94 protein-coding genes and 2 pseudogenes (1 of these 96 running past the window's edge) are annotated in these 115,343 nt (G+C 54.0%); 66 read left to right on the plus strand and 30 right to left on the minus strand.

Annotated elements, in window-relative coordinates:
* Positions 1-383 precede the first annotated feature (383 nt).
* Positions 384-839, plus strand: coding sequence for a DUF4385 domain-containing protein (locus tag ACLJRH_RS16465; RefSeq protein ID WP_023137435.1), 456 nt, complete (start codon positions 384-386; stop codon positions 837-839).
* A gap of 103 nt (positions 840-942) precedes the next feature.
* Complete coding sequence (locus ACLJRH_RS16470; RefSeq protein ID WP_023137436.1) at positions 943-2,244, plus strand: MFS transporter; 1,302 nt, start codon at positions 943-945, stop codon at positions 2,242-2,244.
* Here ACLJRH_RS16470 and ACLJRH_RS16475 read toward each other — a convergent pair.
* The 5 genes from ACLJRH_RS16475 to trxC all read right to left on the minus strand — a co-directional run bounded on the left by ACLJRH_RS16475 (position 2,241) and on the right by trxC (position 7,965).
* Entirely contained in the window at positions 2,241-2,564 is a 324-nt protein-coding gene (locus ACLJRH_RS16475) for a YfiM family lipoprotein (RefSeq protein WP_001264473.1), read from the minus strand. The genes ACLJRH_RS16470 and ACLJRH_RS16475 overlap by 4 nt on opposite strands.
* Positions 2,565-2,608: 44 nt before the next feature.
* Positions 2,609-3,964: a CDP-diacylglycerol--serine O-phosphatidyltransferase gene (pssA, locus tag ACLJRH_RS16480; protein ID WP_023137437.1), complete on the minus strand. Its 1,356-nt coding sequence runs from the start codon at positions 3,962-3,964 to the stop codon at positions 2,609-2,611.
* A gap of 114 nt (positions 3,965-4,078) precedes the next feature.
* Positions 4,079-6,739, minus strand: coding sequence for a protein lysine acetyltransferase (gene pat / locus ACLJRH_RS16485; protein ID WP_000082643.1), 2,661 nt, complete (start codon positions 6,737-6,739; stop codon positions 4,079-4,081).
* A gap of 53 nt (positions 6,740-6,792) precedes the next feature.
* A complete protein-coding gene (gene tapT, locus ACLJRH_RS16490) occupies positions 6,793-7,473 on the minus strand; it encodes a tRNA-uridine aminocarboxypropyltransferase (RefSeq protein WP_023137438.1) in 681 nt (226 codons plus the stop codon).
* Between the two features lie 72 nt (positions 7,474-7,545).
* Positions 7,546-7,965, minus strand: coding sequence for a thioredoxin TrxC (trxC, locus tag ACLJRH_RS16495; protein WP_001098732.1), 420 nt, complete (start codon positions 7,963-7,965; stop codon positions 7,546-7,548).
* Between the two features lie 203 nt (positions 7,966-8,168).
* On the opposite strand from trxC, the gene ACLJRH_RS16500 reads away from it, so the two are divergent.
* Positions 8,169-9,206: a tRNA/rRNA methyltransferase gene (locus ACLJRH_RS16500; RefSeq protein WP_000997366.1), complete on the plus strand. Its 1,038-nt coding sequence runs from the start codon at positions 8,169-8,171 to the stop codon at positions 9,204-9,206.
* Positions 9,207-9,321: 115 nt separating this feature from the next.
* On the opposite strand, the gene ung is transcribed toward ACLJRH_RS16500, so the two are convergent.
* Complete coding sequence (gene ung, locus ACLJRH_RS16505) at positions 9,322-10,011, minus strand: uracil-DNA glycosylase (protein WP_000179978.1); 690 nt, start codon at positions 10,009-10,011, stop codon at positions 9,322-9,324.
* 318 nt (positions 10,012-10,329) lie between these two features.
* On the opposite strand from ung, the gene grcA reads away from it, so the two are divergent.
* Positions 10,330-10,713 carry an autonomous glycyl radical cofactor GrcA gene (gene grcA, locus ACLJRH_RS16510; protein WP_000627811.1) on the plus strand — a complete coding sequence of 128 codons (384 nt, stop codon included), beginning with the start codon at positions 10,330-10,332 and terminating at the stop codon, positions 10,711-10,713.
* 61 nt (positions 10,714-10,774) lie between these two features.
* On the opposite strand, the gene eamB is transcribed toward grcA, so the two are convergent.
* The gene (gene eamB, locus ACLJRH_RS16515; RefSeq protein WP_000188416.1) at positions 10,775-11,362 is read right to left on the minus strand and encodes a cysteine/O-acetylserine transporter; all 588 of its coding nucleotides are present in this window, start codon (positions 11,360-11,362) and stop codon (positions 10,775-10,777) included.
* A 102-nt stretch (positions 11,363-11,464) separates the two neighbouring features.
* On the opposite strand from eamB, the gene ACLJRH_RS16520 reads away from it, so the two are divergent.
* On the plus strand, positions 11,465-12,364 hold the full coding sequence (locus tag ACLJRH_RS16520) for a LysR family transcriptional regulator (protein ID WP_000365861.1): 900 nt from the start codon (positions 11,465-11,467) through the stop codon (positions 12,362-12,364).
* Positions 12,365-12,381: 17 nt separating this feature from the next.
* Here the strand turns inward: ACLJRH_RS16520 and srmB are convergent, their stop codons facing one another.
* Positions 12,382-13,716: an ATP-dependent RNA helicase SrmB gene (gene srmB, locus ACLJRH_RS16525; RefSeq protein WP_000219174.1), complete on the minus strand. Its 1,335-nt coding sequence runs from the start codon at positions 13,714-13,716 to the stop codon at positions 12,382-12,384.
* A gap of 129 nt (positions 13,717-13,845) precedes the next feature.
* Here srmB and trmN point away from each other — a divergent pair, with 129 nt between their 5' ends.
* Positions 13,846-14,583, plus strand: a complete 738-nt coding sequence (trmN, locus tag ACLJRH_RS16530) for a tRNA(1)(Val) (adenine(37)-N(6))-methyltransferase TrmN (protein WP_000083343.1) — start codon at positions 13,846-13,848, stop codon at positions 14,581-14,583.
* Here the strand turns inward: trmN and nadB are convergent.
* Positions 14,568-16,190: an L-aspartate oxidase gene (nadB, locus tag ACLJRH_RS16535; protein ID WP_000989187.1), complete on the minus strand. Its 1,623-nt coding sequence runs from the start codon at positions 16,188-16,190 to the stop codon at positions 14,568-14,570. The genes trmN and nadB overlap by 16 nt on opposite strands.
* Before the next feature lie 263 nt (positions 16,191-16,453).
* Here nadB and rseD point away from each other — a divergent pair, with 263 nt between their 5' ends.
* The 12 genes from rseD (at position 16,454) to acpS (ending at position 26,065) form a co-directional block, all read left to right on the plus strand.
* Positions 16,454-16,618 carry a rpoE leader peptide RseD gene (gene rseD, locus ACLJRH_RS16540; protein ID WP_014344135.1) on the plus strand — a complete coding sequence of 55 codons (165 nt, stop codon included), beginning with the start codon at positions 16,454-16,456 and terminating at the stop codon, positions 16,616-16,618.
* On the plus strand, positions 16,615-17,190 hold the full coding sequence (gene rpoE / locus ACLJRH_RS16545) for an RNA polymerase sigma factor RpoE (protein WP_000003307.1): 576 nt from the start codon (positions 16,615-16,617) through the stop codon (positions 17,188-17,190). The genes rseD and rpoE overlap by 4 nt, the downstream gene beginning before the upstream one ends.
* Positions 17,191-17,221: 31 nt before the next feature.
* Positions 17,222-17,872 carry an anti-sigma-E factor RseA gene (gene rseA, locus ACLJRH_RS16550; RefSeq protein WP_001168374.1) on the plus strand — a complete coding sequence of 217 codons (651 nt, stop codon included), beginning with the start codon at positions 17,222-17,224 and terminating at the stop codon, positions 17,870-17,872.
* On the plus strand, positions 17,872-18,828 hold the full coding sequence (gene rseB / locus ACLJRH_RS16555) for a sigma-E factor regulatory protein RseB (RefSeq protein ID WP_023137439.1): 957 nt from the start codon (positions 17,872-17,874) through the stop codon (positions 18,826-18,828). Before rseA ends, rseB begins: the two co-directional genes overlap by 1 nt.
* On the plus strand, positions 18,825-19,304 hold the full coding sequence (gene rseC / locus ACLJRH_RS16560; protein ID WP_001630397.1) for a SoxR-reducing system protein RseC: 480 nt from the start codon (positions 18,825-18,827) through the stop codon (positions 19,302-19,304). Before rseB ends, rseC begins: the two co-directional genes overlap by 4 nt.
* Before the next feature lie 251 nt (positions 19,305-19,555).
* A complete protein-coding gene (gene lepA / locus ACLJRH_RS16565) occupies positions 19,556-21,355 on the plus strand; it encodes a translation elongation factor 4 (RefSeq protein ID WP_000790154.1) in 1,800 nt (599 codons plus the stop codon).
* Positions 21,356-21,371: 16 nt separating this feature from the next.
* Positions 21,372-22,346: a signal peptidase I gene (gene lepB, locus ACLJRH_RS16570; protein ID WP_000002563.1), complete on the plus strand. Its 975-nt coding sequence runs from the start codon at positions 21,372-21,374 to the stop codon at positions 22,344-22,346.
* Positions 22,347-22,619: 273 nt separating this feature from the next.
* Positions 22,620-23,300, plus strand: a complete 681-nt coding sequence (rnc, locus tag ACLJRH_RS16575; protein WP_001068341.1) for a ribonuclease III — start codon at positions 22,620-22,622, stop codon at positions 23,298-23,300.
* Positions 23,297-24,202: a GTPase Era gene (gene era / locus ACLJRH_RS16580; protein WP_000102230.1), complete on the plus strand. Its 906-nt coding sequence runs from the start codon at positions 23,297-23,299 to the stop codon at positions 24,200-24,202. Before rnc ends, era begins: the two co-directional genes overlap by 4 nt.
* Before the next feature lie 11 nt (positions 24,203-24,213).
* On the plus strand, positions 24,214-24,942 hold the full coding sequence (gene recO / locus ACLJRH_RS16585) for a DNA repair protein RecO (RefSeq protein WP_000399377.1): 729 nt from the start codon (positions 24,214-24,216) through the stop codon (positions 24,940-24,942).
* Positions 24,943-24,953: 11 nt separating this feature from the next.
* A complete protein-coding gene (gene pdxJ, locus ACLJRH_RS16590) occupies positions 24,954-25,685 on the plus strand; it encodes a pyridoxine 5'-phosphate synthase (protein ID WP_000818972.1) in 732 nt (243 codons plus the stop codon).
* Entirely contained in the window at positions 25,685-26,065 is a 381-nt protein-coding gene (gene acpS, locus ACLJRH_RS16595) for a holo-ACP synthase (RefSeq protein ID WP_000986043.1), read from the plus strand. The genes pdxJ and acpS overlap by 1 nt, the downstream gene beginning before the upstream one ends.
* A gap of 111 nt (positions 26,066-26,176) precedes the next feature.
* On the opposite strand, the gene ACLJRH_RS16600 is transcribed toward acpS, so the two are convergent.
* Together ACLJRH_RS16600 and ACLJRH_RS16605 are read right to left on the minus strand one after the other, a co-directional pair.
* Complete coding sequence (locus tag ACLJRH_RS16600; protein WP_001196290.1) at positions 26,177-26,437, minus strand: YfhL family 4Fe-4S dicluster ferredoxin; 261 nt, start codon at positions 26,435-26,437, stop codon at positions 26,177-26,179.
* A gap of 37 nt (positions 26,438-26,474) precedes the next feature.
* Positions 26,475-27,401: a LysR family transcriptional regulator gene (locus ACLJRH_RS16605; RefSeq protein ID WP_001022473.1), complete on the minus strand. Its 927-nt coding sequence runs from the start codon at positions 27,399-27,401 to the stop codon at positions 26,475-26,477.
* A gap of 115 nt (positions 27,402-27,516) precedes the next feature.
* On the opposite strand from ACLJRH_RS16605, the gene ACLJRH_RS16610 reads away from it, so the two are divergent.
* Positions 27,517-28,713 (plus strand): OFA family MFS transporter, encoded by a 1,197-nt coding sequence (locus ACLJRH_RS16610; protein ID WP_001276367.1) that lies wholly within the window; start codon positions 27,517-27,519, stop codon positions 28,711-28,713.
* A gap of 21 nt (positions 28,714-28,734) precedes the next feature.
* On the plus strand, positions 28,735-29,652 hold the full coding sequence (locus ACLJRH_RS16615) for an oxidoreductase (protein WP_023136417.1): 918 nt from the start codon (positions 28,735-28,737) through the stop codon (positions 29,650-29,652).
* A gap of 38 nt (positions 29,653-29,690) precedes the next feature.
* Here the strand turns inward: ACLJRH_RS16615 and ACLJRH_RS16620 are convergent, their stop codons facing one another.
* Positions 29,691-30,539 carry a MurR/RpiR family transcriptional regulator gene (locus ACLJRH_RS16620; protein WP_000995704.1) on the minus strand — a complete coding sequence of 283 codons (849 nt, stop codon included), beginning with the start codon at positions 30,537-30,539 and terminating at the stop codon, positions 29,691-29,693.
* A gap of 115 nt (positions 30,540-30,654) precedes the next feature.
* On the opposite strand from ACLJRH_RS16620, the gene murQ reads away from it, so the two are divergent.
* The 4 genes from murQ to tadA are packed head-to-tail and all read left to right on the plus strand — an operon-like array spanning position 30,655 to position 34,135.
* Entirely contained in the window at positions 30,655-31,548 is an 894-nt protein-coding gene (gene murQ / locus ACLJRH_RS16625) for an N-acetylmuramic acid 6-phosphate etherase (RefSeq protein WP_001048527.1), read from the plus strand.
* Between the two features lie 10 nt (positions 31,549-31,558).
* Positions 31,559-32,920 carry a PTS transporter subunit EIIC gene (locus ACLJRH_RS16630; protein ID WP_000361667.1) on the plus strand — a complete coding sequence of 454 codons (1,362 nt, stop codon included), beginning with the start codon at positions 31,559-31,561 and terminating at the stop codon, positions 32,918-32,920.
* A gap of 3 nt (positions 32,921-32,923) precedes the next feature.
* Positions 32,924-33,559 (plus strand): phosphatidylglycerophosphatase C, encoded by a 636-nt coding sequence (gene yfhb, locus ACLJRH_RS16635; RefSeq protein ID WP_000253558.1) that lies wholly within the window; start codon positions 32,924-32,926, stop codon positions 33,557-33,559.
* A 24-nt stretch (positions 33,560-33,583) separates the two neighbouring features.
* Positions 33,584-34,135, plus strand: coding sequence for a tRNA adenosine(34) deaminase TadA (tadA, locus tag ACLJRH_RS16640; protein ID WP_023136416.1), 552 nt, complete (start codon positions 33,584-33,586; stop codon positions 34,133-34,135).
* A gap of 50 nt (positions 34,136-34,185) precedes the next feature.
* Here the strand turns inward: tadA and mltF are convergent, their stop codons facing one another.
* Together mltF and ACLJRH_RS16650 are read right to left on the minus strand one after the other, a co-directional pair.
* The gene (gene mltF / locus ACLJRH_RS16645) at positions 34,186-35,730 is read right to left on the minus strand and encodes a membrane-bound lytic murein transglycosylase MltF (RefSeq protein ID WP_023136415.1); all 1,545 of its coding nucleotides are present in this window, start codon (positions 35,728-35,730) and stop codon (positions 34,186-34,188) included.
* Positions 35,731-35,961: a hypothetical protein gene (locus ACLJRH_RS16650; RefSeq protein ID WP_001667158.1), complete on the minus strand. Its 231-nt coding sequence runs from the start codon at positions 35,959-35,961 to the stop codon at positions 35,731-35,733.
* A gap of 24 nt (positions 35,962-35,985) precedes the next feature.
* Here ACLJRH_RS16650 and purL point away from each other — a divergent pair, with 24 nt between their 5' ends.
* From purL to glnB, 5 genes are all read left to right on the plus strand, one after another.
* Positions 35,986-39,873 carry a phosphoribosylformylglycinamidine synthase gene (gene purL, locus ACLJRH_RS16655; RefSeq protein WP_000970055.1) on the plus strand — a complete coding sequence of 1,296 codons (3,888 nt, stop codon included), beginning with the start codon at positions 35,986-35,988 and terminating at the stop codon, positions 39,871-39,873.
* A gap of 647 nt (positions 39,874-40,520) precedes the next feature.
* On the plus strand, positions 40,521-41,951 hold the full coding sequence (gene qseE / locus ACLJRH_RS16660) for a two component system sensor histidine kinase QseE/GlrK (protein WP_023136414.1): 1,431 nt from the start codon (positions 40,521-40,523) through the stop codon (positions 41,949-41,951).
* Position 41,952: 1 nt separating this feature from the next.
* On the plus strand, positions 41,953-42,717 hold the full coding sequence (gene qseG, locus ACLJRH_RS16665) for a two-component system QseEF-associated lipoprotein QseG (RefSeq protein WP_001054246.1): 765 nt from the start codon (positions 41,953-41,955) through the stop codon (positions 42,715-42,717).
* The gene (gene glrR / locus ACLJRH_RS16670) at positions 42,717-44,051 is read left to right on the plus strand and encodes a two-component system response regulator GlrR (protein ID WP_024131115.1); all 1,335 of its coding nucleotides are present in this window, start codon (positions 42,717-42,719) and stop codon (positions 44,049-44,051) included. Before qseG ends, glrR begins: the two co-directional genes overlap by 1 nt.
* Before the next feature lie 76 nt (positions 44,052-44,127).
* Positions 44,128-44,466, plus strand: a complete 339-nt coding sequence (gene glnB, locus ACLJRH_RS16675; protein WP_000717694.1) for a nitrogen regulatory protein P-II — start codon at positions 44,128-44,130, stop codon at positions 44,464-44,466.
* Positions 44,467-44,514: 48 nt separating this feature from the next.
* On the opposite strand, the gene dtpD is transcribed toward glnB, so the two are convergent.
* The 5 genes from dtpD to hmpA all read right to left on the minus strand — a co-directional run bounded on the left by dtpD (position 44,515) and on the right by hmpA (position 52,862).
* On the minus strand, positions 44,515-45,975 hold the full coding sequence (gene dtpD, locus ACLJRH_RS16680; RefSeq protein WP_023136413.1) for a dipeptide permease DtpD: 1,461 nt from the start codon (positions 45,973-45,975) through the stop codon (positions 44,515-44,517).
* Positions 45,976-46,030: 55 nt separating this feature from the next.
* A complete protein-coding gene (cadA, locus tag ACLJRH_RS16685) occupies positions 46,031-48,175 on the minus strand; it encodes a lysine decarboxylase CadA (RefSeq protein WP_001100652.1) in 2,145 nt (714 codons plus the stop codon).
* Positions 48,176-48,257: 82 nt separating this feature from the next.
* On the minus strand, positions 48,258-49,589 hold the full coding sequence (gene cadB / locus ACLJRH_RS16690; protein WP_000100008.1) for a cadaverine/lysine antiporter: 1,332 nt from the start codon (positions 49,587-49,589) through the stop codon (positions 48,258-48,260).
* A gap of 360 nt (positions 49,590-49,949) precedes the next feature.
* The gene (gene cadC / locus ACLJRH_RS16695; protein WP_023136412.1) at positions 49,950-51,491 is read right to left on the minus strand and encodes a lysine decarboxylation/transport transcriptional activator CadC; all 1,542 of its coding nucleotides are present in this window, start codon (positions 51,489-51,491) and stop codon (positions 49,950-49,952) included.
* 180 nt (positions 51,492-51,671) lie between these two features.
* Positions 51,672-52,862 carry an NO-inducible flavohemoprotein gene (hmpA, locus tag ACLJRH_RS16700; protein ID WP_000883147.1) on the minus strand — a complete coding sequence of 397 codons (1,191 nt, stop codon included), beginning with the start codon at positions 52,860-52,862 and terminating at the stop codon, positions 51,672-51,674.
* 324 nt (positions 52,863-53,186) lie between these two features.
* Between hmpA and glyA the strand changes: the two genes are divergently transcribed.
* Together glyA and ACLJRH_RS16710 are read left to right on the plus strand one after the other, a co-directional pair.
* The gene (gene glyA, locus ACLJRH_RS16705) at positions 53,187-54,440 is read left to right on the plus strand and encodes a serine hydroxymethyltransferase (protein ID WP_000919178.1); all 1,254 of its coding nucleotides are present in this window, start codon (positions 53,187-53,189) and stop codon (positions 54,438-54,440) included.
* 195 nt (positions 54,441-54,635) lie between these two features.
* Positions 54,636-55,775, plus strand: a complete 1,140-nt coding sequence (locus ACLJRH_RS16710) for a 3-phenylpropionate MFS transporter (RefSeq protein ID WP_001173727.1) — start codon at positions 54,636-54,638, stop codon at positions 55,773-55,775.
* On the opposite strand, the gene csiE is transcribed toward ACLJRH_RS16710, so the two are convergent.
* Complete coding sequence (csiE, locus tag ACLJRH_RS16715; protein WP_000982961.1) at positions 55,770-57,047, minus strand: stationary phase inducible protein CsiE; 1,278 nt, start codon at positions 57,045-57,047, stop codon at positions 55,770-55,772. The two genes, ACLJRH_RS16710 and csiE, sit on opposite strands and share 6 nt — an antisense overlap.
* Positions 57,048-57,172: 125 nt before the next feature.
* Here csiE and ACLJRH_RS16720 point away from each other — a divergent pair, with 125 nt between their 5' ends.
* Both ACLJRH_RS16720 and ACLJRH_RS16725 read left to right on the plus strand, forming a co-directional pair.
* The gene (locus ACLJRH_RS16720; protein WP_000843762.1) at positions 57,173-57,811 is read left to right on the plus strand and encodes a DUF1007 family protein; all 639 of its coding nucleotides are present in this window, start codon (positions 57,173-57,175) and stop codon (positions 57,809-57,811) included.
* Positions 57,802-58,788 (plus strand): nickel/cobalt transporter, encoded by a 987-nt coding sequence (locus tag ACLJRH_RS16725; RefSeq protein WP_001630375.1) that lies wholly within the window; start codon positions 57,802-57,804, stop codon positions 58,786-58,788. The genes ACLJRH_RS16720 and ACLJRH_RS16725 overlap by 10 nt, the downstream gene beginning before the upstream one ends.
* Here ACLJRH_RS16725 and asrC read toward each other — a convergent pair whose 3' ends face one another.
* The 5 genes from asrC to suhB form a co-directional block, all read right to left on the minus strand.
* Positions 58,789-59,802 carry a sulfite reductase subunit C gene (gene asrC, locus ACLJRH_RS16730; protein WP_000020685.1) on the minus strand — a complete coding sequence of 338 codons (1,014 nt, stop codon included), beginning with the start codon at positions 59,800-59,802 and terminating at the stop codon, positions 58,789-58,791.
* A 10-nt stretch (positions 59,803-59,812) separates the two neighbouring features.
* Entirely contained in the window at positions 59,813-60,631 is an 819-nt protein-coding gene (asrB, locus tag ACLJRH_RS16735) for an anaerobic sulfite reductase subunit AsrB (RefSeq protein WP_000017587.1), read from the minus strand.
* A gap of 3 nt (positions 60,632-60,634) precedes the next feature.
* Positions 60,635-61,678 (minus strand): anaerobic sulfite reductase subunit AsrA, encoded by a 1,044-nt coding sequence (gene asrA, locus ACLJRH_RS16740; protein WP_000985214.1) that lies wholly within the window; start codon positions 61,676-61,678, stop codon positions 60,635-60,637.
* Positions 61,679-61,859: 181 nt separating this feature from the next.
* Complete coding sequence (locus ACLJRH_RS16745) at positions 61,860-62,738, minus strand: alpha/beta hydrolase (protein WP_000174950.1); 879 nt, start codon at positions 62,736-62,738, stop codon at positions 61,860-61,862.
* A 144-nt stretch (positions 62,739-62,882) separates the two neighbouring features.
* Positions 62,883-63,686, minus strand: a complete 804-nt coding sequence (gene suhB, locus ACLJRH_RS16750) for an inositol-1-monophosphatase (protein WP_000553473.1) — start codon at positions 63,684-63,686, stop codon at positions 62,883-62,885.
* A gap of 118 nt (positions 63,687-63,804) precedes the next feature.
* On the opposite strand from suhB, the gene trmJ reads away from it, so the two are divergent.
* From trmJ to sseB, 11 genes are all read left to right on the plus strand, one after another.
* Positions 63,805-64,536, plus strand: coding sequence for a tRNA (cytosine(32)/uridine(32)-2'-O)-methyltransferase TrmJ (gene trmJ / locus ACLJRH_RS16755; RefSeq protein ID WP_000940033.1), 732 nt, complete (start codon positions 63,805-63,807; stop codon positions 64,534-64,536).
* Positions 64,537-64,695: 159 nt separating this feature from the next.
* Positions 64,696-65,190: a Fe-S cluster assembly transcriptional regulator IscR gene (gene iscR / locus ACLJRH_RS16760; RefSeq protein WP_001241346.1), complete on the plus strand. Its 495-nt coding sequence runs from the start codon at positions 64,696-64,698 to the stop codon at positions 65,188-65,190.
* A 180-nt stretch (positions 65,191-65,370) separates the two neighbouring features.
* On the plus strand, positions 65,371-66,585 hold the full coding sequence (iscS, locus tag ACLJRH_RS16765) for a cysteine desulfurase (protein WP_000775263.1): 1,215 nt from the start codon (positions 65,371-65,373) through the stop codon (positions 66,583-66,585).
* Positions 66,586-66,612: 27 nt separating this feature from the next.
* Positions 66,613-66,999 (plus strand): Fe-S cluster assembly scaffold IscU, encoded by a 387-nt coding sequence (iscU, locus tag ACLJRH_RS16770; protein ID WP_000331704.1) that lies wholly within the window; start codon positions 66,613-66,615, stop codon positions 66,997-66,999.
* 28 nt (positions 67,000-67,027) lie between these two features.
* On the plus strand, positions 67,028-67,351 hold the full coding sequence (gene iscA, locus ACLJRH_RS16775; protein ID WP_000028952.1) for an iron-sulfur cluster assembly protein IscA: 324 nt from the start codon (positions 67,028-67,030) through the stop codon (positions 67,349-67,351).
* Positions 67,352-67,546: 195 nt separating this feature from the next.
* Complete coding sequence (gene hscB, locus ACLJRH_RS16780) at positions 67,547-68,062, plus strand: co-chaperone HscB (RefSeq protein WP_000384398.1); 516 nt, start codon at positions 67,547-67,549, stop codon at positions 68,060-68,062.
* 12 nt (positions 68,063-68,074) lie between these two features.
* Positions 68,075-69,925 carry a Fe-S protein assembly chaperone HscA gene (hscA, locus tag ACLJRH_RS16785; RefSeq protein WP_023136411.1) on the plus strand — a complete coding sequence of 617 codons (1,851 nt, stop codon included), beginning with the start codon at positions 68,075-68,077 and terminating at the stop codon, positions 69,923-69,925.
* A 1-nt stretch (position 69,926) separates the two neighbouring features.
* Positions 69,927-70,262, plus strand: a complete 336-nt coding sequence (fdx, locus tag ACLJRH_RS16790; RefSeq protein WP_001124466.1) for an ISC system 2Fe-2S type ferredoxin — start codon at positions 69,927-69,929, stop codon at positions 70,260-70,262.
* A gap of 11 nt (positions 70,263-70,273) precedes the next feature.
* Entirely contained in the window at positions 70,274-70,474 is a 201-nt protein-coding gene (gene iscX / locus ACLJRH_RS16795; RefSeq protein ID WP_023136410.1) for a Fe-S cluster assembly protein IscX, read from the plus strand.
* A 53-nt stretch (positions 70,475-70,527) separates the two neighbouring features.
* Entirely contained in the window at positions 70,528-71,811 is a 1,284-nt protein-coding gene (gene pepB, locus ACLJRH_RS16800; RefSeq protein ID WP_000133546.1) for an aminopeptidase PepB, read from the plus strand.
* A gap of 109 nt (positions 71,812-71,920) precedes the next feature.
* Positions 71,921-72,697 carry an enhanced serine sensitivity protein SseB gene (gene sseB, locus ACLJRH_RS16805; RefSeq protein WP_001522413.1) on the plus strand — a complete coding sequence of 259 codons (777 nt, stop codon included), beginning with the start codon at positions 71,921-71,923 and terminating at the stop codon, positions 72,695-72,697.
* A 36-nt stretch (positions 72,698-72,733) separates the two neighbouring features.
* Here the strand turns inward: sseB and timP are convergent, their stop codons facing one another.
* Together timP and ACLJRH_RS16815 are read right to left on the minus strand one after the other, a co-directional pair.
* Positions 72,734-72,850 carry a small toxic inner membrane protein TimP gene (gene timP / locus ACLJRH_RS16810; RefSeq protein WP_242617172.1) on the minus strand — a complete coding sequence of 39 codons (117 nt, stop codon included), beginning with the start codon at positions 72,848-72,850 and terminating at the stop codon, positions 72,734-72,736.
* A 415-nt stretch (positions 72,851-73,265) separates the two neighbouring features.
* A complete protein-coding gene (locus tag ACLJRH_RS16815) occupies positions 73,266-73,934 on the minus strand; it encodes a DUF5066 family protein (protein WP_023136524.1) in 669 nt (222 codons plus the stop codon).
* 41 nt (positions 73,935-73,975) lie between these two features.
* Here ACLJRH_RS16815 and ACLJRH_RS16820 point away from each other — a divergent pair, with 41 nt between their 5' ends.
* Positions 73,976-74,200 (plus strand): hypothetical protein, encoded by a 225-nt coding sequence (locus tag ACLJRH_RS16820; RefSeq protein ID WP_001606973.1) that lies wholly within the window; start codon positions 73,976-73,978, stop codon positions 74,198-74,200.
* Here ACLJRH_RS16820 and sseA read toward each other — a convergent pair.
* Positions 74,180-75,022 carry a 3-mercaptopyruvate sulfurtransferase gene (gene sseA / locus ACLJRH_RS16825; protein ID WP_000205242.1) on the minus strand — a complete coding sequence of 281 codons (843 nt, stop codon included), beginning with the start codon at positions 75,020-75,022 and terminating at the stop codon, positions 74,180-74,182. The genes ACLJRH_RS16820 and sseA overlap by 21 nt on opposite strands.
* Before the next feature lie 208 nt (positions 75,023-75,230).
* Between sseA and ACLJRH_RS16830 the strand changes: the two genes are divergently transcribed.
* From ACLJRH_RS16830 to ACLJRH_RS16930, 21 genes and pseudogenes are all read left to right on the plus strand, one after another.
* Positions 75,231-80,165 carry an alpha-2-macroglobulin family protein gene (locus ACLJRH_RS16830; protein WP_023136523.1) on the plus strand — a complete coding sequence of 1,645 codons (4,935 nt, stop codon included), beginning with the start codon at positions 75,231-75,233 and terminating at the stop codon, positions 80,163-80,165.
* Positions 80,166-82,481: a peptidoglycan glycosyltransferase PbpC gene (gene pbpC / locus ACLJRH_RS16835; RefSeq protein WP_023223179.1), complete on the plus strand. Its 2,316-nt coding sequence runs from the start codon at positions 80,166-80,168 to the stop codon at positions 82,479-82,481.
* Positions 82,482-82,635: 154 nt separating this feature from the next.
* Positions 82,636-85,014: a DMSO/selenate family reductase complex A subunit gene (locus ACLJRH_RS16840; protein WP_023136463.1), complete on the plus strand. Its 2,379-nt coding sequence runs from the start codon at positions 82,636-82,638 to the stop codon at positions 85,012-85,014.
* Complete coding sequence (locus ACLJRH_RS16845; RefSeq protein WP_023136462.1) at positions 85,011-85,640, plus strand: DMSO/selenate family reductase complex B subunit; 630 nt, start codon at positions 85,011-85,013, stop codon at positions 85,638-85,640. Before ACLJRH_RS16840 ends, ACLJRH_RS16845 begins: the two co-directional genes overlap by 4 nt.
* A complete protein-coding gene (locus tag ACLJRH_RS16850) occupies positions 85,633-86,442 on the plus strand; it encodes a dimethyl sulfoxide reductase anchor subunit family protein (protein WP_023136461.1) in 810 nt (269 codons plus the stop codon). The genes ACLJRH_RS16845 and ACLJRH_RS16850 overlap by 8 nt, the downstream gene beginning before the upstream one ends.
* Positions 86,442-87,305, plus strand: a complete 864-nt coding sequence (locus ACLJRH_RS16855; protein ID WP_000247781.1) for a 4Fe-4S binding protein — start codon at positions 86,442-86,444, stop codon at positions 87,303-87,305. The genes ACLJRH_RS16850 and ACLJRH_RS16855 overlap by 1 nt, the downstream gene beginning before the upstream one ends.
* 120 nt (positions 87,306-87,425) lie before the next feature.
* Entirely contained in the window at positions 87,426-87,857 is a 432-nt protein-coding gene (gene ndk / locus ACLJRH_RS16860; RefSeq protein WP_000963846.1) for a nucleoside-diphosphate kinase, read from the plus strand.
* A gap of 206 nt (positions 87,858-88,063) precedes the next feature.
* Positions 88,064-89,230: a bifunctional tRNA (adenosine(37)-C2)-methyltransferase TrmG/ribosomal RNA large subunit methyltransferase RlmN gene (locus ACLJRH_RS16865; protein WP_000003206.1), complete on the plus strand. Its 1,167-nt coding sequence runs from the start codon at positions 88,064-88,066 to the stop codon at positions 89,228-89,230.
* A 292-nt stretch (positions 89,231-89,522) separates the two neighbouring features.
* Positions 89,523-90,527, plus strand: coding sequence for a cytoskeleton protein RodZ (gene rodZ / locus ACLJRH_RS16870; RefSeq protein ID WP_001090900.1), 1,005 nt, complete (start codon positions 89,523-89,525; stop codon positions 90,525-90,527).
* 26 nt (positions 90,528-90,553) lie between these two features.
* Positions 90,554-91,672 (plus strand): flavodoxin-dependent (E)-4-hydroxy-3-methylbut-2-enyl-diphosphate synthase, encoded by a 1,119-nt coding sequence (ispG, locus tag ACLJRH_RS16875; protein WP_000551832.1) that lies wholly within the window; start codon positions 90,554-90,556, stop codon positions 91,670-91,672.
* A gap of 110 nt (positions 91,673-91,782) precedes the next feature.
* Entirely contained in the window at positions 91,783-93,057 is a 1,275-nt protein-coding gene (hisS, locus tag ACLJRH_RS16880) for a histidine--tRNA ligase (RefSeq protein ID WP_001107139.1), read from the plus strand.
* A gap of 13 nt (positions 93,058-93,070) precedes the next feature.
* Complete coding sequence (locus ACLJRH_RS16885; RefSeq protein WP_000409190.1) at positions 93,071-93,691, plus strand: YfgM family protein; 621 nt, start codon at positions 93,071-93,073, stop codon at positions 93,689-93,691.
* Positions 93,692-93,701: 10 nt separating this feature from the next.
* The gene (bamB, locus tag ACLJRH_RS16890) at positions 93,702-94,880 is read left to right on the plus strand and encodes an outer membrane protein assembly factor BamB (RefSeq protein WP_001177071.1); all 1,179 of its coding nucleotides are present in this window, start codon (positions 93,702-93,704) and stop codon (positions 94,878-94,880) included.
* A gap of 116 nt (positions 94,881-94,996) precedes the next feature.
* Entirely contained in the window at positions 94,997-96,469 is a 1,473-nt protein-coding gene (gene der / locus ACLJRH_RS16895; RefSeq protein ID WP_000249411.1) for a ribosome biogenesis GTPase Der, read from the plus strand.
* An 88-nt stretch (positions 96,470-96,557) separates the two neighbouring features.
* Positions 96,558-96,779: a zinc ribbon domain-containing protein gene (locus ACLJRH_RS16900; RefSeq protein ID WP_000406469.1), complete on the plus strand. Its 222-nt coding sequence runs from the start codon at positions 96,558-96,560 to the stop codon at positions 96,777-96,779.
* Between the two features lie 346 nt (positions 96,780-97,125).
* Positions 97,126-99,318: an intimin-like inverse autotransporter SinH gene (sinH, locus tag ACLJRH_RS16905; RefSeq protein WP_023136459.1), complete on the plus strand. Its 2,193-nt coding sequence runs from the start codon at positions 97,126-97,128 to the stop codon at positions 99,316-99,318.
* Between the two features lie 57 nt (positions 99,319-99,375).
* Entirely contained in the window at positions 99,376-100,344 is a 969-nt protein-coding gene (locus ACLJRH_RS16910) for a SinI family autotransporter-associated protein (RefSeq protein ID WP_001630290.1), read from the plus strand.
* Positions 100,345-100,463: 119 nt separating this feature from the next.
* Positions 100,464-106,067 carry a DUF823/DUF824 repeat adhesin RatA gene (ratA, locus tag ACLJRH_RS16915; RefSeq protein WP_071786687.1) on the plus strand — a complete coding sequence of 1,868 codons (5,604 nt, stop codon included), beginning with the start codon at positions 100,464-100,466 and terminating at the stop codon, positions 106,065-106,067.
* 125 nt (positions 106,068-106,192) lie between these two features.
* On the plus strand, positions 106,193-113,509 hold the full coding sequence (ratB, locus tag ACLJRH_RS16920) for a DUF823/DUF824 repeat adhesin RatB (protein WP_023136457.1): 7,317 nt from the start codon (positions 106,193-106,195) through the stop codon (positions 113,507-113,509).
* Positions 113,510-113,610, plus strand: a pseudogene (locus ACLJRH_RS16925) (IS1 family transposase); the annotation flags it as partial.
* A 498-nt stretch (positions 113,611-114,108) separates the two neighbouring features.
* A pseudogene (locus ACLJRH_RS16930) lies at positions 114,109-114,456 on the plus strand (ESPR-type extended signal peptide-containing protein); the annotation flags it as partial.
* Between the two features lie 62 nt (positions 114,457-114,518).
* Here ACLJRH_RS16930 and ACLJRH_RS16935 read toward each other — a convergent pair.
* Positions 114,519-114,995, minus strand: a complete 477-nt coding sequence (locus ACLJRH_RS16935; protein WP_410958079.1) for a cell envelope integrity TolA C-terminal domain-containing protein — start codon at positions 114,993-114,995, stop codon at positions 114,519-114,521.
* A gap of 181 nt (positions 114,996-115,176) precedes the next feature.
* Positions 115,177-115,343, minus strand: partial view of a type II secretion system protein GspD gene (locus ACLJRH_RS16940; RefSeq protein WP_410958080.1) — the 3' end only. 1,207 nt of this gene lie beyond the right edge of the window; the window shows 167 of its 1,374 coding nt (coding positions 1,208-1,374); its start codon lies off the right edge, out of view; its stop codon occupies positions 115,177-115,179.

Genomic DNA, 115,343 nt, shown 5'->3' on the forward strand with positions numbered 1-115,343 from the left:
TAAAACCGTAGGCCTGATAAGCGCAGCGCCATCAGGCAACCTGCACCGCCGGATGGCGGCTCCGCCTTATCCGGCCTGCATGCACTTATCAGGCAGCGCCACTACTCACGGATAAATTAAATTCAACAATGGATACGGTTTCCCAAGACCGCCATAAACTGCCAGGCATCAGACAAGTGAAGAAGCCCATCCTTCAGGATGGGCTTTTTTGCGTTCTGACAGGGGGATGCACCGCCGGATGGCGGCTCCACCTTATTCGGCCTACAGGAATTATCCCGCCTACGAATCTGGTGCTATTGTAGAACCGATAAGAGCACAACCCACCCAATCGTTAACGATGAACTATCCTTTACACGTGCTTATATAAGCAGTGAGGATTTTCATTGGCTATCAAACCTTTTAACTACCAGCAAGACTTTTCCAGCATCGACTTCCGCCAGCAGCCTGAATTGTATCAGGTTGGACGAGGCGAGCAGGGGGTGCTACTGGTTGAACCCTACAAAAGCGAAATTCTTCCTTTCTGGCGCTATAAAGATGAAGCATCGGCGATGAAATCCGCAGAACAGATCTACCAGTTGTTCGAAGCTTACCGGCAGCAGGATGATTTCGTTGGTATGGACATGGCGCGTAAATTTATTCAGATGGGATACACCCGCGCCAGGCGATACGCTAACTATAAAGGCGGTAAAAAGTATGCAGAAGACGGCAGCCTGAATACACGGGGTAATGATCCTATTAAGGCCGCGGCGGCAACGGTTTTCAAAAGTTGGTGGGATAAAATTCGTCAGGACGAAGACTATCTGAAACGGAAACGCCAGCATCAGGCACGGTGGGGATAAAAATTAGCAAACAAATAATTAACACTTTATTTACTTTTTGGTCTCGCGTAATCTGAATCTCCAAAATAAAAGGCCGATTAAGCCTGGCAACAAGGAGAACAGTATGGCAGAAATTATTCAGCGTATAGATAAAAACAACGCTGAGGCTCCGGAGATGCGGCGACGCATATGGGCTATCGTGGGGGCATCTTCCGGAAACTTAGTGGAATGGTTTGATTTCTACGTCTACTCTTTCTGCTCGCTCTATTTTGCACATATCTTCTTTCCTTCTGGTAATACCACCACTCAGCTTTTGCAAACGGCAGGCGTCTTTGCCGCCGGTTTTTTAATGCGACCTATCGGTGGTTGGCTGTTTGGACGCATTGCCGATCGACGCGGGCGCAAAGCCTCAATGTTGATTTCGGTGTGCATGATGTGCATGGGGTCGCTGGTGATTGCCTGCTTACCTGGTTACGATACCATCGGCACCTGGGCACCGGCGCTGCTACTTATTGCAAGGTTATTTCAGGGGCTCTCGGTAGGGGGAGAGTATGGGACCAGCGCGACATATATGAGTGAAGTTGCGCTTGAAGGTCGTAAGGGATTTTTCGCGTCGTTTCAGTACGTTACGCTTATCGGTGGCCAACTACTAGCATTGCTGGTCGTTGTGATTTTGCAGCAGGTTCTGGACGATGCTGAGCTTCGTGCCTGGGGATGGCGTATTCCCTTTGCGCTGGGCGCCGTGCTGGCGGTTGTGGCGTTATGGCTACGTCGCCAGCTGGATGAAACCTCGAAGCATGAGACTCGCGCATTAAAAGAAGCCGGTTCATTGAAAGGTTTGTGGCGTAATCGCAAAGCCTTTTTGATGGTGCTTGGTTTCACCGCGGCAGGCTCGCTGTGCTTTTATACCTTCACCACCTATATGCAGAAATATCTGGTAAATACAGCAGGTATGCATGCCAATGTCGCCAGCGGCATTATGACGGTCGCGCTGTGTGTTTTCATGTTGGTGCAGCCGTTATTCGGCGCGTTATCCGATAAGATTGGCAGGCGCACTTCTATGCTATGTTTTGGCGCGCTCGCGACGCTTTTCACCGTTCCAATTCTCTCCGCGTTGCAGAATGTGACGTCGCCTTATGCCGCATTTGCTTTAGTGATGTGCGCGCTATTGATTGTGAGTTTCTATACCTCGATTAGCGGGATCCTGAAAGCGGAGATGTTTCCGGCGCAGGTTCGCGCCCTGGGCGTCGGTTTATCCTATGCGGTAGCAAACGCGTTATTTGGCGGCTCTGCGGAATATGTCGCGCTGTCGCTAAAATCTGTCGGTATGGAGAGTTCGTTCTTCTGGTATGTTACCGCGATGGCCGTTCTGGCTTTCCTGGTTTCGCTGATGTTGCACCGTAAAGGAAAGGGCTTGCGCCTTTAGTATCGCGCCATTTGCCAGATAGCGTAACCGGTTGTCGCGCCAGCGACATCCCAGACAAAATCTTTCCAGCTCCAGCCGCTGCCTTCCGGGCGGCTGTCCCAGAGTTCTTTTGAGGCTCCGAGACTCAAAGAAAACATCAGCCCTATCGCTGCGCTGCGGTCAGGGCTTACTCCCTGGTGACGCGCATACTCATTACCGGCTGCCGATAGCATCGCTGATGCCATAAAATGCTGGGCTTTATCCTGACCGCTCCAGTGGTCGTTAGCCAGATGGCTGCACCCGGAGAGAAACAACACCGTAAAAGGAATCAACACGCGCACCAGTTCACTCCTAAGAGAAAACCCCGTACAGGACGGGGCTTCGATTACAGGATACGGCTAATTAATCTGTCGATGCGGATCCGGCGCAGGCGGCGAATCAGTTTACGCACTTTTATCGGATAGTCGGCAATGCTCTGCAGGTCACGATAATGTTTTACGATGGTTGTGTGCGTTCGGATAAGTTCCAGCTCTTTTTCCCGCTGAGGGGCAAGCTCCTGCTTAGGATCGTGGATCAGAATGGCGTTTTCCAGATCCAGACGCCAGGCGCGAGGATTCAGATTGTTGCCGGTGAGTAGCATCCATTTATCATCTACCCACATCCCTTTCAAATGATAGGTATTGTCGTCATCTTTCCACAGACGCACCACAAGCTGATCGGTATTGACGTAATACTGTAAACGGCTCAGGAAGCGGCGCAGGTTAATCTCATAGAGATAGGGCAGCGCGCCAATGATCTTGAACGGTTCATCTTCCGGAATGTAAAAATCATTCGCGGTTTTATCGCCAACAATGATTTCGACTTTCTTTCCGTCGCGCAGTAGCTGAATAATATTCCGCACCAGCACCGCTGGTAGATTGAAATAAGGGGTACAAATGGTGAGCTTATGCTCCGCACAGGGCATGAGATGGAAAATGGTTTTGTTCAGCAGACTGGATTTTCCAAGCCCGACCAGCGGCGTAACGGAGAGTTGCTCGTCATTAGCGTCACCCTGAAAATGATATGACGCATCCCGCAGCTCCTGACGGTATAAGCGGATATCGTTTTTAATCTCCGGGCTTTTCGGACGCTGCGTATTATCCAGACGATTCACACCACGGCCATTCATCAGATTTTGCGTCACCCAGTCAAACATGATGTCTGCCATTTGCCGATTGCGAATCAGCTGGTAGCGATCGTAGCGATATTTGTCATGCTGATGGAGATAGACATCGTTCAGGCTGGCGCCGCTGTACAGGACGCTATCATCAATGATAAAGCCTTTAAAATGCAGTACGCCAAGCGCTTCTCGCGTATTAATCGGTACGCCGTAAACCGGGACATCAATGCCGGCGTTTTCCTGCGCCAGTCGGCAATACCAGTCTGCATTGGTATTCGAGGCTGCTGCGCCAATGCGCCCGCGTTGCGCGCGATGCCAGTCGACCAGCACCCTCACGTCCAGTTCAGGACGCTGCCGTTTAGCCGCATAGAGCGCGTCGAGTATACCTTTACCCCCATCGTCCTGTTCCAGATACAGGGCAACGATACAAATACGCTGCGTCGCGCTGGCGATTTTCTCCAGCAGTGTCTCCCGAAAAGTAGCAGGAGTATAAAAGAAATCTACATCATCAACTGACTGAGAAATCTTAGGGAGTTGGGCAAGGTGTTGTTGATGTTTATTACGCTTAAATTTTGACAACATCACAGTGCATTTCTTCTCTGTTCATTGAAGGGTCCTCTGTGCTATGCAGACGACATAAGCGAGCAATAATAACATCAGTACCCGTTAAAGTGGTCAACATTTCCAGTACATTACTCATGATTCATCACATTTGGCCAGATTCAGCGTCAATCCCACGATGCCCTCTTCGAGCTGGATATCGACCTGAAATCCCAGTTTTCTGGCCAACGCGACCATGCCGCGATTGTTCGGCATCGTAATACCGTTCAGCCGCTTCAATCCGTGATCGCGAGTATAGGCAATCAATTTCTCCATTAAACGGCGTCCTAAACCCAACCCTTTGAGATCTGAACGCACCAATACGGCAAATTCGGCATCTACGTTGTCAGGATCGGAGATCGCGCGCGTTACGCCGAGGATCTCTTCAGCGTTGTCCATCCGCCTCACGGCCACAAAGGCCATTTCTCGATCGTAGTCGATCTGCGTCATGTTGGCTAAATCTTCATGGGTGAATTCGTTGATCTCGCTGAAATAACGGTAGTAAAGATCCTCTTTGGTGACCTGGGCGATGAATTGTCGCAGTTGGGGCTCATCTTCCGGCAGGATCGGACGGAACAGGCAGCGATCGCCGTTTTTCATCTCCACCCACTCTTCAAGCTGGTGGGGATAGGGGCGTACCGCAAGTCGACTTTCGTTATCGCCATCAAACGGGGCAATATCCAGCGTCACATCCAGCGCGGTAAACTCACTGGCGGAAGCCAGCAGCGGATGGATATCCAGACGCTGAATTTCCGGGCAATCGACAATCAGGTTTGAAACCTGGACCAGCAACTGGCTTAAACCGACAATATCCAGCGGACGCAGCGCGCTACGGGCGCGAATTTTCCGCTGTTTAATGCCCTGAATCACCAGATAGCGCGCCAGATTCATGTTGAGCGGCGGCAGCGCGACGACCGCCTGCTCTTCCGGACGCCACTCTACACCGCCTTCACCCAACATAATCAAAGGACCAAACACCGGATCGTGCTCGACCACCACACGCAGCTCCTGCGCGCCGGCGCGGTTAGCCATACTTTGTACCAGCAAACCGTGAATCCGCGCCTGCGGCCAGGCCATCTTTACACGATCGAAAATGGCGTTTGCGGCCTGTTGTACCTCGCTTGCGGTCCGCAGGTAAAGCATGACCCCCTGAACTTCAGATTTATGCGGAATGTCAGGCGAGCGCAGCTTGAGAGCTACCGGATAGCCTATCTGTTCGGCGATATGCACCGCTTCAGCGCTGTCGCTGGCAATCCAGGTTGGGAGCGTATGCAGCCCATAGGCGTGTAAAATCGGCTGTACTTCATGGGTGTCTAGTGAGGTGGCGCCTTCCGCAATCGCCCGCTGTAACAGATTATGCGCCTCAGCGGTATTGGACGTCAGGTTACTCGGCAACGCTGGCGTTTCCCGCAGTTGCTTCTGGTTACGCCGGTATTCCACCATATGCATAAATGCGGTAATCGTGCCTTCCGGCGTGCGGTAGGTTGGTAATCCGGCTTCGCTGAATAGCCGTCTTGCTTCCTGAGACGAGAACTCGCCGCACCAGTTTGTCAGCAGCGTAACAAACTTGCCTCTGGGGTGGCGCTTAATCGTCTCGATCAGGGCATGGGCGCTTTCCGTACCCGGCGCGGCAGCGCTGGGAGAGTGGATAACCATAAGCGCGTCAAAATCCTGACTGGCGAGCAGGATATCCAGCGTTTTGACGTAATGTTCGCTGCTGGCGTCATCACACAGATCCAGCGGATTGGCAATATCAATGTGCGCGGGAAGCGCCTGCCGTAATTGCAGGCAGGTCTCTTCGCTCAACGTCGCCAGCTTGCCGTTACGCGACCACAACTCATCTAACGCCAGCGCGGCAGGCGCGGCGCCATTGCTGATGATCATCAGTCTGTCGCCGCGTAGCGGACGCATATGGCTCAGTGTTTCGACGGCGGAAAAAAGCTCGTGCGTATCCTGGACTCGCAGCAGGCCTGCGCGTTGGATGGCCGCATCCCACGCAGGGTCCATTCCCGCGCTGGTATTAAGTAAACGCTGGGCAGCCGGGCTTCGGCCGCTTTTAATCACCAGAATCGGTTTGTTACGTGAAGCGCTACGGGCGGCGGAAACAAAACGGCGGGCGTCGCTTAACTGTTCCAGGTAGAGCAAAATCGCGCTGGTCTTGCTGTCGCGCGCCAGATAGTCCAGTAGTTCATCGACATCAATATCCAGGCTATCGCCCAGCGCGATAAAGTAGGAAAAGCCCATTTCACGCTGTTGCGCCCAGTCAAGAATAGTATTAGAAACGGCGGCAGACTGGGAAATAAAAGCGAGCTTGCCCTGTTTAATCGGGACGGGAGAAAAGCTGGCATTCAGCCCTTGCCACGGCGCGAGGAGCCCAAGACTGTTTGGACCCAGCAGACGCATTTTATAATGCCGGGCACAGGCAAGAAGTTCTTCATGTTGCGACGTGGGAGCAGAAAGGATAATGCACGTTTTACACCCTTTCGCGCCAAGCGCGTCCAGTAACGCCAGGTTACGGCTGGCGTTAGTGCATAAAATAGCCAGATCGGGAGTAAAAGGGAGACTGGCAATATCCGGCCAGGCCATGACGCCTAAAACGGCTTTCCAGGCGGGCGTCACGGGAAGGACGGGGCCATTGAATCCGCCCGCCAACAAGTTACGCATCATCAGGTAACCCGCGCGGTGGGGCTTCATTGATGCGCCAATCACCGCGATCGATTTTGGTCGCAGTAACGCTTCCAGTCCTTGCTGGCTCATACCGGTTTCCCTTACACAGAAGTGACCGGATAATTTTAAACGCTTTCGCTATTTTATGCTGTGACGTTTCCCGAATGTTGCGTTTTTCCTGCCAGATAGCGCGTTTTGAAACGGGTGAAATGTTCACCTAAACTGGTTGCCGCCTCGGTATCTCCCGCCAGATCTAACAACGCTATCGCGACTTCGGCGGTACAATATTGCCCTTCGGCATGGATTTCACGCAGACGATAAGCTGAAAGACGCGATAAATCGACGGAAATGACTGGCAGATGATCCAGATAAGGGCTTTTACGAAACATTTTACGTGCTTCGGGCCAGGTGCCGTCCAGCATAATAAACAGCGGCGGTTTCCCGGCGGGCGGGGTGGAAATGACCTCGCGCGCTTCGCCGGCGTAGGACGCAGGAAAGACCACTATCGGTTGATAATCCGGATGCTGTACCAACTCCAGCAACGCCTGTGGCGGCTCGGTACGCGACCACTGAAACGCCGCGGTATCCGGCAAAATATCGGCTATCAGCCGGCCGGTATTGCTGGGTTTCATCGGTTCAGTGTCAAACATGACCAGACAAAAACGGCTTTTCGCCTGAGAAGGCGTTAACGTATCACACAGGCAAGATTTTAGCGGCAGCAGGCAGCGTTGACAGCGGCGAACCCGATTGCCTCTGGCAAGAAAAGGGCGTGTAGCGCGCGCAAGCCGTTCGGCGCGTAACTGAAGGACAGCGTTATTGGTCATAGAAAGCGTTTGCGGAGAAAAACGCTATTGTGGCAGAGGTGAAAACGGGGCACAAGATGCGCCCCGTGGCGTTTACAGCGCTTCGTTCAGCCAGCTGTCGAAAGGCGCTTTAGGCACTGCGCCATTAAGCATATCGACCACCTGTCCATGTTTAAAAATCATAATCGTCGGGATGCTGCGAATACCGAAACGGGCGCTGAGTTCCCGTTCCGCCTCGGTATTCACTTTGACGAAACGGACTTTACCGCTGCGCTCTTCTGCGACATCCTCGAAGATTGGCGCAAAGTTACGGCAAGGGCCGCACCAGGGTGCCCAAAAGTCGATCACCACTGGAAGATCGTCCTTCAACAGTTTGTCCAGCGTTTCGCCGGTCGCATTAATGACTTCTCCGTCAAACAACTCATGACCGCAGCGTCCACATTTTGCCGCATCCTGAAGCCGATCGTCGGGGATGCGGTTAATGGCCTGACAATGGGTACAAACGGTGTTCATAGCTAACCTCTGAATACGTCGGAAGACGTCCCGCTACGCGCGGGATGTTTCTATAATGTTACATATTATCGAGGAGTCTGTGCTAAACAACAATGTGTTTTATTCAATGAGTACAATAGTCGCAAGCTTTTAAACGAAATCATGGCTAACCGGATGCACATCGGGTAATCTTCGCGCTTCGCGCAGCGCTGGTGGAGAAAAGCATGAACGATGAATTAAAAAACAAAAGCGGCAAAGTCAAAGTGATGTATGTCCGTAGTGATGATGACTCTGATAAACGCACCCATAACCCGCGTACCGGGAAAGGGGGAGGCCGCCCAGCAAAGTCTCGCACTGACGGTGGACGTCGCCCCGCCCGTGATGAGCGAAATAATCAGAGCCGTGACCGTAAACATGAAACTTCGCCGTGGCGCACCGTGTCCCGCGCGCCAGGCGATGAAACGCCTGAGAAAGTCGATCATGGTGGTATTAGCGGTAAAAGTTTTATTGACCCTGAAGTTTTGCGTCGCCAGCGTGCGGAAGAGACACGCGTCTACGGCGAAAATGCCTGCCAGGCGCTATTCCAGAGCCGCCCGGATGCTATCGTTCGCGCCTGGTTTATCCAAAGCGTAACGCCGCGCTTTAAAGAAGCCCTGCGCTGGATGGCGGCGAATCGTAAAGCCTACCATGTGGTGGATGAAGCCGAACTGGCAAAAGCGTCCGGGACTGAGCACCACGGTGGCGTGTGTTTCCTGATTAAAAAGCGTAACGGTACGACCGTTAAGCAATGGGTAAAGCAGGCGGCGGATCAAGACTGCGTGCTGGCGTTGGAAGATGTCGCTAACCCGCATAATCTGGGCGGCATGATGCGTAGCTGCGCGCACTTCGGCGTGAAGGGCGTGGTGGTACAGGATGCGGCGTTGCTGGAGTCCGGCGCGGCGATTCGTACTGCGGAAGGCGGGGCGGAGCATGTCCAGCCGATCACTGGTGAAAGCATTGTTGACGTACTGGATGATTTTCGTCAGGCGGGGTACACCGTGGTGACGACGTCCAGCGATCGCGGTCAGGCGCTCTTTAGTACGACCCTGCCGGAAAAGATGGTGCTGGTCTTAGGCCGTGAATATGACTTCCTGCCGGAAGCGGCGCGCGAACCCGGCGATCTGTGCGTGAAAATTAACGGCACCGGGAACGTGGAAAGCCTGAATGTGTCGGTTGCGACAGGCGTACTCCTCGCCGAGTGGTGGCGACAGAATAAAGCGTAAGGGCTGCAGCCCGGTGACGCAACGCGCGCCGGGCCGATTATGTACTTCCTACCGCCCGGTCAGACAAGGCGCTTTCGCGCCGTTATCCGGGCGATAAAACGGCGAGTCGCCAACGTTATTCACTCTCAGCCGGTAATACTGGCGTCCAGTCGATAGTTTTCTCGCCGTGTTGTTCCAGCCATTGGTTCGTTAGCGCAAAATGGTTACAGCCAAAAAATCCGCGGTGCGCAGAGAGTGGCGAGGGATGCGGAGCTTTCAGAATATGGTGGCGCTGTGGATCAATAATCGCGCCTTTCTTCTGGGCGTGCGAGCCCCACAGCAGGAAGACGACCCCTTCGCGGTGTTGGTTAATCAGGCTTATCACTTTATCCGTAAAAGTTTCCCACCCCAGGCTGGCATGAGAATGCGCCTGGCCTGCCCGTACCGTGAGCACCGTATTCAGTAACAGTACGCCCTGGCGCGCCCAGCTTTCCAGATAACCGTGCGCGGGGCGAACAAAGCCGGGAATGGAGGCTTCCAGCTCTTTGTACATATTCACTAATGACGGCGGGGGAGCGATCCCAGGACGCACGGAAAACGCCAGACCATGTGCCTGGCCGGGGCCGTGGTAAGGATCTTGTCCCAGGATCACCACCTTAACGTCGCCCAGTTCCGTGAAGCGAAAGGCGTTAAACACATCTTTTTGCGGCGGGTAGACCGTGATACCCGACTGACGCTCGCCAGCAACAGTGTGAAGCGTATTGATAAAGTAAGGTTGCTGTTTCTCATCAGCCAGCACATCGTGCCAGGTTAACTCAGTCGCCATCTCGCTCTCCTGCGAATTTACAGTTCCCTTAGCTTAACTGCTTCTTTCTGCAGTGCAAAATCCTGCGTGCTACAAAAACGGTTACCTACAAAAGATAGTTGAAAATTTATGTAAAAAGTTTATAGGTCTGAATGGTGTAAGTTGATGTAAAACAATAAATTCCCTTCATCACCCTTTTTATGGTGTGGTTTTTATTGATTTAAATCAAAGAATGAAGGGTGATCGAAGGGTATATATACACTCAAGCAACAATGGTTTTACCAATTGGCCGGGATTAGGCCGACCGAAATCAAATAATTTTGCCTGGGGAGGCATCACATGATTACAGGTATCCAGATTACTAAAGCCGCTAACGACGACCTGCTGAATTCCTTCTGGCTGCTGGACAGCGAAAAAGGCGAAGCGCGCTGCATCGTTGCAAAATCCGGCTTTGCTGAAGATGAAGTTGTGGCTGTCAGCAAACTGGGCGAGATTGAATACCGTGAAATTCCGATGGAAGTTAAACCGGAAGTACGCGTTGAAGGCGGTCAGCATCTGAACGTTAACGTTCTGCGTCGTGAAACTCTGGAAGATGCGGTTAAGCATCCGGAAAAATACCCGCAGCTGACTATTCGTGTTTCTGGTTATGCGGTGCGTTTTAACTCCCTGACGCCGGAACAGCAGCGCGACGTTATCGCTCGTACCTTTACCGAAAGCCTGTAAGGCTTATCCGGTAATAACAAGCGGAAGAGGCCGGGCCTTTTCCGCTTTTGTTTTATTTGTGTCAGTAAAAAATCCGCACCGCGCAGTACACCAGCAGTAACGCCAGAATGATATTTAACTGGCGACCATAATGGCGAAACGCCCGCTGAAACAGATATCCCGCCAGCGCCCAACACACATTACCGAACGTGCCGATCAATGCCAGCAATATACTGACGCCGATGACCCAATTCAGCGCCTGCGTTTGCGGTAAAACAAATGTAGACAGAGCGGTAATGCCGTACAGAATAATTTTGACGTTCACAAACTGCAGGCCAAAGCTTACCCAAAAGCCAACCGGTTTTGGTCTGACATTCTCATCCGCCGCTGGACTGGTGGCAATTTTCCACGCCAGCCACAGGATATACGCAGCCCCCACCCAACTGAGTAAATGAATGATTGCCGGATCGATAACCGCAAGGGAAAACGCGATCCCGGCGCACAGCAGCATGACGACCAAAAATCCCAGACTCATACCTGCCAGTACACGAATACTCTGCCGAAAACCATGTGCAGTTGCTGCGCTAAGCGCGAGAATATTGTTAGGGCCGGGGGTAAGGGCGGTGATTAATGTATAAGTCCAGAAAGCGCTTAAAAGCATCGGTGTCACTTGTCATCTCCTCTGTTTTAGCAGACAGTACCCGATATGAAATATTTAAAAAAATGAATGTTTTTTAATTCTGAATTCGAGATTTTCGATAGGTTGGTGGTTATGGATCTGCGTCGGTTTATTACGCTGAAAACGGTAGTGGAAGAGGGCTCGTTTCTGCGGGCTTCGCAAAAGCTGTGCTGTACTCAGTCGACGGTAACTTTTCATATTCAACAGCTTGAACGTGAGTTTTCCCTGCAACTGTTCGAGAAAATAGGGCGCCGAATGTGCCTGACCAATGAGGGGAAAAAGCTGATGCCGCATATCCATGAACTGACGCGTGTGATGGAGTCGATTCGTGAAGCCGCAAGACAGGATGCGGAACCCGGCGGAGAGCTGCGCGTGGCGACAGGTGAAACCTTACTGGCGTACAAAATGCCGCAGGTTTTACAACGATTTAAGCTGCGAGCGCCGAATGTCAGATTGTCGCTACAGTCGCTGAATTGCTATGTAATACGTGATGCGTTGCTGAATGACGAGGTCGATCTGGGCGTTTTTTATCGCGTAGGTAATGATGATGCGCTCACGATGCAGCAACTGGGGGAGCAGTCGCTGGCGCTGGTGGCCTCTCCACTGCTACAGGATGCTGATTTTACGCAGCCAGATCAGCATATTCCCTGTAGCTTCATCATCAATGAACCGCAATGTGTCTTCCGCCAGCTGTTTGAAAGTACGCTACGGCAGAGGCGGATTACGCTGGAAAACACCATTGAACTGTGGAGTATTGAAAGCATTAAACAGTGTGTGGCTGCTAACCTGGGCATCAGCTTTTTACCACGTTTTACCGTTGAACGAGAACTTAGTACCGGTCAGTTGAAAGAGCTGCCGTTTGGCGCGCCGTCGCTATCGATCATGGCGCTGTGCGCCCATCATGCCGGGAAAGCGGTCAGCCCGGCAATGCAGATATTTATGCAGTGTATGGAGGCGTGTTTTACCGTGGAAGATAAAAAAATGCCGGGTTAACGAACCCGGCATTATCATCACTCTTCGCTGGATTGCTCCTGCATCTTCGTACCGCTTGGCTTGCGGCGCTTACCGATATTTTTTGTATCGCGGTGACGTTTCTTCACACGCGGCTTCTCTTTTTCTTTCTCTTTTTTCTTCTCGGCGCGTTTCGCCAGCACTTTTTTCGACGGTTTGCCGGTCAGCTTTTCGCTGGGCGCACGCGTGGTCGGGCGAAGCTCATCAATGACGCGCGCTTTTAGCGGCTCTTCGATGTAGCGACCGATTTTCAGCAGCAACAGATGGTCGTGGGCTTCTACCAGCGAGATTGCAGTGCCTTTGCGGCCAGCACGGCCTGTACGACCAATGCGATGCAGATAGGTATCGCCACTGCGCGGCATGTCGAAGTTAATGACGTGGCTGACGTCAGGAATATCAATCCCGCGTGCCGCGACGTCGGTCGCGACCAGCACGTTAACGCGACCGTCGGTGAGACGCTTAATACCTTCGTTACGTTTGATCTGCGCCATCTCGCCTTCAAGATAGCAATTGTTGATCCCTGCCAGACGCAGCGTTTCAGCCAGTTCATGGACGCGTTCACGTTTACGTACAAACACGATAGAACGGGTTGCATCGTCTTGTTTTAGCAGGTGCTTCAACAGCGCAACTTTATGTTCGAAATTGTCGGCACGGTAGTACCACTGGTGAATTTTCTTACGCTCGCGGGTTGACGGATTGGCGGAAACCTCAACTGGGTCTTCCAGCAGGCGCTCAGCAAAATCTTTAATCGCATCGCCTTCCAGCGTGGCGGAGAACAGCATCGTCTGTTTACGCCAGCGGGTCTCACCAGCGATATGTTCAATGTCCTGAGCGAAGCCCATGTCGAGCATCCGGTCAGCTTCGTCAAGAATCAGTGTTTCAACCGCCCGGCAGTCAAAGTTTTCTTCTTTTATATATTGCAGCAGACGGCCCGTCGTGGCGACCACGATATCCTGGTTTTCGCTAAACACTTCAGCATGGTTCATATAGGCCACGCCGCCGGTAATCGTGGCGATATCCAGATGAGTATGCTTAGCCAGTTCACGAGCGTGATCGGCAACCTGCATTGCCAGTTCGCGGGTTGGCGTCAGGATCAGAATGCGCGGCGGCCCCGATTTTTTACGCGGAAAGTCGAGCAGGTGCTGCAACGCCGGCAGCAGATATGCCGCCGTTTTACCGGTGCCTGTCGGCGCAGAACCGAGTACATCACGGCCATCGAGCGCAGGCGGAATGGCGGCAGCCTGAATGGCGGTCGGGCGAGTGAAACCTTTATCCTGGAGGGCATCCAGCAGGCTTTCGTCGAGTTCAAGTTCGGAAAAAGTCGTTACAGTCATGTTCTACCTCTGTGTGGGGCGCTGATTATAGACGTTACGGCCACAATCTTCATCTGTTTGTATGGATATCCCTTCTCAGGTATTGTTTTCACCCGGCGCTGTCGCCGTTTTTTGCAAGGTTGTTTTTACATGTCTCAGTCTGGCTCCGTTCTTCGTCGTAACGGATTTACGTTTAAACAGTTTTTTGTCGCACACGATCGGTGTGCGATGAAAGTGGGAACTGACGGTATTTTACTTGGGGCGTGGGCGCCGGTCGCGGATGTAAAGCGAATTCTGGATATCGGTACTGGAAGCGGTCTGCTGGCGTTAATGTTGGCGCAGCGGACGGATGACAATGTGCCTATTGACGCCGTGGAACTGGATGCCGGGGCTGCCATGCAAGCGCAGGAAAACGTTGCTCACTCTCCCTGGCCGCATCGAATAACGGTGCATACTGACGATATTCAGCGTTGGGCGCCTCGCCAGACGGTACGCTTTGATCTTATTATCAGCAACCCGCCTTATTACGAACCCGGTGTGGAATGCGCCACGCCGCAGCGGGAGCAGGCGCGTTACACCGCTACGCTGGATCACCAGACGTTATTGGCTATTGCGGCGGATTGTATTACCGAAGATGGCTTTTTTTGCGTAGTCTTGCCGGAACAAATAGGTAACGCTTTTACACAGCAAGCGCTCAACATGGGATGGCATTTGCGATTACGTACTGACGTTGCGGAAAACGAAGCGCGCTTGCCGCACCGGGTTTTGCTCGCATTCTCCCCGCAAGCCGGAGAGTGCTTTAGCGACAGATTAGTAATTCGCGGGTCAGACCAGCATTATTCTGAAAGTTATACGGCGCTGACCCAGGCATTTTATCTGTTTATGTGAGGCGTTAACGGCGAAAGGATCGATGGGCCTGATTCAGCCAGTTGTTGCGGATAATCCAGCGTAAAGTGCAGCCCCCGGCTCTCTTTACGCATCATCGCGCAACGCACAATCAGTTCGGCCACTTGCACCAGATTGCGCAGCTCCAGTAAATTATTCGAGACGCGAAAGTTGGCGTAATATTCGTCAATCTCTTGTTGCAACATAGTAATACGCCGTAGGGCGCGCTCCAGCCGTTTCGTCGTGCGCACAATGCCCACATAGTCCCACATCAGCAGGCGCAGTTCATGCCAGTTATGCTGAATCACCACCCGCTCATCGGCGTTCTCCACGCGGCTTTCATCCCAGGCGGGAAGGACGTCAACGCTGTGGACAGAAGGCATTCGCCTGTCGATATCCATTGCTGCGGACCAGCCGTACACTAAGCATTCCAGCAACGAGTTGGACGCCATACGGTTAGCGCCGTGCAGGCCGGTGTAACTGACTTCGCCAATGGCATATAAGCCGTCTACATCGGTACGACCATAATCATCGACAACCACGCCGCCGCAGGTATAGTGCGCGGCAGGAACAACGGGAATCGGTTCTTTGGTTAAATCCATCCCCAAATCGAGCAGTTTCGCATAGATCATCGGGAAGTGCTGGCGGACAAAATCGTCAGGCTTGTGGCTGATATCGAGAAACATACAGTCTGCGCCGAGTCGTTTCATCTCATGGTCAATAGCGCGGGCGACAATATCGCGCGGCGCCAGTTCGCCGCGTTCGTCAACGTCCGGCATAAACCGTGAACCGTCCGGACGTTTAAGGTATGCGCCTTCGCCGCGCAGCGCTTCGGTAAGGAGAAAATTACGCGCCTGCGGGTGATAAAGGGCGGTGGGATGAAACTGGTTAAATTCCAGATTAGCGACCCGACAGCCTGCGCGCCAGGCCATCGCGATACCGTCGCCGGAGGAAATATCCGGGTTAGTGGTGTATTGATAAACCTTTGAGGCGCCGCCGGTCGCCAGCACCACCGACTTCGCATGACAGGTTTCAACCCACTCTTTATTGCGATTCCAGATCCAGGCGCCGACGACCCGGCGAGGCCCTGGCAGACCCATTTTATCGGAGATAATTAAATCAACGGCGTTGCTGCGTTCCAGCACCTGAATATTAGGATGATTTTGCGCCCGACTGACCAACGTGGTTTCGACTTCCTTTCCGGTAGCGTCAGCGGCATGAAGGATACGGCGATGGCTATGGCCGCCTTCACGCGTGAGATGATAGCTCTCCTTGCCGTTTGGCTGGACATGCGTATCAAACAGCACGCCCTGATCGATAAGCCACTGCACGCAGGTACGAGCGTTGCTGGCGACAAACTCCACCGCGTGGCGATCGCAAATTCCGGCGCCGGCAATCAGCGTATCTTCGACATGCGACGCAATACTGTCGGTTTCATCAAACACGGCGGCAATACCGCCCTGCGCATAAAACGTGGAGCCCTCGCTCACCGGCCCTTTACTCAGGACGATAACCTTATGTTTTTCAGCCAGACGCAGCGCCAGCGAGAGTCCGGCCGCGCCGCTGCCGATAATTAACACATCACAGGACAGTTCAGGAGTTGTCATCATGGTTTTTGTTTAATTTACTAAACACGGTTGCGGCAGATTAGCACTATATGGCGCTAAAAAGCACGTGATGATTTCGCTGGTGTTGTGCTTATTAAACATAAAATAAAAATACGGCGAGAGATAAACGGCAAAAAATATTTTATAGGGCAGGGTGTTAGCGTCGGATTTTGTAGTGAAATAAAGATGCTGTTAGGTTACTCTGCAAACGACGAAATGGGCATTTCTGTACAGATAGTGCGTTGTTCAGCATCTGTAGACTTATAATGGAAGATAAGACCTGTCTACAACATGACAAACAAAAACAAATGCGTAACGGAACTTTACGAAACATAGACACTCTAACCTGTTGCTTGCTCATAGTGCGGCTTATGGAGTGGCGTTTCGAAAGCGCGTGGAAATTTGGTTTGGGGAGACATTACCTCGGATGAGCGAGCAGTTAACGGACCAGGTCCTGGTTGAACGGGTCCAGAAGGGAGATCAGAAAGCCTTTAACTTACTGGTAGTGCGCTACCAGCATAAAGTGGCGAGTCTGGTTTCCCGCTATGTGCCATCGGGCGACGTTCCCGATGTTGTACAGGAATCATTTATTAAGGCCTATCGCGCGCTGGATTCTTTCCGGGGGGATAGCGCTTTTTATACCTGGTTGTATCGCATTGCGGTCAATACCGCGAAGAACTACCTGGTTGCGCAGGGGCGTCGTCCGCCTTCCAGTGATGTAGACGCGATTGAAGCAGAAAACTTTGAAAGCGGCGGCGCGCTGAAAGAAATTTCGAACCCTGAGAACTTAATGTTGTCAGAAGAACTGAGACAGATAGTTTTCCGAACTATTGAGTCCCTCCCGGAAGATTTACGTATGGCAATCACCTTACGGGAGCTGGATGGCCTGAGCTATGAAGAGATAGCGGCTATCATGGATTGTCCGGTGGGGACGGTGCGTTCACGTATCTTCCGGGCGCGGGAAGCTATTGATAATAAAGTTCAACCGCTTATCAGGCGTTGACGATAGCGGGATACTGGAAAAGGTATTAGGCATGCAGAAAGAAAAACTTTCCGCTTTGATGGATGGCGAAACGTTGGATAGTGAGCTGCTCAAAGCGCTTACGCACGACCCGGAAATGCAGAAAACCTGGGAGAGTTATCACCTGATCCGCGATTCAATGCGGGGGGATACGCCTGACGTTCTCCATTTCGATATATCCGCTCGCGTGATGGCCGCTATTGAAAACGAGCCAGTACGTCAGGTGTCGCCATTAATCCCTGAGGCCCAACCCGCTCCGCAGCAATGGCAGAAAATGCCGTTCTGGAAAAAAGTGCGTCCGTGGGCGGCGCAGCTTACCCAAATGGGCGTGGCGGCGTGCGTTTCACTTGCAGTTATCGTCGGTGTCCAGCACTATAATGGGCAATCTGAAACATCCCAACAACCTGAAACGCCGGTTTTCAATACCCTGCCTATGATGGGGAAAGCCAGCCCGGTAAGTCTGGGAGTGCCTTCTGAAGCAGCGCCTGTCGGCAGTCAGCAACAGCAGGTACAGGAGCAGCGTCGTCGCATTAATGCCATGTTGCAGGACTATGAACTGCAGCGCCGACTGCACTCCGAACAGCTTCAGTTTGAGCAGGCGCAAACCCAGCAAGCCGCGGTACAGGTGCCAGGAATCCAAACTTTAGGAACGCAATCGCAGTAATGAAGCAACTTTGGTTTGCCATGTCCCTTGTGGCGACTAGCCTGTTCTTCTCAGTAAACGCCTCGGCCGACCCTGCGTCCGGGGCGTTATTGCAGCAGATGAACATCGCCAGTCAGTCACTGAATTACGAGCTGTCATTCGTCAGCATCACGAAACAAGGCGTTGAATCTCTGCGTTATCGACACGCACGCCTGGATAGTCGCCCGCTTGCGCAATTGCTACAGTTGGACGGTCCCCGCCGGGAGGTCGTACAGCGTGGTAATGAAATCAGTTATTTTGAACCGGGCCTTGAGCCGTTCACCCTGAACGGTGATTATATTGTCGATTCTCTGCCTTCCCTGATTTACACCGACTTCAAGCGCCTGGCGCCTTACTACGACTTTATTTCTGTCGGACGCACCCGTATCGCAGACAGATTGTGCGAAGTTATCCGCGTTGTGGCGCGCGATGGTACGCGTTACAGCTATATCGTCTGGATGGACATGGACACCAAACTACCGATGCGCGTTGATCTGCTGGATCGCGATGGCGAGACGCTGGAGCAGTTCCGCGTTATTGCGTTCACGGTGAGTCAGGATATCGGCAGCAACATGCAGGCGCTGGCGAAGGCGAATCTGCCGCCGCTGCTTTCTGTTCCCGGTGGCGAAAAAACGAAATTTAACTGGAGTCCATCCTGGGTGCCGCAAGGCTTTAGCGAAGTTTCCAGTAGCCGTCGTCCGTTGCCGACGATGGATAACCTGCCTATCGAATCGCGGCTTTATTCTGACGGTCTGTTTAGCTTTTCCGTCAATGTGAACCGGGCGACGCAAAACAGCAGCGATCAGATGCTGCGCACCGGGCGCCGAACGGTTTATAGCAGCGTTCGCGACAACGCGGAAATCACCATTGTCGGCGAGCTTCCGCCGCAAACGGCGAAGCGCATTGCCGACAGTATCAAATTCAGGGCAGTACAATGATTAAAGAGTGGGCAACCGTTGTCTCCTGGCAGAATGGTCAGGCGGTGGTGAGCTGCGACGTTAAAGCGTCATGCAGCAGCTGCGCCTCCCGTGCGGGATGCGGCAGTCGCGTGCTGAATAAATTAGGGCCGCAAACCACGCATACCCTTGTTGTGCCAAGCGCGGAGCCGCTGGCGCCGGGGCAGAAAGTCGAGTTGGGCATCGCCGAAAAAAGCCTTTTAGGTTCGGCGTTGCTGGTCTATATGTCGCCTTTAGCGGGGCTATTTCTTTGTGCGGCGCTTTTTCAGATGCTGTTTGGATCTGACCTTGCCGCATTAAGCGGGGCCGTGTTGGGCGGCGTGGGCGGTTTTCTGGTTGCCCGCGGCTATTCCCGAAAACTGGCGGAGCGCGACGCCTGGCAGCCGGTGATTTTAAACGTTGCCCTCCCGCCGGACCTTGTTCGCGTCGAAACTACCTCAATCGAAACGCGCCAGTAAACGTTTTGCCCAACGGTACACCTGCCGCGTTGGGTTGTTGTCCCGGTAAGCATGCGCTTTTCCTGCGTTGCGGTGTTTTACAGGAAAAAAGCGAGGCGTTTTCCAGTTCCCGTTCTCCTTACACTATGAACATTTCCTCGCCTTAGCGTTGTAGTGTAGAATGCGGCGTTTCAGTTAAAACAGACGTTAAGCTCAGAACAGCGACCTCTAAAGTCTGGTCAACCAGGCGTAAGGCATAATAATTTATCTCTATGAAGAACATACGTAACTTTTCGATCATTGCTCACATTGACCACGGTAAATCGACGCTGTCTGACCGTATTATCCAAATCTGCGGTGGCCTGTCTGACCGTGAAATGGAAGCTCAGGTACTTGATTCGATGGATCTTGAGCGTGAGCGCGGTATTACTATTAAAGCCCAGAGTGTGACGCTGGATTTTAAAGCGTCTGATGGTGAAACTTATCAACTGAACTTTATCGACACGCCGGGACACGTTGACTTTTCCTATGAAGTTTCCCGTTCGTTAGCCGCCTGCGAGGGCGCGCTGCTGGTGGTGGATGCCGGCCAGGGCGTAGAAGCGCAAACGTTGGCGAACTGCTACACCGCGATGGAAATGGATCTTGAAGTGGTGCCGGTGCTTAACAAGATTGACCTGCCGGCCGCCGATCCGGAGCGTGTGGCGGAAGAAATCGAAGACATTGTCGGTATCGATGCGACGGACGCGGTACGCTGCTCCGCCAAAACGGGTGTCGGCGTGACGGATGTTCTGGAACGCCTGGTGCGCGATATCCCGCCGCCGCAAGGCGATCCGGACGGCCCGCTGCAGGCGCTGATTATTGACTCCTGGTTCGATAACTACCTGGGCGTGGTATCGCTGGTGCGTATTAAAAACGGCACCATGCGTAAAGGCGACAAAATTAAAGTGATGAGCACCGGGCAGACCTACAACGCTGACCGCCTGGGGATCTTCACGCCGAAACAGGTTGATCGTACCGAGCTGAAGTGCGGCGAAGTAGGCTGGCTGGTCTGCGCCATTAAAGATATCCTCGGCGCGCCGGTTGGCGATACCTTAACCTCAGCGCGTAACCCAGCGGAAAAAGCGTTGCCGGGCTTTAAGAAGGTGAAACCGCAGGTCTATGCAGGTCTGTTCCCGGTCAGCTCCGACGATTATGAAAGTTTCCGCGACGCGCTCGGCAAGCTAAGCCTGAACGACGCCTCACTGTTTTATGAACCGGAAAGCTCCTCGGCGCTGGGTTTTGGTTTCCGCTGCGGCTTCCTCGGCCTGTTGCACATGGAGATCATTCAGGAGCGTCTGGAGCGCGAATACGATCTGGATCTGATCACCACTGCGCCGACCGTGGTTTATGAAGTAGAAACAACGGCGAAAGAGACTATCTATGTTGATAGCCCCTCCAAGCTGCCGCCGTTGAATAACATTTATGAACTGCGCGAGCCTATCGCCGAATGTCATATGCTGTTACCACAAGCCTATTTAGGTAACGTTATTACGCTGTGTATTGAGAAACGCGGCGTACAAACTAACATGGTGTATCACGGTAACCAGGTCGCGTTGACCTATGAAATCCCGATGGCGGAAGTGGTGCTCGACTTCTTTGACCGTCTGAAATCGACGTCGCGCGGCTATGCGTCTCTGGATTATAACTTCAAGCGCTTCCAGGCTTCCGATATGGTGCGTGTTGATGTGTTAATCAACAACGAGCGTGTCGATGCGCTGGCGCTGATCACGCACCGCGATAACTCGCAAAGCCGTGGTCGCGAGCTGGTGGAGAAGATGAAAGATTTGATCCCACGCCAGCAGTTTGATATCGCGATTCAGGCGGCGATTGGTACGCATATTATTGCCCGTTCGACGGTAAAACAGTTACGTAAAAACGTGCTGGCGAAGTGCTACGGCGGTGATATCAGTCGTAAGAAAAAACTGCTGCAGAAACAGAAAGAAGGTAAGAAACGCATGAAGCAGATCGGTAACGTCGAGCTGCCTCAGGAGGCGTTCCTAGCCATTCTGCATGTCGGTAAAGACAATAAATAATCCCTAAGGAGTTGGCATGGCGAACATGTTTGCCCTGATTCTGGTGATAGCCACACTGGTGACGGGCATTTTATGGTGCGTTGATAAGTTTGTTTTCGCGCCAAAACGTCGGGCGCGCCAGGCTGCCGCGCAAACGGCGTCGGGAGATGCGCTGGATAACGCTACGCTCAATAAAGTGTCGCCTAAGCCGGGCTGGCTGGAGACCGGGGCGTCGGTTTTCCCGGTTCTGGCGATCGTTCTGATCGTTCGTTCATTTCTTTATGAACCCTTTCAGATCCCGTCAGGCTCAATGATGCCGACACTGCTTATCGGCGATTTTATTCTGGTGGAAAAATTTGCCTACGGCATTAAAGATCCGATCTACCAGAAAACCCTGATTGAAACCGGTCATCCAAAGCGCGGGGATATTGTGGTATTTAAATATCCGGAAGATCCTAAGTTAGATTACATCAAACGCGCCGTCGGTTTGCCGGGCGATAAAATCACTTATGATCCGGTTGCAAAAGAGGTGACGATTCAGCCTGGCTGTAGCTCCGGTCAGGCGTGCGAAAATGCGCTGCCGGTTACCTACTCTAACGTTGAGCCGAGCGATTTTGTACAGACCTTTGCCCGCCGTAACGGCGGAGAAGCGACCAGCGGTTTCTTTGAGGTTCCGCTAAACGAGACAAAAGAAAACGGCATTCGCCTGACCGAACGTAAAGAGACGTTAGGCGATGTGACCCACCGCATCCTGATGGTGCCGATAGCTCAGGATCAGTTGGGCATGTATTACCAACAGCCAGGACAACCGCTGGCGACCTGGGTTGTACCACCGGGACAATATTTCATGATGGGCGACAACCGCGATAACAGTGCGGATAGCCGTTACTGGGGATTTGTTCCGGAAGCTAATCTGGTCGGTAAAGCGGTCGCTATCTGGATGAGCTTTGACAAGCAGGAAGGGGAGTGGCCGACAGGCGTACGCCTGAGTCGTATCGGCGGTATTCACTAACTGTGACGAAATGATCGTTCACGCTGCCGTCTTTTTAGCGGCAGCGTGAATTATTTCCTGGATAAATTCCCTCAGACTAACGACATCCCCTGTCGTTGTGTATAGAATATTCCCCCGAAGTTTTAGGTTGGCGCCGTTTGGTCGCCACGGCACACGAAACAGCGTTGGTTATAGACAACCTTCTTTCCGCTGCAGCGATGCGGCAGGACAGATGACGTGTATCAGGTCTGTTTCGTGTGCTGGATTGTTGACGCATTCATTTATTGGTATCGCATGAACCCCATCGTAATTAATCGGCTTCAACGGAAGCTGGGCTACACTTTTAATCATCAGGAGCTGTTGCAGCAGGCATTAACTCACCGCAGCGCCAGCAGTAAACATAACGAACGCCTGGAGTTTTTAGGCGATTCAATCCTGAGCTTCGTTATCGCTAACGCGCTTTATCACCGTTTTCCACGGGTGGATGAGGGAGATATGAGCCGTATGCGCGCCACGTTGGTACGTGGTAATACGCTGGCGGAATTAGCCCGTGAGTTTGATTTAGGCGAGTGCCTGCGTTTAGGGCCGGGCGAATTAAAAAGCGGCGGATTCCGTCGGGAGTCCATTCTGGCGGACACCGTGGAAGCGTTAATCGGCGGAGTATTTCTCGATAGCAATATCCAGACCGTCGAGCAGTTAATCCTTAACTGGTATAAAACCCGTCTGGATGAGATAAGTCCGGGCGATAAACAAAAAGATCCTAAAACGCGCTTGCAGGAGTATTTGCAGGGCCGCCATCTGCCGCTGCCATCTTACCTGGTTGTGCAGGTACGCGGCGAGGCGCACGATCAGGAATTTACTATCCACTGCCAGGTCAGCGGCCTGAGCGAACCGGTGGTTGGCACGGGTTCCAGCCGTCGTAAGGCGGAGCAGGCTGCCGCCGAACAGGCGCTGAAAAAACTGGAGTTGGAATGAGCACCGACAAAACTTACTGCGGATTTATTGCCATCGTCGGGCGTCCGAACGTTGGCAAATCCACCTTGCTGAACAAACTGCTTGGGCAGAAGATTTCGATCACTTCCCGTAAAGCGCAGACCACGCGCCACCGCATTGTCGGTATTCATACCGAAGGCCCGTATCAGGCAATCTATGTCGATACCCCGGGACTGCATATGGAAGAAAAGCGCGCCATTAACCGTTTGATGAATAAGGCGGCGAGCAGTTCGATTGGCGACGTTGAGCTGGTGATTTTCGTTGTGGAAGGCACCCGTTGGACGCCGGACGACGAAATGGTCCTGAACAAACTGCGCGATGGCAAAGCGCCGGTTATTCTCGCCGTTAACAAGGTGGATAACGTGCAGGAAAAAGCCGATTTGCTGCCGCACCTCCAGTTCCTGGCAAGCCAGATGAACTTTCTTGATATCGTACCCATCTCTGCTGAAACGGGTATGAACGTCGATACCATTGCCGGTATCGTGCGTAAACATTTACCGGAAGCGATTCACCACTTCCCGGAAGATTACATCACCGATCGCTCTCAGCGCTTTATGGCGTCTGAAATCATTCGTGAAAAGCTGATGCGTTTTCTCGGCGCCGAGCTGCCGTATTCCGTTACCGTTGAGATTGAACGTTTTGTTACCAACGAACGCGGCGGCTATGATATCAACGGGCTGATCCTCGTCGAGCGCGAAGGGCAGAAGAAGATGGTGATTGGCAACAAAGGCGCCAAAATCAAAACCATTGGTATTGAAGCGCGTAAAGACATGCAGGAGATGTTCGAAGCGCCGGTACACCTGGAACTGTGGGTGAAAGTGAAATCCGGCTGGGCCGATGACGAACGCGCTCTGCGCAGTCTCGGTTACGTAGACGATCTGTGAGTTAACACAGCGTGGAAGGGTGGCAGCGCGCATTTGTCCTGCACAGTCGCCCCTGGAGCGAAACCAGCCTGATGCTGGACGTCTTCACGGAAGAATCGGGGCGCGTGCGCCTTGTCGCCAAAGGCGCGCGATCTAAACGTTCCAATCTGAAAGGCGCGTTACAGCCTTTTACGCCGTTATTGCTACGCTACAGCGGACGCGGCGAGGTGAAAACCCTGCGCAGCGCCGAGGCAGTTTCTCTGGCGCTGCCGTTAAGCGGTATTACGCTCTATAGCGGCCTGTATATCAACGAACTCCTCTCTCGCGTACTGGAATATGAAACGCGCTTCTCCGAACTCTTTTTTGATTATCTGAACTGTATTCAGGCGCTGGCGGGAACCACCGGCTCGCCTGAACCGGCGTTGCGACGTTTCGAACTGGCGTTGCTGGGACATCTGGGGTATGGCGTCAATTTCACCCACTGTGCAGGCAGCGGCGAACGGGTGGATGACACCATGACCTACCGTTACCGCGAAGAAAAAGGCTTTTTCGCCAGCGTCGTCATCGATAACAACACCTTTACCGGACGGCACCTGAAAGCGCTGGATGCGCGGGAATTCCCGGATGTAGATACCTTGCGTGCCGCTAAACGCTTTACCCGTATGGCATTAAAGCCGTATCTTGGGGGAAAACCGTTAAAAAGCCGGGAGCTGTTCCGGCAATTTATGCCCAAACGCACAGTAAAAACGAAGAAAGATTAACGAGGATTGTCATGGCTGAATTACTGTTAGGCGTCAATATTGACCACATTGCCACGTTACGTAATGCGCGCGGCACCGACTATCCGGATCCGGTACAGGCGGCGTTTATTGCTGAACAGGCAGGCGCGGACGGCATTACCGTACACCTACGCGAAGATCGTCGCCACATTACCGATCGCGATGTGCGCATTCTGCGTCAGACGCTGCATACGCGTATGAATCTGGAGATGGCGGTGACCGAAGAGATGCTGGCGATCGCCGTAGAAACCAGGCCGCATTTCTGTTGTCTGGTGCCGGAAAAACGCCAGGAAGTCACCACCGAAGGCGGTCTGGATGTGGCCGGACAGCGCGATAAAATGCGTGATGCCTGTGCGCGCCTGGCGGCGGCTGGCATCCAGGTTTCGCTCTTTATCGATGCCGATGAAACGCAAATCAACGCGGCGGCGGAAGTCGGCGCGCCGTTTATCGAAATCCATACCGGCTGCTACGCCAACGCAGAAACCGATGCGGAACAGGCAAAAGAGCTGGCGCGTATTGCCAGCGCCGCGACCCTGGCGGCTCGCCTGGGGCTAAAAGTAAATGCGGGTCATGGCCTGACCTACCATAACGTCAAAGCTATTGCCGCGCTGCCGGAAATGCACGAACTTAATATCGGTCATGCCATTATTGGTCGGGCGGTGATGACGGGCCTGAAAGAGGCGGTGGCTGAAATGAAACGTTTGATGCTGGAAGCGCGCGGCTAATGGCGATTCTCGGCCTGGGAACGGATATTGTAGAGATTGCCCGCATTGAGGCAGTGATCTCCCGTTCCGGCGAACGTCTGGCAAGGCGTGTGCTCAGTGACAACGAGTGGGCTATCTGGGAGACGCATCAGCAGCCGGTGCGTTTTCTCGCCAAGCGTTTTGCGGTCAAAGAGGCGGCAGCGAAAGCTTTTGGCACCGGCATCCGCAACGGTCTGGCGTTTAATCAGTTCGAAGTGTTTAACGATGAGCTGGGAAAACCACGTTTGCGGCTGTGGGGCGAGGCGTTAACGCTGGCGGAAAAACTCGGTGTGGCGCACATGCATGTCACGTTGGCCGATGAACGCCATTACGCCTGCGCTACGGTCATTCTGGAAAGTTAGATTTGCCGGATGGCGGCGTAAACACGTTATCTGACCTACAGGCCGATATATTGTCGGCCTGATAAGCATAGCGCCATCAGGCATTGTTGCGTTGGAAGTGCGTTAACCCGCTTACAGTTTATCTGCGTGATGCATCAGAACAAACTTATCCCACAACTGTTCTTCGCTTTCGACATGGGCGGGATCCTGCAAAATCGTATTGGGGATTGGGCAGACTTTCTGACAGGTCGGCGTTTCGTAATGGCCTACACACTCGGTGCATTTGTCGCTGTTAATCTCATAAATGCTGTCGCCCATTGAAATCGCCTCATTCGGGCACTCCGGCTCGCACATATCGCAATTGATACATTTTTTGGTGATTAACAGCGCCATCAGGAAATTCTCAGAAACAACACAAATCGGGCGGGCATTATACGCCTATTTTCTGCTCGGGCCAGCTCTTTTCTGGCGCTGATTTGTTATCTACAGTGTAAAAATTTTTGATCTGCTTGAGCAGGCAGATGGTTGCGTTATCCAGTGAAAGGTCATTACTGTGCACCAGCATGACAGGAATAAAGAATGCGGGGATGCCCAGTGAAACCAGGCGAACATTTTTGGGTGTCGATAAATGGGTTAGCGAGCGGGTAATAAATGCGATGCCAATCTGCGCTTCGGCATACTCAAGGCATGAGTAGTGGTTATCCAGTTCGCAGATGACGTTAGGAACGACTTTGCGGTTATTAAATTCAGTGGTGATGATCCCTCTTAATAGCAGAGAGTCATTAAGCACGATAATGGGCTGGTCGTTTAAATCTTTTAGCTGCAGACGTTCGCGTGTCGCCAGAGGATGAGAAAGTGGGATTGCAGCGATAATTTCATCTTCAAACAGCATGGTCGAACTTAGCTGGGCAGGGAGCGCTGTTCGATAAACAATGCCAATATCAACGGCGCTATCCGTCAGCCTTTTAATGGTTTGCTCAGTTGAGAACTCTTTAACATTTAAAGATATTTCCGGATGGTGCGCCATAAAGCTGCGAAAAGCGGGCAGGACCAGGTAGCTGCCTGACACCCCGATTGAAATAGTATCGCGCTGTTGATCCTGATAGGGAAGAAGTTCATTTTCGGCATTTTTTAAATCCAGCATTATTTTGTTAGCGTGTCGTTGCAAAATAATACCTGCTTTTGTTAATTTAATTCCTCTACCTTTTCGCTTAAATAATATTGTTTTAAGTGATGACTCAAGTTGTTTGATTTGCTGACTTAATGATGGCTGAGTGATAAACAGGCGACTGGCTGCCCGACCATAATGTAATTCATCACACAATATCAGGAAGGAATGTAGTTGTTTGATATTCATTAAAATTTAATGCCAATCGATTGGGTTTTGTTATAACGATTATAAAAAATACCAAATTGTTTGCCTATTTTGCTTTTTTTAAACTGTGATCAGTGCATTTTAAAAAGGGAAAATTATGTCGGCATCAATCAACCGCTGGGGAATGCTTGCCGCTCACGTGTGCATCAATTTTGTGCTCGGGGGCGTCTACGCATTTAGCTATTTCAAAACACCACTCATGGCGCAATATCACTGGGATCCGGCTACGCTGGCGTTAGCATTCTCTATCAACATGGGGATCATTCCTTTACCGATGATTTGGGGCGGGAGAATGATCGACAATGGTAAAGGAAAGCAGGCGATAGTTATCGGCGGTATCCTGTTTTCTTTAGGTTTTATCTTGTCCGGGTTTGTGGATAATTTGCCCATGCTGTTTTTAACCTACGGCGTCATTGCCGGGTTGGGATCGGGCCTGGCTTTTACGGGTAATCTGAATAATATTCTGAAATTTTTCCCTGACCGTCGCGGTCTTGCCAGCGGTATCGTACTGGCGGGTGTTGGCGTCGGGACGCTACTTTGCACCCGCCTGGCCGAATATTTTATGGCGCAAACTCACGATGTTAGTCGGGCGTTGTTATATCTGGGCATTGTTTATCTGGTGGTTATTTTTATCGTCCAGTTCTTTATTCGTAGCGCGCCAGCAAAAGATAGCGGAGGAATTAAAGCATCGCCAATGGATAAAGACTATCGGCACATGCTGAAAGATCTGCGCTTCTGGCTGCTGTTTATGATTCTGGCGCTGGGCGTGTTCTCTGGGATGGTAATTAGCTCAAGCTCTGCGCAAATTGGTATGACGCAGTACGGTTTACTGTCCGGTGCATTAGTCGTTAGCCTGGTATCGATATTTAACTCAATTGGTCGCCTGTTCTGGGGAGGGTTAACCGATAAATTAGGCGGCTACAATACTCTGGTTATCGTTTATCTTTTTACCTGCGTCTGTATGCTGCTATTGTTGTTCTTCAACGGCAATACTTCGGTATTCTATTTCAGCGCTCTGGGCGTGGGCTTTGCTTATGCCGGTATATTAGTTATCTTCCCTGGCTTGACCAGCCAGAATTTTGGTATGCGTAACCAGGGACTAAACTACGGCTTTATGTATTTTGGTTTTGCCGTCGGTGCGGTTATTGCTCCTTACGTCACGTCCGCTATTGCAAAATATACCGGAAGCTACAATACGGTATTTATTTTGACCACGGTGCTATTGCTTATTGGAGTCGTGTTGACCCTGATAACGAAAAAATATGTCGCAACGGTTTTAGCCAAAATTTATTAATCAGATAATAAGGAAATAAAAATGAAAATTGCAATCGCAGGTGCAGGCGCTATGGGATGTCGTTTTGGCTATATGCTGCTGGAGGCCGGGCACGACGTGACGCTTATCGATAGCTGGCAGGAGCATGTTGATGCTATTCGTAGCAAGGGGTTGTTTGTCGAAACGGAAACGACTCAGAAGTATTACCCCATCCCTGCTATGTTGGCTGATGAATCCCAGGGGGAGTTTGAGCTGGTTATTCTGTTTACCAAAGCCATGCAGCTGGATAGCATGTTACACCGTATTAAGCCATTACTGCCAGCCGCGAAAGTAGTGATGATTTTATCTAACGGCCTGGGAAATATCGAAACGCTGGAGAAATATGTCGATCGGCAGAAAATCTATGCGGGTGTGACGTTATGGTCCAGCGAACTGGAGGGGGCTGGGCATATTATGGCCACCGGTACCGGAACGATTGAACTGCAGCCGATTGCCAGCCATGATTCGGCTCAAGAGGCTAAGGTCATTGCCACCCTTAATAGCGCTGGATTGAATGCTGAAATAAGCCCTGACGTATTATTATCGATCTGGAAGAAAGCAGCCTTTAATAGCGTAATGAACACCTATTGCGCGCTACTGGATTGTAATGTCGGCGGATTTGGTCAGCGGCCTGGTGCTTTAGATTTAGCGCAAGCGGTAGTTGATGAGTTTGTATTGGTTGCTGCCAGCCAGAATATTCCGTTGACTGAGCAAATGGTGATGAATACGGTGAAGAAAGTGTTCGATCCGCGTGAGAGCGGCCACCACTATCCTTCTATGCATCAGGATTTACATAAAGGCCGACTGACTGAAATCGACTATTTAAATGGTGCGATTGCGCGAATCGGCGCTCAGAACAATATTGCCGTACCGGTTAACACACTCCTGACGCAATTGATTCACGCGAAAGAAGCGCAATAAACTTGATGGCTCTTCTGCATGAGGCGGAAGAGCCATTTTCAAACCAGTTTTTTTACCAGCGCCTCGCTATGGCGAATACGCTCCGGCGCCCGCTCTAAATCCTGTTGTACCAGCGCCATAAACAGTAAGTCGGTCAACATCATTTGCGCATGTGTCGAGGAGATAGCGGCGCTGCGCGTCGCCTGCTCTTCAGCAATCGTATACAGACAGCGGGTGGCGCGCTGCTGCAAGGCGTTGGGAGAAAAACCGGTAATGGCCAGGATCTTCGCGCCTGCGCGTAATGTTTCGTCCGCCGCCAGGTTCAGCTCGCGCCGTTCCCCGGAATAAGAGATCGCCAGCAGCAGATCCTCCGGCGCCAGCGCCTGCACCGTCGCCAGCAGGGCGTGCATATCGCGCTCAACCACCGCGTTAATGCCAATCTTCAGTAGCTTCCAGGCAAAATTTTGCGCCACCAGCCCAGAGGCGCCAATCCCGGTGGTCACAATACGGCGGGCGTGGCGCAGCATCGTGACGCTTTCTAACAGCTTTTCTTCACTGTTAACGTCCAGCGTGGCGTGCATCGCCGCCACATTCTCTTTAATTAATTTTTCCCCGACCAGGCGCATCGGATCGTCGCCGCGAATCTGGTTATGAACGGGAACGGAATGCGGATTAGGATTGCTGGCCAACGCTTCGCTGAGAGCCAGTTTCAACGCCGGAAACCCTTTAAACCCCAGTTTTTGCGCGAACTTGACTACGCTGGATTGGCTGACGCCCGCTTCGGCCGCCAGTTGCTGCGAGCTCAGATGTCGCGCCGTATCCGGTTGCGCGAGCAGATAATCCGCCAGTTTCCTGTCGCTTTGCGCGAGATCCGGATAACGCTGGCGAATACGAATCAAACAGTTCATGAGCAGCTCCTGCGAAACGTGATGGCGACGACAAAACGAAATTTCACTCGCCTGGGGGAATATTCTATTCCATCATGGACGCTTATTATGAATTAAAAATTCCAGAGGGACAAAAATGAATCTTGGTACCTTAGTGTCTGAAACCCGTAACCCGCAAACGATGGATCTGGATGCGTTGCCTACCCCTGAATTAGTTAAGCGTTTTAATGAACAGGATACGCTGGTAGCGGAAGCAGTAAAAGCCACTCTGCCTGACGTCGCGCGTGCGGTGGATGCCGCAGCGGCGGCGCTGAAGGCTGGCGGACGTATCATCTATATGGGCGCGGGCACCAGTGGTCGGCTTGGCGTACTGGATGCCTCAGAATGCCCCCCGACGTTTGGCGTTCCGCACGGTCTGGTCGTCGGACTGATTGCCGGCGGGCCGGGCGCGTTGTTGAAAGCGGTCGAAGGCGCGGAAGACAGCCAACAGGCAGGCGAAGACGATCTTGTCGCGCTAAATCTGCAAGAACAGGATCTGGTCGTGGGGCTCGCGGCGTCGGGTCGTACACCCTATGTGATTGGCGGCCTGCGCTATGCGCGACAGTCCGGTTGTACCACTGTTGCCGTCTCCTGTAATCCAGATTCGCCTATTGCGCGGGAGGCTAATATCGCTATTTCGCCCGTTGTCGGGCCGGAAGCGCTTACCGGCTCCACGCGGCTGAAATCCGGCACCGCGCAGAAAATGGTGCTCAATATGATTTCTACCGGCGCGATGGTGAAGTTCGGCAAGGTCTATCAAAACCTGATGGTGGATATGAAAGCCACCAACGTCAAACTGGTCGATCGTGCGTGTCGGATGGTCGTTGAAGCGACCGGGATAGGTCGTGAAGAGGCGGAAACGTTGCTGAAACAGACCGATTTTGAGGTTAAGCCCGCCATTTTGATGGCGCTTACGGGGCTGGATGCTGCAGCCGCCAGGGAAAAACTCGCCGCTCATCAGGGCTTTTTAAGGGCGGCGTTAGAACACTAAAGAGGTGTGTATGGATAAGACGGCAGCGCTCGCCAGCGACATTTTACGTGGTATCGGCGGAGAGCAAAATATTCTGCGCCTGGAAAACTGTATGACGCGAGTCAGGGTGGAGGTACAGGACGACAGCCAACTGGATATTCCGCGCTTAAAAGCGTTGCCTGGCGTCAGTGGATACGTAAAGCAAGGGGAGCAACATCAGCTGATCGTTGGGCCGGGGAAGGCTGCGCAGGTGGTTGATGCGATGCGCGTGCAGATTGCCGCAGGTGGTGTAAAGCCGGACGACGCTATGGCGCGTACCAAATCCGAGGTGAAAGCGAAGTATAAAGCGCCGATGAGCGATGCGTTGCGTAAGCTGGCGAATGTTTTTATTCCGCTTATCCCCGCCTTTATCGCATCCGGCTTGATTACCGGCATTATCAACATTCTTAAACGTCCAGATATCGTCGGCGACGTTGCCGTCCACTATCCTAACCTGCTGGGCCTGATGGGGATATTTGGCAGCGCGGTATTCGCTATCATGAACATTCTGGTTGGCGTCAATACCGCGAAAGTCTTTGGCGGATCGCAGGCGTTAGGCGGCGTGATGGCGGGGATCCTTTCCAGCCCGCAACTGGCGCAGATTACGCTCTTTGGCGAGGCGCTTCAGCCGGGACGGGGCGGCGTCATCGCCGTCCTGCTGGTGGTGGCGTTAATGTGCTGGATTGAGCGCCAGTTCCGTAAGCTGCTGCCGGGGTCGCTGGAGTTAATTCTTAACCCTTTATTGACGACTGTTATCACCGGCGCGGTAGCGATTGTCGCTCTGCAACCGCTTGGCGGCTGGATTTCAGACGCTATCGCTCACGGCGCGTCCTGGGCTATCGATCGCGGCGGTTTTCTGGTGGGCGCGGTGTTAGCCGGAACCTTCCTGCCGTTGGTACTGACCGGGCTACATCAGGGACTGGTGCCTATTCATGTGGAGCTGGTACAAGCGCACGGCTATAACGCGTTGTTTCCCATCCTGGCGATGGCGGGCGTTGGTCAGATAGGCGCGGCCATTGCCGTACTGATGAAAACCCGCAATGCGCGACTCAAAAAGGTGATTAAAGGCGCGCTTCCGGTCGGACTGCTGGGAATTGGCGAGCCGCTGATTTTTGGCGTCACGCTGCCATTGGGTAAGCCATTTATTGGCGCTTGTCTTGGCGGTGCGGTAGGCGGGGCGTTGATCAGCTACTGGAAAGTGGCGACGGTAATTACCTTTGGTATTTCCGGTTTGCCGCTGGCATTAACAATTGTTGCCGGAAAAGTCCTGTTCTATCTGTTAGGCTATTTAATAGCGGTAATTGCCGGGTTTATTTTTACCTGGCTGCTGGGGTTCAATGATCCAGAGGAGTAAGGTTTGGTCAGCCACGAGCGTCGTGTCGTCTTTTTTGATTTGGATGGAACGTTACATCAACAGGATATGTTCGGCAGTTTTCTGCGTTATTTGCTGCGCCGTCAGCCGCTAAATGCGCTGCTCGTACTGCCGTTGTTACCCATTATCGGTATCGGTTTACTGGTAAAAGGGCGTGCGGCCCGCTGGCCGATGAGTCTGTTGTTGTGGGGCTGTACTTTTGGCCATAGCGAAACGCGTTTGCAGGCGCATCAGGCGGATTTTGTCCGTTGGTTTCGCGCTAACGTCACGGCATTTCCGGTTGTACAGGAGCGTCTGACCACCTATCTATTGAGCTCTGACGCGGATATCTGGCTTATTACCGGTTCTCCGCAATCATTGGTAGAGCAAGTCTATTTTGATACGCCGTGGTTGCCGCGCGTTAACCTCATCGCCAGCCAGATGGCGCGACGGTATGGCGGCTGGGTATTAACCGTGCGCTGTCTGGGCCATGAAAAAGTCGCGCAACTGGAACGTAAAATCGGTACGCCGCTGCGTCTTTATAGCGGCTACAGCGACAGCAAACAGGATAACCCGCTGCTTTATTTTTGCCAGCATCGCTGGCGGGTGACGCCGCACGGCGAGTTGCAGCAGCTCGAATAGTGAAACGCATAGCGTCTGTGTATAATGCCGCCCGCTTTCATTACCGGAGTTACCTCTTTGTCTGATGTCGAATTAGATCACGAATACTGGATGCGCCACGCGCTGACGCTGGCGAAACGCGCCTGGGACGAACGCGAGGTTCCGGTTGGCGCGGTATTGGTGCATAACCATCGTGTCATTGGCGAAGGCTGGAACCGACCCATTGGCCGCCACGATCCTACTGCGCATGCTGAAATAATGGCGCTGCGTCAGGGAGGTCTGGTATTGCAGAATTACCGGTTACTGGATACCACGCTGTATGTCACGCTGGAACCCTGTGTGATGTGCGCAGGCGCTATAGTGCATAGCCGCATTGGACGCGTTGTCTTTGGCGCGCGCGATGCAAAAACCGGCGCGGCCGGATCGCTAATTGATGTGCTGCACCATCCGGGAATGAATCACCGGGTCGACATTATTGAAGGGGTGCTGCGCGATGAATGTGCGACGCTGCTCAGTGATTTTTTCCGTATGCGTCGTCAGGAAATTAAAGCCCTGAAGAAAGCCGACCGTGCGGAAGGCGCGGGGCCGGCAGTATAGCGCAATGCCGGATAAGACGTTGCGCGTCGCCATCCGATAAGACCATCGCACTATTTTTCTTCTTTCTTCTGCGGCGTAAACAGTAAAGACGGCGAATGCGTCAGGTAGCCTGATGACTGCGATAAAAACGACAGGAGGGGGAAGGGCGCTTTATTCAGCTCCTCCGGCGACACCGCCGGGTAATCCTGCGCCAGTTTCATGGCTTCCGCTTCCTGCTTTTCTTTTTCCTGCAAATACCCCACTAAACTTATCTGGTATTTACGGATATTTTCCACATAAGCATAAGCCTCATGTCCACGCGCGTAACCGTAGGTTAGCTTACTGTAATACGGTTTTTGGCTTAACAGAGGCAAACGCTGCTTCACATCGGTCCAGCTATCCGGATTGCCTTTGGTTTTTACCGTCAGCGATCTGGCATCGAGCATGTGCGCATAACCCATATTGTAGGCGGCTAAGGCAAACCAGATACGCTCGTCTTCCGGAACGGTTTCGGGAACTTTAGCCATCATATCTTCAAGATAGCGAGCGCCGCCGCTGATGCTTTGCTCCGCATCGGTACGGTCGGTCAGCCCCAGACTTTGGGCGGTATTTTTAGTCAGCATCATCAGGCCGCGCACGCCGGTTGGCGAGGTCGCCAGCGGATCCCAGTGCGATTCCTGATAAGAAATCGCCGCCAGCAGGCGCCAGTCTATCTCTTTGGCATATTTTTTAAATAACGGTTCCAGCTCCGGCAGGACGTTATCCACCGCTCGCAGGAAAGAGCGGGTATCAACGTAGTCGAAATCATCGCCATGTCCCAGATATTTCTCTTCGATCCGCGCCAGAGAACCGTCTTCATTGATCGAATTGAAAAAATCGAGCAGCGCGGCGGAGAGCGTATTATCGTCGTCCAGTCGGCTAAACCAGGTCACGGGCTGTTCATCCGTGACATCCAGCGCCACGGCCAGTTCGGGATGGACGCGCTGAAACAGACTGATCGCCACTGAATCGGCAATGGTGTAATCCAGCTTGCCGCTGATGACCTCTTCCAGCAGCGTCGTCGAGCCTTTTTTATCATCCACTTTCCAGCTCAGGTCGGGAAACTTTGTCTCTTTTAAACGCTGTAAATCATTGACCACGACGTGCCCTGGCGCAATGGTAAGCTGATTCTCGTTAACGGTCGCCAGCGAGCGTGGGCGATATTGTCCGACCTGGTAGACGAGCTGTTGCGAAACTGAATAATACATGGGGCCGGGCTGATAGTTTTTAACGCGTGCGCTGTCGTAGACCAGCCCAGCCGCGAGCAGGTCGGCATTGCCGTTATCCAGATCGTCAAACAACTGGCTGATATTCTGGCGCACCGTCACTTTCAGCTTCACGCCGAGATAGTTGGCGAACTGCTGCGCCAGTTCATAGTCCAGACCATATTTTTTACCGTTGATAACGGAATAGGTTAATGGCGAGTCGATCGTACTGACGCGCAGTACCCCCCGGGCTTGAATCGCGGCGATATGGTTTTCGGTTTTACCGAACCAGGGGATTGAGGGCCAAAGGGCTGCTGCCAGCAGCAGCGTCAATATGCCGATGAACAGATAATTAATCTTTAATTTTTTCAATTAGTTAATTCTCTGGATCGTGCGTTGCCTCGGGCTGAAAAAGATGTTTTGCTGCAATAGATAAGTCATTAATGAGCGGCATTTTGCGTAACAATGCGCCAGTTGGCAACTTATTCGCAACGATAGCCGCACCGTATGACAAGAAAAAGCGGTGATTTTATTTCTACGCAAACGGTTTCGTCGGCGCGTCAGATTCTTTATAATGACGGCCGTTTCCCCCCTTGCGCACACCGAAGCTTAGAAGACGAGAGACTTATGATGGAAATTCTGCGTGGTTCGCCTGCACTGTCTGCATTCCGTATCAATAAACTGCTGGCGCGCTTTCAGGCTGCCAACCTCCAGGTCCACAATATATACGCTGAGTATGTCCATTTTGCTGACCTGAACGCCCCGTTAAATGATAGCGAGCAGGCGCAGCTTACCCGTCTGCTGCAATACGGCCCGGCGCTTAGCAGCCATACGCCGGCGGGTAAACTCCTGTTGGTCACACCGCGTCCTGGTACCATCTCCCCCTGGTCTTCAAAAGCAACGGATATCGCCCACAACTGCGGCCTGCAACAGGTTGATCGTCTGGAGCGTGGCGTAGCGTACTATATCGAGGCTTCGACGTTGACGGCGGAACAGTGGCGACAAGTGGCCGCAGAGCTGCACGACCGTATGATGGAGACGGTGTTCTCTTCTTTAACCGATGCGGAAAAATTGTTTATCCACCATCAGCCTGCGCCGGTTTCCAGTGTCGATCTGCTGGGAGAAGGCCGTCAGGCGTTAATTGACGCCAACCTGCGTCTCGGTCTGGCGCTGGCGGAAGATGAAATCGACTATTTGCAGGAGGCGTTTACCAAACTGGGGCGCAACCCGAACGATATCGAATTGTATATGTTCGCCCAGGCGAACTCCGAGCACTGCCGCCACAAGATTTTTAACGCCGACTGGATTATCGACGGTAAACCGCAGCCGAAGTCGCTGTTTAAAATGATTAAAAACACCTTCGAAACCACGCCGGACTATGTGCTCTCTGCCTATAAAGACAATGCCGCGGTGATGGAAGGATCTGCGGTGGGGCGCTACTTCGCCGACCACAATACCGGCCGTTACGATTTTCATCAGGAGCCCGCGCACATTCTGATGAAGGTCGAAACGCATAACCACCCAACCGCCATCTCTCCGTGGCCGGGGGCGGCGACCGGTTCCGGCGGCGAAATTCGTGATGAAGGCGCCACCGGGCGTGGCGCGAAACCAAAAGCCGGGCTGGTGGGCTTCTCCGTTTCCAACCTGCGTATTCCGGGCTTTGAACAGCCGTGGGAAGAGGATTTTGGCAAGCCGGAACGTATTGTCACCGCGCTGGATATCATGACCGAAGGTCCGCTGGGCGGCGCGGCGTTTAACAACGAATTTGGTCGCCCGGCGCTGACCGGCTACTTCCGTACTTATGAAGAGAAGGTGAACAGCCACAACGGCGAAGAGCTGCGCGGCTACCATAAGCCGATCATGCTGGCGGGCGGGATCGGTAATATCCGCGCCGATCACGTGCAGAAAGGCGAGATCGTCGTGGGCGCGAAGCTGATCGTCCTTGGCGGCCCGGCGATGAATATCGGCCTCGGCGGCGGCGCGGCATCGTCAATGGCTTCCGGCCAGTCTGATGCGGATCTCGATTTTGCCTCTGTTCAGCGCGATAACCCGGAAATGGAACGCCGCTGCCAGGAAGTGATCGACCGCTGCTGGCAGTTGGGTGATGCCAACCCGATTCTGTTTATCCATGATGTGGGCGCGGGCGGTCTCTCCAATGCGATGCCGGAGCTGGTGAGCGACGGCGGGCGCGGCGGGAAATTCGAACTGCGCGACATTCTTAGCGACGAGCCGGGCATGAGCCCGCTGGAAATCTGGTGTAACGAATCCCAGGAGCGCTACGTACTGGCGGTCGCGGCTGACCAGTTGCCGTTGTTCGACGAACTGTGTAAGCGCGAACGCGCGCCGTATGCGGTCATTGGCGACGCTACCGAAGAACAGCATCTCTCGTTGCATGATAACCATTTCGACAATCAGCCGATCGACCTACCGCTGGATGTCCTGCTGGGCAAAACGCCGAAAATGACCCGCGATGTGCAAACATTGAAGGCGAAAGGCGATGCGCTGAACCGCGCGGATATCACGATTACCGATGCGGTAAAGCGTGTTCTGCATCTGCCGACCGTGGCGGAAAAAACCTTCCTTGTCACTATTGGCGACCGTACCGTCACCGGTATGGTGGCGCGTGACCAGATGGTTGGCCCGTGGCAGGTCCCGGTGGCTGACTGCGCGGTCACTACCGCCAGCCTCGACAGCTACTACGGCGAAGCGATGTCGGTTGGCGAGCGTGCGCCGGTGGCGCTGCTGGACTTTGCCGCCTCCGCCCGTCTGGCCGTCGGTGAAGCGTTGACTAACATTGCCGCGACGCAGATTGGCGATATCAAGCGCATCAAACTTTCCGCTAACTGGATGGCGGCAGCCGGTCATCCTGGCGAAGATGCCGGTTTGTATGACGCGGTTAAAGCGGTGGGAGAGGAACTCTGTCCGCAGCTTGGCCTGACGATTCCGGTGGGCAAAGATTCGATGTCGATGAAAACCCGCTGGCAGGAAGGCAACGAACAGCGCGAAATGACCTCGCCGCTGTCGCTGGTGATTTCCGCGTTTGCCCGCGTGGAAGACGTGCGTCACACCCTTACGCCGCAGCTGTCAACGGAAGATAACGCCTTGTTGCTGATCGATCTTGGCAAGGGCCACAACGCGCTGGGCGCAACGGCGTTGGCGCAGGTCTATCGTCAGCTTGGCGACAAACCCGCGGACGTGCGTGACGTCGCGCAACTGAAAGGCTTCTATGACGCCATGCAGGCGCTGGTCGCTGCGCGTAAATTACTTGCCTGGCATGACCGTTCCGACGGCGGTCTGCTGGTGACGCTGGCCGAGATGGCCTTTGCCGGCCACTGCGGCGTGCAGGTCGATATCGCTGCGCTGGGCGATGACCATCTGGCCGCACTGTTCAACGAGGAGCTGGGCGGCGTGATTCAGGTACGCGCTGAAGACAGAGACGCGGTCGAAACGCTGTTGGCGCAGTACGGTCTTGCTGACTGCGTCCACTACCTTGGTCAGGCCCTGGCTGGCGATCGCTTTGTAATTACCGCTAATGATCGGACGGTATTCAGCGAAAGCCGTACTACGCTGCGTGTCTGGTGGGCGGAAACCACCTGGCAGATGCAGCGTCTGCGCGACAATCCGCAATGTGCCGACCAGGAACACGAGGCGAAAGCGAATGATGCCGATCCGGGCCTCAACGTGAAGCTGTCGTTTGATATTAATGAAGATATCGCCGCGCCGTACATTGCGACAGGCGCACGACCGAAAGTCGCTGTCCTGCGCGAGCAGGGGGTGAACTCTCACGTGGAGATGGCGGCGGCGTTCCATCGTGCGGGCTTTGACGCGATTGACGTCCATATGAGCGACCTGCTGGGCGGTCGTATCGGTCTGGGCAACTTCCATGCGCTGGTGGCTTGCGGCGGCTTTTCCTACGGCGACGTGCTGGGGGCGGGCGAAGGTTGGGCGAAATCCATTCTGTTTAACCATCGGGTGCGCGACGAATTCGAAACCTTCTTCCATCGTCCGCAGACGCTGGCGCTTGGGGTGTGCAACGGTTGCCAGATGATGTCGAATCTGCGCGAGCTGATCCCGGGCAGCGAACTGTGGCCGCGTTTTGTACGTAACCATTCTGACCGCTTCGAAGCCCGCTTCAGCCTGGTGGAAGTGACGCAAAGCCCATCGCTGCTGCTGCAAGGAATGGTAGGCTCACAGATGCCGATTGCGGTTTCCCATGGGGAAGGGCGCGTTGAGGTGCGGGACGATGCGCATCTTGCCGCGCTTGAGAGCAAAGGCCTGGTCGCCCTGCGCTACGTTGATAACTTTGGTAAGGTGACCGAAACCTATCCGGCTAACCCGAACGGTTCGCCGAACGGCATCACGGCGGTGACGACCGAAAATGGTCGGGTGACGATTATGATGCCGCATCCGGAACGCGTATTCCGCACCGTCGCCAACTCCTGGCACCCGGAAAACTGGGGCGAGGATAGCCCGTGGATGCGTATCTTCCGTAATGCGCGTAAGCAGCTTGGTTAATTAGCCCGATAGCCATTAAGCCCCTCTTCACGAGGGGCTTTTTGTAGACGGCGCTTATCAGGCCCACGGAGAAGCGCGGTTGTAGCTACCGTCTTGAACGTCAAGCGGTAGGCCGGATAAGGCGTTTACGCCGCCATCCGGCAATAAACTAGTGCTTATGCCGCAAGATTAAAGTGTCGGGAAATCCCGACATGAGTGGAGGTAGGTTGTCGCCAAAAAGAGACACTTAACCATTTGATTTAAAATGATTTTGTTTTTAGGTGTTGCAAGTGTTGCTGATTGGCGACAGAAAGGGCAAAAAACAGGCAGAGCCATTTTTAGCATGAATAACGATATTTTTCATATCTATCATTGTGTTAACAAAGTCTTTTGAATGTTGGCACAATTACTGCATAATAGTAACCAGTGGCTCATTCACCTTCTTATGTCAGCCCCTTAGGGACGCGCTACATAAACTTCGAATGACGCACAACAAGGTGCCTGCCGTCCAACTTCTGATAATAGCGTAGCTTTATCAACCTCCGGGCGAAACGTCGAGTTAGGCACCGCCTTATTCCATAACAAAGCCGGGTTTAGCCCGGCTTTGTTGTATCTGGCGCTCCCCTCGGTTAGCATCTTTTTTATTCTTCTTTTATGTGAGCGACACGTTGAAGCGCTGGTCTGTTTTCCCCCGTTCTTTACGACAATTGGTCATGCTGGCCTTTTTGCTGATCCTGCTGCCGTTGCTGGTTCTGGCCTGGCAGGCGTGGCAAAGCCTTAACGCGTTAAGCGATCAGGCTGCGGTGACTAACCGCAGCACGCTTATTGACGCCCGGCGCAGCGAGGCGATGACCAACGTCGCGCTGGAGATGGAGCGAAGCTACCGACAGTATTGCGTGCTTGACGATCCGACGCTGGCAAAAGTGTATCAAAGCCAGCGTAAGCGCTATAGCGATATGCTGGACGCCCATGCCGGCGTCTTGCCGGATGATAAGTTGTATCAGGCGTTACGCCAGGATTTAAACGCGCTGGCGCAATTGCAGTGTAAAGATAGCGGCCCGGAAGCGGCAGCGGCCGCGCGTCTGGAGGCCTTTGCCAACGCTAATACGGAAATGGTGCAGGCGACGCGTACTGTGGTTTACTCGCGCGGGCAGCAGTTACAACAAGAAATCGCCGAGCGCGGACAATTTTTCGGCTGGCAGGCGCTGGTGCTATTTCTGGTGAGCCTGGCGATGGTGCTACTTTTTACCCGCATGATTATCGGGCCGGTGAAAGGAATTGAACGGATGATTAATCGCCTGGGCGAAGGCCGTTCTTTGGGGAATACCGTCACCTTTACCGGTCCGCGTGAATTACGATCGGTGGGGCAGCGCATTATCTGGCTGAGTGAGCGTCTGGCGTGGCTGGAATCCCAGCGCCATCAGTTTCTACGTCACTTGTCCCATGAGCTGAAAACTCCGCTGGCTAGTATGCGCGAGGGGACAGAGCTGCTGGCCGATCAGGTGGTTGGGCCGCTGACGCCGGAGCAAAAAGAGGTGGTCGATATTCTGGATGACAGCAGTCGTAATTTACAAAAATTGATTGAGCAATTGCTTGATTACAACCGGAAACTGGTAGACAGTGCCACAGAGCTGGAAGCGGTCGATATCGCGCCGCTTGTGGATATGGTGGTTTCCGCCCACAGTTTGCCTGCCCGCGCTAAAATGATGCATACCGATGTCGACCTGAAGGCCGAACGCTGCATAGCAGAGCCCATGTTGCTGATGAGCGTGCTGGATAATCTCTATTCCAACGCGGTGCACTATGGCGCTGAATCCGGTAACATTTGCATCCGTAGTCGTTCTCAGGGCTCCACGGTTTATATCGATGTGGTTAATAGCGGCGAACCGATTCCGCAAACCGAAAGAGAAATGATTTTTGAGCCTTTTTTCCAGGGAAGCCACCAGCGAAAAGGGGCGGTAAAAGGCAGTGGGTTAGGGCTGAGTATCGCCAGAGATTGTATTCGCCGAATGCAGGGAGAGATCCAACTGGTGGATGACAAAGCGCAGGAAGTCTGTTTTCGCATCTCGCTGCCATTGCCTGCATCTGACAAACACTAATATGAATTTAAGCCTGGTGCGTATGTCACACGTTTTAGTCCAAACTATTAAACGATGCCTTTTGCGGTGGGGAATACCGGTGGGCATATCGTGTCTGGCGCTGACCGCATGTGTTCCCCATGCTTCACAGCAACTGCCCGATAGCGCAGCGCAGGACACGCTCCCCCATTATCAACTGGCGGATTATCTCCCGACGGCGTGCGCGGATATCTGGTCGCTACGCGGGCAGGCGGTAGAGACGAATCCGCTGTACTGGCTACGCACGATTGACTGCGCCGATCGTCTGATGCCGGTTCAGTCGCGCGCAGAGGCGCGCGCGTTGACGGATGATAACTGGCAGAATGCCTTCAGGCGCGGAATCTTACTGGCGGATGCAAAAATTACGCCGCCGGAGCGGCGCGCCATAGTGACCCGTCTGGAGGCGTTAAGCGCGCAAATACCGGCTCAGGTACGGCCCGTCTACCAAATCTGGCATGACGGTCAGGCGCTGCAATTAGCGCTTTCTGCCGAACGTCAGCGTTATAGCAAACTCCAGCAAACGTCAGATAGTGAGCTGGATGCGCTGCGCCAGCAGCAACAGGCCTTGCAAACGCAGCTCGATCTTACTACCCGTAAGCTGGAGAGTTTAACCGATATTGAGCGCCAGCTTTCGACACGAAAACCGGCAGGTAATTACAACGCCGATACGCCGCATACCAATGACAAACCCGCGACGTCTGAAGATGGCGCGGCGCCGTCGCCGTCACAAGATGAGGTAACGCCATGATAAGCCGTAAACCGGCGCACCTGTTGCTGGTCGATGACGATCCCGGATTACTGAAATTGCTCGGTATGCGCCTGACCAGTGAAGGATACAGTGTCGTGACCGCAGAGAGCGGTCAGGAAGGACTGCGGGTACTGCATCGGGAAAAAGTGGATCTGGTAATAAGCGACCTGCGCATGGATGAAATGGATGGTATGCAACTGTTCACAGAAATTCAGAAAGTACAGCCGGGAATGCCGGTTATCATTCTGACGGCGCATGGTTCCATTCCGGATGCGGTGGCCGCTACCCAGAAGGGCGTATTCAGCTTTTTGACAAAGCCGATCGACAGAGACGCGTTATATAAAGCGATAGATGAAGCGCTGGAGCAGTCCGCTCCCGCGACGGACGATAGCTGGCGCAACGCTATCGTTACCCGTAGCCCGCTGATGCTGCGACTGCTTGAACAGGCGCGCATGGTCGCGCAGTCGGATGTCAGCGTATTGATTAACGGACAAAGCGGCACCGGAAAAGAGATTTTCGCACAGGCGATTCATAATGCCAGCCCGCGCAGTAACAAGCCGTTTGTCGCCATCAACTGCGGCGCGTTGCCGGAACAGTTGCTGGAGTCCGAATTATTCGGCCATGCGCGCGGCGCCTTTACCGGCGCAGTGAGCAATCGTGAAGGGTTGTTCCAGGCGGCGGAAGGCGGCACGCTATTTCTGGATGAAATTGGCGATATGCCCGCGCCGTTACAGGTGAAGCTGCTGCGGGTGTTACAGGAGCGCAAAGTCAGACCGCTGGGCAGCAATCGCGATATTGATATCGACGTGCGAATTATTTCCGCGACGCACCGCGATCTGCCGAAGGCGATGGCGCGGGGCGAATTTCGTGAAGATTTGTACTACCGGCTGAATGTCGTGAGCCTGAAAATTCCGGCGCTGGCGGAGCGTACCGAAGATATTCCGCTGCTGGCTAATCATCTGCTCAGACAGTCGGCACAGCGGCATAAACCGTTTGTTCGCGCCTTTTCTACTGATGCAATGAAACGGCTGATGACGGCAAGCTGGCCGGGCAACGTGCGCCAACTGGTCAACGTCATTGAACAATGCGTGGCGTTAACCTCTTCGCCGGTGATCAGCGATGCGTTGGTCGAACAGGCGCTGGAAGGCGAAAACACCGCGCTGCCCACCTTTGCCGAAGCGCGAAACCAATTTGAACTGAACTATCTGCGCAAGTTACTGCAAATTACCAAAGGTAACGTGACGCACGCGGCAAGGATGGCGGGGCGCAACCGCACGGAATTCTATAAGCTACTCTCCCGTCACGAACTGGATGCGAATGATTTCAAAGAGTAGTTTTCATGCCGTAAAGTAGCGCGAAATATGTTACGTTTAACCGATCAAAACACAGGCGACCTTTTCAAGGAATAGCATGAAAAAGATTGATGCGATTATTAAACCCTTCAAGCTGGACGATGTCCGTGAAGCGCTGGCCGAGGTAGGTATTACCGGGATGACGGTAACTGAAGTCAAAGGCTTTGGCCGTCAAAAAGGCCACACCGAGCTGTATCGCGGCGCGGAATATATGGTGGATTTTCTGCCGAAGGTAAAAATTGAAATCGTTGTGCCTGACGACATCGTGGATACCTGTGTTGACACCATCATTCGTACCGCGCAGACGGGGAAAATCGGCGACGGTAAGATCTTTGTCTTTGATGTCGCCCGCGTTATTCGTATCCGTACTGGCGAAGAAGACGACGCGGCTATCTGATGTGCCGATTCGCTGCCCGTCTCCTCCTTGTGGGCAGCGAGCCACCGTTTAATCGCCCTGCGGTAGCGCCGATGTAGTCCGGGTGCAAACCCATCTCAGGCCGACAATGGCGACGATCAGCGCCACGCAACTTAGCGTCCACTCGCCCATTTGCGAGAAAAAGTGTCCGTAGGCGGCTACCGCCGTATCACTAATTTGCGATTCCGTGGTTTGTTGCGCGACGACGCCAGCCAGCCAGTTAGCGACCGCGCCGGTCGCCAGCATATAAATACCGGTCAGTACGCCCGTGACGCCAGGCAGGTTGAGGCGGGTAATTTGCGCCATCGCGACTGGATCAATAAACAGCTCCGCAAAGCCCATCAGCGCCAGCCCTGCGATCATCATTCCCATTGATGCCTGCCCGTCTAACCGGGCCTGATGCGCGTTTAGCGCCAGCAGCATAAAACCGCCGCCCATTAATACCAGCCCCACGGCAAATTTAAGCCAGACGCGCAGCACCGAGCGGGCGCTCTCTTTCGGGCGGCTCAGCCACGCCAGCACCACGCCCGCCGCCATCACCGCAATCGCATTGACCGACTGGAACAATGCGGTGGGGACGGTCATATTCAGCCAGTGGCGGTTGACAAAACGGTCGATGAATAAACTGATCGAACTTCCGCCCTGCTGCGCCAGAACCCAGAAGAGAGTGCCGGTGATCATTAACAGAACGATTTGCCACAAGGCGCGACGGTGTTCGGGAAATTTAACCATAATACGGGCGATAAGTTGCGCCGCGAAGACGCAGACAATGGCCAGCACATAGCCAGACCAGTTATTTTCCAGCAGGAGGGTGAAGAATACCGGCGCGATACACAGCATTAATACCAGCCAACCCCAGGTTGGAAGGGCGAATTTAACCGCCCGCAACGCGGGGCGATTAACACCGCGCGTCTGCTGAAAGTGGCGATGACCGCTTAAAAAGATGAGCAGGCCGATGAACATTCCCACGCCCGCCAGCGCAAAGCCGACATGCCAGCCATACCACTGCGCCGCCAGACCACAGGCGATCGGCGCGGCTATCGATCCAATATTCCCGGCGGCGTAGAGCAGCGAGAATCCCCCGTCGCGGCGGTTGTCATCAGGGGCGTAAAGTTCGCCCAGCAGACAGCTAATATTGGATTTAAACAAGCCGTAGCCGCAGATAATAATGGCCAGCGCCGCATATAAACTCAGCGTTGAATCAGATTCTAAGCCCAATACCACATGACCCAGCGTCATCAATAAGGCGCCGGTGATAACCGCCACGCGGTTGCCAAGCAGGCGGTCGGCAAGCCAGCCGCCAAGAATAGGGGTAACGTAAACTAAAGAGGCGTAGGCGCTGAAGAGGTTGATCGCGTGGCTGTCATTAAAACCAAGCTGGTGGGTAAGATAAAGGATGAGTAAGGCACGCATGCCGTAAAAGCTGAAGTATTCCCAAATTTGAATCGCCACGATGTAAAAAATCGCGCGCGGTTGTGAGGGTGTTTTCATAAAGTCTCCTTGCTGCGTGAAAAAAGGGAAGTGGCAAGCCACTTCCCTTTGGTACTTATTTCGTATTTTCTTTCAGCACCTTAACGGTGTAACGTCCGTCTGCCTGACGATAGGCGCCGTGGATATCGGTTTCGAAGCCCGGATAGTGGGCGCCGATTTCGCACAGCATTTGCAGGAATTCCAGTACCGGACGGCTTTCCTCGGTGATCATTTCACCAGGCATCACCAGCGGCACTCCCGGAGGGTAAGGAAGGATCATGTTGGCGTTGACGCGACCAACCATCTCTTCAAGATACACCTCTTCCGTTTCGCCATGCAGCTCTTTCTGGAACGCAGTATACGGCGTCATCACCATTTTCGGCAGCACTTCAAACGCACGGTACATTAAGTCCGGCAGATTATGATGTTCGACCAGTTTATGAATATTCTGCGCCAGTTCCTGGATGCGCATATTTTCATAAAACTCAGGCGCTTCGCGGTACAGTGCTGGCAGAATGTTTTTGACGCGCAGGTTCAGGTCAAAGGCGCGTTTAAATTCAGTGAGCGCGCGCAGCAGGCTCAGAGCTTTGGTTTTGTCGATACCAATGCTGAACAGGAACAGCAGGTTGTATGGACCGGTTTTTTCTACGATGATGCCACGTTCATCGAGATATTTGGCGACCAGACTTGCCGGGATACCGAACTCATCCATCGTACCGTCTTTTTTCATCCCCGGCGTCAGGATAGTGACTTTGATCGGGTCGAGGTACATGTGTTCGTTATCGATATTTTTGAAGCCATGCCATGCGCTATCTGAACGCAGCGGCCAGCACTCAGCCCCATCGATATGTTCCGGCTGCCATACGTCAAAGAACCAGCCGTCGGATTCGCTTTTCAGGCGTTTAATTTCTTTACGGAATTTAATCGCACGTTCAATAGAACCGTTAATCAGGCGTTTACCCGCATTACCTTTCATCATCGCCGCTGCGGTTTCAGTAGACGCTACGATACCGTAGTGCGGAGAAGTGGTGGTATGCATCATGTAGGCTTCGTTAAAGGTTTCTTCGTTAATGTCGCCTTTAACATGAATCATGGATGCCTGTGAAAACGCCGCCAGCAGTTTATGCGTGGACTGGGTTTCATAAATGATTTTGCCTTCTACACGGTCGCCGCTCATACCGCATTTACCCTGATAAATAGGGGAGAAATTGGTATAAGGCACCCAGGCGGAGTCAAAATGAATGGACTTCACATCCAGAGTTTTCTTGATGTAGTCAGTGTTATACAACAAACCGTCATAGGTTGAGTTAGTAATAACAGCATGGACCGGCCAGGTTGCGTTAGGCGTCTCTTTTACCCGTTTAGCGATAGTGGCGTGCTGGAACTCGCTTTGCGGAATACCGCCAAGAATACCGTAGGCGTTACGGGTTGGGCGGAAATAAATCGGCGTAATGTCGCTCATCATCATCAGATGGGTCAGCGATTTATGGCAGTTACGGTCAATCAGTACCGTGCTGCCTGCCGGCGCGGAGTACATACCGACGATTTTGTTCGCCGTAGAGGTGCCGTTCGTCACCATGTAGCTACGTTCGGCGTTAAAGACGCGGGCGATATACTCTTCCGCTTCTTTATGCGGGCCGGAGTGGTCCAGCAGCGAACCCAGTTCGGAAACGGAAATCGAAATATCGGATTTCATCGTGTTCGGGCCGAAGAAATCATAAAAGATGCTGCCGACGGGGCTTTTCTGGAAAGCGGTCCCGCCCATGTGGCCAGGCGTACAGAAAGTATATTTCCCTTCGCGCACATATTTGAACAGTGCTTTTGTCAGCGGCGGCAGAATATTGTCGATGTATTCATCGGTATTCTGGCGAATTTTCGCCGCGATATCGGCTGCGGCGCCTAAAGCATATTCAAAGAAGCGAACCTGCATTCTCAGATCGTTGAGGCTGACGTCCAGCGTAGAGTAGCTGTTGGCGAAGGCGTACAGCGGCATATACTCGTTCAGCTTGCTAATCTCTTCGCAAAGCTCAAGGTTATATTTATCCCAGTCGAAAATGACGCCGCAAAGGCGGGAGTTATTTTCAATCAGCTTCAGCAGGTCTTCTCGGTCGTTTGGATAGACGATACGGAAATTTAAACCTTCCAGTGCACGATGCAGTTCACGAATAGGCTCTTCTTTAAAGTAGACGCCCATGTGGTTCATGATAGCAATAACGTTCATAGTCTTGTTCCTGGTAAAGTGGGCCCCTCCCGCTACGCTATAGCAGGTGACGAAAGGGGCTTTGAGAAAAAGGAGTTAGCGGTTAAAGCGCTTCAGCCGTATTGTTGTCGCTGTCGTTGTTCTGGCGCTGGTGCATTTTGCGACCGTAGAACATCAGGATGATCAGACTGACGATAAAGGTGCCGGAGAGTTCGAAGGAGCTGGCACCCATCAGTGCGATGAAGCAAAATGCGCAGCCCAGTACAGAACAAATCAGGCTTACCGAGTTACGGATGTTGAACCCTTCGAAGCGAATCAGGTCAACACAGGAGTAGAAGTACGGCAGCATGGTAAGCAGTACGGCAATCCCGGTCAGTTCGCCGAACAGGTCGGACGCTTTACCGCCGCTGGAGTTCATGATGGTGATCAGAATCATCAGCGCCGTCATTTTCACCGCAGCCAACAGCAGACCTTTTTTCGGAATACCGTTTTTATCCATTTCACCGTAAATTTTCGGGAAGTTGCCGTCGTTGGCGGCGCGAACCCCAGCCTGGCCGACCAGCATCATCCAGGAGCCCAGAGACGTCAGGCAGGCGAAAGCGGTAAAGGCGGAAACCAGCGGCGCAGCCCAGCCACCCAGAATCGTGGAGGTACTGATAGCGAACGGCGCGCCGGAAGAGGCCATAACGGAAGCTGGGAACATCCCGGCGATAACCTGAGTCGCAGCGATATAGATGATGCCTGCCAGCGCGGTACCCAGCATGGTTGCCAGCGGTACGGTGCGTTTCGGGTTTTTCACCATGCCGGTGCTGACGGCGGCAGACTCAACGCCAACGAACGCCCACAGGCAGAGCAGAATACTTTTAACAATGGCGTGAGAGTCGGTCGTCGTAGACGTGTTCCAGTTCGCGTGATAGGTCGCGATATCGAACCAATGCCAGCCGGCGACTGCGGTCAAGACTACCGGGATCAGCACCAGGAATAGGCCAATCGTTGTTAGGCGGCTGACCCAGGCCCCGCCCAGCATATTAATAAAGGTGAACAGCCAGACGATAGCAATACAGGCAATACCTGCCGGTATTGGATTATTTAATGCCGGGAAGAATGTAGAAAGATAAGAAACAGCGGTAATGCCGATGGCTAAGTTACCAATCCAGTTTGCGTGATAATAAAGAACGCCGGTCTGGAAACCAAACGCCGGAGATATTTCCCCAGCATAAGCGATAGGGCCACCCTGTTGCGGGTTTTTGGTTGCCAGCCTCGCATAAACATAAGCCAGCGACATTGCCCCAATAATAGAAATTACCCAGCCCCAGATGGCAATGCCACCAATACTGGCAAGGTTGGCGGGTAATAATGCAATCCCGCTCCCCATCATATTACCGGCAACGACGCCAGTACAGGCAAATAGCCCGATCTTTTTGACAGAACTCATGTTCATTTCTCCTGAGCTGTATTTTTAAGAACCGGGCTTATGCTTCATATATGCTGCGTGCCCGTTCAACTGTCGACAAGATTAACGAATGGGTTGAGATAAGTCCTAAAGAAAAAGTGAAATAAACACAAACATGAAAAAACTGATAGATTGATTTTTTTGAATTAACATATAAATATCATGAAAAATATCATGAAAGGATAAACATCGTTTAATTACAAAGAGTTATATTTACATACCTTTGCGATGAATATGTTGCCAAAATTAACATAAGCTATTTTTGGCAACATGTTTTTCACAAAATAAAAGCGAAAAATTTAATATCTTTTCGCTTTTATTTGTCATGGTTCAGCGTTAAATTTAATCTTCTGCCAGAAAACTATTCAGATAAGGGACAATTTTCTGAACGGATGTCTGAAATACGCCGTTCTCGATCCAGTACAGAGTGTTTTCACCTGGACGTAAATTAAAGGCGGTCAGATAGGCATCAGCGGCCAGACGATTCTCACCTTTCATTTCGTAAACTTTCCCCAACAGGACATAGTTAAACCACGACATTTCAAGCTCGATGCTTTTATTGATTTCCTCATACGCTGCATCGATATCACCTTTGCCTAACAGATCGACGGTCTTGATTTTATAATAAACAGACGTTTTCTCAACGCCCGGAATTTGATCTATTTTTTTAAACTCTTCGTTCAGTGCGGCCACTTGTTCTTTATCAAACGGCTGTTGTGATTGCCGTAATACATCTACCAGCACTTTATATTCATAGGCATAGTTGAAATCAGGCGTTTCCTTAATAATGCCATTCAGAATATCGCTGGCTTTACCTAGCGCCTGCGCATCGCCGCTCAGAATAAGCTGGCGCGCCTCATAAAAACGCATCAGCGCGGTATTTTGCGGCGTTCTGAACAGGGCCAGTTGTTCTCGCATACGATTAGGCCAGGGCTGTGTTAAAACGAAAGACAGGCTATTAAACAGATCATCCTGGATGGACAACTGGTTAGTATTGGTGACGAAATAACGCTTATCCAGCATGGTTGAACCATCGGCGTTATCAATGAGCACCACAGACATAAAGCACTGCTGCGCCCGATAGTGGCGCTGATTGACAAACTGAATGGTTAACGTCTTACCGGAGCTGCTTGGCTCATTGACCCGGTAATTAGTTTTATCGTGCACCATAAAGGTCGAGTAGGTGTTCAGCAGGTCGGTGATTAAGCCGCCCAGACCGATGGCGTAGGACTCCTGCGAGACCCAGTTATTACAGGAATTGCCGCCTTCAAAACGAACATCTATATCTCGTGGGTTAAGTAATAACCGCGTTTTTGTTACCGCGGCATTATGATCTACCACCGACATCACGATAAACACCACCAGCGTCGCCAGCGAGAGTAGGAACATTACCCACGTCCAGAAAGCGGCGATACGCGGCTTTTTCGCCTTTTTAGTCGGCGTTTGCAAAGAGGCGGGCGGCACAGGCGCAGCGGCAGGAACCCCCTCCGTCGGTTCTGCATTCGTCGCTGCGATCGGCGGCGGCGACGTTGATGAATTATCGATCTCATCGCTATTTTCTTCGCACCAGATAACCGGCGCCGTCAGCTTATAGCCGCGTTTAGGTACGGTAACAATGTATTCAGCATTGCTGTCTCCGCCATCTCTTAATGATTTGCGTAGTTCAGAAATGCTTTGGGTGACAACATGGTTGGTCACGATGGTGCGCATCCAGACATGATCAATAATGTTATCCCGGCTTAACACTTCATCCGGGTGATGCGCAAAATACATCAGAAGATCGATCAGCCGTGGTTCAAGAGTAATCTGGCGTCCCTGACGACTGATCTGATTAACAGAAGGTGTAACCAGCCACTCTCCAATGCGTACAACAGGTTGCTGCATAAAAAGATGCCCTAACGAGCTAAGTCAAACGTTAATAATAACACGATTTGCACAGACTTTTTTTATTCCCCTTTTTTGTAAAAGAAAGGCATAAAAAGCAGCGCAATAAGCAGGGGGCGGGAAGGAGAACGGGCGTTCGCCTTAACGATAACGCCCGTTTTTTCAGAGGATCTCTTGCAATTACAGCACTTTATGCGGGCCGAAGCATTCGTAATGAATGTTTTCGTTATTCACGCCAAGTGAAACCAGTTGTTTTGCGGCAAACTGCATAAAGCCTACCGGGCCGCAAAGATAGAACTGCATTGCCGGATCGCTGATCGCGGCTTCCAGTTTGCTTAAATCCATCAGCCCTTCGCTGTCAAAGACGCGTTGGGCGCGATCGGCCTCGGTCGGTTCGCGGTACCAGGTATGGGCAGTGAAACGCGGCAGTGTACGGCCCAGCTCGCTTACTTCGTCGGCAAACGCATGAACGTCGCCGTTCTCCGCCGCATGGAACCAGTTCACCTGCGCGGTATGCTGTTCTTTCGCCAGCGTATCGAGCATCGCCAACATCGGCGTCTGGCCGACGCCAGCGGAAATCAGCGAAACGGGGGTATCAGCGGCGACATTCATAAAGAAGTCACCTGCCGGCGCAGCCAGATGTACCACATCGCCCACGCTGGCGTGGTGGTGTAACCAGTTTGATACCTGGCCGCCGTCTTCACGCTTCACGGCAATACGGTACCCTTTGCCATCGGGTTTACGGGTCAGTGAATATTGGCGGATCTCCTGATGCGCAAAACCTTCCGGCTTCAGCCAGACCCCCAGATACTGCCCGGGACGGTATTCCGCCACCGTACCGCCGTCGACCGGTTCAAACTCAAAGCTGGTGATCAGTGCGCTACGCGGGGTTTTCGCAACGATGCGGAAGGGGCGCGTGCCTTCCCAGCCGCCGTCTTTGCTGGCGTTCTCGTGATAAATCTCGGCTTCCCGATGAATAAAGACGTTAGCCAGTACGCCATAGGCTTTGCCCCACGCGTCCAGCACCTCCTGGCCCGGGTTGAACATTTCATCCAGCGTCGCCAGCAGATGCGTCCCGACGATGTTGTACTGCTCCGGCTTAATCTGGAAGCTGGTGTGCTTCTGCGCGATTTTTTCTACCGCCGGCAGCAACGCCGGTAAATTTTCGATATTGCTGGCGTAGGCCGCGATAGCATTAAACAGGGCTTCACGCTGATCGCCGTTACGCTGGTTGCTCATATTGAAGATTTCTTTGAGCTCCGGATTATGCGTAAACATACGGTCGTAGAAGTGGGCGGTCAGTTTCGGTCCTGTTTCAACCAGCAGGGGAATGGTGGCCTTTACTGTAGCGATGGTTTGTGCGTCAAGCATACGTGCTTCCTTTATGTGAAAATCTAATGATGTATATCAAATGCATCTTATAAAAATACCCTTGCATTGTAAATGGATCTTCTCTGCTTTACGTTATGGAGGTAACAACGTGAAAAATCTGCATCACAAAGCTGAAAAGAAATCCGTTGAAATTCGTCAGGCTCTCGTTCAGGAAACCCTTATCTGACGCATAGGTAATCGTTTGCGTAAAAACCTTTGTCAAGACCTGTTATCGAAGAATGATTCGGTTATACTGTTGGCCGAAGTCCCACGGACTGCCTTTTCAGGCACAAATTTTATTGTTAGCTGAGTCAGGAGATGCGGATGTTAAAGCGTGAAATGAACATTGCCGATTATGATGCCGAGTTGTGGCAGGCTATGGAGCAGGAAAAAGTACGTCAGGAAGAGCACATCGAACTGATCGCCTCCGAAAACTACACCAGCCCGCGCGTGATGCAGGCGCAGGGGTCTCAGCTGACCAACAAATACGCTGAAGGTTATCCGGGCAAGCGCTACTACGGCGGTTGCGAATACGTTGATGTTGTAGAGCAACTGGCTATCGACCGCGCGAAAGAACTGTTCGGCGCCGACTACGCTAACGTGCAGCCGCACTCCGGTTCTCAGGCTAACTTCGCTGTTTACACCGCGCTGCTGCAGCCGGGCGACACCGTTCTGGGCATGAATCTGGCGCAGGGCGGCCACCTGACTCACGGCTCCCCGGTTAACTTCTCCGGTAAACTGTACAACATCGTACCTTACGGTATCGATGAGTCCGGTAAAATTGACTATGACGAGATGGCGAAGCTGGCCAAAGAGCACAAGCCGAAGATGATTATCGGTGGCTTCTCTGCCTACTCCGGCGTGGTTGACTGGGCAAAAATGCGTGAAATCGCTGACAGCATCGGCGCATACCTGTTTGTCGACATGGCGCACGTGGCGGGCCTGATTGCCGCAGGCGTTTACCCGAACCCGGTTCCGCACGCTCACGTTGTCACCACCACCACCCACAAAACCCTGGCGGGTCCGCGCGGCGGCCTGATCCTGGCGAAAGGCGGAGACGAAGAGCTGTACAAAAAACTGAACTCTGCCGTCTTCCCAAGCGCGCAGGGCGGCCCGCTGATGCACGTGATCGCCGGTAAAGCGGTAGCGCTGAAAGAAGCGATGGAGCCGGAGTTCAAAGTCTACCAGCAGCAGGTGGCGAAAAACGCCAAAGCGATGGTGGAAGTGTTCCTGAACCGCGGCTACAAAGTGGTGTCTGGCGGCACTGAGAACCACCTGTTCCTGCTGGACCTGGTGGATAAAAACCTGACCGGTAAAGAAGCTGACGCCGCGCTGGGCCGTGCTAACATCACCGTGAACAAAAACAGCGTGCCGAACGATCCGAAGAGCCCGTTCGTGACCTCCGGTATCCGTATCGGTTCCCCGGCGGTTACTCGTCGCGGCTTCAAAGAAGCGGAAGTGAAAGAGCTGGCTGGCTGGATGTGTGACGTGCTGGACAACATCAATGATGAAGCCACCATTGAACGCGTGAAAGCGAAAGTACTGGATATCTGCGCCCGCTTCCCGGTTTACGCGTAAGCGCTTATGTTGTGAAAATGGCCCGATGGCGCTGCGTCTGTCGGGCATTACTTATGCGCCATAACGTGACGCCGCCGGAAGTCATTATCCGGCGGCGTTACCATTTGAACTTCTCCCTCCGCTTGTTAATCTTATGTTACCCTTGCCAGCGCAACCGTTTACCGCCAGACTATCGCCTCCAAACGGGAGGGAATCATGGCATTGCATTCCACGCGCTGGCTGGCGCTCAGTTATTTCACCTACTTCTTTAGTTACGGTATTTTTCTGCCCTTCTGGAGCGTCTGGCTCAAAGGTCTTGGGCTAACGCCGGAAACCATCGGTCTTCTGCTGGGCGTGGGTCTGGTCGCGCGTTTTCTCGGTAGTCTGCTTATTGCGCCTCGCGTAAGCGATCCTTCGCGGTTGATCTCCGCGCTGCGCGTACTGGCATTGCTGACGCTGGTATTTGCGCTGGCATTTTGGGCAGGAACGCATGTCGCGTGGCTAATGGTGGTGATGGTTGGGTTTAACCTCTTCTTTTCACCACTGGTGCCGCTGACCGATGCGCTGGCCAATACCTGGCAAAAGCAAATTACCCTGGACTATGGTCGGGTGCGGCTGTGGGGGTCCATCGCCTTCGTGATAGGGTCGGCGCTGACCGGTAAGCTGGTGAGTTTATACGATTACCAGGCGATTCTGGCGCTACTGACGCTCGGCGTCGCCTCGATGTTGCTGGGTATGTTGTTACGTCCCAGCGTGCCGCCGCAAGGGGAAAGCCGTCAGCAGGAGAGCGCAGGCTGGCCCGCCTGGCGTACGCTGGTGGCACAAAGTTGGCGTTTTCTCGCCTGCGTCTGTTTGCTGCAAGGGGCGCACGCCGCCTACTATGGTTTTAGCGCCATCTACTGGCAGGGGGCTGGCTATTCAGCATCGGCGGTCGGCTATTTATGGTCGTTGGGCGTGGTGGCGGAAGTGATCATTTTCGCCCTGAGTAAAAAGCTATTCCGTCGGTTTAGCGCCCGCGACTTGCTATTGCTTTCCGCTGTGTGTGGGATGGTACGCTGGGGACTGATGGGCTGGAGTACGGCGTTGCCGTGGCTGATTGTGATACAAATCCTGCACTGTGGCACGTTTACCGTTTGCCATCTGGCCGCCATGCGTTATATCGCTGCGCGTCAGGGAAGCGAGGTGATTCGTTTGCAGGCCGTCTATTCCGCTGTGGCGATGGGCGGCAGCATCGCGATTATGACAGTATTTGCCGGTTTTCTGTATCAACATCTGGGCGGCGGCGTATTCTGGATTATGGCGCTGGTGGCATTGCCCGCTATCTTCCTTCGGCCCAAAGTGGTTGCCGCGTCATGATTCCAGGATCTTGCGGATCTGCTGCTGTTGGTGCTCTGTGAGGGCGCGATCCGCATGAATTAACGGCGGTGAGAAGAGCGGTAGCGGCGTGGCGTAAGGGGTAACAATCAGCGCTACGCCGCGCGGGCATCCCTCTTTTTGAAACGCCTGGAGCGATATCCGTCTGATATTCAGCGGCAATAGGGTCAGTTCACGCAGTTGCTGCTCAATATGCGTCTCCAGCGCATCATTTTTATCCGCTAACAATACGATCTGTCTCTCATGCAAATCGTTATCCTGCATTAGCCAGGCGCCGAAAATCACTGCCACCAGCCCCGTCTCTTCCTCGGAAAAGTGGATACCATATTCGGCTTCAAACCCGGCGAGCGCCTCACGTGTGGTGCGAACCAGACGCGGATAAAGACGGTTGAACTCTTCCGGAAGCGTATTATCGATGCCAATCGTGAATAAACTTCGGTTCAGCGCCTGGGCGAGATGGACATACAGCTGATCGTTAAGCCCTTGTTCGTCGCTGAAGCGTACGTTCCCTTTTTCTCGAAAGCGCAGCACCAGCCGCGCCACCTCCAGTCGCAGTTGTTGTGCCCGTTGATGCGTGTCGCGAATCGGGTCGGGGAGGCGAATCATTGAAAACAGTAACGCCATAAACAGCGCTTCATTGAGCGGTGCGGCCTGCATCACGTGGCGCTGCCAGTGACGACCAATTTCCTGGGCGAGTGGATATTCCGCGCACGACTGCGCCCAAATCTGCTGCACAGGGTTGAATTCCGGGGTGATGCCAGCATGGTGTTGTAGCAGACAATACTGTAAAAAGAGACGCAGGAACTGCACGTCGCGATGTTCAAATGGTTTTTGCAACCGGCGGGCGCACAGATTGATGAGCGCGTGAAGATTAATATCATCATACAGCGGACGCGCGATACCGCGCTGTTTTAGCGCGTTTTTTAAGGCCGGGGTAAACTGTTGCGTGACGAAGGTCGGGCATAAACGCAGGCCGCGCCTGAGCCAGTGTAAAAGGCAAAGGCGCTGATCGAGTGCTGTACCTTCGATCCGATAGCAACCGTTCTGGCATGTTGTGATGGCAAGGCGATGATAGCGCTGGATCTCCAGGCTTGTCTCAGTGATATCCTCACGGGCAGTATCATCATCAACGCCATTAAGCGCGCTGAAGATTTCCACCGTGGCAATTGGCTCCGGCTGGAAAAGCGTCAGCAATACCTGACAGCGGCGCTGGGGAGCGGAAAGTACAGATGGTGGGGCAATTGTCGGCATCATCTGTCAGGTCTCCCGTTAGTTTGTCTGGTAAGGATAGCTAAAGTTTGCGTGTGAAAAATGTGATAAGCGTGCTTTTAGGTCAGGAATGCTGAGGAGCGTCACAGAATTTTTATCGCGAGGAACAGATGAAGTCAGTGAAACGCAGCGCCTTAACACTATTTCTTGCCGTTTTATCTTTCGTGGCGGCGGCGCATCCGCACAGCTTCATCCGTCTGCAAACGCAGGTGGTCAGTGAAAATGAGCAATTTGTGGCGTTAAAAATGCGCTGGACAATGGACGCGCTGACGTCCGCAGATCTGCTGTATGACGCCGGAAACGCGGCGCCGGGGTCAGAAATATGGAAAAAGTTGGCGGCGGAAGTGATGGCTAACGTACTTGGGCAGCACTACTTTACAGAAGTGTGGCGCAATGGCGCGAAAGTGAAGTTTAAAAACAGGCCGACAGAATACGGTATGACGCGTGACGCGCATCAGGCGGTATTGACCTTTACGCTGCCGCTGGCTGAACCGCAGCCGTTAAGCGGTCAGACTTATACCTTTTCAACGTTTGATCCCTCTTATTATGTCGATATGCATTATGACCAGGACAGCGATATCACGATGCCGGAACCGCTGCGCGAAAAGTGTCGGATTCAGGTTTATACTCCTGCGCCCGGCGAAGAGACACTACGTTTCGCCCAGTCGCTGGATAAAGAGGACGCGCCGCCGGAGGATATGGATTTAGGTAAACAGTTTGCCCAAACGGTGACCTTGCAATGTCAGTAATTTTTTCTCAACGCGCTCCGGGGCGGCGCTGGCTCTCGCTGTGGCCACTGGCGTTATTCCTGCTGCTGATGCTGGTTGGCGGTCTGTGGATATGGCAGGCCTGGCCGCAGGTGATGTTGAAAAGCGCTCTTTGGCAGCGGGACGTGAATCAGCAGTTGAGCGCGCTGCTTAACGCGGTGGCGACGCATCCTGAACGAGCGGGCGGATCGTTGCTTCTGCTGAGTTTTATGTATGGCGTGCTTCATGCGCTGGGGCCGGGACACGGCAAAGTGGTGATCGCGACATGGCTGGCGACGCATCCTTCGAAGCTGAAATCGAGTATCGTGTTAACCCTCGCCGCCGCGTTATTGCAGGGGCTCGTGGCTATCGGGTTGGTGGTGGGCGTACTGACCGTATTGCAACTTCCGGCCAGGCAGCTCCATCTGAGTGGTTTCTGGCTGGAAAAGGGGAGCTATGCGTTAGTTGGCGGGCTGGGCATCTTGCTGTGCTGGCGGGCCATAAAAAGGTTACGCGCGCTGCTACGTAAACCTGTCTTTATCGCTTTTACGCCGCGCCATGTTCACCATGAAAAATGCGGCTGCGGACATCAGCATCTACCGACGCAGGAACAATTGCATAGCGGCGATGACTGGCGCGCGCGACTCATGATCGTACTGTCTATGGGGATGCGGCCCTGTTCCGGCGCGATAATGGTGCTGTTATTCAGTAAAGTGATTGGCGTTTTTAGCTGGGGAATGGCGTCGGTACTGGCAATGGCGGCGGGAACCTCGCTAACGATTACTTCGCTGGCGCTGCTGGTACACACTTTTCGTGATCTGGCGGTGAAACTCAGTGGAAACAAAGCGCCGGCGTTATGGCGGCAGGTAGGCTGGTCAACGCTGGCGCTGGCCGGAGGGGTCATACTGCTTGTTGCGGCGTTGGTCATGTGGTTTAGCGTGCCGCAGCCTGTGGGCGGGCTGCGGCCATGGCGTGGTTGATTAGTGCCCGGCGGGTTTGAGATGCATCCGCGCGACGGATTCGTCTTCGGCCCAGTAAATGCGTTCGGCGACCATCGCTTCCGGATTGAGCTGAACGCCGCGCAGTACCCGTTCTTTAAAACGCAGGTAGCCGCCTTTGTCGATCAGATGGCCCATATGTAGATAGATCGGTTTTCCGCCGAGCATCTCTTTTTCAAATTCATACAGGTTAACGATCACCTGCTTTATCACATCTTCAGTCACCCAGTTGAGGAAGAGCTTGCCGACGCGCGGCGTCTTTTTACTGGTGCGTCCGCCCAGACGGACTTGCCAGAGCTGATCCGGCTTACGTTGCCAGGCCAGCGTCGGACAGGCCAGCACGCACTCGCCGCAGCCGATACAGGCGGACTCTTCTTTGACCGCTTTGCCATTCTTCAGCGCCAGGCAGCCTACCGCGTGGTGACTACAGGCCTTCACGCAGGCGCCGCAACCGATACAGCGATCGGCAGTGAAGCGCATTTTCGCCACGCCAATAATTCCCAGATCTGCCATTGACGCCTTCGCGCAATCATTCGGGCAGCCAACGATGACCGTTTTGAGATGATAAGGGCTGGGATAGACCAGTTTTTCAAGACGACGGGACAGACCGGTCGTGTCAGTGTTGGCTTTCTGGCAAATGCGGTTCCCCTGACAGGCGACAATATTTCGCCCGCCAATAGCGAGATAGCCCGCTTTGGTATCCTCAACCTGGACGTCGCACAGTTCTATTTCAATCTCGCGAAGAAACGGCTCCAGCGCGGCGTTCACGTTGTCGATATCTTCGTAACGGATACCCGGCATCGCCAGCTTCTGGCGGGTAGTGAGGTGAATTTGTCCGTTGCCCCAGGTTTCGGCGATGTCACGCGCCACCGTTAGCAAATGCGCGGGCAAAATACCGCCGGGAATGCGGACGCTGATCATGGCTTCGCCGCGCACTTTTGACAGGCGATATTCGTTTTTCGCACGGGCTTTAATGATATCAATATCAATGCTCATGATGTTCTCCTTAATCGGCAAAACGTTGCGCGACGGCGTAGTTAAATATCGGGCCGTCGGTGCAGACATACACTTCGCCCATACGGCAGTGGCCGCACTTCCCGACGGAGCAGGCCATCCGGCGTTCGTAGTCCACCCAGATTTGCTCCGGCTTGAGCCCTTTTTGCAGCAGCATTTTTACGGTAAAGGTAATCATTATTGGCGGCCCAACGACGATGGCCTGCATGGTGTCGATATCGCTAAGCGTCATGTCGGCAAGCCGATCGGTCACCCGACCAATCTGGTAACGGTCATCAGCCTCGCCTTCATCCAGCGTGAGCACCAGATTATGTTTGCCGCGCCACGTTGCCATTTCTTCTTTGTACAGCACGCAATCGCGATTTTTATAGCCGAGAATCATATCCAGTTGACCAATTTCCTGCGGATTCTCAACGAAATAGCGCATTAAGCCTTTCACCGGCGCGACGCCCGTGCCGCCTGCGACAACCAGTAAGGGTTTATGGCGCAACGTATCGACCGGATAGCCATTGCCATAGCAGCCGCGTAGCCACACGTTGTCGCCTTCTTTCAGCGTAAAGAGGGCGCTGGTCACTTTTCCGACATTACGAATCAGCAGATCTATCCAGCCGTCGCCGTAGTCGGAAACGGAGATGGGCGCTTCGCCGACGCGCGGCAGCGACACCTCAACAAATTGCCCCCAGTGCGCGGGAAAATCGACGGCCACGCGGAAATTCCACTCCAGCGGCGTGTGGCGAGTAATACTGAGGATGCGGTACGCCGCAGGCAGCAAACTGTGCTGCGGTTTATCATGACAGGAACAATGTGACATGCGTTATGCCTCCTCTGCCAGCGCCTGCCGAACGGCAGCAGTCATTTTATTGATAATCAAAGAAAATTTGATGTATTGTGGGCAGCGATCGTCGCAGCGGCCGCAGCCGACGCACATATGTTCAATGCCGTTGCGCGCTTTGTAGTCATTGACCTTATGCAGGGCGCGGTAGCGCAGACGCTCGCCGGGTTTTTCGCGAAAACCATGACCGCCGGCCATGTCGCTAAAGCCAGGCACCATGCAGCTTGCCCACTGGCGGCGGCGTTCGCCGCGCTGCGGATTTTCATCATAGGCGACGTCAAAGACGCTATAGCAGGTACAGGTTGGGCACCCGGTAGTGCAGCGGCCACAACTGATGCAGCGGCTGTCGTAAGCGTCCCATAGCGGATGGCGGGTGAGAATGTCGCGAATTTTTTGCGGATCGCGGCAAACGCTGTCCGGCGTGACGACGGTTTCCCGGTTTTCGCTGACGAAAGAGGGGGTATAGTCAGCCTCCTGCCCCAGCCCTTGTATCGCCGCCTCGATAAAGGGATCGCGGATGCTGACAAGCGCGCCTTCATCGCTAAAACGCATAGCGGCGCTATAACAGTCAGTTTTATTAGTACCCATTGAGACGCAGAAACAATTTTCGAAGCTTTCTTCACACTCAATAAGGACGAAACGAATATGCTCCCGTAGCAGTTGATAACTGTAATCGGAATTATTCCCATTTGATAAATACATATAATCCAGCCGCGACATGGCGTTAATGTCGCAGGCGCGGGCAAAGACGATTATCGGGGAGGTGTCTGTCTCGGCAATTTGAATGGTGTCTTTATCGAAATAAAAGAGCGTTTCGGTGATAGGGGCAATAATGGTATTCGGCGACATGTGCGATTTCTCGTGCCAGATGAGATCGCGCCAGCCGCTAATTCGTTGATAAATAATGTTGTCAGTGTCGGAAAAACGTCCGCCGCGAAACTCTGCGGACGGGGCAAACACGCGCCATTTTTTGTTTAATCGCTGGATAAGCAAACTAAACTCGTCAGGCGTAATTTTGATAGCCATCACATACTCCACAGTAATATTCAGGAAAAACAAATGAAAATAAATTGTTATAAAAATCAGTTGAATATTACTGTTACGCTAGCGCTAATCCACCGCCTTCGCTAACGGGAAAAAATGGTTTTTACTATCGGTATAATAAATATATTCTTAGTCATAAAATATGCATATATACAGCGTCGCGCTATTTAGCGGATAGCGCGGTCTGAATAAAATTAATCATTGCATCGCGGTAAAGGTTTTCATAACGCCCGGAAAGAGCATCAATGTGATCGCCGCCAGGAATGAAGATTTTTTGTTTGGGCTCTTGGGCGAGGGCATACAATTTCTCACTGTCCTGCCAGGGAATAACATGGTCTGCCGTGCCATGAAGAATCAATACCGGAATGGGGCTGACGCTGGCGATATTGCGATCCGCGCTATAGCGGTCATCAAGCAAATAGCCGCTGCCCGGGATCATCTGGTTGGCGATGGAGGAATAGGATAAAAACGTTGAGTCGAGGATAATCGCACGTATGCCCGCCTGGTCGGCGTAGCGCATATTTGCGCAGCCTACGCAGTGGCCTACGGCGGCCAGTACATTATTGCCGCCCAGGCTCTGCCCCAGCAGTACCAGGCGCTCGGGATTAACGTCGTCGCGATGCCGCACATAATCTATCGCGCTTTTCGTATCGTCCTGTAACCCCTCTTGTGATGGGGTGCCCTCAGATTCGCCAAAACCACGGTAATCAAACATAAACAGGTTTACGTTGCGTTCTGGCAGCCAACTGACTAACGGCCAGTGCGCCGACATATTTCCGGCGTTGCCATGGACATGAATCACCGTCGCGACGGCGTTTTCCGGCCTGCCGAAAGCAGTGGGAATAAACCAGCCGTGCAGATGCGTGCCATCTTTGGCGGTAAAGGTAATGGATTCAGCTTCGGCAGGGGTTGGCCCATAGACTTTATTGTCCGGGTAATAAAAGGCATTGATCGCTACGCGGGGTAGCAGGTAAATACAGACCACAATGATAAACAGAATAAAAAGGGATTTGACGATGCGTCGGGTATGTTGAAGGGTCATGTTCGCTTCCTTGCCGCTTTATGCCAATAGCGGAGCAGGGAGCGATCGTACAAAAACATGCAGGCAAGTAAAGCGATGAGGCTGTGTTTAGGAAAAACGCCTGAAAAGGCACGGCGGATGAGTGGCCCCATCCGCCGAAGAGACTTAGCGCTTCAGCGCATCGCTCAGTTCGTCGCGCATATTCGCCAGCATGGCTTTAACGACGCGCGGATTCCCCGCCACGATATTACCGGTCATCATGTAGTTATGACCGCCGGTGAAATCGCTGACGATACCGCCCGCTTCACGAACCAGCAGTTCACCCGCGGCGAAATCCCATGGACGAAGGCCAATTTCAAAGAAACCATCGACACGACCTGCAGCCACATAGGCCAGATCCAGCGCGGCGGAACCGGTGCGGCGGAAATCGGCGCATTCGGTGAACAGCTTGCCGATAATATTAATGTAGGTGGTCGCGTATTGTTTGGCTTTGAACGGGAAGCCGGTAGCGAGGATAGTGCCGTCCAGATCGCGAGCGGTACTGCCGCGCAGACGGTAGCCGTTCAGTTGCGCGCCCTGACCGCGGGTGGCGGTGAACAGTTCGTTACGCATCGGATCGTAAACGACAGCCACTTCAGTACGGCCTTTAATGCGTACAGCAATGGAAACAGAGAAGTGTGGCAGACGTTTGATGAAGTTGGTGGTGCCATCCAGCGGATCGATAACCCATTGAACATCCTGATCTGTGCCAACGTGCTCACCGCTTTCTTCGGTGATAATAGTGTGTTGCGGGTAAGATTTGCGAATGGTGTCGATAATTACCGCTTCAGCGGCCTTATCCACATTGGTCACAAAATCGTTACTGCCTTTTTGGCTCGCTTCTACAGCGTCCGGAGTTTCATAGTTTTTGGCAATTACATTACCCGCCTTGCGCGCTGCGCGCACGGCGATGGTCAGCATCGGATGCATCGGTCTCTCTCACTGGATGTTAAAGAACGGGAAAACGGCGCAGAGTATAGCAGCGAGATCGGAATCTGTCTTGGTTTTATGGTAAGATGTCAGAATAATCTTTAGCTGAAGAAAGACAATGCTGCAAAACATTCGAATTGTGCTGGTGGAAACCTCCCACACCGGCAATATGGGCTCTGTGGCTCGCGCTATGAAAACCATGGGCTTAACTAACCTGTGGCTGGTAAACCCGCTGGTGAAACCGGACTCCCAGGCCATCGCCCTGGCGGCAGGCGCCAGCGATGTGATCGGTAATGCGCAGATCGTCGATACGCTGGATGAAGCGTTAGCTGGCTGTAGCCTGGTGGTCGGCACCAGCGCCCGTTCCCGCACTCTGCCGTGGCCGATGCTTGATCCGCGCGAGTGCGGCTTAAAAAGCGTGGCGGAAGCGGCAAATACGCCGGTTGCGCTGGTTTTTGGTCGTGAGCGTGTCGGGCTGACTAACGATGAGTTGCAAAAATGCCATTATCACGTCGCGATTGCCGCTAACCCGGAGTACAGCTCGTTGAATCTGGCGATGGCGGTACAGGTCATCGCATATGAAGTCCGTATGGCCTGGCTGGCGACGCAGGAAAACGGCGACGCGGCAGATCATGAAGAGACGCCGTATCCGCTGGTGGACGATCTTGAACGTTTCTACGGCCATCTGGAGCAGACGTTGCTCTCCACTGGCTTTATTCGCGAAAGCCATCCGGGGCAGGTGATGAATAAATTGCGCCGTCTGTTTACCCGCGCCCGCCCGGAAAGCCAGGAGTTGAATATTCTGCGTGGGATTCTGGCGTCTATTGAGCAGCAGAATAAAGGCAAGTAACCGCGTCAATACCGCACGGAACGCTAAATACCTGACTAATTTACTCAAGTAAATAGTTGACCAAATTACTCGGGAATGTCAGACTTGTCCCTGCTATGCAATACCCCCATTTTACAATAAAAAACCCCGGGCAGGGGCGAGTTTGAGGTTAAGTAAGACATGAGACTGACATCTAAAGGGCGTTATGCCGTGACCGCAATGTTAGACGTTGCGCTCAACTCCGAAGCGGGCCCGGTACCGTTGGCTGATATTTCTGAACGTCAGGGGATTTCCCTTTCTTATCTGGAACAGCTATTTTCCCGTTTACGTAAAAACGGTCTGGTTTCCAGCGTACGCGGGCCGGGCGGCGGCTATCTGCTGGGTAAAGATGCTGGCAGTATCGCGGTCGGCGAAGTGATCAGCGCGGTTGATGAATCCGTTGACGCGACCCGTTGCCAGGGCAAAGGCGGCTGCCAGGGCGGCGATAAATGCCTGACCCATGCGCTGTGGCGTGATTTAAGCGATCGCCTGACCGGTTTTCTCAACAATATTACCTTAGGCGAGCTGGTGAATAACCAGGAAGTTCTGGATGTGTCTGGTCGCCAGCACACGCATGACGCGCCGCGCGCCAGTGGTCGTGCGCAGGACGCTATCGACGTTAAATTACGTGCTTAATTAAAATATTACGCCATCTCTTCTGGCGGCCTCATGCGGTGAATGCCGCGGTCGTCTGAAGGATGAAGCGTAAAAAAGAATTCAGAATCAGGCCGGGACGCGGACGTCCCGTCAACACGGTCGTACATCCAGCCGGTTGCCTGATTCCTTGCATTGAGTGATGTACGGAGTTTAAGAGCAATGAAATTACCGATTTATCTCGACTACTCCGCAACCACGCCGGTGGACCCGCGTGTTGCCGAGAAAATGATGCAGTTTCTGACCCTGGACGGAACCTTTGGGAACCCGGCGTCTCGTTCACACCGTTTCGGCTGGCAGGCTGAAGAAGCCGTCGATATCGCCCGCAACCAGATTGCTGAACTGGTCGGCGCCGACCCGCGTGAAATCGTCTTTACCTCAGGGGCGACGGAGTCTGATAACCTGGCGATTAAAGGCGCTGCCAACTTTTATCAGAAAAAAGGCAAGCACATCATCACCAGCAAGACCGAGCACAAAGCGGTGCTGGACACCTGCCGTCAGCTTGAGCGCGAAGGGTTTGAAGTGACCTACCTGGCGCCGCAGCGCAACGGCATCATCGATCTCAACGAGCTCGAAGCAGCGATGCGTGACGACACCATTCTGGTTTCCATCATGCACGTGAACAACGAAATCGGCGTGGTGCAGGATATCGCAACCATCGGCGAAATGTGCCGCGCGCGCGGTATCATCTACCACGTTGATGCCACCCAGAGCGTGGGCAAACTGCCTATCGACCTGAGCCAACTGAAAGTGGATCTGATGTCCTTCTCCGGTCATAAAATTTATGGTCCGAAAGGCATTGGCGCGCTGTATGTGCGTCGTAAGCCGCGTATTCGCATTGAAGCGCAGATGCATGGCGGCGGGCACGAGCGCGGTATGCGCTCTGGTACTCTGCCTGTTCACCAGATCGTCGGCATGGGCGAAGCTTACCGTATCGCGAAAGAAGAGATGGAGACCGAAATGGCCCGTCTGCGCGGTCTGCGTAACCGTCTGTGGAACGGCATCAAAGATATTGAAGAAGTTTACCTGAACGGCGACCTTGAGCAGGGCGCGCCAAACATTCTCAACGTGAGCTTTAACTACGTTGAAGGCGAGTCGCTGATCATGGCGCTGAAAGACCTGGCGGTCTCTTCCGGTTCCGCCTGCACCTCCGCCAGTCTGGAACCGTCCTACGTGCTGCGCGCGTTGGGCATGAATGACGAGCTGGCGCATAGCTCTATCCGTTTCTCTTTAGGTCGTTTTACCACTGAAGAAGAGATCGACTACACCATTGATCTGGTTCGTAAATCCATTGGCCGTCTGCGTGACCTTTCTCCACTGTGGGAAATGTACAAGCAGGGTGTGGATCTGAACAGCATCGAATGGGCACATCATTAATCGGTATCGGAATCAGGAGAATTTATAATGGCTTACAGCGAAAAAGTAATCGATCACTATGAGAACCCGCGTAACGTAGGGTCGTTTGACAACAACGACGATAACGTGGGAAGCGGCATGGTTGGCGCGCCGGCCTGCGGCGACGTCATGAAGTTGCAGATTAAAGTTAACGATGAAGGTATCATTGAAGACGCGCGCTTCAAGACTTATGGCTGCGGTTCCGCTATCGCCTCCAGTTCTCTGGTAACGGAGTGGGTGAAAGGGAAATCCCTGGACGAAGCGCAGGCGATTAAAAACACCGACATTGCAGACGAACTGGAACTGCCGCCGGTGAAAATTCACTGCTCTATTCTGGCGGAAGACGCGATTAAAGCCGCTATTGCGGATTACAAAAGCAAACGCGAAGCGAAATAAAATAGAACGTTAACATTGAGGTTTTGTTATGTCGATTACACTTAGCGACAGTGCAGCAGCGCGAGTTAATACCTTCCTGGCCAACCGTGGTAAAGGGTTTGGTCTGCGTCTGGGCGTGAGAACCTCCGGCTGCTCAGGTATGGCTTATGTGCTGGAATTTGTTGACGAGCCAACGGCGGAAGACACCGTGTTTGAAGACAAAGGCGTTAAGGTAGTGGTTGACGGCAAGAGCCTGCAATTTCTGGACGGTACACAGCTGGACTTCGTAAAAGAAGGTCTGAACGAAGGGTTTAAATTCTCCAACCCGAATGTGAAAGATGAGTGTGGTTGCGGCGAAAGCTTCCACGTGTAACCGTGTTCCGCTGTTATACCGAGCATTCGTGCTGCAGAAAAGCGGCAAGCGAGTGAATCCCCAGGCGCTTATTTGAGTCAGTGTCTGGGGGAACCCGCGCAGACAACGCATCTGCGGCGCGAAGTAAGAAGGTATAACCCCACCGTGGTCGCCTGCGTGTGGGGTTTGTTCTGACAGGCTATCCCTGAGAATGTTATGGATTACTTCACCCTCTTTGGCTTACCAGCCCGTTATCAGATTGACACCCAGGCGCTGAGCCTTCGTTTTCAGGATCTGCAACGCCAGTATCACCCTGACAAATTTGCCAACGGCACTCAGGCGCAGCAGCTTGCCGCCGTCCAGCAATCCGCCACGATCAACCAGGCCTGGCAAACGCTGCGTCACCCTTTGACGCGCGCGGAGTATCTGCTTTCCTTACACGGGTTCGATCTGGCCAGCGAGCAGCATACGGTACGCGACACCGCGTTTCTGATGGAACAACTCACGCTTCGCGAAGAGCTGGACGATATCGAACAATCAAAAGACGACGTGCGGCTGGAAAGCTTCATCAAACGCGTACAAAAGATGTTTGATGCTCGTCTTCAGCAAATGGTGGAACAGTTGGACAACGCCGCGTGGGACGCGGCGGCGGATACGGTGCGCAAACTGCGGTTTCTCGATAAACTGCGAAGCAGCGCAGAACAACTCGAAGAAAAGCTGCTCGATTTTTAACTGGAATCTAACATGGCCTTATTACAAATTAGTGAGCCTGGTCTGAGCGCCGCGCCGCATCAGCGTCGTCTGGCGGCGGGCATCGACTTAGGCACTACCAACTCTCTGGTTGCGACGGTTCGCAGCGGCCAGGCGGAAACTCTGCCTGATCACGAAGGGCGCCACCTGTTGCCTTCAGTGGTTCACTATCAGCAGCAGGGCCATACGGTCGGTTACGCTGCGCGCGACAATGCCGCGCAGGATACGGCCAACACTATCAGCTCTGTGAAACGCATGATGGGACGCTCGTTGGCGGATATCCAGGCGCGCTATCCGCATCTGCCTTACCGGTTTAAGGCAAGCGTTAATGGGCTGCCGATGATTGACACGGCGGCTGGATTGCTCAATCCGGTACGCGTATCGGCTGATATTCTCAAAGCGCTGGCCGCGCGGGCTAGCGAATCGCTCTCCGGCGAGCTGGATGGTGTGGTGATTACTGTTCCCGCCTATTTCGATGATGCCCAACGTCAGGGGACGAAAGACGCCGCGCGGCTGGCAGGCCTGCATGTACTGCGCCTGCTCAACGAACCGACGGCGGCGGCGATTGCCTACGGTCTGGACTCAGGCAAAGAAGGCGTTATTGCTGTTTACGATCTCGGCGGCGGTACCTTCGATATCTCTATCTTACGCCTGAGCCGCGGGGTGTTTGAAGTGCTGGCGACGGGCGGTGATTCTGCGCTCGGCGGCGACGACTTTGACCATCTGCTGGCGGACTATATTCGCGAGCAGGCGGGAATTGCCGATCGTAGCGATAATCGCGTTCAGCGCGAATTGCTGGATGCCGCGATTGCCGCGAAAATCGCCTTAAGCGATGCCGATACCGTTCGCGTTAACGTTGCGGGCTGGCAGGGGGAGATCACTCGCGAGCAGTTTAACGATCTCATTTCCGCACTGGTTAAGCGCACGCTATCGGCCTGCCGTCGCGCATTGAAAGATGCCGGCGTTGATCCCCAGGACGTTCTGGAAGTGGTCATGGTCGGCGGTTCGACCCGTGTACCGCTGGTGCGTGAGCGGGTGGGCGAATTTTTTGGCCGCACGCCGTTAACCGCTATCGACCCGGATAAAGTGGTCGCTATCGGCGCAGCGATTCAGGCCGATATTCTGGTCGGCAACAAGCCGGACAGCGAAATGCTGCTGCTGGACGTGATTCCACTCTCTCTTGGGCTGGAAACGATGGGTGGCCTGGTGGAAAAAGTCATTCCGCGCAACACCACTATCCCGGTGGCGCGCGCGCAGGATTTCACCACCTTCAAAGACGGCCAGACCGCGATGTCTATCCATGTGATGCAGGGCGAACGCGAACTGGTGCAGGACTGCCGCTCGCTGGCGCGCTTTGCGCTGCGCGGGATTCCGCCGCTGCCGGCGGGCGGGGCGCATATTCGCGTGACCTTCCAGGTAGACGCCGATGGCCTGTTGAGCGTCACCGCAATGGAAAAATCCACTGGCGTCGAGGCCTCCATTCAGGTCAAACCCTCCTATGGCCTGACCGATGGTGAAATCGCCTCGATGATCAAGGATTCCATGAGTTTTGCCGAGCAGGACGTGAAAGCGCGTATGCTGGCGGAGCAAAAAGTCGAAGCCGCGCGCGTGCTGGAAAGTTTGACCGGCGCGCTAACTGCCGACGCCGCGCTGCTAAGCGCCGCAGAACGTCAATGCATTGATGATGCCGCCGCACATTTAAGCGCGGTCGCACAAGGCGATGATGTTGACGCCATAGAACAAGCCATTAAAAACGTAGATAAACAAACCCAGGAATTTGCCGCTCGCCGCATGGACCAGTCGGTTCGTCGCGCGTTGAAAGGCCATTCCGTAGACGAGGTTTAACATGCCGAAGATTGTTATTCTGCCTCATCAGGATCTTTGTCCGGATGGCGCAGTTCTGGAAGCTGAGACCGGTGAAACCATTCTTGACGTTGCGCTGCGCAACGGCATCGAGATTGAACACGCCTGTGAGAAATCGTGCGCCTGCACCACCTGTCACTGTATTGTACGTGAAGGCTTCGACTCCTTGCCGGAAAGTTCGGAAGAAGAAGACGATATGCTGGATAAAGCGTGGGGGCTGGAGCCGGAAAGTCGACTGAGCTGCCAGGCCCGCGTTACCGACGACGATCTGGTTATCGAAATTCCACGTTACACAATCAACCATGCGCGTGAGCATTAACAGAGGGTAGTATGGGACTCAAGTGGACCGATAACCGCGAGATCGGCGAAGCGTTATACGACGCATATCCTGATGTCGATCCTAAAACCGTTCGTTTCACCGATCTGCATCAGTGGATCTGCGAACTGGACGATTTTGACGACGACCCTAACGCATCCAATGAAAAAATTCTGGAGGCGATTCTGCTAGTCTGGTTGGATGAAGCAGAGTAAGTCAAATAACGGGCTGCCCTACGGCGGCCCGTTTGCTAATAAGGAAAATAACAATGACAGAAGCCATGAAAATTACGCTTTCCACGCAGCCTGCCGATGCGCGCTGGGGCGATAAAGCCACTTACAGTATTAATAACGACGGTATTACCTTGCATCTTAACGGTAAAGACGATCTGGGGTTGATCCAGCGTGCGGCGCGTAAAATCGACGGCCTGGGAATAAAACAGGTCGCGCTGACAGGCGAAGGATGGGATACCGAGCGTTGTTGGGCATTCTGGGCGGGTTACAAAGGACCAAAAGGCGTCCGTACCGTAATGTGGCCGGATTTAGACGATGCCCAACGTCAGGAGCTGGATAACCGCCTGACTATTATTGACTGGGTGCGCGACACCATTAATGCTCCGGCGGAAGAGCTTGGGCCGGAGCAACTGGCGCAGCGCTCGGTGGATCTGCTGTGTAGCGTCGCGTGCGATAGCGTCACTTACCGTATCACCAAAGGCGAAGATCTGCGCGAGCAGAACTATATGGGGTTGCATACCGTAGGCCGTGGTTCTGAGCGTCCGCCGGTGCTGCTGGCGCTGGATTACAACCCGACGGGAGACAAAGATGCGCCGGTTTATGCCTGCCTGGTCGGTAAAGGTATTACCTTTGACTCCGGCGGCTACAGTATCAAACAAAGCGCTTTTATGGACTCAATGAAATCCGATATGGGCGGCGCGGCGACAGTAACAGGCGCGCTGGCGTTCGCCATTACCCGTGGGCTGAATAAACGCGTAAAACTGTTCCTGTGCTGCGCCGATAATCTGATCAGCGGCAATGCGTTTAAACTGGGCGACATTATTCGCTACCGTAATGGTAAGAATGTCGAAGTCATGAATACCGATGCGGAAGGGCGACTGGTGCTGGCGGATGGCCTGATTGACGCCAGCGCACAACACCCGCAGCTAATCATTGATATGGCGACGTTAACCGGCGCGGCGAAAACGGCGCTGGGTAACGACTACCATGCGCTATTCAGTTTTGACGATACGCTGGCGGGGCGCTTGCTGACCAGCGCGGCGCAAGAGAATGAACCGTTCTGGCGTCTGCCGCTGGCGGAGTTCCACCGTAACCAGCTGCCGTCTAACTTTGCGGAACTGAACAACACCGGCAGCGCGGCGTATCCCGCTGGGGCAAGCACCGCCGCGGGTTTTCTGTCGCACTTTGTTGAAAATTACCGCGAAGGCTGGCTGCACATTGACTGTTCCGCCACTTATCGCAAAGCGCCGGTTGAGCAGTGGGCTGCCGGGGCAACCGGTCTGGGTGTGCGCACCATCGCGAATTTGCTGACCGCCTGAACGGTGTTTTTGTAGGCCGGGTAAGCGAAGCGCCACCCGGCATTTTGCCTGATGGCGACGCCGTGCGTCTTATCAGGCCTACAACCCATATACATAATTTGTGATTCCTATGTCCGAAACTAAAAATGAATTAGAAATCTTGCTGGAGAAAGCGGCGACTGAGCCCGCGCATCGTCCGGCATTTTTCCGTACCTTACTGGAGTCCACCGTCTGGGTGCCGGGCAGCGCTGCCGAAGGCGAGGCGATAGTGGAAGACAGCGCTCTGGATTTGCAGCACTGGGAAAAAGAAGACGGCACGACCGTCATTCCCTTCTTTACTTCTCTGGAGGCGCTGCAGCAGGCCGTGGAAGACGAACAGGCATTTGTGGTGATGCCGGCGCGCACGCTGTTTGAAATGACGCTTGGCGAAACGTTATTCCTCAACGCTAAATTGCCGACCGGCAAAGAGTTTATGCCGCGTGAAATCAGCCTGCTTCTCGCTGAGGAAGGCAGTCCGTTAAGTACGCAGGAAGTGCTGGAAGGCGGCGAGTCGCTTATTTTATCCGAAGTGGCCGAGCCGCCGTCGCAGATGATTGATTCCCTCACTACGCTGTTTAAAACCATCAAACCGGTGAAACGCGCATTTCTCTGCGCGATTAAAGAACATGCGGACGCCCAACCTAATCTGCTGATTGGCATTGAGGCTGACGGCGATATTGAAGAGATCATTCACGCAGCGGGCAATGTGGCGACCGACACGTTACCGGGTGACGAACCGATCGATATTTGTCAGGTGAGGAAGGGCGAGCAGGGTATCAGCCACTTTATCACCGAGCATATCGCACCGTTCTACGAGCGCCGCTGGGGCGGGTTCCTGCGCGATTTTAAACAGAATCGCATCATCTGAAGAAAAGAAAGCCGCCCAACAGGGCGGCCTCCTGGCTTACCTGCTCTGGACGTTGAGCGTTACGGGAACAGAATTACCTGGGTAGCTTCTGTCTGCGTGAAGACACAACGTGCCAGAAACAAGAAGCACGACACAAAAGCATCGTACCTTCATGTTGCGGTCCTTGCGAAGACCGCATCACGGCAGTACCGCTGGCGATAATGCCGTGATAGCAGGCACTACGGTGTGCCTGCGCTTACGGCCATGGGTTATCCTCTCCTGAAGCCAGCGCCCGTTTGCGAGACGGCGGAAAGGGCCGGGAAAGATAATACCTTAAATGTTGAATAGTTTCCCGGTAAATTATATTGACATTTGCTCCCTTAAAAGGGAGTATTAATCCCCTACGGTGTGCCTGCGTTGCTATGGCAACAAAGCCTGCTGGAAAGGCCGCGAACCGGACCAGCACAAAAAAACCGCTCAATTGAGCGGTTTTTTTGTGGCCTGCTTAAACAGAATTTATGTAGATTCGTTTTAAATCAGCCAGAACGGTAGGCCGGATAAGCGTGAGCGCCACCCGACATCATGTCGATTAATCGCCGAGCGCGTCCAGTTTTGCCCAAAGCTCCTCATGATAATTCTCCAGGTCAAGTAAAGCGGCATCGCGTTGTTCATTCATTTTTTGCTGTGCCTTCCATTGCGGAAGATGTAAATCCTCTTTGGTAAAGCCAATGTCTTTAGCGCGCGAAAGAATATTATAGAGATATTCCACCAGGGAAGACTCCGCCAGCCAGAATTCATTTCGTTCCATGCGGGCAATAGGGTATTCGCCGTTGGCATCCCGTTCTGTGATATAGATAAAAATGGCCTGATCGCCGACATGATCGATACGAATTAATGCCGGAAGACGGGGATCGTTACTCCAGACAGGCATCAGATCTTCAATATCAATATCTGAGCTATCCATGCCAGCGCCGTAATACGCCTCTTCATCAGGAGAGTAAGAATGTATTACTCCCTCTTTATCAATAGATCTTTGTAATGTTTCAATCACAGGCATATTATAATTGCTAAGTAGATCGCGGTCGTAGGCCAGTAGCGCCTTCAGGCTTTCAGGTAACTCAGTGGTTTCCGTATTTTGCGGATCGCGATACTTACGCACTCGCAGACGACTTATTTCCTCAGCAGGCATAGGATTTGGCACCTCATTACGGTTAACCTTTTTAACCAACTCTATTAAATTAGCGAGTGAAATATCCATTTTCCATCCTTAAAAATTATATTTACAGGAGTTATTTCCCGGTGAAAACCAAAACAACGGTGATGATACTCCTTATACCAGGCGTAAAGTATTTACCGATAAAAAATAGGATTTTATTAAGAGAAAATAATGCCCGTTTACAAGACAGCAAAAAAGAGCTGAACAAAAACAATGTCTGTAGATCGTTTTACATCAGCCTGAACGGTAGGCCGGATAAGCGTGAGCGCCATCCGGCATGGCAGATATTAAGTGGGTTCAACCGGTAAATCGGTACGCGCGCCCCATTCGCTCCACGCGCCGTCGTAAAGCGTGACGTCAGGCACATCCAGCGTGGCGAGCGCCAGCACCACGACCGCGGCCGTCACGCCGGAACCGCAACTGGCGATAATCGGTCTGTCGAAACTCACGCCGTGGCTGAAAAAAACCTCATTCAGTTCGTCAGTGGTCTTTAATTCGCCCTCATACACCAGTTCCGTCCACGGGACGTTTAGCGCGCCAGGAATGTGTCCGCGCCTCAGTCCCGGACGCGGTTCATCAGCCTGAGCGTTAAAACGCGCCGCCGGACGCGCGTCAACGATTTGCGCGGTTTTTTCATGACTTGCCAGCAATACGTCGGTGAGACGCACCACGGCTTGCGGCGCGAATTTCGCCTCAAACTCGCCTCCTTCATGCGCCTCCTCGCCTTCGCGCAATAGCCATTCGTCACGCTGCCAGCCCGCCAGTCCGCCCGCCAGAATGGACACTTTCTCGGCACCGAACGTGCGTAGCATCCACCATGCCCGCGGAGCGGAGAACAGATTGCCTTCATCGTATATGACCAGGTGTTTATCCTGGCGAACACCCAGTTCACGCATGGCCACCGCAAACGCTTCCGGGCGCGGCATCATATGCGGCAGCGGCGATGCGCGATCGGAAAGCGCTTCAATATCAAAAAACAGCGCGCCGGGAATATGTCCGGCGCGATATTCGCCCGCCATATCACGATGTTCCTGTCCTGGCGGCGCCATACGGGCGTCAAGAATCTGTATTTCCGGATCATCAATATGTTCGGCAAGCCAGTCGGCGGCGACAAAAAAGGCGGTGGTCATGGGCATCTCCATTGTTACCTGATTATGGACAAATTGTCGGACGTTTCCCGAAAAGGGACAAGTAGAAGAGGCTGTTTTGGCTGGCGAAACCACATTTCTGCGTAAAATTTTCGCATCATCACAGTAATACGGACTTACACAATAAAATTTCTCGCGCATAATATCTCATCAACCGTTGCTGACAGGCCGTTAAGGCCAGGGATGAAAGATGAAACATTTACGCGTGGTGGCCTGCATGATCATGCTGGCGCTGGCGGGATGCGATAACAACGATAAAACCGCCCCGACGACTAAAAGCGAAGCGCCAGCCGTAGCGCAGCCCTCGCCCGCGCAAGACCCGGCACAGCTACAAAAGCTGGCGCAGCAAAGCCAGGGCAAAGCGCTCACGCTATTAGACGCCTCCGAAGCGCAGCTCGACGGCGCGGCGACGCTGGTGCTGACGTTTTCAATTCCTTTAGATCCTGAACAGGATTTCTCCCGTGTGGTTCACGTGGTTGATAAGAAAAGCGGCAGCGTTGACGGCGCATGGGAGCTGGCGCCAAATTTAAAAGAGCTAAGGTTACGTCATCTGGAACCTGAACGCGTGCTGGTGGTCACGGTTGATCCCGCCGTTAAAGCGCTGAATAACGCCACCTTCGGCAAGTCTTATGAAAAAACGATTACCACGCGTGATGTCCAGCCCAGCGTCGGCTTTGCCAGCCGGGGATCGCTGCTACCGGGGAAAATCGCGGAAGGACTGCCGGTCATGGCGCTTAACGTCAACCACGTTGATGTGAACTTTTTCCGCGTTAAGCCCGGATCGCTGGCGTCATTTGTCAGCCAGTGGGAGTACCGTAGTTCTCTCTCTAACTGGGAGTCCGACAATCTGCTGAAAATGGCGGATTTGGTTTATACCGGTCGTTTTGATCTTAATCCGGCGCGCAATACGCGTGAGAAACTGCTGCTGCCATTAAGCGATATTAAGCCGCTGCAACAGGCGGGCGTATATGTGGCGGTAATGAATCAGGCTGGACACTACAACTATAGTAATGCCGCTACGTTGTTTACCCTTAGCGATATCGGCGTGTCCGCGCACCGTTACCATAATCGGCTGGATATCTTTACGCAAAGCCTGGAAAACGGCGCGGCGCAGTCGGGAATTGAGATCGTTCTTCTGAATGATAAAGGTCAGACGCTGGCGCAGGCGACGAGCGACGCGCAGGGACATGTGCAACTGGAAGCTGATAAAGCGGCGGCGCTATTACTGGCGCGTAAAGAGGAGCAGACTACGCTGCTCGATCTCACGCTTCCGGCTCTGGATCTGTCGGAATTTAATGTCGCTGGCGCGCCCGGCTACAGCAAGCAGTTCTTTATGTTCGGCCCGCGCGATCTCTACCGACCGGGCGAAACGGTTATCCTCAACGGATTACTGCGCGATAGCGACGGTAAAACGCTGCCCGATCAACCCGTTAAGCTGGAAGTGGTAAAACCAGACGGACAGGTGATGCGTACCGTCGTCAGCCAGCCGGAAAACGGGCTATACCGTTTGAATTATCCGCTGGATATCAACGCGCCGACTGGCTTGTGGCATGTCCGCGCCAACACCGGCGATAATTTGCTGCGGAGTTGGGATTTCCACGTGGAAGACTTTATGCCGGAGCGGATGGCGCTCAACCTGACGGCGCAAAAAACACCGCTGTCGCCTGCGGATGAGGTGAAATTCTCCGTTGTCGGCTATTACTTGTATGGCGCGCCTGCTAACGGCAATACCCTGCAAGGGCAACTTTTCCTGCGTCCCCTGCGCGACGCTGTCGCGGCGTTGCCTGGCTTCCAGTTCGGCAATATTGCCGAAGAGAATCTTGCGCGCAGCCTGGACGAAGTTCAACTGACGTTGGATAAAGGCGGACGTGGTGAAGTGAGTGCTGCCAGCCAGTGGCAAGAAGCGCATTCGCCGCTGCAGGTAATTCTACAGGCCAGCCTGCTGGAGTCTGGCGGTCGTCCGGTCACTCGTCGCGTAGAGCAGGCGATTTGGCCTGCCGATACGTTACCGGGGATTCGTCCACAGTTCGCCGCCAAAGCGGTATACGACTACCGTACGGATACCACCGTTAATCAACCGATTGTCGATGAAGACAGCAACGCCGCATTCGATATTGTTTACGCCAACGCGCAGGGCGAGAAAAAAGCGGTGTCCGGTTTACAGGTGCGGCTCATCCGCGAGCGTCGCGACTATTACTGGAACTGGTCGGAAAGCGAAGGCTGGCAGTCGCAGTTTGATCAAAAAGATCTGGTGGAGGGCGAGCAGACGCTGGATCTGAACGCGGATGAAACCGGAAAAGTCAGCTTCCCGGTGGAATGGGGCGCGTACCGTCTGGAGGTCAAAGCGCCGAATGAGACGGTCAGCAGCGTTCGTTTCTGGGCCGGCTATAGCTGGCAGGATAACAGCGACGGTAGCGGCGCGGCGCGTCCGGATCGCGTCACCCTCAAACTGGATAAAGCGAATTATCGTCCAGGCGACACCATGAAATTGCATATCGCCGCGCCGGTCGCCGGTAAAGGTTATGCGATGGTGGAGTCCAGCGATGGTCCGCTGTGGTGGCAGGCGATCGATGTGCCGGCACAAGGTCTGGAGCTCACGATTCCGGTGGATAAAACCTGGAATCGCCACGATCTCTATCTCAGTACGCTGGTGGTGCGTCCTGGCGATAAATCTCGTTCCGCGACGCCAAAACGCGCCGTGGGGTTACTACACCTACCGCTGGGGGATGAAAACCGCCGCCTCGATCTGGCGCTCGAAAGCCCGGCTAAAATGCGCCCGAATCAGCCGCTCACCGTCAGGGTGAAAGCCAGTGTTAAACACGGCGAAATGCCAAAACAGATCAACGTGCTGGTCTCCGCAGTCGATAGCGGCGTATTGAATATCACCGATTACGCGACGCCGGACCCGTGGCAGGCGTTCTTCGGTCAAAAACGCTACGGTGCGGATATCTACGATATTTACGGCCAGGTCATTGAAGGGCAGGGGCGGCTGGCGGCGTTGCGTTTTGGCGGCGATGGCGACGACCTTAAGCGCGGCGGAAAACCGCCGGTAAACCATGTCAATATCATCGCGCAGCAGGCGCAGCCGATCACGCTCAATGAGCAGGGCGAAGGGGTCGTAACGCTGCCGATTGGCGACTTTAACGGCGAACTGCGGGTTATGGCGCAGGCATGGACAGCGGACGATTTTGGTCGTGGCGAAAGCAAAGTTGTTGTCGCCGCGCCAGTGATTGCCGAGCTGAATATGCCGCGTTTTCTGGCGGGAGGGGATGTTTCGCGACTGGTGCTGGACGTCACCAATCTGACCGACCGCCCGCAGACGCTGAATATTGCGCTCGCCGCCAGTGGGTTACTGGAACTGCTTAGCCAGCAGCCGCAACCGGTCAACCTGGCGCCGGGCGTGCGCACCACCTTATTCGTTCCGGTACGCGCGCTGGAAGGTTTGGGCGAAGGCGAAATCCAGGCGACCATTAGCGGTCTGAATCTGCCGGGAGAAACCCTCGGCGCGCAGCATAAGCAGTGGCAAATCGGCGTGCGTCCGGCCTGGCCTGCCCAAACGGTAAATAGTGGCATTGCGCTGGCGCCGGGAGAGAGCTGGCATGTACCAGAGCAGCATCTGGCAAACGTCTCGCCAGCCACGTTGCAGGGACAACTGCTGTTAAGCGGAAAACCGCCGCTCAATCTGGCGCGCTACATTCGCGAGCTGAAAGCATATCCGTACGGGTGCCTGGAACAAACCGCCAGCGGGTTATTCCCGGCGCTGTACACCAATGCCGCTCAATTGCAGACGCTCGGTATTACCGGCGATAGTGATGAAAAACGGCGCGCCGCGGTGGATATCGGCATCTCCCGGATACTACAGATGCAGCGTGATAATGGCGGTTTTGCGCTATGGGATGAAAATGGGGCGGAAGAGCCCTGGCTAACGGCCTACGCGATGGATTTCCTCATTCGCGCGGGCGAACAGGGATATAGCGTCCCGCCGGAGGCCATTAACCGGGGCAATGAGCGACTGCTGCGCTATCTGCAGGATCCCGGCACGATGCTGATTCGTTATAGCGATAATACTCAGGCCAGTACTTTTGCCGCTCAGGCTTACGCCGCGCTGGTACTGGCGCGTCAGCAGAAAGCGCCGCTCGGCGCGCTGCGCGAAATCTGGGAGCGCCGTAGTCAGGCGGCTTCAGGACTGCCGCTGATGCAATTGGGCATCGCGTTAAAAACGATGGGTGATGCCAGACGCGGCGAAGAGGCCATTACGCTGGCGCTGAATACGCCGCGTCAGGACGAACGGCAATGGATAGCGGATTACGGCAGTTCTCTGCGCGATAACGCTCTGATGTTGTCGCTACTGGAAGAGAACAACCTCAGACCGGACGCGCAAAACGCGCTATTAAGCTCGCTTTCTGAGCAGGCCTTCGGTCAGCGCTGGCTCTCTACCCAGGAGAACAATGCCTTGTTCCTCGCCGCGCATTCGCGACAGGCCAGCGCGGGCGCCTGGCAGGCGCAGACCTCGTTAGAGGCGCAGCCGCTGTCGGGCGACAAGGCGCTGACCCGTAATCTGGATGCTGACCAGTTGGGCGCCCTTGAGGTGACGAACACCGGTAGCCAGCCGCTATGGCTGCGTCTGGATAGCAGCGGCTATCCCTCATCTGCGCCTGAGCCTGCCAGCAACGTTTTGCAGATTGAACGACAAATACTGGGGACCGATGGTCAGCGCAAATCGCTGTCCTCGTTGCGTAGCGGCGAACTGGTGCTGGTCTGGTTAACGGTAGTGGCCGATCGCAATGTGCCGGATGCACTGGTGGTGGACCTGCTCCCGGCCGGGCTGGAGCTGGAAAACCAGAATCTGGCTGACAGCAGCGCCAGCCTGCCGGAGAGCGGTAGCGAAGTGCAAAATCTGCTTAATCAGATGCAGCAGGCGGATATTCAGTATATGGAATTCCGCGACGATCGGTTTGTGGCTGCCGTCGTTGTCAATGAGGGCCAGCCCGTGACGCTGGTCTACCTGGCGCGCGCGGTAACGCCGGGGACGTACCAGCTTGCGCAACCGCAGGTGGAATCGATGTACGCGCCTCAGTGGCGGGCAACCGGCGCGAGCGAGGGGCTGCTGATTGTGACGCCTTAAATGAACGGTTGGCGTGGTAAACGTGGCCGCTGGCTGTGGCTGGCGGGCGCGCCGCTTTTTATTTTCCTGGCGTTATGGGCAGCGGATAAACTCTGGCCGCTGCCGCTCAATGAGGTCCATCCTGCGCGGGTCGTGGTCGCCCATGACGGTACGCCGCTGTGGCGCTTTGCCGACGCCGGGGGGATCTGGCGTTATCCGGTGACGATTGAAGAGGTCTCTCCCCGCTACCTGGAGGCCCTAATCAATTACGAAGATCGCTGGTTCTGGCGGCACCCTGGCGTTAACCCTTTCTCCGTCGCGCGCGCGGCATGGCAGGATCTTACCGCCGGGCGCGTTATTTCCGGCGGCAGTACGCTGACTATGCAGGTGGCGAGACTGCTGGACCCGCATTCGCGCACGTTCGGCGGTAAAATCCGCCAGCTTTGGCGCGCCCTCCAGCTTGAATGGCATTTGTCCAAGCGCGATATCCTGACGCTGTACCTGAACCGCGCGCCGTTCGGCGGCACGCTACAGGGTATTGGCGCTGCAAGCTGGGCCTACTTCGGCAAGCCGCCCGCGCGCCTGAGCTACGCTGACGCGGCGCTGCTGGCCGTATTGCCGCAGGCGCCGAGCCGGTTACGCCCCGACCGCTGGCCTGCGAGAGCCGAAGCGGCACGAAATAAAGTACTGGATCGGATGGCGGCGCAGGGCGTCTGGCCTGCCGAAACGGTACGCGAGTCGCGTGAAGAGCCGGTCTGGCTGGCGCCGCGTCAAATGCCGCAACTGGCGCCGCTTTTTGCCCGAATGATGTTGAGTAAAAGCCAGAACGACAAAATTGTGACCACGCTGGACGCCGGATTGCAGCGGCAACTGGAAGATCTGGCGCGGGCATGGAAAGGGCGGCTGCCGGCACGCAGTTCGTTGGCGATGATCGTCGTCGATCATAGCGATATGAGCGTGCGCGGTTGGGTAGGATCGGTAGACCTTAATGACGACAGCCGTTTTGGTCATGTCGACATGGTAACGGCGATCCGATCGCCGGGATCGGTACTCAAACCCTTTGTGTATGGTCTGGCGCTGGATGACGGCTTGATCCATCCCGCATCATTATTACAGGACGTTCCGCGCCGCACCGGAGATTACCGCCCGGGAAACTTCGACAGCGGATTTCACGGCCCGGTCAGCATGAGCGACGCGCTGGTACGCTCGCTGAATCTGCCAGCCGTTCAGGTGCTTGAAACCTATGGGCCGAAACGATTTGCGGCAAAACTGCGTAACGTCGGCCTGCCGCTATATTTGCCTGCTGGCGCGGCGCCCAACCTTTCGCTGATTCTGGGCGGCGCGGGCGCGCGGCTTGACGAGATGGCGGCGGCATACAGCGCGTTCGCTCGTCATGGGAAAGCGGCGAAACTACGGTTACAGCCGGACGATCCGCTGTCGGAAAGACCATTAATGTCGCCGGGAGCGGCGTGGATCATTCGACGGATTATGGCGGATGAAGCGCAACCCTTGCCGGATAATGCGCTGCCGCGCATTGTGCCGTTGGCGTGGAAAACCGGCACCAGCTACGGCTATCGCGATGCGTGGGCTATTGGCGTTAACGCGCGCTATATCATCGGCATCTGGACAGGCAGACCCGACGGCACGCCTGTGGTGGGGCAATTTGGTTTTGCCAGCGCGGTGCCATTACTTAACCAGGTCAATAATCTGTTACTGGCGCATACGGGACGCCTGCCGGAAGATCCGCGTCCGCAGACGGTAAGCCGCGGCGTCATTTGCTGGCCGGGCGGACAGACTCTGCCTGCCGGAGACAGCAACTGTCGCCGCCGACTGGCGACATGGCTGCTTGACGACAGCCAGCCGCCCACGCTGCTGTTACCTGAGCAGGAAGACATCAACGGTATTCGTTTCCCGGTCTGGCTGGATGATACGGGGCGGCGTGTCGCTGCCGACTGTCCGCAGGCGCGTGCGCATACGTTTATCGTCTGGCCGCGGCCGCTGGAGCCGTGGCTGCCGACTGCGGAAAGACGTAGCGCCCGCTTGCCCGCGGCGTCCGACCACTGTCCGCCGCTACAGGGCAATGATGCCGCGCCGTTAATGCTGTCAGGAGTGAGGGATGGCGCGGTGATCAGGCAATTGCCAGGCCAGGAAAACGTCACGCTGCCCGTCTCGACTACCGGCGGTAAAGGGCGTCGCTGGTGGTTTTTAAATGGCGAACCTGTTAATGGCGAAAATAATCGTCTTTCTTTATTACTCAATATCGCTGGACGTTATCAACTTGTCGTAATGGATGAGTCCGGTCAGGTTGCAGCGGTTAATTTTGAATTAATACGTTAACAACTCTTCAGAATAAATTATGAATTTCATTTAATTTAAAGTTAATGAGAATTATTAATTTTCCGGAATTACCCTTAATGAGGGAGCTTGATAAATATCAAGAGATCTAACACTTAAAAACGTGAGAATGGGTTTTTATTTGACGAGTCGGATCATGAAAAATATAAAAAGCCAGGGAAATGGCGAACAGCCCGCTATTTCTCGCCGCCATTTTATCCAGGCCAGCTCCGCGCTTATTGCGTTACCGTTTGTCTCCTCGCCAGCTACCGCTCAGGCGCGCGCTGTGACGGCAACTGAAAACAGGCCTGCGGAAAAAGTCGTCCAGACATGCAGCACTTTTGACTGCGGGGGCAAATGCGATATTCGGGCGCATGTCAGTGAAGGTATCGTGACGCGAATTTCAACGCGACCGGATAATGCGCTGGATGCGCAAATGCCGGTGATGCGTGCCTGTGTTCGTGGACGCGCATACCGTAAATTTGTTTATCATCCTGACAGACTTAAATATCCCATGAAGCGCGTAGGAAAACGCGGTGAAGGAAAATTCGAGCGAATTTCCTGGGATGAAGCGACAACCTTAATCGCCGATAATTTAAAATCGATTACTGAAAAATATGGCCCGGCTTCGCGCTATGTTCATGTTGGCACTGCCGTTTCCGGCGGCACCTTTTCCGGCGATAAAATGGCGCGTCGCCTGCTGAATCTGACCGGCGGCTATCTCGAAAGCTACCATTCTGTGAGTATGGGCAACACGGCGGCCGCAACGCCTTATACTTACGGCATTGCCGCCAGCGGCAGTTCGCTGGATACGCTTTTGGAGACCAAACTGGTGATTCTGTGGGGCCATAACCCGACGGAGACCATTTTTGGTCATACCAACTATTTCTTGCAGAAGATGAAGCAGAACGGTACGCGGTTTATCGTGGTCGATCCGCGCTATTCCGACACCGTTTCGTCGCTGGCGGATCAGTGGATCCCGCTGCTGCCCACCACCGACAATGCGCTGATGGACGCGATGATGTACGTCATCATCAGCGAGAATCTGCACGATCGCGCATTTATTGCGCGCTACGCTATCGGTTTTGACGAAGACTCAATGCCGGAAGGCGTACCGGCTAACGAATCGCTGGTGGCGTATCTGACCGGCGCCAAAGACGGTGTCGTTAAGTCCCCCGAGTGGGCGGAAAAGATCACCCATGTGCCGGCGCAAACCATTCGCCAGTTAGCGCGTGATTACGCGAATACCAAACCCGCCGCGTTGATTCAGGGGTGGGGACCACAGCGCCACAACTGCGGCGAGCGCACCGCGCGCGGCTCGACTCTACTGGCGACCATTACCGGTAATGTCGGCATCAAAGGCGGTTGGGCTGCGGGTTACGGCGGCTGCGCTAACCGTAAATTTGCCGCGGGTCCGGAGATGCCGGATAACCCGGTAAAAGCCAAAATTTCGGTGATGAACTGGGTACAGGCCGCAGACGACGCCAGCAAAGTGACGCCGGATATGGGGCTGAAAGATGCCGATAAGCTGGACAGTAACATCCGTATTCTGTTCTCGCTGGCCGGGAACTATCTGGCGAATCAGAACCCCGATCTGCACCAGGCGGTACGCGTACTGGAGGATGAATCAAAGATCCAGTTTATTGTCGCCAGCGATCTGTTTATGACGCCGAGCGCGAAATACGCTGATCTACTGCTGCCGGAAACCAGCTTTATGGAACGCTGGAACATCGGTGAAACCTGGGGCACGGCAAGCTACCTGATACTCTCTGAAAAACTGATCGAGCCTGAATTTGAGCGGCGCTCCGACTACGACTGGCTACGTGAGGTGGCGGCGAAATTAGGCATTGAGAATGAATTTAGCCAGGGGCGCGATGAGAAAGCGTGGATTGAACACATCTGGGAACAGACGCGCCTGGCGATGCCGGACGAAAATCTGCCGGATTTCGCCACGCTGCAAAAGACCCGTCAGCATCTGTTCAAAAGCGCGCCATTTATCGCCTTTGAAGACAATATTCGCGATCCGGAAAATCATCCGTTCCCGACGCCGTCAGGGAAAATAGAGATCTTCTCGAAGCGCCTGTACGACATGCAGCATCCGGAAATCCCGGCGTTATCGCACTACGTTCCTGCACATGAAGGCCCGGAGGATGCGCTGGCAAATGATTTTCCGCTCCAGTTAATTACGTGGAAAGGAAAAAACCGCGCCAACTCAACGCAATACGCTAACCCGTGGCTGATTGAAGTGCAGCAGCAGACATTGTGGATCAACCCGCAGGATGCGCAAAAGCGCGGCATTACGCATGGCGACATGGTGCGCATTCATAACTCACGCGGGATTTGCGAAATCCCGGCGGAAGTGACGCCGCGCATTATTCCTGGCGTTGTCGCGATGCAGGCCGGCGCCTGGTGGCAGCCGGATGAGAACGGTATTGATAAAGGCGGCTGTGCGAACGTCCTCAGCTCGGCCCGTATTACCGCGCTGGCGAAGGGAAATTCACATCAAACCATGCTGGTGGAGGTGGCTAAAGCATGAGTCAGTTTACACATTACCCGCCGGTGAGCGATAAACAACTGGGGTTTTTCATCGACTCCTCACGCTGCTCCGGTTGTAAAGCCTGCCAGGTGGCCTGCAAAGACAAAAACAATCTGGAAGTAGGCCGTCGTTTCCGCCGCGTCTATGAAGTCAAGGGCGGAAGTTTCATCCCGACCGGGCAGGGCGGGGTCAGCAATAACGTATTTGCTTATACGCTTTCCATTTCCTGCAACCACTGTGCGGACCCTGTCTGCACCAAAAATTGCCCGACTACCGCTATGCATAAACGCCCTGGCGACGGCATCGTGCGCGTTGATACCGACAAATGCGTCGGCTGTGGCTATTGCGCCTGGTCCTGCCCTTACGGCGCGCCGCAGCTTAACGAGCAGACCGGCCAAATGTCCAAGTGCGACATGTGCGTTGATTTACAGGCGAAAGGTGAACAGCCCGTCTGTGTCGCGACCTGTCCGCTGGAGGCCATCAAGTTTGGCCCGATTGATGAACTGCGCGCGAAGTACGGTAGCGTATGCGACGTTAACGGGCTGCCAGATTCATCCATAACCAAGCCTAATCTGGTTGTAAAAGCGCATCAGGGCGCAGAAAAAGAGGGTAAACGCCATGCATGAGTTACCGCTGCTGATTTTTACGCTCTGTTTGCAAGGGTCTGTGGGGGTGACTCTGTGGCTGGCGTTGGGCCGCCAGTACGCCGTAGAGGGACGCGTGCCTGCACGCGGCGCGCTTCCCGCGATGGCGGGGGCGTTTGTACTGGCCTGCGTGGGGCTGCTTGCTTCAGCGCTGCACATGGGCTATCCCCTGAATGCGCTAAATGCGTTACGTCATGTCGCCAGTTCGTGGCTGAGTCGCGAAATCGTCTTTGCCAGCCTTTATCTGGCGGCGCTGGGGCTAGGGGTTGTGCTGCTGTTTTTCCGAAAGCCAGGCTGGCAGCCGCTGCTGGCGCTGGCGGCAGCGTTCGGGCTGGTGGATGTATTCTGCATGGCGCAGGTTTATATCCATGCCTCGGTGGCGACCTGGCAGCATAGCAACACGCTGGCGCTGTTTTTTGGCACGTCAGGCATTATCGGTTCGGTAGTCATTGCGCTGGCTTATCTGCGCAACGCTGGCGCCGCAATGCGCTGCGCTGTGGTGGTGGTCGCACTGATGGTGCTGATTCGCCTGATCATGCAGCCGCTATGGCTGGCGGATATTAATGCGGTGGATACGACGGTCGTCACTTTCCCGCATCATCCGCTACAGGCGCTGGCGCAGTTGCGTGACGTCTATCTTCTCGGCTGGTGTGTCTCAGCGGCGGGAATGCTCTGCTTTGCCGCAGGCGGTCTGCGAAACGCCAGAGGGACGCTGGTGGCGGGCAGCGTATTGCTGCTTATCGGCGAGATTATGCTGCGCTACGTCTTCTTTAGTATTGGCTGATGGTTAACCTGACGATCGATCCGGCGGTAGACGTGACGCAGGCCTGCGTCCGTCGTCGCTTTCGTTTTTCTTCCTGCCGCGCTTGCGCCGATGTTTGTCCGGCGCAGGCGTTTTCGCTGGCGCAGGGGCAGGTCAGCATAGATACGACGCGCTGCATAGCCTGTGGCGACTGTCTGTTTGTCTGTCCTGTTGACGCCATTACCGGTATCAAACCGGTTAAACGCTTTGTGCAGGGGGATACGTTGGTGGGGCCGTTTTCGCTACAGGCGCCAACGGTCGATGAACTGCTTCTCTGGCACAGCCAGTACGGTATTCGCTTTATTGATATTGCGGTGGAGCGATCGGCGCAGTGGCTGATGGCGCTGGCGGGGCTAAATTTAGCGCTGCGCCGCTATGGCGAGCCGGGCTGGTCTTTCAAACACGTTGTCGGCGCGGAGATTAACGCCTCGCGGCGCACTCTGTTTCATGTTCCGCGCGACGCCATTACCCCGTGCGCCGTCGAGCCGGGGAAACGGCGTCTCAGACAGGCGTTTTCCGCGTTCAGCGAATGCGTACCCGAAATCAGTCCGCAAGAGTGCAGGATGTGCGGCGCCTGCTGGCGAAGCTGCCCGGAGAACGTTATCCAGTTTGACGACAATACCCTGACGATAGCGGCGGCGCGTTGTACGGGATGCGGCGGCTGTGCGGCGGTATGTCCGCATCAGGCGCTGCGGCTGCGGTTTGACGTGGAACCCGCCTCAACGCGGCATAGTGCGGCGTATACGCTCACCTGCGAAAGCTGCAAACGTACTTTCCATGCTCTCACGCCTGAACACACGCACTGCGTGCTGTGTCAGTCCCCTGAGTTTGCTGTGCGCCTTTAACTTTTGTTGCTAATGCTCATTTTATTTTAAAAAAATGTTACCTGCATCCATAGGCAATTGATGGGATGCTCTTTATAATCCGCGCCTGACATAACAACAGAACATATTTCAGAGGTAAACATGGCTATTGAACGGACTTTTTCCATCATTAAACCCAACGCGGTGGCAAAAAACGTTATTGGCAGCATCTTTGCGCGCTTTGAAGCTGCAGGGTTCAAAATTGTTGGCACTAAAATGCTGCACCTGACTGTTGAGCAGGCGCGCGGCTTCTATGCTGAGCACGACGGCAAGCCGTTCTTTGACGGTCTGGTGGAGTTCATGACCTCTGGCCCTATCGTGGTATCCGTGCTGGAAAGTGAAAATGCGGTACAGCGTCACCGCGATCTGCTTGGCGCCACCAATCCGGCGAACGCGTTGGCGGGTACGCTGCGCGCCGACTACGCTGATAGCTTAACTGAAAACGGCACCCATGGTTCGGATTCGCTGGAATCCGCGCAGCGCGAAATCGCCTTTTTCTTCGGTGAAGGCGAAGTGTGCCCGCGCACCCGTTAATCTTCTTCGTCTTTCACGCTGTAAATGCGTTGGCGATAAATTATCGGTTCAAATATTATTTTTGCTAATGCCGCGTGCAGACGTGGCATCCTTACGCCAGAATTTGTACAATGCAGCGCCCCTGGACGAGCAGTAAGCTTACCGGGGCGTTTCTTTTTTCAACCCTCCAGGGGCCATAACGTGTAATAACGAGGCCGGAATAGCATATGTCTGAACAAATTGTCACACCTGAAAGCAGTACCCCGGTAGTTCTTAACAACGAAACGAAAATCAACCTGCTGGATCTCAACCGTCAGCAGATGCGCGAGTTTTTTAAAAACTTAGGTGAAAAGCCTTTCCGCGCCGATCAGGTGATGAAATGGATGTATCACTATTGCTGCGATAATTTTGATGAGATGACCGACATCAACAAAGTGTTGCGCGGTAAATTAAAAGAGGTCGCGGAAATCCGCGCGCCGGAGGTCGTTGAAGAGCAGCGTTCCTCAGACGGCACCATTAAGTGGGCGATTGCTGTCGGCGATCAGCGCGTTGAAACGGTCTATATCCCGGAAGACGACCGCGCTACGCTGTGTGTCTCTTCACAGGTAGGATGCGCGCTGGAGTGCAAGTTTTGTTCAACTGCGCAGCAGGGCTTTAACCGCAACCTGCGTGTATCGGAAATTATCGGTCAGGTCTGGCGTGCGGCGAAAATCGTCGGCGCGGCCAAAGTCACCGGCCAGCGTCCGATCACCAACGTAGTCATGATGGGAATGGGCGAGCCATTGCTTAACCTGACCAATGTCGTACCGGCGATGGAAATTATGCTCGATGACTTTGGTTTCGGCCTGTCCAAACGTCGTGTCACGCTCTCAACGTCCGGCGTGGTGCCTGCGCTGGATAAGCTGGGCGATATGATAGATGTCGCGCTGGCTATCTCCTTACATGCGCCGAATGACACTATTCGCGACGAAATCGTCCCGATCAACAAAAAATACAATATCGAAACGTTCCTGGGCGCGGTTCGCCGCTATCTGGAGAAATCCAACGCCAATCAGGGGCGCGTGACGATTGAATACGTGATGCTTGACCACGTCAACGACGGCACTGAACACGCGCATCAACTGGCGGAGCTACTAAAAGAGACGCCTTGTAAGATTAATCTGATTCCGTGGAACCCGTTCCCTGGCGCGCCGTATGGCCGCAGCTCTAACAGCCGTATCGATCGCTTTTCTAAAGTTTTGATGAGTTATGGTTTCACGACCATCGTACGCAAGACGCGTGGCGATGACATTGATGCGGCATGCGGACAGTTGGCAGGCGATGTGATTGACCGTACTAAACGTACCCTGCGTAAGCGTATGCAGGGAGAGGTGATTGACATCAAGGCTATTTGATAGCAGTTGCGCCACGGTGCATTCATTATACCGTGGCGCAATGTCAGTTGAATAATGTCTGGCGTTGTACTTGTCTGGTCAATAATAACGGTGCGTTTTTGTCGACTTTAAGGCAGTATGTAACGGTGCAACAAGAGTTTAGCCTTGTGTCTTACGCGGTTTTGTCATCTGCGGCCTGACAGGCTTATACTGTCTGACTAAGGTTAACTAACCTGATGTTTCGCGGTGTGGGCGGGCATTACGGCTCGTCGGCGCCTGAATCCTAATTTACACGTACCTGTAGCTGTAGCGAATGAATACTGAAGCCACGCACGACCAAAATGAAGCACAAACCACCGGCGTTCGTCTGCGCAATGCCCGTGAACAACTCGGACTCAGCCAGCAGGCTGTCGCTGAGCGACTTTGCCTGAAGGTTTCTACGGTACGCGATATTGAAGAAGATAAGGCGCCGTCCGATCTTGCTTCAACCTTCCTGCGCGGATATATCCGCTCATATGCGCGTCTGGTGCATGTTCCAGAAGAGGAACTGCTGCCGGGGCTGGAAAAACAGGCCCCGCTGCGCGCCGCCAAAGTCGCTCCGATGCAGAGTTTCTCATTAGGAAAGCGTCGCAAAAAACGCGACGGCTGGTTAATGTCTTTTACCTGGCTGGTACTGTTTGTGGTCGTAGGGCTGACCGGCGCCTGGTGGTGGCAGAACCATAAGGCGCAGCAGGAAGAGATCACGACAATGGCCGATCAAAGCACGGCTGAACTGAACGCAGATAAAGACAGCGGCCAAAGCGTACCGCTGGACACCCGTGACGCGACAAGTCAGGATACGACGCCAGCGCAAACGGCTCCGGCTCCTGCGACGCCGGTTGATTCGACAGCGGCGACGCAAACGCCAGCGCCAACGGCAACGGCAACGCAAAATACGGTAGTCGCGCCTTCGCAGGCGAATGTCGATACGGCTGCGACATCTGCCGCGCCAGCGGCAACGGAAACGCCGTCCGCGCTGCCGACCAGTCAGGCTGGCGTAGCGGCGCCTGCTGCCGATCCGAACGCGCTGGTGATGAATTTTACCGCTGACTGCTGGCTCGAAGTCACTGACGCCACGGGTAAGAAGCTGTTTAGCGGTATGCAGCGTAAAGATGGTAATTTAAACCTAACAGGTCAGGCGCCTTATAAACTTAAAATTGGCGCGCCGGCCGCGGTGCAGATCCAGTATCAAGGAAAACCTGTCGATCTGAGCCGCTTTATCAGAACTAATCAGGTTGCGCGTCTGACCCTTAATGCCGAACCGACACCGGCGCAGTAACAGACGGGTAACGCGGGAGATTTTTCATGCATAACCAGGCTCCGATTCAACGTAGAAAATCGACACGTATTTACGTTGGGAATGTGCCGATTGGCGATGGCGCCCCCATCACCGTCCAGTCGATGACTAACACGCGTACCACTGACGTGGAAGCGACGGTTAATCAGATCAAAGCGCTGGAACGCGTTGGCGCAGATATTGTTCGTGTTTCTGTACCGACCATGGACGCCGCCGAAGCATTCAAGCTTATCAAACAGCAGGTTAACGTCCCGCTGGTTGCCGATATTCACTTCGACTACCGCATTGCGCTGAAAGTAGCGGAATACGGCGTTGACTGCTTGCGTATCAACCCCGGCAATATCGGTAACGAAGAGCGCATTCGTATGGTGGTGGACTGCGCGCGCGACAAAAACATCCCTATTCGTATCGGCGTAAATGCCGGATCGCTGGAAAAAGATCTGCAGGAAAAATACGGTGAGCCGACGCCGCAGGCGCTGCTGGAGTCAGCCATGCGCCATGTCGATCATCTCGATCGTCTCAACTTTGATCAGTTCAAAGTGAGCGTAAAAGCGTCCGATGTATTCCTTGCCGTTGAGTCTTATCGTTTGTTGGCTAAACAGATCGATCAGCCGCTGCATCTGGGGATCACCGAAGCGGGCGGCGCGCGTAGCGGGGCAGTCAAGTCGGCGATCGGTTTAGGTCTGCTGTTATCGGAAGGCATCGGCGACACGCTGCGCGTATCGTTGGCGGCCGACCCGGTGGAAGAGATCAAAGTCGGTTTCGATATTCTGAAGTCGCTGCGCATTCGCGCGCGCGGCATCAATTTCATCGCCTGCCCGACCTGTTCTCGCCAGGAGTTCGACGTTATCGGCACGGTGAACGCGCTGGAGCAGCGTCTGGAAGATATCATCACCCCGATGGACGTCTCGATCATCGGTTGCGTGGTGAACGGACCGGGCGAAGCGCTGGTATCGACGCTGGGCGTGACGGGCGGCAATAAGAAAAGCGGCCTGTATGAAGACGGCGTGCGTAAGGACAGACTCGATAACGACGATATGATCGCGCAGCTTGAATCCCGTATTCGCGCGAAAGCAAGTCAACTTGATGAAGCGCGTCGGATTGACGTGCTGCAGGTTGAAAAATAAGAACGTGATGGGAAGCGGCGCGCTTCCCGTGTATGATTGAACCCGCATGGCTCCCGGTTCGTTCGGGGAAGCGCTGAGGGTTCATTTTTATATTCAGAAAGAGAATAAACGTGGCAAAAAACATTCAAGCCATTCGCGGCATGAACGATTATCTGCCTGGCGAAACCGCCATCTGGCAGCGCATTGAAGGCACACTCAAAAACGTGCTCGGCAGCTACGGTTACAGTGAAATCCGCTTGCCGATTGTAGAGCAGACCCCGTTATTCAAACGTGCGATCGGTGAAGTTACTGACGTAGTTGAAAAAGAGATGTACACCTTTGAGGATCGCAACGGCGATAGCCTGACATTGCGCCCTGAAGGTACGGCGGGCTGTGTACGCGCCGGCATCGAACATGGTCTCCTGTACAATCAGGAACAGCGTTTGTGGTATATCGGTCCGATGTTCCGTCATGAGCGTCCGCAAAAAGGCCGCTACCGTCAGTTCCATCAGCTAGGCGCCGAAGTCTTCGGCTTACAAGGCCCGGATATTGACGCGGAGCTGATTATGCTGACCGCACGCTGGTGGCGCGCGCTGGGCATCGCTGACCACGTTAGCCTGGAGCTGAACTCTATTGGTTCATTAGAGGCGCGTGCGAACTATCGCGATGCGCTGGTCGCGTTCCTCGAACAGCATCAAGAGACGCTGGACGAAGACTGCAAACGCCGCATGTATACCAATCCGCTGCGCGTGCTGGATTCAAAAAATCCGGACGTGCAGGCGCTACTCAACGACGCGCCCGCTCTCGGCGACTATCTCGATGACGATTCACGCGAGCACTTTGCCGGCCTGTGTAAATTGCTGGACGCGGCGGGGATTGCCTACACCGTCAACCAGCGTCTGGTACGCGGTCTGGATTACTACAACCGCACCGTATTTGAATGGGTAACAAACAGTCTGGGGTCACAAGGCACCGTCTGTGCGGGTGGTCGTTATGACGGTCTGGTGGAACAACTGGGCGGTCGCGCTACCCCGGCAGTGGGCTTTGCGATGGGCCTGGAACGACTTGTTTTGTTAGTTCAGGCAGTTAATCCGGAATTTATTGCCTCTCCTGTTGTCGATATATACCTGGTGGCTGCCGGCGCACAAACGCAGTCTGCGGCAATGACGCTGGCGGAGCGGCTGCGCGATGAAATGCCAGGCGTGAAGCTAATGACAAACCACGGCGGCGGCAACTTTAAGAAACAGTTTGCCCGCGCCGATAAGTGGGGCGCCCGTATTGCACTGGTTCTTGGCGAATCTGAAGTCGCCGATGGGACTGTTGTAGTGAAGGATTTGCGCTCCGGTGAGCAAACGGCAGTGGCGCAGGACAGCGTCGCCGCGCATTTGCGCACTTTATTGGGCTAAGGAGAAGGACAGCGTGGAAATTTACGAGAACGAACACGACCAGGTGGATGCGATTAAACGCTTCTTTGCCGAAAACGGCAAAGCGCTGGCTGTCGGAGTGATTTTAGGGGTTGGCGCGCTGGTTGGCTGGCGTTACTGGAGCAGCCATCAGACGGAGTCCGCGCGTGCTGCTTCTCTGGCGTATCAAAATGCGGTGACGGCGGTAAGCGCCGATAAGCCGGATAGCATTCCGGCCGCTGAAAAATTCGCGGCTGAGAATAAAAATACCTATGGTGCGCTGGCGTCTATGGAACTGGCGCAGCAGTTTGTGGATAAGAATGAACTTAAAAAAGCCGAAGCCCAGTTGCAGCAGGGGTTGGCGGCCACCAGCGATGAAAATCTCAAAGCGGTGATTAATCTGCGTCTCGCTCGCGTTCAGTTACAGCTTAAACAAGCTGACGCCGCGCTGAAAACTCTGGATGCCGTTAAAGGCGAAGGATGGACGGCCATTGTCGCGGATTTGCGCGGCGAAGCGTTGCTGAGTAAGGGTGATAAAAAAGGCGCGCGCAGCGCATGGGAAGCGGGCGTCAATAGCGATGCTTCTCCGGCGTTGAGCGAAATGATGCAGATGAAAATCAATAATTTGTCCATCTGAGAGGGACCCGATGCAATTGCGTAAATTACTTCTGCCAGGGTTGCTTTCCGTTACCCTGCTCAGCGGCTGTTCACTGTTTAGCGGCGAAGAAGATGTCGTCAAGATGTCTCCATTACCGCAGGTTGAAAACCAGTTTACCCCGACCACTGTCTGGAGTACCTCTGTCGGTAACGGAATTGGCGAATTTTATTCTAACCTTCATCCGGTAATGGCAGATAACGTGGTCTATGCAGCCGATCGCGCGGGCGTGGTAAAAGCGCTCAATGCGGATGATGGCAAAGAGATCTGGTCTGTGAATCTGGGCGAGAAAGACGGCTGGTTCTCTCGTTCGTCCGCGCTGTTGTCCGGCGGCGTCACGGTCGCGGGCGGTCACGTCTACATCGGCAGTGAAAAGGCCGAGGTTTATGCGCTGAATACCAGCGACGGTACCACAGCATGGCAGACGAAGGTCGCAGGCGAAGCGTTGTCTCGCCCGGTTGTCAGTGATGGAATCGTCCTTATCCATACCAGCAACGGTCAGTTGCAGGCGCTAAATCAGGCGGATGGCGCCATTAAATGGACGGTGAACCTGGATATGCCTTCGCTATCACTGCGCGGCGAATCTGCGCCGGCAACCGCGTTCGGCGCGGCTATCGTTGGTGGTGATAATGGCCGCGTCAGCGCCGTGTTGATGCAACAAGGGCAGATGATTTGGCAACAGCGTATCTCCCAGGCCACTGGCCCAACGGAAATTGACCGTCTGAGCGACGTTGATACCACGCCGGTTGTGGTAAACGGCGTCGTTTACGCGTTGGCGTATAATGGTAACTTAACGGCGCTGGATCTGCGCAGTGGTCAGATTATGTGGAAACGCGAGCTGGGTTCGGTCAATGACTTTATCGTCGACGGCGACCGTATCTACCTGGTCGATCAGAACGATCGCGTGCTGGCGCTGACCACTGACGGCGGCGTAACGCTGTGGACGCAAAGTGATCTGCTGCACCGTTTGCTGACCTCCCCGGTACTGTATAATGGTGATTTAGTCGTCGGCGATAGCGAAGGTTATCTGCACTGGATTGATGTTGATGACGGGCGTTTTGTGGCCCAACAAAAAGTAGACAGTTCCGGTTTTCTGACCGAACCGACGGTGGCGGATGGTAAACTGCTCATCCAGGCCAAAGACGGTACGGTCTACGCGATTACGCGTTAATCGTCACGGTTGTGCGTTTTAAAAAACGGCTCCTGGTGTAGGGGCCGTTTTCCTGTTTTTAACAATGGCGCAAAATGCGCGCGTTGTCTGATGATTTTTTTAATGAGGCTTTAAACATGGTACCTGTGGTCGCGCTTGTCGGGCGCCCTAACGTCGGAAAATCCACGCTATTTAACCGTCTGACCCGCACCCGAGATGCGCTGGTTGCGGATTTCCCGGGTCTGACTCGTGACCGTAAGTACGGTCGTGCGGAAGTTGAAGGCCGCGAGTTTATCTGTATCGACACCGGCGGTATTGACGGCACCGAAGACGGCGTCGAAACGCGGATGGCGGAACAGTCGCTGCTGGCGATTGAAGAAGCGGATGTGGTGTTATTCATGGTAGATGCGCGCGCTGGCCTGATGCCGGCGGATGAAGCGATTGCCAAACATCTGCGTTCCCGTGAAAAACCGACCTTCCTGGTGGCGAATAAAACGGATGGTCTCGATCCCGATCAGGCGGTTGTCGATTTTTACTCGCTGGGGTTAGGCGAAATTTACCCTATCGCCGCCTCACATGGTCGCGGCGTATTGAGCCTGCTGGAACATGTGCTTCTGCCGTGGATGGATGATGTCGCGCCGCAGGAAGAGGTGGATGAAGACGCGGAATACTGGGCGCAGTTCGAGGCGGAACAAAATGGCGAAGAAGCGCCGGAAGATGATTTTGACCCGCAAAGCCTGCCGATAAAGCTGGCGATTGTTGGTCGCCCGAACGTAGGTAAGTCCACACTCACTAACCGTATTCTCGGCGAAGAGCGCGTGGTGGTATACGACATGCCGGGCACCACTCGCGACAGCATTTATATCCCGATGGAACGCGACGAACGGGAATATGTGCTGATTGATACGGCGGGGGTGCGTAAGCGCGGAAAAATCACCGATGCGGTAGAAAAGTTCTCGGTGATTAAAACGTTGCAGGCGATTGAAGACGCTAACGTCGTACTGTTGGTTATCGATGCGCGCGAGGGGATCTCCGACCAGGATTTGTCTCTGCTGGGCTTTATCCTCAATAGTGGGCGCTCACTCGTTATCGTAGTCAACAAATGGGATGGCCTGAGCCAGGAAGTCAAAGAGCAGGTGAAAGAGACGCTGGATTTCCGTCTGGGCTTTATTGATTTTGCCCGCGTTCATTTTATCTCTGCGCTGCACGGCAGCGGCGTTGGCAACCTGTTTGAGTCCGTACGCGAGGCTTACGACAGTTCCACTCGCCGGGTGAGCACTGCGATGCTGACCCGTATCATGACGATGGCGGTGGAAGATCATCAGCCGCCGCTGGTGCGCGGTCGCCGTGTGAAACTGAAATATGCCCACGCTGGAGGCTATAACCCGCCGATTGTGGTTATTCACGGCAACCAGGTAAAAGATCTGCCAGACTCCTATAAGCGCTATCTGATGAACTACTTCCGCAAGTCGTTGGAAGTGATGGGGACGCCGATTCGCATTCAGTTTAAAGAAGGGGAGAACCCGTATGCGAACAAGCGTAACACACTGACGCCAACGCAAATGCGCAAACGTAAGCGTCTGATGAAACATATCAAGAAAAGCAAGTAATGCTTTTTCAGTAATATTCCAGGCCTGACAAGCGCTGCGCTATCAGGCCTTTCAAGTAAAAGTGAGTCACGCGCCTGAGGAGAATGTTATGGAAATAACCTGCCCCGTTTGCCATCACGCGCTGGAGCGCAATGGCGATACAGCGCATTGCGAAACATGCGCTAAAGATTTCTCGTTACAGGCAATGTGTCCTGATTGCCGCCAGCCATTACAGGTTTTGAAAGCCTGCGGCGCAGTGGACTATTTTTGCCAGAACGGTCATGGTTTAATTTCAAAAAAACGGGTTAACTTCGTCATTTCCGATCAATAAAATCGCTGTCGACGTTGCGCCGCAGAGCAGAGGCGCCGACGTCTTATCCGGCTAAGGACAAAAGCGTTATTCGATACTCCCGTAATATCAGCATCGTATCCTGCCCGGCAGCTATTTTATTCTTTTTATTGATTCAACTATTTATAGGGAATATTATTTCCTAAAATTAATATTAGAAATAAATAATAGCCTTCTTTTTTATTTATTATATCAATATTATAACTCTGTTTCATATTAAACTTTTCTTTTTAGGAATATATTTAGGTCTGTTAGTTATGATTCCATCTGAATCATCCATATAATATCTTTTCATAGCGGCGTGTTTATTTAACGACAGGGATATCATATGGTGCGAAGGATTCGCATTCTGGTTTTGCTATTAGTGTCTGGAGTATCAGTTGCGGCTTCCGGCGCAGATAACTCTGTATCTGCAAATGATGAAAGCCACTCCTCCCTGCCTGATTTAGCCAGCGAATCCGCGAAAAAAGAAGAACAGGAAAATAAAGGAAAGACCTTTAAAGAACAGGGCGCTGACTACTTTATTAATTCCGCCACCCAGGGCTTTGATAATCTCACCCCGGAAGCGCTGGAATCCCAGGCGCGCGGTTATATTCAAGGGCAAGTCACGTCTTCTGCGCAATCCTATCTCGAAGGTATGCTTTCGCCTTATGGTAAAGTGCGCACCAGTTTATCTATTGGCGAAGGCGGCGATCTGGACGGCAGTTCGCTGGATTATTTTATTCCCTGGTATGATAACCAGAGCACGCTTTTCTTTAGCCAGATTTCGGCTCAGCGTAAGGAAGACCGCACCATTGGTAACGTTGGGCTTGGCGTTCGCCAGAACGTCGGCAACTGGCTGCTTGGCGGCAACGCATTCTATGACTACGATTTTACGCGCGGTCACCGTCGATTAGGTTTGGGAACCGAAGCCTGGACGGATTACCTGAAATTCTCCGGCAACTATTACCATCCTCTTTCTGACTGGAAAGATTCCAAAGATTTCGACTTTTATGAAGAACGACCCGCGCGCGGCTGGGATATCCGCATGGAAAGCTGGCTGCCGTTTTATCCGCAGCTTGGCGCTAAATTAGTTTATGAACAGTACTACGGCGATGAAGTGGCGCTGTTTGGCACCGATAACCTGCAAAAAGATCCTCATGCCGTTACCGTCGGACTAAATTACACGCCGGTACCGCTGGTCACGGTTGGTACGGATTACAAAGCCGGTACTGGCGATAGTAACGATTTTAGCGTTAACGCGACCGTGAACTACCAGATAGGCACGCCGCTGGCGGCGCAGCTCGATCCGGAAAACGTTAAAATTCAGCACTCCTTAATGGGCAGCCGCACCGATTTTGTCGATCGTAACAATTTCATCGTTCTCGAATATCGCGAGAAAGATCCGCTGGACGTCACGTTGTGGCTGAAGGCCGACGCCACCAACGAACACCCGGAATGCGTGATTGAAGATACGCCTGAGGCCGCGGTGGGGCTGGAGAAATGTAAGTGGACGGTCAACGCGCTGATTAACCACCATTACAAAATTATTTCTGCTTCCTGGCAGGCGAAAAACAACGCCGCCCGTACGCTGGTGATGCCGGTGGTGAAAGCGGATGCGTTAACCGAAGGTAACAACAACCGCTGGAATCTGGTGCTTCCTGCTTGGGTTAACGCCGATACCGAAGAGCAGCGCACCGCGTTGAACACCTGGAAAGTACGCATGACGCTGGAAGATGAAAAGGGCAATAAGCAGAACTCCGGCGTGGTTGAAATCACCGTCCAGCAGGATCGCAAAATTGAACTGATCGTCGACAACATTGCCGATACCGATCGCAGCGATCACAGCCATGAAGCCAGCGCGCTGGCCGATGGCGAAGACGGCGTGGTGATGGATCTCCTGATCACCGATTCCTTTGGCGACGCCACGGATCGCAATGGTAACGAACTGGTGGACGATACCATGATGCCCGTGTTGTACGACAGCAATGATAAAAAAGTCACCCTGGCCCAGACGCCCTGCACTACGGAAACCCCCTGCGTGTTTATTGCCAGCCGTGATAAAGAAGCGGGGACGGTGACGCTTTCCAGCACCCTGCCGGGCACTTTCCGCTGGAAGGCGAAAGCAGACGCCTATGGCGACAGTAACTACGTTGATGTCACTTTTATCGGCGACAACCTGAGCGCGCTGAATGCGGTGATTTATCAGGTCAAAGCCGCCAACCCTGTCAACCTTATCGGCAAAGAAGATAAGCACCCTACGGTCAATAATACCTACCGTTTCCTGCTGTGGCGCGACAAGAATAAAGACAATGTTTTTCAGATGTCCGAGCAGCTCACGGAAGAAGAGATGGCGCTGTACGACTACCAGTGGGAGTTTACCGGGCAGAGTACAAACGGACATACCGGCGCGCTGGCCAACACCATGAATGAAGATCTTGTCCTGCCAGTAACCAATAAAGAGGCGGCGCAGAAGTTTGCCGCCAATGAGGAAGATGGCGTTCAGGGTTACGGTATACGCGTTACGTATAGCCAGAAATAGCGTCAGCGTTGTGGCTGACCAGCCAGCCGCTGAATTTTGAGAAAAAGGAGAGTCTGAATGCAAGCAACAGTAAAACGGCGGCTGACGAAGGTCGCTTTAGCATTAGTAGTTGCCGGGTATTGCGCCGCGCCAGCGGTGGCGGCAAACGGTAATCTGAAATCGGGGCAGTGGCAGATTGTCTCTGAACAGACGGGCACCATTCAGGGTTCGGTGCCGTGGATTACCCGTGCAGCGGATAAAACCGCGGATACCGACAAAGATCACGTGACGGTAACTATCGATCGCGGTGAACGTAAAATTGTGACCGAAGGCGATAAGCAGTTCCACGTTGGCGATAAGGTCACGGTGAACTGGGCGATTGGCGATACGGAAGGCGACCTGGATACCGACAACGCCGCCACGAAACTGACGGTACAGTGGATGAGATACAGCGACCAGAATGGTAGCAATCCCGAAGAGATTGGCACCAAAGGTAGCGATACCTATGAAATTCAGGCGGGTGACGCCGACCACTATATCGGTATCAAAATCACGCCAACCACCACCACCGGTGATCCTGCCGTGGCAGCTGAACTGCTGTTGAAAGACCTGTCGACCGATGCGGGCGGTGGTGCGGATGGTGACGATATTCCGGAAGGTCCGGTGGTGGATGAAAACGTCCATGTGGTTATCTACGAGTCTGGCTCAACCACCAACCTGCTGGGTACCTCTACTCCGCTCAAAACCAACACAACTTATAAAGTTCTGTTGTGGAAAGATAAAGAGGGTGGTACGGCAGGTAAATACGATACCGGTGAAGAGGTTACCAGCCAGTACGACTACCGTTGGAAATTCGTTGGCACCAGCGCAATTGCAGGTACTGGTACCGGCGGTATCGTTAACGAAAGCTGGAACGATAAAGACCTTGTCATCCCTGCCACCAACGCTGAAGCGAAAACGGCGTTCGAGGGAGCAGACGGCGGCGTTACCGTGGGTAGCGACGGTGTCCAGGGCTTTGGTTTGTCCATCGACTACAGACGCAAATAAGTTGTCCTCAACATACCACTCCCCGCGGGGAGTGGTATTTTCCGCGCACTTTGCTTAGCTGCACGCTAAGCAAAGTGGGTTGAATCACGACAGAGAATGAAAACGGGTGGCTATCGCTCATGAACAGGAATCGGCAAGTGAATAAAGTGGTACATTTCTTACTGACATTACTGATCATGTTTGCAGTGTCGATCGCGCCTGCGCAGGCGCTATTGAAGGGCGGAACTTGGCAAGAGCTGAACTCGACGACCGGCGCGGTTAACGGCACCGCGCCGCTGGCCGACGGTGCCACTATTCCCCTGTATCAGGGAAGTATGCTGCTTGACCCTACCAAGACCTATGATATTGAGTTTACCGCCATGCCGCGCGATTTTAGCGCTGATGCCTCCTCAACCTCGATGCGTGCGGTCAACTCCACCGATACGGAAGGCGATCTCTTTACCGATCCGCCCTCCATCGCCTGGGAAAATCAAGAACCGCCGACCATGAGTCTGGTATGGGCCGATGCCGCCACGCCGGATACGCCGCTCTCGCCGCAGCCGATTCTTAACCAGACCTTTTGCGCCCAAAATCTCGCCGGGCGGCAACTGGTTGCCTGGGCGCAGGTGGAAGATGAGAACAGCGTTCCCGCGCTGTGGCTTTATACTCGTACCGGGGTGCCGAACAGTGCGGTCATTCCGCTACTTAGCCCGAAAGTGACGCTGAATATCAAACCGGCGGTGAGCGATCCTGTTTCTGTGAGCGGCGATCATATTGACGCCAACTTTGCAGCCTCGAAAGTCAAAGCGGGGGAGAGCATTATCCTCACTGTCTCTACCAAAGCCTGTAATGGCGACGTGGCGCCGAATGCCGCCTTCGTGATCCGTCGCGAGGATGCAATCAATCGCCAGGGCGTGGTCAATAACGCTAACCCGGTGCGCGTTGGCGATACCGAGTTAACGACTACGCAAACAGAATATCACGGTGTAACGGACGAGCAGGGCAACGCCACGGTGGTGGTGACGCAAGAGCAAGGTCCGGGGGTAAAAACACGACTCATCGTCTCTTCGCAAAGCTATCCCACGCTGACCGACAATGTCGACGTCATTTTCACTACCATCACCAGTCCTGACAGTGATAAGGCCAACATGTACGGTCATATGCTTGAGAACGCCACGGCGACGCTGAACGGTACGACCTACACTTTCACCCGCCCGAAACTGGCGGCGGAAACCAGCGGAAATGGCGGCACCGTTGTGGACACCAACGAAACCTGGGCGCAGTTTACCTGGAGTGGCGCGGATAACCATTGCGACATTCTGCCGGATGCCGAACAACTGGTGGCGCTAAGGCATGAGCATAGTGCGTTGGCAACGTACACCGGCTGGCCGGTGACGGGCGATGCGGAATACTGGTCGTCAACCAAAGATCAGATAAACGACTACCACGCTGCCGTGCATATGAACAGCGCGTCGGTCGTCAGGGCCGCCAACAGCGACACGCTACTGGTCAGTTGTGTGGATAAGGCCCAGCCTGCGGCGCATCCGCAGATAACGCTCTCTCCAGAGGGGCCGTATAAAGCACAGGTGGGGGAATCGATTGATTTAGTGATGACCGTTGTGGATCGCGACACGCAAAAGCCGCTGCCTTATCGCTATATGGAGCTGTTCATTGACCCAGCGAAAAACCGCAAAGGAGAGCATCAGGACGCGTGGGATAACCAACGGGTTACAATCAACACCGAAGATATGCGCGCCTCGTCGCCGGAACACTATACCGGTGTGACCGACGCCAACGGCCAGGTACACCTGACGTTAAAACACGACAGCGGCCTGGGCGTAGAAACGCCCATCCGCATCGTGATGCCGGATGATGAAGGCGGCAGCATCGAGTTGCCCTTTAGCGTAATTTTCACCGTGATAACCAGCCCGGATGTGGACGGCGCCAATATGTGGGGCCACATGCAGGGCGTGGTGGACGCGGGCAACCTGTATAGACGCCCGCTGCTGGCGGTGGAAACCAGCCACAAAGACGGCCAGTTCAGCGAAAACAACGAAGAGTGGGCGACGTTTAATTCAGTGGAAAAAGCCACCGCGCAGTGCGGCATCGGCCAGGTGCCGGATCAGTCATCGCTGGCACATTTATACAGCGAACATGCTGGCGGCAAGATGGAAAGCGAACATGGCTGGCCAACCGAAGACTATTACATCGCCGCGGACAGCGACGCCTCGGGAACGGCGCACGTCAACCTTGAAAACGGCGATAGCGGTAAATTTACCAATCAACCGAACTACCTGACCTGCTCGGCCAACGAAATGGTGGCGGTGCTGGACGTCTACTTCAATGATGACCCGGCGACCAAAAACAGCGATGCGGTCGCCAAAGTGGGTGAGCAGATTAAGCTGAACATTCATTCGCGCAACGCCCTCAACGGCATGGCGATCGCCTATACCGACTTCACCGTCACCATGGCGAACGGCAAACGGCGCGACGGGCTGACGACCGGTTTTACCGACACCAGCAATGGCCAGATGCTGTTTGATGACGTGGGCTACCTTGCCGGGCAGGCTTATCATGGGATCACCGACGCCAACGGCGATGCGACCATTATCCTCACCCAGCCGAAGGGAGTAGGGCTGCTGACGCCGTTAAGCATTGCGCCCGTCGATTCATTAATCAGCACGCCCGTTTCCCGCAGCGTGAAGTTTACCGTCGCCACCAGCCCGGATACGCCAAAAGCCAAAATGTGGGGCCATATGGCTGATACCATCACCGTCGGCGATCTGACCTTTGAGCGGCCTAAGCTGGCGGATGAAGTGACGCCGGAACGTACTCAGGCTGAGGCTAACGAAACCTGGGCGCGCGTTCTGCACCCTGACGCGGCGGGCAACCCGGATAAGGGCGGCTGCGCGGCGAACCGCCTGCCGCGCATCGATCAGCTTGAGGCGTTGTACAACGCCAACAGCGACGGCGTGATGAAAAGCACCCAGGGTTGGCCGACGCTGCTTAACTACTGGTCTTCGACCTTCCAGAGCGCTACCACGTGGAAACTGATCTCGCTGTTTAGCGGCAGTGAATTCGCCAACGCCAACGTCTCCATTTACGCCAGCTGTCTGGCCAGCGATAACCCGGCGGCGGCCTCGATTACCATTGAACCGGTGGATGCGTCGCAGTGGTACGATGGCAGCGGCGTTCACGCGGTCAAAGCGAAAAAAGGCGACACGATGCAACTGAAGGTGACGGTGAAGGACGCCAGCGGCAACCCGATCCCGGAAGCGCCGTTTGTGCTCACCCGCGGCGACGGTTACGATCGCAGGGGCGAGAAGTACACCGCCAGTGAGGGCAACGATCAGCAAGGCATCGTCACGCCCGTGGTGATCGATGGCGAATCCCTGGCCTGGACCACCACCAAAATGGGGATGCTGACCGGCGCTGACGGCACCCGCATCATCAGCGTTACCCGCCCGGACACACACGGCACCCGAACGGCCATTATCGCCGCGCTGTATGAAAATGCCGCCGTGAGCGCCAGCATTGACACCATCTTTACCGTCATCACCAGCCCGGATGTCGACGTTGCCCGCATGTGGGGGCATATGTTGCCGTCGCTCACGGCGGCGGATGGCGCGGAGTATCAGCGTCCACAGCTCTATGCTGAATTAGCCAATCAGGCCAGTGCCGCGCAATATATCGAAGACAACGAAACCTGGGCGGGGCTTTATGGGCCAGACAGTTCAAAAACCGACCCCGCTGTTAACTGCGCTGCGGGCTATTTCCCTTCCGTCGAGGCGCTGGATTCGCTCTACAGCAAATACCCAAACCGCACGATAAAAACCGCCCAGGGCTGGCCGATCAACCGTTCTTACTGGAGCGGTTCCAGTTCCGGGTCGTTAACCGGCGGAAAGCCCCGATCCTATTACATTGTCGATCTGGATGATGATTCGCGCCGGGGCGTCGTTAATGACGGTGTGAACGACAGGCAATACCAAATTTGCGCAACGACGCCGAAGACGCAGGCTACGCAAATTACGCTCACCTCCACGCTGGCGACGGATGACACTATTCAGGCGGTGAAGGCTAAAAACAGTGAGTCGATCCCACTGCTCGTCACCACCACCGATGCGGCGGGTAATCCGGTGCCTTATACGACGTTTTCGCTTAAGCGCGACGCCGGGACGCCGCGTAAAGCTGACTACCCGTTTACCAACAGCTACACCATGACGATGACGCAGTCTGGTGGCGCGACGCAAGAGTTTGCCTACAGTTCATCGGTTCTTTATGGGGCGACCGGGGCGAACGGTACGTTGGCCCTTTCGCTTGACGAACCTGGCGGAGTCGGGGTGAAAAGCGTGGTGACTGCCAGCCTGTATGATACGCCGACAGTAACCTCGTCGCTGCCGGCAGTGTTTACCGTCATCACCAGCCCGAACAGCGACAAGGCCAATATGTACGGCCACATGCCGGAAACCTTCACCGCCAGCAACGGCGCGGAGTTTATGCGCCCGCTGCTGTATGGCGAACTCTCATCGCAGAATCATACGTCGAGTTACTTCGAAACCAATGAAACCTGGTTTACGGTGAATAATTTTAATACCGGGAATTATGGCGCGTGCCCGATAAATCAGATGGCCACGCAGGATGATCTCCAGTCGCTGTACCGCGATCACCCCAAAGGTAAGATCACGACCGACATTGGATTACCCATCAAGAAAAAATGGTGGGCAGGCGACAGCCTGGTAAAAAATCAATCCATTTACTGGCAATTTACCGATCTCAATACGGGTAATGGCGGCACCACGTTGGAAACTCCGGGGAATTTCTATTACCAGCTCTGTCTGACGGAACCGCGACAGATGAAGATTGCGTTATCTACGGACGTGTGGAACGCGGATAAATCGGCGGCGGTGGCGAAAACAGGCGAGGCGATACCGATGACGGTAACGGTGACTAACGGCGCCGGGCAGCCGCAGGCGGGGGCGACGGTTATGCTGACGCGTGATTACTCTTATTCGCGTGGCACGGTGGATAGCAAATACATTCAGGCCGGTGTGATTGGCGAGCCGGTTGCGTCCAAAGGCGCGTTATCAGACATGACCCTGACGCCGGTATCGCCTGCGGGTGCGGCAGTGGTGTTTAATAACCAGAGGGGAACCAGCACGAAATGGTATGGTGTCACCGGCGATGACGGTAAGTTGCGGTTCACGTTAAACCAGGATAAATCGCTGGGTTTGAGAACATCCATCACGGCGACGCTTTCGGAGCTGGCTGGCGAGACGGCGAGCGTCGATGCGATCTTTACGGTACCAACCAGCCCGGATACGCCGTATGCGTCATACTGGGGCCATATGCCGGATACCGTTGAGGTTAACGGCGTTACGCTGCGCCGCCCATTCCTGAAAACAGAGATGTCCAAAATGCCGCCAGGCACCTGGCCGCTTAATAATGAAACCTGGGCGGCGAACTATATTGATTATGGTGAAACATCCATTCATGCTACGACATCGCTGCCTTATCTTTGCGGCTCGCTGGAAAACGCCGCGACGCTGGACGATCTGAAGGCGCTGAAGAACATCATTGGCGACCTGCACTGGCCTACGGCTGCGCCGGCGTCGTCGTATACATATGACTATGCATCGCAAACGATGGTTGGCGGTAAGTATTGCTCATTTAACGAAACGACCAATACGGAAAACTGTACGCTTTCAAGTCAAGGTTTTGCTTATGCCTCGTGCCGGGTGCAGTAGGTTGGGTGAGGCGCGCCCAACCTGTGTATCCCTTGCGGCTGGCGTTGTGCCGGTCGCGATGCATTTTTAATTCCTTGTATTAATGGAATGAGCTGCAACGAAATGGACTTTTCTCAGGTACGTCAGTGAAATCGAAAAAGTGTGTCGGTTTTTTATCCTGGTTGCTGTTATGCGCCTTTATTTTAACGCCTTTCTTCGCGCAGGCCGTGCGAAGCAGCGGCGCATGGCAGGAGCTCACTGAGCAAACTGCGGCTATTAACGGTACTCCCCCTCAGGCCGATAGTGTGACGATCCCGGTCTATCAGGGCAGCGTTCAGTTGCGCTCTGATGCGGCTAATTCTGTTGATTACTCCGCGAAACCCAGCCAGTTCAGCACCAGCGATGCCGGCAGCGCGCTGACCTTAACCAATCCGCACGATACCGAAGGCGATATTTTCGCCAATCCGCCGCTGGTCTGGCAGAGCGACAGGATACCTTCCGTCACGCTGGTCTGGGCCGACGCCGCCACGCCGGATACGCCGCTGTCTCCGCAGCCATCGGCAAACCTGACGTTCTGTGAGCAAAATATGGCGGGCCGCCACCTGGTGGTCTGGCCGCAACTGGATACCTCAACCGCCGTACCGCCGCTGTGGCTGCTTACCCGCACCGGCGTGCCTTATGACAGCGCGGTAGAGATACTCAATCAAAAGATTGCGGTGGATATTGCCCCCGCCGTGGGCGACCCGGTTACTCTCGTCGCCGATCATCTGGACGAGTCGCTAAACGCCGCGAAGGTCAAAGCCGGTGAAAGCATCACGCTGACGGTGAATACCAAAGGCTGTAACGGCGAGCCTGCGGGCAATATCGCGTTCGTGATTACCCGCGGCGATGCGCTGAATCGCCAGGGCGTGGTGAACAATACCGCGCCGGTACGCGTCGGCAATACCGAACTGACCACCACCGCCACCGAATATCACGGCACCACCAATGCGGAAGGCGTGGCGACGGTGACCGTCACCCAGGCTAACGGTCCGGGGGTAAAAACCCCGCTGGTGGCGCACCCGTCAGGCGCGCCTGCGCTGAAAGCCGACGTGGACGTGATTTTTACCACCCTCACCAGCCCGGACAGCGGCAGCGCCAATATGTACGGCCATATGGCGGACAATTCCACCGCCACGGTGGATGGCGAAAGCTACACCTTTAGCCGCCCCAAACTGGCGGCGGAAACCGACGGCGAAGATCGCGCCGTCAGTATCAACAATGAAAGCTGGGCGCAGTTCAACTGGGCTAATGCGGATAAACACTGCGATATTCTGCCGGATGCGCGCCAACTGGAAGGGTTAAAAATTGAGCGCGGCGATTTATCCACCACCCTCGGCTGGCCGGTGGGGCTGACATCCGGAGATGAAGAGTACTGGTCCTCCTCCCAGGGGGCGATCGCCGCCGACCATATCAGCATTGATATGCGCAGCCGCAGCCTTACGCAAATGCCGGACGCCACGCAATCGCTGGTAAGCTGCGTGGATAAAGCCTCGCCGGAGGTTACGCCGAAGTTAGTGATTAGCGCCGATAGTTTTGATTCAACGGTCAATGCCGCGAAAGTCGAGGTTGGCGATGAGATCAATATGAAGATCAGCGTGACCGACAGCGCCACCAACAAACCGCTGCCCTATCGCTACTTTAATGTCTATCTGGGCGACGAACAGAATCGCCAGAATCAAAAGAACGCCGATATTGACGCGGCGCATCAGTGGTCGGATGAACCGGTCGTCATCACCAATCTGGAAGGCAGCGACGGTCACTATCACGGCGTCACCGACGCCAACGGCCAGTTCTCGCTGGCGCTGACCCAGGATCGGGGCGCGGGCGTGTTAACCCCGGTGCGCGTGGTGCTGTTCGACGGGACAGAAGCGACGCAGAACGTCATTTTTACCGTAGTCACCAGCCCGGACGTGGCGCAGGCGCGCATGTGGGGCCATATGCAGGGCGTGGTGGAGGCGGGCAATATCTACAAACGTCCGCTGCTGGCGGACGAAGCCGCGCAGGACACCGGCTCTGAATTTGAGAATAACGAATACTGGGCCACGTTTAACTCGGTAACGGCGGCGACAAACCAGTGCGGCGCGGGCCAGGTGCCGGGGCAACTGCTGCTGGATACGCTGTATGCGGCCCATTCCGGCAACGCGATGGAAACGACCTACGGCTGGCCGACGCAGAAACACAGCTATATCGCGGCGGATACCGATGGCTCCACCACCGCGCACGTCAACCTGGCGACCGGCGCGGACAGCATGTTCAGCGGCGCTGAACCGAACTATCTTTCCTGTTCCGGCAACGAACTGGTGACCATCCTGAACGTTTACTTCGATGGCAACGAGTCGTTACGCAATGTGGTCGCCAAAGTGGGCGAACAGGTAACGATGAACGTGCACTCCGTCAACGCGCTGAACGGACTGACTGTGCCTAACGCCGCGTTTACCGTGACCATGTCGCATGGCAAAAATCGCGACAACGCGACGACCGGTTTTACCGACTCCAGCGACGGAACGTTGGTCATGGGGGGAACCTCGTTTGGCTCCTCCCAGGCGTCGATGACGTATCAGGGCATCACCGATGCCGAGGGGAACGCCACGCTGGTGATTGAACAGCCGCAGGGCGTCGGCTTGCTGACGCCGCTGAGCGTCCTGCCGGTCAACTCACTGATTACCACGCCCGTCAACCGCAGCGTGAAATTTACCGTCCCCACCAGCCCCGATACGCCGGATGCGCAGATGTGGGGCCATATGGCGGACACGCTCACCGTGGGTGATATGGAATTCCAGCGGCCAAAGCTGGCGGCGGAAGCGACTGCCGCGACCAGGACCGAAGATCAGAATAACGAAACCTGGGCGCGCGTTACCCATGCCGATGCGCTGAACAACCCCGACGCCGGAGGCTGCGAGGTTAATCATCTGCCGCAAGATCACCAGCTTAGCGCACTCTATACCGCGAACGATGGCAATAAAATTCACACCGTATCCGGCTGGCCGACGTCGTATAACTACTGGTCTTCCACCTTCGCCAGCGCCAGTTCGTGGCAGACGGTATCGCTGGCCTCCGGCGACAAAACCGCTTCCGGCGACGCTTCCGATTTTGTGAGTTGCCTGGTTGGCGTCAATCCCACGGCCGCCTCAATTACCATCGAACCGGTAGATACGTCGCTGTGGTATGACGTCGGCGGCGAGCACGCGGTGAAAGTGAAAAAAGGCGACACCCTTCAGCTCAAGGTGACGGCGAAAGACGCCAGCGGCAATCCGGTCCCGGATGCGCCGTTTGTGCTCAGTCGCGGCGACGGCTATACCCGCCAGGGGGAAAAACACATCGCCGGTAGCGGCGACGGCATCGTTTCTGCGGTGGTTATCGACGGTGAATCGCTCAACGATACCGCCACCAAAATCGGCGAACTGACCGGCGAGGACGGCAGCAAAATTATCACCGTCACCCGCCCGGATACCCACGGTACGAAGGTCGCGATTACGGCGGCGCTGTACGATAACGCCAGCGCGACGGCCAGCATCGACACCATCTTTACCGTGGTCACCAGCCCCGACAGCGATAAGGCTAAAATGTGGGGCCATATGCCGGAAACGGTAGCGGCGGCCAACGGCGAGGTGTTTAAACGCCCGCAACTGTCGGCTGAAATCGCCAGCGGCATTACCCACGGCAGCAATACGGAAAACAACGAAACCTGGGGCAGCGTGAATTTTGAGGTGGCGAAAGATGCCTGCGGCGCGGGATTTGTGCCCTCGCTTGCCGATCTCCAGTCGCTGTACGACACCTGGCCAGGCGGCGCCATGAATACCCAGCAGGGCTGGCCGCTGGACGGTAAAAACTACCAGGACAACACTGCCGATTTGAGCAGGAGTACGGAAAACCGCTACGTTAAGTCGATTAATCTGCGCGACGGCGGCATCGGTTCGCTGCTGTGGGATGAAAAACTCTATTTTGTCTGCCTGCAAAACGCCCATCCGGTGGCGACGCAGATAACGCTGACTTCACCGCAGTATAACGACAGCGATGGTTTCGCTAAAGCGAAGGTCGGCGAGACGATTCCGGTCACCATCACCACGCTGGATGCCCAGGGTAAGCCGGTGGCGGACACGCCGGTTATCTTTACGCGCGGCGACAGCATTGGGCGGGCGAATCAGGAGGTTAACGGTTCGCAGGCGGCAGCCATACAGATTAACCACAGCGACGCGCGCAACAGCGGCGTTGAGTATTACACCGCTACCGGCGCGGACGGTACGCTGACGCTGGATATCAGCCAGGACGGGGGCGCTGGCTTTAAAACGCCGCTGATGGCGTCGATAGAGCACAGCAACGCCACAACGACCGCGCCATTGCCGGTTATTTTCACCGTGGTTACCAGCCCGGACACCCCGAAGGCCAGCTACTGGGGCCATATGGCGGAAACGTTAACCGACAGCAGCGGCGTGGCGTACAAACGTCCGCTGCTGGCGAGCGAGTTCAGCGCTACGCCCGGCAAAACGCTGACCATCGCCAACGGCTACTACGACAAGGGCGAAACCTGGGGCATGATAACCGTCGATAAAGCCTGGAACGGCGTCAGCGGCGGCTGCGGGCGCGATTATCTGCCCAGCGTCAGCAACCTCCAGACGCTATACAATACCTGGCCTGATAATGCCATGCGCAGCCGTAACGGCTGGCCGATGACCAGTTCGGGCAACAACAACGTCAGCCGCTACTGGTGGGCGGGGGATTACGTGATATCGTCAGACGGCGCGCAGTCGCTGTACGCAGCAGTCAACCTGTTTAACGACGGCAATGATGTCAAAACGACGACCAGCACCACGGCTTACTACATGCAGACCTGTCTTGTCTCGGCGCGCCGCGCCGCTGCCAGCCTGACGCTGACGCTGGCAGGCCAGGATGAAGCCACCGGAATCGCAAAGGCGAAGAAGGGCGAGCAGATTGCCGCCACCGTCACGGTGAAAGACGCCGCAGGCCAGCCGATGAAAAACGTGATGGTGAAAATCAGCCGGGGAACGTCGTACAATCGCGCCAATAGCGCCACATCGGCTTCAGGCGCCACAGACGATATTACGCTACGTAATGTGATGCCGTCCGGCCTTGCGACATCCCTGCTGGATACCTCCGCGAAATATCTGTATGTGGAAACTGATGAACTGGGTCAGGTGACATTTACCCTGGCTCAGGACAGTACCACAGGTTTAAAGACCACCATCAGCGCCGCCACGATGGACGGCAGCAACCTGACGGACAGTAAAGACGCTATCTTTACCGTTATCACCAGCCCGGATACCGACAAGGCCACATACTGGGGCCATATGCCGGAAACCTTTACCAACAGTAAAGGCGTAGAGTTTGCCCGGCCGCTGCTGCGCGCCGAGCTTTCTTCAACCACGGATACTTCTGGCTATCTGGTAAATGGCGAAAACTGGTATACCTGGAGCCGTTATCCAAACCTGTATCAGGATTCCGCCAGCCCGTGTGATCGCCTGGGGTTGCCGACGATGGATGAGTTAAAAACGCTGTATGCCGACTATCCGCAGGGCGGGCTAACGGCGGCCTTTGGGCTACCGGTGGCTGGGGGGAAATACTGGGGAGCGGGGGATTCGAAAGTCAACGATACGCACTCGACGAATAATTTCCAGTACATCAGGCTAAATACCGGCGATACGACGACGACAAGCGCTAATACTGCGACAGCGCAACTCTGCCTGGCGAAGCGCAGGGTGCTGTCGATAGCGCTGACTTCCAGCGCCATGAACGCCGAAAAATCCGCGGCGCTGGCGAAGAAAGGAGAAAAAATTCCGCTTACGGTGACCGTCACCGACGGTGGCGGTACGCCACAGCCTAACGTCCCCATTCGTCTGGGGCGAGGGAACTATTCGCAAAACCGGGCGGGCGGCAATGAAAACGGCAGCGACAGCGACATGCTGTTAACGCCGATTGCGCCGCCAGCGGATGCCAAAGCGTTTAACTATCATTATTCCGGCGAGCAACTCTGGTACTGGTACGGCACCACGGATGAGAGCGGCAGGGTGCAGTTTGAACTGACGCAGGATAACACCCCCGGCCTGAAAACGCGGCTGGAAGCGATGCTTCCCGACGATCCGCCGACGGTCAGCGATATGGACGCGATTTTCACCGTCATCACCAGCCCGGACAGCGTGAAAGCCAAATACTGGGGCCATATGCCGGAAACGGCGACCAACAGCGCGGGCGTGGAATTCCGCCGCCCGCTACTGGCGGCTGAGATGACGTCGAACAGTGGCACCTATTCTTACAATAACGAAACCTGGCCGCTGGTGACCATCGCGAACACCCAAAAAGCGGGCGCGACCGGCTGTGATGCGCAGTACCAGCCGTTATTAAACGACCTGCAAACGCTGTATGGCGACAATCCCAACAGCGCTATCGGTACGGCGTTCGGCTGGCCGGTTGGGGCGGGTAAATCCTGGCTGGCGGTAGACCAGGAAACAGGCACCGGGTATTACCAGTATCTGCGGCTGGATACTGGCGCCAAAGGCCGTTCCAGTTCCACGAGCGTGACCGGCGCTCAGGTGTGTCTGGTCGAGCCGCGTACTTCTACTCCTGCCAGTATTACGCTGACCTCGACGGCGATGGACGGCGCGAAAAACGCGGCGGTAGTGGAGAAGGGAAGCGCGATGCCGTTAACGGTGACGGTAAAAGATAGCAGCGGTAACCCGGTCGCCAACGTCGGTTTTACGTTGTCACGTGGCGATTCGAAAAATCGGGCAGGTACGGTGGTAACGGATGGCGACGTGGCAGCGGATGCCGGAGCAGACGATCTCATGCTTAAAGCGCTGACACCCGCAAGCGCCAGCCAAAGTATGACCACCACCGGGATTGTCTTTACCGGCACTACCGGCAGCGACGGTACGGCAACGTTTACGCTTAATCAGGATAAAAGCCTGGGGTTGAAAACGCCACTCACGGTGAAACTGACGGACAATACGACTCTTCACGCATCACTGGATGTGATTTTTATGGTACTTACCAGTCCGGATACGGATAAAGCGTTGTTCTGGGGAAATATGGCGGATACGACATCCGTTAACGGAAAAACGCTGCATCGTCCGTGGCTTCAGGCTGAGCTGCTGTCAGGCGTGACGCCAGTATTTACCAACGGAGTGCATACAAATAACGAGTACTGGGCGATGGCGCATACGGTGGACAACACTAAATGGGATATTGCCAAGCAGTGCGGTAGCCTTAGCAAAGCACCAGATAATAACGACCTGTTGACGCTGTATCATTCCATTAGCTCGTTAGGCTGGCCGACGCAGGGCTATCCCTATTTATCTAAATCAACCTCGAGCGGCGGCATGTATTGCGGCGTGGATGAGAATACCAGGAATCAAAACTGCGCCATTAAGCCGGCAAGTTCAGCAGGTTATGCGACGTGCGTGGATTAACGTATTAAGCGTCTGGCACGAAAAAAATCTGCTTTTCACGTTCCATTGAGCTTCATGAAAAAGTAATCGACGCATTCATTGAAAAGTATATGTTCTGCTAATTGGAGTCACCACCGTTTGCCGCGAGTGTGTAAAAGCGCCGTCTCGCTTCTGCAACCCGGCATCTGGCGCTACCCATATACTCTAAATAATTCGAGTTGCAGGAACGCAGCCGCAGCACATGCAACTTGAAGTATGACGAGTATATTTACAATAACACCAGGTGTCGCATGATAATCACACCTTTTTCCTCACGCATCTATTTATCTCAATATATGAAACCATTAAATATCATTCATAATATAAATATTTATAAAATGGATGGATGTATTTATATCAATTATAAATTAATCAAAGGTTGACCTGGCATTGAAATAGACCTTGAAATTAGTTAATAATCTGTCTTTGATAATATATTGTTACAGATGATTGCAATCATTCATGGAACTATATTTTTGTTATTTATTATTTATCTCATTTATATACACCATTTAAAAGCTATTTACAGCCAATCAAAATCAAGTTTGCTTCGTGAACGTTATTAAAAGGAAATTTAAAAATTGAACAGGACCTACAGTATCGTCTGGAGCGCCGTGCGAAATATGTATGTCGTGGCTTCAGAACTGGCGCGAGGCCACAGCAAAGTTAAAATACAGGCACACTCTAATGAAGTCTCCCCTTCTATTGAAAAGCCTGAGTCAGGATGGGCAATTAGTGCAAAACACAATGCGCTGGCCTTCGCAATTGTTGCCGCGCTTGGGTTCGTCAGTCCGCTGGCTATGGCCGATAATCCGGTGTCCTACATTGACGGAACCGACCACGACCTGAACGCAGAAACGTCGCCAATTTCTTATTCAGGTACCGGCCAGGGTACGGCACTGTATCTGGAAGGTTTGGCAACGGCTAAGCAACTATGTTAAACGTGATTTGTATCACAAAAGGAGCCTGTATTACAGGCTCACTGAATCTATCAGGGTTTAAAGGAGAGTTTACTATCTTTAATTTTCTGATATACAACCTCAGAAGGAGGCGGTGGAAATTTCTTAATACCATGCATAATATCTAAAACTTCATTACATAAATCAGGTGCGCCACCTTCAATATTAACACCAGATAGAGAACCATCACGAGAAAGATGTATCCTTAAAATACATTGCTTACCTTTATAATTATCAAATATACCTCCGGCATTATTTAATATAGCATGCTGAATAGTACGTACGTAATTAGATGTGTCGTTTTTGGAAACAGAAGAAAAATTATTACTCTTTAAATCAGAAAGTAAATCATCAACTCCTTCAGCATCTGCCGCTTTAGCCGCTGCTGCCCTTACTCTCTCAGCCTGTAGGTTATTAACTGAACCATTATCAGAAACTACCGCTAATACATTCCCCGCCAGTAGTAACAGGCAGAACGGAACCAGCCTGAAAGCCTTTAACCCGGTCATCGTCTTTACCCCCTGTAAGTAAACAGGAAACGACTACAGCATCAGCAGGGAGTAAAAATCAACCATCCGGGTTATGCGTGTTGTATACGGCTATTTACGCCAGAAGTTGGCGTACATATAGTAAATGACCCACAGCATACATAACACCATCATGAACGTTACCAGCTTCATCATGCACCCCTTACCCTTTAATCTTTCTGGCCTGTAACACGATGAGCAAATCCATTCCCGTTTTCTGGTTCGACTTCGTTGACCACGATTTGGGCAGGAATGACAGTCCGGTGCTTTGCTTACCGTCCTTGTCCTGAGTCAGGCCGGAAAGCACGATAATATCTCCATCCTTCATGT

Origin of the sequence: Salmonella sp. SAL04162 (assembly GCF_046551535.1) — a bacterium.
GTDB classification, from domain to species: Bacteria; Pseudomonadota; Gammaproteobacteria; order Enterobacterales; family Enterobacteriaceae; genus Salmonella; species Salmonella enterica.

What these genes read in the sequence shown, in the direction of transcription:
- ACLJRH_RS16470 (WP_023137436.1), top strand. Translation starts at nt 943, where the DNA reads ATGGCAGAAATTATTCAGCGTATAGATAAAAACAACGCTGAGGCTCCG.
- pssA (WP_023137437.1), bottom strand. Translation starts at nt 3,964, where the DNA reads ATGTTGTCAAAATTTAAGCGTAATAAACATCAACAACACCTTGCCCAA.
- pat (WP_000082643.1), bottom strand. Translation starts at nt 6,739, where the DNA reads ATGAGCCAGCAAGGACTGGAAGCGTTACTGCGACCAAAATCGATCGCG.
- tapT (WP_023137438.1), bottom strand. Translation starts at nt 7,473, where the DNA reads ATGACCAATAACGCTGTCCTTCAGTTACGCGCCGAACGGCTTGCGCGC.
- trxC (WP_001098732.1), bottom strand. Translation starts at nt 7,965, where the DNA reads ATGAACACCGTTTGTACCCATTGTCAGGCCATTAACCGCATCCCCGAC.
- ACLJRH_RS16500 (WP_000997366.1), top strand. Translation starts at nt 8,169, where the DNA reads ATGAACGATGAATTAAAAAACAAAAGCGGCAAAGTCAAAGTGATGTAT.
- ung (WP_000179978.1), bottom strand. Translation starts at nt 10,011, where the DNA reads ATGGCGACTGAGTTAACCTGGCACGATGTGCTGGCTGATGAGAAACAG.
- grcA (WP_000627811.1), top strand. Translation starts at nt 10,330, where the DNA reads ATGATTACAGGTATCCAGATTACTAAAGCCGCTAACGACGACCTGCTG.
- ACLJRH_RS16520 (WP_000365861.1), top strand. Translation starts at nt 11,465, where the DNA reads ATGGATCTGCGTCGGTTTATTACGCTGAAAACGGTAGTGGAAGAGGGC.
- srmB (WP_000219174.1), bottom strand. Translation starts at nt 13,716, where the DNA reads ATGACTGTAACGACTTTTTCCGAACTTGAACTCGACGAAAGCCTGCTG.
- trmN (WP_000083343.1), top strand. Translation starts at nt 13,846, where the DNA reads ATGTCTCAGTCTGGCTCCGTTCTTCGTCGTAACGGATTTACGTTTAAA.
- nadB (WP_000989187.1), bottom strand. Translation starts at nt 16,190, where the DNA reads ATGATGACAACTCCTGAACTGTCCTGTGATGTGTTAATTATCGGCAGC.
- rseD (WP_014344135.1), top strand. Translation starts at nt 16,454, where the DNA reads ATGGAAGATAAGACCTGTCTACAACATGACAAACAAAAACAAATGCGT.
- rpoE (WP_000003307.1), top strand. Translation starts at nt 16,615, where the DNA reads ATGAGCGAGCAGTTAACGGACCAGGTCCTGGTTGAACGGGTCCAGAAG.
- rseA (WP_001168374.1), top strand. Translation starts at nt 17,222, where the DNA reads ATGCAGAAAGAAAAACTTTCCGCTTTGATGGATGGCGAAACGTTGGAT.
- rseB (WP_023137439.1), top strand. Translation starts at nt 17,872, where the DNA reads ATGAAGCAACTTTGGTTTGCCATGTCCCTTGTGGCGACTAGCCTGTTC.
- rseC (WP_001630397.1), top strand. Translation starts at nt 18,825, where the DNA reads ATGATTAAAGAGTGGGCAACCGTTGTCTCCTGGCAGAATGGTCAGGCG.
- lepA (WP_000790154.1), top strand. Translation starts at nt 19,556, where the DNA reads ATGAAGAACATACGTAACTTTTCGATCATTGCTCACATTGACCACGGT.
- lepB (WP_000002563.1), top strand. Translation starts at nt 21,372, where the DNA reads ATGGCGAACATGTTTGCCCTGATTCTGGTGATAGCCACACTGGTGACG.
- rnc (WP_001068341.1), top strand. Translation starts at nt 22,620, where the DNA reads ATGAACCCCATCGTAATTAATCGGCTTCAACGGAAGCTGGGCTACACT.
- era (WP_000102230.1), top strand. Translation starts at nt 23,297, where the DNA reads ATGAGCACCGACAAAACTTACTGCGGATTTATTGCCATCGTCGGGCGT.
- pdxJ (WP_000818972.1), top strand. Translation starts at nt 24,954, where the DNA reads ATGGCTGAATTACTGTTAGGCGTCAATATTGACCACATTGCCACGTTA.
- acpS (WP_000986043.1), top strand. Translation starts at nt 25,685, where the DNA reads ATGGCGATTCTCGGCCTGGGAACGGATATTGTAGAGATTGCCCGCATT.
- ACLJRH_RS16600 (WP_001196290.1), bottom strand. Translation starts at nt 26,437, where the DNA reads ATGGCGCTGTTAATCACCAAAAAATGTATCAATTGCGATATGTGCGAG.
- ACLJRH_RS16605 (WP_001022473.1), bottom strand. Translation starts at nt 27,401, where the DNA reads ATGAATATCAAACAACTACATTCCTTCCTGATATTGTGTGATGAATTA.
- ACLJRH_RS16610 (WP_001276367.1), top strand. Translation starts at nt 27,517, where the DNA reads ATGTCGGCATCAATCAACCGCTGGGGAATGCTTGCCGCTCACGTGTGC.
- ACLJRH_RS16615 (WP_023136417.1), top strand. Translation starts at nt 28,735, where the DNA reads ATGAAAATTGCAATCGCAGGTGCAGGCGCTATGGGATGTCGTTTTGGC.
- ACLJRH_RS16620 (WP_000995704.1), bottom strand. Translation starts at nt 30,539, where the DNA reads ATGAACTGTTTGATTCGTATTCGCCAGCGTTATCCGGATCTCGCGCAA.
- murQ (WP_001048527.1), top strand. Translation starts at nt 30,655, where the DNA reads ATGAATCTTGGTACCTTAGTGTCTGAAACCCGTAACCCGCAAACGATG.
- ACLJRH_RS16630 (WP_000361667.1), top strand. Translation starts at nt 31,559, where the DNA reads ATGGATAAGACGGCAGCGCTCGCCAGCGACATTTTACGTGGTATCGGC.
- tadA (WP_023136416.1), top strand. Translation starts at nt 33,584, where the DNA reads ATGCCGCCCGCTTTCATTACCGGAGTTACCTCTTTGTCTGATGTCGAA.
- purL (WP_000970055.1), top strand. Translation starts at nt 35,986, where the DNA reads ATGATGGAAATTCTGCGTGGTTCGCCTGCACTGTCTGCATTCCGTATC.
- qseG (WP_001054246.1), top strand. Translation starts at nt 41,953, where the DNA reads ATGAATTTAAGCCTGGTGCGTATGTCACACGTTTTAGTCCAAACTATT.
- glnB (WP_000717694.1), top strand. Translation starts at nt 44,128, where the DNA reads ATGAAAAAGATTGATGCGATTATTAAACCCTTCAAGCTGGACGATGTC.
- dtpD (WP_023136413.1), bottom strand. Translation starts at nt 45,975, where the DNA reads ATGAAAACACCCTCACAACCGCGCGCGATTTTTTACATCGTGGCGATT.
- cadA (WP_001100652.1), bottom strand. Translation starts at nt 48,175, where the DNA reads ATGAACGTTATTGCTATCATGAACCACATGGGCGTCTACTTTAAAGAA.
- cadB (WP_000100008.1), bottom strand. Translation starts at nt 49,589, where the DNA reads ATGAGTTCTGTCAAAAAGATCGGGCTATTTGCCTGTACTGGCGTCGTT.
- cadC (WP_023136412.1), bottom strand. Translation starts at nt 51,491, where the DNA reads ATGCAGCAACCTGTTGTACGCATTGGAGAGTGGCTGGTTACACCTTCT.
- hmpA (WP_000883147.1), bottom strand. Translation starts at nt 52,862, where the DNA reads ATGCTTGACGCACAAACCATCGCTACAGTAAAGGCCACCATTCCCCTG.
- glyA (WP_000919178.1), top strand. Translation starts at nt 53,187, where the DNA reads ATGTTAAAGCGTGAAATGAACATTGCCGATTATGATGCCGAGTTGTGG.
- ACLJRH_RS16710 (WP_001173727.1), top strand. Translation starts at nt 54,636, where the DNA reads ATGGCATTGCATTCCACGCGCTGGCTGGCGCTCAGTTATTTCACCTAC.
- csiE (WP_000982961.1), bottom strand. Translation starts at nt 57,047, where the DNA reads ATGATGCCGACAATTGCCCCACCATCTGTACTTTCCGCTCCCCAGCGC.
- ACLJRH_RS16720 (WP_000843762.1), top strand. Translation starts at nt 57,173, where the DNA reads ATGAAGTCAGTGAAACGCAGCGCCTTAACACTATTTCTTGCCGTTTTA.
- ACLJRH_RS16725 (WP_001630375.1), top strand. Translation starts at nt 57,802, where the DNA reads ATGTCAGTAATTTTTTCTCAACGCGCTCCGGGGCGGCGCTGGCTCTCG.
- asrC (WP_000020685.1), bottom strand. Translation starts at nt 59,802, where the DNA reads ATGAGCATTGATATTGATATCATTAAAGCCCGTGCGAAAAACGAATAT.
- asrB (WP_000017587.1), bottom strand. Translation starts at nt 60,631, where the DNA reads ATGTCACATTGTTCCTGTCATGATAAACCGCAGCACAGTTTGCTGCCT.
- asrA (WP_000985214.1), bottom strand. Translation starts at nt 61,678, where the DNA reads ATGGCTATCAAAATTACGCCTGACGAGTTTAGTTTGCTTATCCAGCGA.
- ACLJRH_RS16745 (WP_000174950.1), bottom strand. Translation starts at nt 62,738, where the DNA reads ATGACCCTTCAACATACCCGACGCATCGTCAAATCCCTTTTTATTCTG.
- suhB (WP_000553473.1), bottom strand. Translation starts at nt 63,686, where the DNA reads ATGCATCCGATGCTGACCATCGCCGTGCGCGCAGCGCGCAAGGCGGGT.
- trmJ (WP_000940033.1), top strand. Translation starts at nt 63,805, where the DNA reads ATGCTGCAAAACATTCGAATTGTGCTGGTGGAAACCTCCCACACCGGC.
- iscR (WP_001241346.1), top strand. Translation starts at nt 64,696, where the DNA reads ATGAGACTGACATCTAAAGGGCGTTATGCCGTGACCGCAATGTTAGAC.
- iscS (WP_000775263.1), top strand. Translation starts at nt 65,371, where the DNA reads ATGAAATTACCGATTTATCTCGACTACTCCGCAACCACGCCGGTGGAC.
- iscU (WP_000331704.1), top strand. Translation starts at nt 66,613, where the DNA reads ATGGCTTACAGCGAAAAAGTAATCGATCACTATGAGAACCCGCGTAAC.
- iscA (WP_000028952.1), top strand. Translation starts at nt 67,028, where the DNA reads ATGTCGATTACACTTAGCGACAGTGCAGCAGCGCGAGTTAATACCTTC.
- hscB (WP_000384398.1), top strand. Translation starts at nt 67,547, where the DNA reads ATGGATTACTTCACCCTCTTTGGCTTACCAGCCCGTTATCAGATTGAC.
- hscA (WP_023136411.1), top strand. Translation starts at nt 68,075, where the DNA reads ATGGCCTTATTACAAATTAGTGAGCCTGGTCTGAGCGCCGCGCCGCAT.
- fdx (WP_001124466.1), top strand. Translation starts at nt 69,927, where the DNA reads ATGCCGAAGATTGTTATTCTGCCTCATCAGGATCTTTGTCCGGATGGC.
- iscX (WP_023136410.1), top strand. Translation starts at nt 70,274, where the DNA reads ATGGGACTCAAGTGGACCGATAACCGCGAGATCGGCGAAGCGTTATAC.
- pepB (WP_000133546.1), top strand. Translation starts at nt 70,528, where the DNA reads ATGACAGAAGCCATGAAAATTACGCTTTCCACGCAGCCTGCCGATGCG.
- sseB (WP_001522413.1), top strand. Translation starts at nt 71,921, where the DNA reads ATGTCCGAAACTAAAAATGAATTAGAAATCTTGCTGGAGAAAGCGGCG.
- timP (WP_242617172.1), bottom strand. Translation starts at nt 72,850, where the DNA reads ATGAAGGTACGATGCTTTTGTGTCGTGCTTCTTGTTTCTGGCACGTTG.
- ACLJRH_RS16815 (WP_023136524.1), bottom strand. Translation starts at nt 73,934, where the DNA reads ATGGATATTTCACTCGCTAATTTAATAGAGTTGGTTAAAAAGGTTAAC.
- sseA (WP_000205242.1), bottom strand. Translation starts at nt 75,022, where the DNA reads ATGACCACCGCCTTTTTTGTCGCCGCCGACTGGCTTGCCGAACATATT.
- ACLJRH_RS16830 (WP_023136523.1), top strand. Translation starts at nt 75,231, where the DNA reads ATGAAACATTTACGCGTGGTGGCCTGCATGATCATGCTGGCGCTGGCG.
- pbpC (WP_023223179.1), top strand. Translation starts at nt 80,166, where the DNA reads ATGAACGGTTGGCGTGGTAAACGTGGCCGCTGGCTGTGGCTGGCGGGC.
- ACLJRH_RS16840 (WP_023136463.1), top strand. Translation starts at nt 82,636, where the DNA reads ATGAAAAATATAAAAAGCCAGGGAAATGGCGAACAGCCCGCTATTTCT.
- ACLJRH_RS16845 (WP_023136462.1), top strand. Translation starts at nt 85,011, where the DNA reads ATGAGTCAGTTTACACATTACCCGCCGGTGAGCGATAAACAACTGGGG.
- ACLJRH_RS16850 (WP_023136461.1), top strand. Translation starts at nt 85,633, where the DNA reads ATGCATGAGTTACCGCTGCTGATTTTTACGCTCTGTTTGCAAGGGTCT.
- ACLJRH_RS16855 (WP_000247781.1), top strand. Translation starts at nt 86,442, where the DNA reads ATGGTTAACCTGACGATCGATCCGGCGGTAGACGTGACGCAGGCCTGC.
- ndk (WP_000963846.1), top strand. Translation starts at nt 87,426, where the DNA reads ATGGCTATTGAACGGACTTTTTCCATCATTAAACCCAACGCGGTGGCA.
- ACLJRH_RS16865 (WP_000003206.1), top strand. Translation starts at nt 88,064, where the DNA reads ATGTCTGAACAAATTGTCACACCTGAAAGCAGTACCCCGGTAGTTCTT.
- rodZ (WP_001090900.1), top strand. Translation starts at nt 89,523, where the DNA reads ATGAATACTGAAGCCACGCACGACCAAAATGAAGCACAAACCACCGGC.
- ispG (WP_000551832.1), top strand. Translation starts at nt 90,554, where the DNA reads ATGCATAACCAGGCTCCGATTCAACGTAGAAAATCGACACGTATTTAC.
- bamB (WP_001177071.1), top strand. Translation starts at nt 93,702, where the DNA reads ATGCAATTGCGTAAATTACTTCTGCCAGGGTTGCTTTCCGTTACCCTG.
- der (WP_000249411.1), top strand. Translation starts at nt 94,997, where the DNA reads ATGGTACCTGTGGTCGCGCTTGTCGGGCGCCCTAACGTCGGAAAATCC.
- ACLJRH_RS16900 (WP_000406469.1), top strand. Translation starts at nt 96,558, where the DNA reads ATGGAAATAACCTGCCCCGTTTGCCATCACGCGCTGGAGCGCAATGGC.
- sinH (WP_023136459.1), top strand. Translation starts at nt 97,126, where the DNA reads ATGGTGCGAAGGATTCGCATTCTGGTTTTGCTATTAGTGTCTGGAGTA.
- ACLJRH_RS16910 (WP_001630290.1), top strand. Translation starts at nt 99,376, where the DNA reads ATGCAAGCAACAGTAAAACGGCGGCTGACGAAGGTCGCTTTAGCATTA.
- ratA (WP_071786687.1), top strand. Translation starts at nt 100,464, where the DNA reads ATGAACAGGAATCGGCAAGTGAATAAAGTGGTACATTTCTTACTGACA.
- ACLJRH_RS16935 (WP_410958079.1), bottom strand. Translation starts at nt 114,995, where the DNA reads ATGACCGGGTTAAAGGCTTTCAGGCTGGTTCCGTTCTGCCTGTTACTA.